Source organism: Nostoc sp. DedQUE05 (assembly GCF_034530955.1).
In the GTDB taxonomy this organism is placed as follows: domain Bacteria; phylum Cyanobacteriota; class Cyanobacteriia; order Cyanobacteriales; family Nostocaceae; genus Nostoc.
The window spans coordinates 81,492-196,834 of the sequence record NZ_JAVRCB010000002.1 but is presented as its reverse complement, the minus strand read 5'-3'; the positions used below and the strand labels follow the sequence as shown (position 1 = coordinate 196,834).

The window sequence follows — 115,343 nt, the reverse complement described above, 5'->3', positions numbered from 1 at the left end:
ATATTTAGTATCCAGCTTGCTTGTCTACAACATTCCGCAAAGGCTGACCGTTTTGGTAGCGTTGAAGATTGTCGATAAATAGTTGTGCTATGCGCTCTCTGAGGCGTGGTGACAAGGCTGAACAATGGGGAGTGATAAAAGCGTTCGGTAACGACCATAAGGGACTTTCTGGCGGCAGAGGTTCGGTTGCAACAGTGTCTAATCCAGCACCCGCAATCCAACCCTCACGTAGTGCAGTCAGCAATGCGGCTTCATCCACGATCGCACCACGAGCAATGTTAATTAGGTAAGCAGAGTGACGCATAGAGCGCAACGCAGCTTCATCGATCGAGCCTTTAGTTTCTGGGGTTAATGGTGTGGCAATCACTACATAATCTGCGGCTGGGAGGAGCGATCGCCACTCATCAGCGCCTACAACTTTGTCAAAATTCGGTAAGGGTTCGGGATGGCGGCGACTACCCCAAACTGTGACTCCAAAGGCTTTAGCACGAGATGCGATCGCTTGACCGATATTTCCTGTGCCGAGAATTAATAAAGTTGCGTCTGCCAACTCTTCAAGAAACACTCCTCTTACCCAAGTGTGCTCATTCTGCAAAGTTTGCAATTTCCGCAGATTCTTGGCGTGATAGAGCATAAATGCCAGTACAAATTCCGAAATTGGAATTGCATGAACCCCTGCACCATTAGTGAGGATGATGTCCTTTTGCAAAAAAGTTGGCGTGAGGATGTGATTTACGCCAGCACTCGGTGATTGTTGCCAACGCAGCGCGGGTGCTGCTGTCAGTACTTTGTCAAGAGTAGAGGTTTTCAGGTAAAATCCATTGACATAAATCTCTGCATCACTGGCATCACCATCGAGATTACCTTCACTATCCACCTCTACTACATCGATATTAGATGGTAGGTGTGGCTCTATATCTGCAATGAGATGATCGGGTAAAATTAGTTTCACCATTTGTTAGTCTTCCATTTCATTTTGAATTTTCAAAGGGACTGGGTATTAGGGCAGAAAGACAGAAGATTAAAAGTTAAATTCTTTACCAATTTCCAATGCCCAATGCCCAATGCCCAATGCCCAATACCCAATGTTTAGTATCCTGCTTCTTTATCTACTACATTTCGTAATGGCTGACCAGCTTGGTAACGCTTTAGATTGTCGATAAATAGAGCTATTGAACGCTGTTTACTCTTGGGTGAATGACCGGAAGTATGAGGAGTGATAAAGATGTTAGGAAGTGACCACAAAGGGCTTTCTGGTGGTAACGGTTCTGAGTTAACTGTGTCTAATGCTGCACCTGCAATCCAACCTTCTGTGAGCGCTTTTATTAATGCCGATTCATCGATTACGCCGCCGCGAGCAATATTAATAAGGTAGGCATGATTTGGGAGCGAGCGCAATACAGATTCATCAATAAATTCTTTGGTTTCGGGAGTTAGAGGTGTTGCAATAACTATATAATCTACCTCTGGCAGGAGCGATCGCCATTCATCAGCACCTACTACTTTATCAAAATTTGCTAGTTCATGAGGATGACGGCGACTGCCAATAATTTTTAAGCCGAAGGGTTTAGCACGGGCGGCAATTTCTTGACCAATACCACCAGCGCCAATAATTAGCAAGGTTGCATCTGTTAATTCTTGGATAGCAAAGCCTCTTTTCCAGTGACGTTCTGCTTGTAAAGCATATAATTCTTGTAGATGCTTGGCATGAGCCAGTATATAAGTGATTACAAATTCTGCGATCGGAATTCCATGTACTCCAGCCCCATTAGTGAGGATAATATCTCTTTGCAAATAAGTTGGTGTCAGGATGTGATTCACCCCTGCATTTGGTGCGTGATGCCAACGCAATGCCGGTGCTGATTCTAGTATTTTATGTAGTGTCGGACTTCTCGATAAAAACCAACTGAAATAAACTTCGGCATCGCTAGCATCCCCATCTAGATTTCCTTCAACATCTACTCGTACAATCTGTGTATTGGGTGGTAGATGTGGCTCAATGTCAGCAACCAAATCGAGCGGCAAAATGAGCTTCATTGTAGATTACCTCTTCTTTATTTACAAGGCTATATCTGTAAATTGCTTCTGCTTGACAAAAAACTAAGTGCCATTTTTACTTGGCACACATTATGATGATATTTAGTAAGATTTCAAAGTTTATTCTTTAATCTGTAAATACATAAACTCTAGATCAAAATATTGGGTATTAAATTTATACGCCATTTTCTGTGTACCATATATTTGAAAGCCCAATGATAAATAAAGTTGTTTTGCTAAAAAATTGCTTTTAACAATATCAAGTAATAAAATTTCTACTTCCTTAATAGCTTTCGCTCTTTCAATTAATTTTTTCAATAAGAGTTTACCTATACCTTTTTCCCGATATTCTTGTTTAACATACATGCTACTAATATGTGCTTTATGCCGGAGTTTTATTCTGGATTCTTGGTTGAATGCGACTATTCCAATTAAATGTTTATCCTCAAAACATCCCAAAATAAAATTGTTGTTATCTACTGGAATTCTATCCCGAAATTGTTCTATAGTTTTAATTACTTCTTCTTGATATGTTGTGCCAAATGAATCTGGATTTTTCTCTAAAGCTTCTAATCTGATCTGTCTATAATCTTCTGCATGAGCCTTTGTTAATTTTTTGACAATCATTAAATTAAATATAAGTAAGAGATACTTGTGTATTATTTAATTTTCAATAAAGCGATATAGATTATATTTTAGTTTATCTAGCTCGTAAATATAGAAAAAATTACCCAGACTAGCAAAGAGGAGAGTTGGGAGGTATTTTGAGTGTTCATATAGGACTCATATTTGATTTTTGCGAGGCTAGGTACACCTTTATTCCTTCTTCCCAGTCCCCAGTCCCTACGATTAATTCAGAAATCAAATCGGATTGCTATAAATAATTTTTTGCTATAGCAAGTTTTAATCTCGAAGTAGCCTATTTACCGCAGCTACCTCAAGTTGAATATTGATTGACTACTAAAAGCTTAAATTTCAACTACTAAGCTGTAATAACTGGTTGTTTACTTGAGTATTTTCATTGCTCATTACTCGTTCTAAAACAGCTTCTCGGATATTGATAAACACTTCGCTACTTCGATCTCGCGGGCGTGAAAGTTTCACAGGTAAATCCATAGAAATCTTTCCTTGATCGATCACTATCACTCGGTCTGCCAACGCCACAGCCTCTTCCACATCGTGAGTAACCAAAAACGCAGTAAATCTTCGCTCTTGCCACAAGTTTTCAATCAAATGCTGCATTTCTTGGCGAGTTAGAGCATCCAATGCTCCCAAAGGTTCATCTAGCAACAACAAACGGGGCTGACTGGCTAACGCTCTGGCCAATGATACCCGTTGCCGTTGTCCTCCAGACAAAACATAAGGCCACTCATCAGCTCTATCTTTAAGTCCGACTTTATTGAGTACCCACAAAGCTTTTTCACGCCAATTACCTTCTAAGCCCAACCCCACGTTCTGAATAACGCGCTTCCACGGTAGCAAGCGGGGATCTTGAAACATCACTGTTACAAAGCGGCTGAGTCTATGTAGTGGTTCTCCATCAAGTAATATTCCACCTGAAGTTGCTCTATCTAATCCTGACACAAGACGCAATAAGGTACTTTTACCACAACCACTTCGTCCGACAATAGCGACAAACTCACCTGCTTCAACTTCTAAATTAAGGGAGTTTAAAACAGTTTTCTTGCCAAAAGATTTCGTCAAATCCAAAATACTTAGTTGTGTACCCTGTACATTTGAACTCACTTGCAAAACCTCCTTTTGAGAACAATTAGAATTTAATTATTTGATGAGATGTTGAAAAAAGGAACCCACATTTAAAATCATGATTTTTCAACCTATGATTTTGGTGAACTTAGCATTTATGACTTTTGATAATTGGGATTCCAAGCCAAGAATTTTGTTTCTAATCCTCTGGCAACAGCATCTGCTAATTTACCCAGCAGCGCATAGATTACAATACTCAAAACTACAACATCGGTTTGCATAAACTCACGGGCATTCATTGCCATATAACCAAGACCGGAATCTGCTGCGATCGTTTCTGCCACAATTAGTGTTAGCCACATAATCCCCAACGAAAAACGAACACCAACGAGAATCGAAGACAAAGCTCCTGGAAAAATAATTTGCCACAGAAGTTGTGGTGTTTTTAATCCATAGACTTTTCCCATTTCAATCAGTCCAGGGTCAACACTACGGATACCATGAAATGTATTGAGATATATCGGGAAAAATACCCCCATAGATACTAGAAATAATCTAGCTTGATCGCCAATACCAAACCAGAGAATCACTAGCGGAATTAATGCCAAATTAGGGATAGTACGGAGCATTTGTAAGGAACTATCCAATAACTTTTCTGCTACACGGGAAAAGCCATTGAGCAATCCCAAACCGAACCCAATACTGCCACCAACTATAAAACCAGATATCGCCCGCCCAGCACTAATTCCTATATGTTGGAAAAGTTCTCCAGTTGAGCCAAGTTTAATTGCTGTAGCGATTACACCACTAGGGGCTGGTAAAATCCTGGTTGAAAGTAGACCAGTTCTAGAAGCAAGTTCCCAAAGAATTAATATGGTAACAGGCACAATCCAAGGAACTATTTTCTCGATTTGCGGGTTGTCTAACACCTCGCTCAGGGATATCTTGTTTTTGCTTTTGGTGCTTTTAAAGGTAATAGTCATGGAATTTGGGATTTTAGATTGTTCCAAAGGATGAATCTAGAAGCATCACCAACAAAATTAGTAATTTACTCTTTAATTACAAATTACTAATTATTAGGTCATGAAGCACTTGTGAGTTGTTTCGCAAATTTTTCATTGGCGACAATTTCGCCAACAGAACTCAAGACTGGTGGTGTTAAAGGTGCAGGTTCACTTTGCAAAGGTAGGCGGGGAAATAATAATTCAGCAGTGCGATACGCTTCTTCTAAATGGGGATATCCAGAAAAAACGAATGTTTCTATCCCCAAATTGCGATATTCCAGCATCCTAGCGGCAACAGTGTCAGGATCTCCGACTAAGGCCGTACCAGCACCACCCCGCACCAATCCAATTCCTGTCCAAAGGTTGGGGCTAATCTCTAAGGTTTCTCGGCTACCGCTATGTAGTTGACTCATGCGCCGCTGTCCTTCAGAATCAGATTGAGCTAAGTCTTTCTGAGCTTTTGCGATCGCATCCTCATCCACATACTTAATTAGCTCATTGGCTGCATCCCAAGCAGCTGACTCGGTTTCTCGCACAATTACATGCAAGCGAATCCCAAAACGAACTGTTCTGCCTTGTTCAGCCGCCAATTTCTTAACTTCGGCAATCTTTTGGGCCACTTGTTGTGGAGGTTCGCCCCAAGTCAGGTAAACATCTATATGTTTAGCAGCAACCCGCTTGGCGGCAGCAGATGAGCCACCAAACCACAAAGGTGGATAGGGTTTTTGAACTGGTGGGAATAGGAGTTTACCACCTTTGATATCCAGGTAGTTTCCTTTAAAATCAACTGTTTCCCCACTGACGATACCCCGCCAAACTCTGAGAAATTCATCGGTTAAATCATAGCGATCGTCATGACTAAGATGCAAACCATCCCCAGCCAGCTGCACCGGATCTCCACCCGTCACTACATTAATTAACAATCTTCCTTTAGAAATCCGGTCAAATGTTGCTGCCATCCGTGCAGCCGCACCTGGGGAAGTAATCCCTGGACGAATTGCCACGAGAAACTTCATCTGCTTGGTGACAGATATAAAAGCGGCTGCGGTTATCCAAGCGTCCTCACAAGAACTCCCTGTAGGTAACAATGCGCCTGTGTAGCCTAAACTATCCACAGCTTGGGCAATTTGCTGCAAATAATCAGGTGTGGCAACACGAGAGCCAATATCTGTGCCTAAATAGCGTCCGTCATGAGATCCAGTAGGAATAAACCAGAGAATTTGCATTTGTGTCAGACAGGGTACAAGTATATATCCTACGGCAGGTCGATCGAATTACCGTAGTTTATAGTCAGCATTTTACAGGAAATTATTTAAAACGCCAGTATAGATTAACGATTCATAAACAATAACTGCCCACAAGATTGAGTTTTTACGCACAATGCCAATCATCATGACACTTTTTTTGCAACAATAGCTGTCGTGAAGAATACAAGTTTTGTGTCAATTACTCGCCTTTTTGCGACTTTGAAGTGTTCATTTCTGGTTTCATCGACAGAAACCTTGCTAATTTGCACTTTCTAAAGATGAAAAAGTACTAGGTCTTGCATTGTACCAAGCTCTATGCAAAGATAATGCTACGAATGTACGGTAAGTCGATAGAAGTATCGTACTTCAGTAACGCTTGATGCTGTCAAAATATAGCTGATTAGAAAATAGTGTTTTCAATTAATGTTAATTGGCAAATAATCGAATCTAAATCAAGCTTGAGTCAATGTCAATAGCCATTGATGAACTTTATACAGCATAACCCAAAAAAAGGATTTTAGGATGTATTAGAAAGATCAGTTCATATAGCGTGTGGTTGAGTTTCCCTTAAAAGTAGAGAAGTCCTTGCTAAGGCAGTCATTGTCTGATTCTAGATGTTTTTAGGATTATTTTAAACGTCAGAATTCTTAGTTTGCTGCGAATTTTGGATTGGGCATTTAACTACTTAGTACTGGTTTCAATACTTATCAGAACTTTGCACTTTTTTTAGCGGCTAAAGCCCTGCTGAATCTATGTTCTAATCGTTTTTTATAAACATTAGAGCAATGATTTGTCTTGTCTTTTATGTCAAATAAAGGGCGAATTTATTCATCTTTAAGGTTGAGGAGTTAAGGAGTCATGTCGAAATTTCGCTGGAATTATAGATCCATAGTGTTGCTGCTTTCAGTGCTAGATATTCTAGCTATACTGGTTTTTCATCCAGCTAAAAGTCAGGCTGAATTACCTAAATCTGATGTATCTACTATTGTAGAAGAGAACAAAGCTCCAGAAGCAGTTGTCAATCAAACAGTAGACACTTCAATTGCACCAGTCACTGTTAAAAAAGCTCCAAACGAGCTGCAAGATCGAGTGATACCTGTATCACAATTGTTGCAAGCTACACCGCCAACTAACAAAAAAGCTCCAAATAATGCAGCAGGGCAAGTTACATCCGTCTCGCAACTATCAGATATTAAGCCGACAGATTGGGCATTTCAAGCATTACAGTCTCTAGTTGAGCGCTACGGTGTAATTGCAGGATATACAGATGGTACATTTAAAGGCGATCGCTCCCTAACGCGCTATGAATTTGCCGCTGGGTTGAATGCAGCTTTAGATCGCCTCAATGAACTAATAGCGACTTCAACGACAGATTTAGTCAAACGCGAAGACTTGGATACCATCAAAAAACTACAAGAACAATTTTCTCCAGAACTCGCTCAACTTCGGGGACGCGTAGATAGCCTAGAAGCACGAAATGCGAAGTTAGAATCAACTCAATTTACGACCACAACCAAACTTATAGGTCGAGCTCAGATTGTTGCTGGCGAACTTCTGGCGGGTAATAATGTCTTCACTAAGAGACCAGCACCTAACAATCTCACACTTCAAGGCTCAACGACTTTACGGTTAAACACCAGTTTTAACGGTAAAGATTCACTAGGTATAACAATAGGAGGTGGAAATATTGAATCACTGGGACAAACAAGAGCTGGATTATTGGGAACTTATGAGGGGAGAACTGCTGATAACTCCAGTATTACTTTTGCACGCAACACTCTTATTCTCAGTGGTGTTCGCTATCGGTTTCTACCTTTTCCAAATACCCAAGTCAACATTTATCCCTTGTCTGACGGAGCTAGTGAGATAGGTCTTTCTGGTCCGGTTAACCCATATTTTGAATCGTCTTCTGCGACTGGTGCTAATGGGATTTCGCGATTTTCCCGGCGGTCTTTGGTCTATAACTATGGAGATAGCGGCCCTGGAATTGCCATACTCCAAGGATTAGGCAAACAGGTTCAATTTGGGATAGCCTATAGCGCACCAAACGGTGGTAATCCGACACTTAATAATGGCTTATTTACAGGCAGATATTTAGCTTTAGCACAGTTAATATACTACTCCGGTAATCGGAATTTTCGGGTAGCTGCAACTTACGTTAATACCTATAGCCCACCAAATACCATAGGTTTTAGCGGAACAAATTTCGGCCCAGCAGTCGGGAGTAACTTGGTAAACAGCACCGTGCCTGGAGTAGCAACTCTAGGCAACCTTTATGGCCTACAGGCGTTCTATCAAGTTAATTCCAAGTTGGCAATCAATGGGTGGGTAAGTTATGGGGTACACACCTATTTGGGGCGCGGAAATGCTGAAGCTATGGATTGGGCGGTAGGACTGGCATTCCCGGATCTTTTTAGTGAAGGTGCTTTAGGGGGGATTTTAGTTGGTATGGAGCCAAAACTCACCAGTCTTAGTAATAATATAAATTTGGGAAAAGGTCTAGGACAAGCGGACAGAGATACTTCTCTGCACGTTGAAGCATTCTACCAATATAAAATCGGAGATAATATTGAGGTTACGCCAGGTTTGATCTGGATTACTGCACCTGATTCGGATTCCAGCAATCCTGATAGTTTATTTGCTTGGGTTCGTACTGTCTTTAGGTTTTAACCGAATGGCACTCCCCGGACTGAATAAAAACAGGACTTACATTCGTTTAATCAAAAGTCCGGGGATTCTTGAGTCTTAAGGGAGCGAATGTTAGTGCCGCAAGACAAAGACAATTCAATTTCGTGTCTTTTCTATCTAGACAAAACCGTTTAGAAAAATTTATTAAACTACGGCAAACTTATCGAATTTAAGTATCTTAATGAACTAAAATTCGACCACAACACAAAAGATGTTACAAAGCAAGTTCTTGAGAAAGATAATTCCGTTGATTTTACATAAATTTACGTTTGAAGTTGTTTGGTAAAATGCTTGCTTTTTGCCGAAAACTGTGAAAGACTTTATTAAGTCATAAACTACGGTTTACCGATCAAGATAAAGTATTTAGTTAATGTCAAGCTAGTTATAGCAAGGGACTGGGGACACTTCGACAAGCTCAGTGCATCGCTGGGGACTGGGTGAAAAGCCTTTTTGTATCTAAGTTTTATCGTCTGTTGATGTCCTAACCACCAAGGCTTGTGCTATAGAACCTGTATTAAGCGATCGCAATTTCTAGATTTTTAAATATTTATTTTGCAGCATGGATGGGGTGAAGACTTGATGCTTAAGAGTTTATTGATGGAGGGAAATGGTAGATGCTAAAGACGTTAACAAACGATTTTGAACTCGACTTAGAAGCAGATGTACTTGTGATTGGAGGTGGGCCGGCTGGAACTTGGGCGGCATGGAGTGCTGCATCAAGTGGAGCTAAAGTTGTCTTGGTGGACAAAGGATATTGCGGCACAACTGGATGCGCTGCTGCATCTGGAAATGGTGTGTGGTACGTGCCACCCGATCCCGAAGCAAGAGAAACAGCAAAGGCGAGTCGGGAGTCGTTGGGTGGGTTTTTATCCGATCGCAACTGGATGGATCGAGTACTGGATCAGACCTATGCAAACGTCAATCAGTTAGCAGAGTGGGGTTATCCCTTCCCTACCGACGATGAAGGTAAACCCTACCGGCGATCGCTGCAAGGGCCGGAGTATATGCGACTGATGCGGCGGCAAATTCAACGCGCTGGAGTCAAGATTTTAGACAACAGCCCCGCCTTAGAATTACTGGTTGATGACGATGGTGCTGTTGCTGGTGCAACAGGTGTAAACCGTCAAACTGGTGAGAAATGGATAGTGCGATCGCAGTCCACAATTATCGCCACAGGTGGCTGTGCATTTCTCAGTAAAGCGTTAGGATGCAACGTCCTGACGGGGGATGGTTATCTGATGGCGGCAGAAGCCGGAGCCGAGATGTCGGGTATGGAATTCTCCAATGCTTATGGCATCTCTCCCGCCTTTTCTTCAGTTACCAAAACCCTGTTTTATAATTGGGCAACTTTCACCTACGAAGACGGTACTGTAATTCCAGGGGCAAGTTCTCATAGACGTTCAGTAATAGCCCAGACATTACTGCAACAGCCAGTTTACGCCATCATAGACAAAGCCGCAGAATCGATGCGGCCATCCATGCGTTTAGCACAGCCCAACTTCTTTTTACCCTTTGATCGTGCAGGTATCGATCCATTTACCCAACGTTTCCCTGTGACTCTACGCCTAGAAGGAACTGTGCGTGGTACGGGAGGAATTCGGATTGTCGATGAGAGTTGTGCCAGTTCTGTACGGGGACTCTACGCGGCGGGAGATGCGGCTACACGGGAACTGATTTGTGGCGGATTTACTGGCGGTGGTAGTCATAATGCAGCTTGGGCAATATCTTCTGGCTATTGGTCAGGGAAATCGGCTGCTGAATATGCTCGTAGTTTGGGAGAACAGAAAACTCAACGACAAGTTAAGGGTGTTGGAGAGGTAGTATTAGAGAGTGGGAGCGATCGCTCCTTAGCAACTGACGAAATTATTCAAGCAGTCCAAGCTGAAGTATTCCCCTACGAAAAGAACTATTTCCGTACAGAACAAGGCTTAACCGAGTCTTTGAGTAAGCTAAATCATCTTTGGCAAGAACTTCGCAGTAGCCAGGTAACATCAGAGAAAGAGCTTCCCAGGGCGCGAGAAGCTGCGGCAATGGTAGCCACAGCGCGATGGATGTACAGCAGTGCCATTGAACGTAAAGAAACTCGTGGTATGCACAAACATCAAGACTATCCAGAACTTGATGCTAACCAGCAACATCACTTGATTAGTGGCGGATTAGATCGAGTCTGGGTAAAAACTCAGCCTTTACTGAATGCAGAAGATATTTTCCAATCCAAAATCGCTCGACTGAGCGAAGTCGAAGTCCAAAATCTAAAATCCAAAATAGGAGCAGCAGTGTGATTGAGTTGGTCAGCGAATCGCGGTGCATAAAATGTAATATCTGCGTGAATATTTGTCCAACCAACGTGTTTGACCGTGTACCTGATGCGCCGCCAACCATTGCTCGACAGAGTGACTGCCAAACCTGTTATATGTGCGAATTGTATTGTCCAGTTGATGCTCTTTATGTTGCACCAGAAAGCGATGTGACGGCTTCAGTTAACGAGGCAGAATTGGCAGAAGTAGGGCTACTGGGTAGTTACCGGGAAAACATTGGTTGGGGACATAAACGCACCTCAACAGCAAAAGCCGATGAAACATTCCAAATTTTGAAGCAGATGAAATAGTAACGCGATGTGCAACTTATCCTTAGAACCCCGCTTCCATTCCTCTCCCCCGCAGGTAGAGAGGCTTTGATTCCTGCTCCCCTTCCCTTCTAGGGAAGGGGTTGGGGGTTAGGTCTGAGAGAAAGTTGTACACCGCGTATAGTACGGCGGAGAAAAAAGTTATGCTGTCGTTTTCAGTAGTAACAGGTTCTATTAGTAAAAATAAATTTACTTCCAGATTATCAACCTCTGTGGCTTGTATCCTACTGTTAGTTACTACAGGATGTAGCCAAGGCGAAACTAAATCTGCTCAATCCATTGAGGCTGTTAATGTCAATAACACTGTTGCTGCATCCAATAATATTTCTACACTACGTATAGGTTATGTAGGTAGTTCAGCACCGACAGGGCCACTTGGTTGGGCAAAGAAAAAAGGAATTTTAGATCGGGAGTTGCAAAAAGCAGGATTTAAAAACATTACTTTTGCAAGATTTCCTAACGGGCCGGATCTAAATGAGGCGCTTGTTGCTGGACAGCTAGATGTTGGTTCTTTAGGCGATACACCAGCCATAATTTTGAGAGCAAGGGGTCAGGAAACGCGACTGCTGCGAATTACTCAATTTAATACAACCGCCTGGTTAGTGGCGAAAAAAAATGGTGCGCGATCGCTCGCTGAACTGAAAGGTCAAAAAATAGCTACCCAAAAAGGCTCTTATATGCATAGATACCTGCTGGGTCTATTAGCTGAAGCTAAAATTGCCAAAGATGTAAAAGTTGTTCACTTAATGACTACTGAGGCAAAAGCGGCTTTAGAACGTGGTGATGTCGCAGCTTATGCAACCTCTAGCGATTTGGGGCCTTATTTGAAATCACAAGGGTTTCCAGTGATTGATTCTTCGGCAAATCATCAGGGTTTGTCAGGGACATCATTAGTTGTCGCAACCGAAAGCTTTTTGGCGAAACAGCCTGATTTTCCGCAGAAATTTAATGCAATTCTCACAGAAGCAGCTAAGGATTTAAAAGCTAATTCTGAAGAATATTATCAGTATCACGCTCAAACTACTAAATACCCTATCGATATTATTAAAGTATCGTACCCACTCAAACAGGTTTCAGAAGAACCATTACCAGCCGACGGAGTGAAACTTTTAGAGGGAACAAAGAAATTTTTAGTCTCGCAGGGTTTAGCAAAATCGGACTTTAAATTAACAGATTGGGTTGCTAAAGAACAGTCTCGTTAATTTTATCTGTCTGAGCTTGTTACACAAAAATACTCCTCACTTTAGAGGAAGATTTTATGAATATTGCTGTTGCAGCTAATGTCTACAAGTTTGTGAAGAGGAAGATGATCGGTAAAGCTGATTATCAAGATTTTATCTTTACTAATCTCGCCACATTATATGTAAAGAAAATCCCAACTTCTTCAAAAAAATGCTGGTAAGAAGAAAGTAAACAACCTTCTTAATCAGTACTATCTACCCAATCCAATTGAAAAATAAGGTAGAACCTATGACTATTGCCTTAGAACATCCCAAAAAAACCAAGTCTGCTCAAATTCGGGAAAAACTGGGTTATCCGATTATTGACACCGATGTACATACCCAAGAGTTTCCCCCAGCATTCTTGGACTATTTAGAGCAAGTTGCTGGAACTGCGATCGCACAGCGTTTTCAAGAACACTTACCCGGTGCATCTCGTTCTAAATGGTTTAAGCAATCTTGGGATGAACGTCGCACTTACCGCACCGCCCGCCCTCCTTTCTGGACTCGTCCCACTAACGATCCCCTAAATTTAGCTACTGTTAGCTTGCCGAAGTTGCTGCACGAACGCTTACAAGAAGCTGGTACAGACTTTGCCGTTGTGTACCCCAACTTGGCAACGATGGCTCCACACATCGGTAATGAAGAAATGCGGCGGGCTGTTTGTCGTGCAACTAACACGTATCACGCTGATATTTTCCGTCCTTATAGCGATCGCTTAACACCCATTGCCGCTATTCCCATGCATACGCCTGAAGAGGCGATCGTAGAATTGGAATATGCGGTGAAAGTGCTGGGACTCAAAGCAATTCAAATTCCCGGACATATCCGCCGCCCGATTCCCGCCTTCGAGAAGTATGGCGAAGAAGTAGCCAACGAAGCCATCTGGATTGATACTTTTGGCTTGGATAGTAAATATGATTACGATCCCTTCTGGGCGAAGTGTGTAGAACTGAAAGTTGTACCCACCACCCACTCTTCCGGTATGGGCTGGATTAATCGGCGTTCCATTAGCAATTACCAATACAACCATATTGGTCACTTTGCATCGGCTGGGGAAGCACTATGTAAATCTCTGTTTTTTGGTGGTGTAACTCACCGCTTCCCCACACTCAAGTTTGCTTTCTTGGAAGGAGGTGCAGCTTGGGGTGCTAGCTTGTACACCGATTTGATTTGGCATTGGGATACTCGCAATAAAGACCATTTGGTGGAAAATAACAATCCCGCCAATATCGATCGCGAAGAATTGCTAGAACTATATACCCGTTACGGTGGCGAATTAGTACATGGTCGTTTGGATCGGCTAGGTAGTGGTTTAGGTTTCCACGCTGATTTATTATCTCCCCTAGAACCAGGTGATTTGGATGAATTCGCCGTTGCCGGAGTTACCAAGCCAGAAGATATCCGCGATCGCTTTTTGAATCACTTCTACTTCGGGACAGAATCAGATGATACCCGTGTAGCTCAAGCCTTTAACCGGAAAGCTAATCCTTATGGCGACCGTGTTAAAGCCTTTTTGGGTTCCGATTCCGGTCATTGGGATGTACCTGATATTACTGCGATCGCTGCTAATACCTATTCAATGGTAGAACGAAAGATTATCAGCGAAGAAGATTTGCAATACTTCCTGTCAATTCATCCCTTGGAGTTGTACACCAGCCTCAATCGTGATTTCTTCAAAGGTACGGCTGTTGAGAAAACCGCAGATGAATTTTTGGCTGCAAAAGAGACGCGATAAATCGCCGTCTGTACAATAATCAATCCTTTGTAGAGACGGCGATTTATCGCGTCTTTGCTAGTGGCGTCTTTGCCAATCCCTATAAACATTTGATGAGGGTAAACTATCATGACGATCGCTCTAGACCGCCCACAAAAAACCAGGTCTGCTCAAATTCGGGAAAAACTAGGTTATCCGATAATTGACACCGATGTACATACCCAAGAATTTGAACCAGCAGTCTTGGATTATTTAGAGCAAGTTGGTGGAACTGCACTTGTTGAACGTTTCAAAGAGAATTTACCAGGATCTTCTCGCTTTAAGTGGTACAAGCAAAGTTGGGAAGAACGTTTTGCTTATCGCACTAATCGCCCTAACTGGTGGGGTCGTCCGACCAAAAATACTTTGAATTTGGCTACCATTAGCTTGCCTAAGTTGTTGCACGAACGCTTGCAAGAAGCAGGTACAGACTTTGCCGTTGTGTATCCCAATTTGGCAACAATGGCCCCGAATATCGGCAACGAAGAAATGCGGCGGGCTGTTTGTCGGGCAGTTAACACCTACCATGCTGATATTTTCCGTCCTTATTCTGACCGATTAACACCCATCGCCGCCATTCCCCTACATACTCCCGAAGAAGGGATTGAAGAGTTGGAATATGCCGTGAATGTTCTGGGACTCAAAGCAATTCAAATCCCCGGTTATGTTCGTCGTCCAATTCCTGCTTTTGAAAAGTACGGCAAAGAAGTTGCTAACGAAGTGGTTTGGATTGATAACTTTGGTTTAGATAGCGAGTATGACTACGATCCATTCTGGGCGAAGTGCGTAGAACTGAAAGTTGTACCCACAACTCACGCTTCTAGCCAAGGTTGGACAACTCAGCGTTCTGTCACCAACGCCCAGTATAATCACATTAATCACTTTGCCTTTGCAGCCGAAGCATTATGCAAATCGCTGTTCTTTGGTGGAGTTACCCGCCGCTTCCCACAATTAAAGTTTGCTTTCTTAGAAGGTGGTTCGGCTTGGGGTGCTAGTCTATACGCTGATATTATTTGGCATTGGGAAACCCGCAACAAACAACATTTGTTGTCAAATAACAATCCTGCGATTATCGACAAGGAAGCACTAGTAGAGTTGTATACTCGCTACGGTGGCGAACTTGTAGACGGACGCTTAGATAAAATTGGTGACGGTTTAGGATTTCACCATCAATTATTAGCGCCAGAAAATCCGGGCGAACTCGACGAATTTGAACTAGCGGGAATTGAGAAACCAGAAGATGTGCGCGATCGCTTCTTGAATCATTTCTACTTCGGTACAGAATCAGATGATACCCGTGTAGCTCAAGCTTTTAATCGTGCCGCTAATCCCTTTGGCGATCGCGTTAAAGCCTTCTTGGGTTCAGATTCCGGTCACTGGGATGTGCCTGATATCACCGCCGTTACTGCCAACGCCTACTCAATGGCAGAACGCGAAATCATTACCGAAGAAGACCTCCGCTACTTCCTCTCAATCCATCCCTTAGAGTTGTACACCAGTCTCAATCAAGACTTCTTCAAGGGTACAGGTGTTGAGAAAGCTGCCAACGAATATCTAGCGGCTAAGAAATAACTGTCATTGGTCATTAGTCATTAGTCATTTGCAAAGGACAAAGGACAAAGGACTAATGACAAAGGACAATTACAACGTTCCATGTTCCATTTCCTCTGTTCACTTGTAGCGTGGGCAAGGCCCACTCTACATTTCTCTAAATTCTGTGTCTAATCGCAAATTATGAAACAAGACATTGTTTCACTTTCACAGAGAAACTGGTTATATTCATAAGCATTTTTGTTTGCCTTAATTACGAATTACGAATTACGAATTACGAATTATTAGGACGGTTTGATTATGGTGCTAGATATTACAAAACCGAAGGATTACGTTGACCTAGCAACTTCTCTATCCAAGGAACTTGCTCAATCCGCAGTTGAACGGGATGCTAAAGCTGGAGTTCCAGAAGAGGAAATTAATAAACTGCGTGAAAGTGGTTTGTTGCCACTGATTGTACCTAAGCAATATGGCGGCATTGGTGCAACTTGGATTGATGCTTTAAAAATTGTCAGAAAGCTATCAAAAGCAGATGGTTCAATTGGTCAGTTATATGGTAATCATCTCAATTTAACGGCTTTGGGTCACGTTTCTGGCACACCAGCCCAAAAGGAAAAATACTATAGAGAAACTGCTAAAAATAACTTATTTTGGGCAAATGCAATTAATACAAAGGATACTAGGCTGAAGATTAACCCAGAAGGCGAGAATTTTCGGGTAAATGGTGTTAAAAGCTTTGGTACAGGTATTTCCGTTGCCGATTATCGGGTATTCTCCGCTTTAGAAGATGGCGTAGAATTGCCCTTCATATTCATAATTCCCAAAGACAGGGAAGGGTTAGTTTCTAATCACGATTGGGATAATATTGGGCAACGTCGCACTGATAGCGGGAGTTATACATTTAACAATGTTCTAGTAGAAAAAGATGAGATTTTGGGGCCACCAAATCCTCATGATAGTGCCTTCTCAACTTTTCTTGGAATTATTGCCCAGCTAACAAAAACTAATGTTTATCTAGGAATTACTAAAGGAGCCTTCGCCGCTGCTCGTGAATATACTAAAACTACTACTCAACCGTGGATTACATCAGGGGTAGATAGTGCGACTCAAGACCCATATATTCTGCATCATTACGGTGACTTTTGGGTGGAAATTCAAGCTGCGATCGCTCTAGCCGACAAAGCAGCCGAGAAGGTACAAGCAGCCTGGGACAAGGATGTAGAACTGACTCATCAGGAGAGGGGAGAAGTTGCGATCGCAGTTTCCGCATCTAAAGCATTAGCGACTCGTGTAGGTATAGATATTACCAACCGCATCTTTGAAGTTACGGGAACTCGCGCTACAGCAACCAAATATGGATTTGACCGTTACTGGCGGGATTTACGAACCTTTACTCTACACGATCCTGTGGATTACAAATTGAAAGCGATCGGTGATTGGGTACTCAATGATGAATTACCCGTTATCACGCAATATTCTTAGCTAAAGACGCGATGAATTGCGTCTCTACAATCCAAAATCTAAAATCCAAAATCTAAAATCCAATGACTCAACTAAAAACACTTCCTACCTACGACCCAAGTTTATTTGAGGGAGCCGCAGAGGGCTACGCTCAATATAGAACCAAATACCCACCGATTGTATTCGACAAACTAACCGAAATATTTAATCTCAATGGTCAAGGACGACTCCTTGATTTAGGTACTGGCCCAGGATTAATTTCAATTGGTCTGCGTACCAAATTTGAGGAAGTTGTAGCGATCGATCCCGATCCCGACATGATTGCAGAAGCTAAACGGCAAGCAGCAGCAGTCGGAGCAAATAATATCACCTGGTTACAACAAGGCGCAGAATTCATCGACGCTAGTTTAGGAAAATTTAAGTTAGCCACTATTGGTAGAGCCTTCCACTGGATGGAACGCGAATTAGTACTTGAACGCCTTTATGAATTGTTAACTGATGATGGTGCATTAGCACTGCTTCAGACTGGTGATAACCCTTGGGAAAGCAATCTACCTTGGAAGCAAGCTGCTGTTGGAGTAGTGAAAAAATGGCTAGGTGAAGAACGCCGGACTGGACAACGAGGACAAGGCATTCGTAAACCACTCGATCCTCCTCATGAAGTTGTAATTGGCAATTCAGCTTTTGCTCGTCAAGAAAACTATGAAGTGCTATTTGAAAAATCTTGGACTGTCGATAGCTATCTCGGCTATTTATACACTACAGCCTTCTCTCTGAAAATTTTCTATGGCGATAACGCCCCAGCATTTGAAAAGGATCTTAGAGAAGCGCTACTAGCAGTTGAGCCGTCTGGACATTTTACAGAAGAACTCAAAGCTACAATTTTAGTCGCTTGGAAGCACTAGCAAAATTGAACGCGAATAAGACAGAGTTTCACTCACAAGTTTCAATCTTCCACTAGCACCCCCTTGGAGTGGGTACTACTCACTCCACTTTCTAAATTTTTTCCTTTCAACTCTTAAATTCTCAGTTCCTAGAGTCGTTATAGGGTGGGTAATACCCACTCTCTTTTTTATTTTAGACATTCCCAAAAAATATTTTTATTTATTAAAAAACTGTTCCCTCTGATGCCTAAATGTGATAAAAATAGTTTTATAAAATGGATCAAAATATCTATAAATCGTACAAAAAATTGAACTCCCCCCTTGTAGAGACGCGATTCATCGCGTCTTTAAAAACCAATCATCTACACCAACAATCTTTGCTAAAATGTATTAATATATAACATTTTTAAAAGTTGAATCCTCTATAAGATTCAGTCCAACAAAATAAAAAATAAAAATATCCACTTACTTCGATAAATTACATTGAATCATGTTCATAAGCTACAGAAAGTCATGGTTGTTTGCGAATATAGCTCGTTATTTTTTGCTAGCATTTACGACTTTCTTGTTAGTTACAGGCTGTAGCTCTGCAAGCACTCAAAGCAATAGTTCCCAAGTTGAGCCAACTACTGCAAGCTCAAAAAAAATAGAGGTTATCAACATTGGTCATCAGAGTGGTACACCTGGTCTGAACCTACTTAAAGCTCAAGGCTATTTGGAAAAGCGCTTTGCTGCTGATGGTATTGCTATCAAGTGGATAGAATTTCGGGGCGGCCCGCCAATGATGGAAGCAATGGCTGCAAACAGTGTTGATATTGGCAACGTTGGAAATCTGCCACCAATTTTTGCTCAAGCTGGTGATAATCCCATTGTTTATGTTGCTGCAACTGGCTCCAACGCAGGCGCTCAAGCAGTTATTGTTCGTAAGGATTCACCAATCAAAACTCTTGCGGAACTCAAGGGTAAGAAAGTTGCCATACAAAAAGGAACTGCTCTGCAATATTTGCTTTTGAAAGCTATAGCAAGTGCTGGATTAACTCTCAATGATATTCAACCTGTTTACTTAACTATTCCAGAAAGTCAGGTTGCTTTTGAAAGTGCCAGAGTTGATGTTTTACCTACTAGCGATCCGTTTTATGCTCGCAAAGAGCGAGCAAATGAAATACGAGTTCTAGCCAAAGGTTCTGATGTCGCTCCCCAAAGAGCTTACTATATCGCTACACGCAATTTTGCTGCAAATCATCCCGACTTAGTGAAGATAATTTTGGAAGAACAAAGAAAAGTAGAAGAATGGGCTAAAGCTAACCCCAATGAAGTTGCTAATTTGTTAGCAGCGCAAACTAGACAAGAACCAGGAGTCTGGAAATGGGCTTTAGAAAGGCGACCTATCTTAGGGGTATTTGATATAACTGATGAATTTGTCGCTGAACAACAGCAGGTAGTTGAACTTTTCTACAGTCAAAAGCTGATTCCTAAAACTTTTCAAATCAAAGATGCAGTATGGAAACCTAAGAGTTGATTTATTAAAAGAGAAGTCATAATTATGAATGCAATCAGTCGCAAATTTAGACCCAAACACTGGATTATTTTTTCGATGCAGTTGAGAAGTATTTAACAAACTGTTATAGCTGTTTACAATCAACAGTATTATGCAATTTTTTATTTACTGTTAATAAATTAACATAATTTAATAGTAATATTGATAATAGCTTGACGTAAACTAATACCGTGACTTATTGATAGATGTTTACAGTTAAAAAAATATTTAACTAGTCTAGTTTTCAACTATATTATTAATAAACAAAAGTTTTTTTGCTTGTTGAGACCGCAATTAATCATAATTGTTCTGACCACCGCTCGAAGAATAAAGAAAATAACCTATGCCAGCTTCAAAAGGAAAGTTTGAATTCAGGAAAAACCAGAGAACAACGCGTCGTTCGTTGTTGTTTGCTTTGGGCTACTGCTTAATGCTATCGACGGTCTTATCGAGTTGTGGTGAAGCCAAAAATAACACTCAGCAGTCATCAGCTTCCCCTGAGTCTGTAGCTGCATCTAGCACTACAGAGAAATCAACTGAGAAACAAGTAATACGGATTGTTCGTTCAAAACAACTTTCCGCTTTAGCAGTTTTAGAAAAACAGGGTTCTTTAGAAAAGCGATTAGAGCCTCTGGGTTTTAAAGTACAGTGGGCTGAGTTTGCGGCTGGGCCACAACAGTTAGAAGCCCTAAATGCAAACGGACTGGATATCGCATCTACAGCCGAATCGCCTCCTGTATTTTCACAAGCAGCCGGAGCGCCTCTTGTTTATCTAGCTACTACACGCCCTAGTGGTAAAGCTATTTCACTTTTAGTTCCTGTCAACTCTCCTGTTAAAAGTGTTGCCGATTTGAAGGGTAAAAAAGTAGCTTTCCAGAAAGCTTCTATCGGTCACTACTTATTAGTTAAAGCCTTAGAAGATGCCGGACTAAAACTGAGCGATGTCCAATCAGTTTTTTTAACGCCGCCAGATGCAAATGCAGCATTTAGTCAAAATAAGGTGGATGCTTGGTATATTTGGGAGCCATTTGCTACCAGAAATGTACAAAATAAAATAGCTCGTGTTTTAGCAGATGGTGGAAAGTTGCGAGATACTGGCAACTTTTATTCAACTTCACGCCAGTTTTATCAGGCTCATCCTGATGCGATCAAAGTGTTTCTAGAGGAACTAGAAAAGGCAGAAATTTGGACTAAGGATCATCCCAAAGAAGTTGCACAACTGCTTGCTCCTGTAACTCAGTTAGATCCACCAACTCTAGAAATAATGCATAAAAAATATGACTATGGGTTGCTACCAATCACTGATAAAACTATTACTAAACAACAGGAAGTTGCAGATAAGTGGTACAGCTTAGGGCTTATCCCCAAGAAGGTAAATGTTAGAGACGGTTTTTTGACACCTGAAGAGTACGCCAAAATTACTCCTTCAGAGGTTCTAGCGAATAAGTAGTTATTCCCAAGAAAAAACTAAAATTCAGGAGAATATTGATGTCTACCTCGACTTTGACAAAGGTTAAAATTAGGCCTATTGATGCTCCTTTGGGAGCGATAGTTACCGATCTTGATGCCAGTCAAGCGATCGCACCTGAAGTTATCTTACAACTTAAAGCAGCTCTGCGCGATCGCCACATCTTAATTTTCAAAGACCAAAAGCTCTCTGATGAACAGCTTTTGAACTTTTCTCTATACTTTGGCGCGCTTTTTGTACCATCTGATGAAACTCCAGTATTGGCTTCTAAACCAGGAGAAACTCCGGTAGTGATTCCGATTTCCAATGTTGATGGTGGCTATACCGGTACTGGAGAACTCACTTTCCATTCCGATCACAAATGGACTCCTATCCCATCTAGTGGTTCGCTTCTTTATGCGTTGGAAATACCAACTCATGGTGGAGATACTTATTGGTTAAATACCAATTTAGCTTATGAGGCATTAGATGAAGCCACCAAAGAACGGATTGCAGATTTGCAGTTAATTACCTACAACCCATTTTTGCGAGATCGGAATGCACCCCGGTCTTTGTATCGTTTAGACAAAACTATTCCTTTAATCAGTCCGATCTTTCCCCATCCTTTAGTTAGAACCCATCCAGAGAGTGGGAAAAAGCATCTTTACTTGGATGCTGCCACAGAAGTGGAAATTGTCGGGTTAGAGCCGGAAGAAGGATCTAAACTGATTGAACAGTTGAGACAACATCTAAATCAACCCAAGTTCTACTACGAACACAAATGGTCTGTAGGCGATATTGTCTACTGGGATAATCAAGCTACCTTACATTATCGTCAAGCATTCGATCCGAATGAGCGACGAGTATTAAAGCGGGTTAGCCTTGCAGGTAGTCGTCCCTTTTAGGATTTATAGCTCAGAGGATGTCTGAAAACTTTTTGGTGTTATATTCGAGACTTGTAGATCCCCCTAAATCCCCCTTAAAAAGGGGGACTTTGATTCCAGTTCCCCCCTTAAAAAGGGGGGCTAGGGGGGATCAAGCGAAATATTGAATACTTCTCAGACATCCTCTCAGAAGATTGAGTTGATGGGCGTTTAAATATACCTTTTATTGGTCAAAAGTCAAGAGTTATTCTGGACTTTTGACCAATAAAACTTGTCTAAATATCATACTCTATGCTTGGAAATCAAAAATAGTAAAAATTATTTTTTTGGTTAAAAACAAGTGTTTATGAATACTTTATTTTTAGACCAAACTTGATAAACTCTAGACTGAAAATCAGAGTTATTAGCACTCATTAAAAGCGCTAATACGAAAATTATTAAATTTAACTAGAAAAATATTATGGAGCTTTTCAAATCTTTGCAAAGGCTAAGTTTGTCTAGCAATAAATTTCTGCAATCAAAAATCAAAAATACCAAGATAGTATGTGAATCTAGCCTAAATACTAAACTTATAGAAGCCAAATATAAAATTGAGCCTAAACATATATCTTTATTAATTGCTGCTTGCACTCTCACTATACCAATGAGCATAATTGGTTGTAGTCAAGAAACTAAAAATACTCAAAACCAACTATCCCCAGTTAGTACACAATCTCAAAGTAAAACAGTCTCTAATACTCCCCAAAAACAAGAGTTACGAGTTGTTTCTTCTAAGCTTGGTTCTCTTGCAGTGATGAGAAAGCAAGGAACTCTAGAAAAAAGTTTGGCGGCAAAGAATTTTACTGTCAAGTGGCTAGAGTTTGCTGCTGGGCCACAAGCTTTAGAAGCGTTAAATGCTGGTTCCCTTGACATCGCAGCCACAGCTGAATCACCACCTATATTTGCTCAAGCCGCAGGTACACCTCTTGTGTATATTGCAACGACTCGATTTAATGGTAGAGGAGTTTCTTTTTTAGTACCAAAAAACTCTCCGATTAAAAGTGTTGCTGACTTTAAAGGCAAAAAAGTTTCTTTTCAAAAAGCCTCTATTGCTCACTATGTCTTATTAAAAGCATTACAAAAAGAGGGACTAAAACTGAGTGATGTAAAATCTCTTTTTCTCCCACCTCCAGATGCAAATGTGGCTTTTAGTCAGGGAGGAATTGATGTTTGGGTAATTTGGGAACCTTACATTACCAGAAATGTCCAAAAAAATCTTGGTCGTGTATTAATAGATGGGCAAGGACTTCAGGATATTGGTAGCTTTTATACTACCTCACGTAAATTTGCTAAAGAGCATCCTGATATTCTCAAAGTTTTTCTAGAGGAGTTTATCAAAGCTGAAGATTGGTCGCAGAAAAATATTGATAAGTTAGCAGAACTTGAGACTAGTGAAGTTGGTATTGATGTACCTACTCTCAAAACAATTCATAGTAAAGCAGTATATGGTCTGTTACCTATCACCGATGAAGTTGTTAAAAAACAACAACAAATAGCTGATTTATGGTATGCACAAGGGCTTTTACCAAAAAAGGTTAATGTCAAAGATGGAGTACTTACTCCAGAAGAATATGCAGCATTCACACCGGATTCAATTAAATCTAATAAGTAAATAACTGTAATCAAGTTTCATAAACTGAAAAATTTACGTTATTAGCTAATGCTTTTAAATCAGTAGTTAATCAAAAATTAAGGTGCAAAAATGTTTAATATTTTCGTGAAAACTAAGACAACAATAATCAAACAATTCGCCTTATTTATAATACCTGGTTTTGTAGTATCTACTACTTTAATCAGTTGTACATCAACTGTATCTAACACAAATGCAGGAAGCGTTCCGAAAGCAGAGCCAGCAGGGGCTAAGACTATAACTTTTAAAACAAAGCTACTACGAATAGGGTATCAAAGCTCTGGTGATTTAGTTAGAGTCAGAGGAGTTTTAGAAAAACGTTTGGAGCCTTTGGGCTTGAAAGTAGAGTGGTCACAATTTGCTCAAGGGCCACAACTTATGGAAGCAATGAATGTGGGCAAAATTGATATTGGCTCTGTTGGAGAAACGCCTCCCATCTTTGCTCAAGCTGCGGGTGCAAGAATCATCTATTTGGCTGGCAGAAGACTTGGGCCTAATTCAGGTAAAGGTAGTGCGATCGCAGTTCCGAAAAACTCTCAAATTAAAAAATTAGCTGATATTAAAGGTCAAAAAGTAGTCTTTCAAAAAGGTTCTGCTTCTCACTATTTTATCATCCAAGCTTTAAAAGAAGTAGGTTTAAAATATAGTGATATTCAAGTTTTGAGTATGCCCAATGTCGAAGCCCGTGGTGCATTTATTCAAGGCACTATTCCAGTTTGGGTAACTGGCGATCCTCATTTAGCTTTGGTAGAAAAACTCCACGGTGCGCGGGTGCTGAGAGATGCAACCAATATCGGGACTCCAGGCGGATACTATGTAGGAACACGAGAATTTGCTAAGGAAAATCCCGAATTAGTTCGGATCATTTTAGAAGAAATTGAGAAAAATGGTGAATGGGCAGAAGCGAATCGTAAAGAAGTAGCGAAACTCATAGCACCTGTACTCAAAATTGATCTACCTATTCAGGAAATAATTTCTAGCCGTGCTACTTATCGGCTAAAAGGAATTACTCCAGAACTAATGCAAGCTCAACAAAATGTTGCTGATTTGTTCTATAACGAAAAAATCTTACCCAAAAAAATTGATGTTAAAGAAGCATTACTCACGCCTCAAGAATATGCAGCTATTACTCCACCAACACTGATAAGTGAAAAGTAGAGAATAATCAAATATGAAGTTTGTTTTTTTAAACAAACTAGAATACCAATTTACTAAATGTACAAGGGGATTTGTTTAAGTAGCAGAATCTCAATCTTTTGCCATAAGTTGGTGTTCTAGGAGGTTTAAATAATAACTTCCTATGATCTTACTTGCTTTTGAAAGTAAGACTGACAACGTAAAAGTTAAAACTTACAAGGAAAATCACAACTGATGAACAAATCATTTCAACCACAACGCCGTACAGTCTTAAAGCGTGTTGTCCAATATTCTGCATTGGGACTGTTTACTTTATTATCTCCCTTGGCTGGTAGCCTTATACAAACCACCCAAGCGGTGCCTGCCAAAGTAATTAACTTGGCTTATCAAAGTTCTGGTGATATTGTCAAGTCTAAAAAAGCTGTTGAGCCACGTTTCAAAGCATTGGGTATAACTGTGAATTGGGTTGGGCCATTCGCAGCAGGGCCGCAATTGATCAAAGCGCTGAATGAAGGTAAAGTGGATATCGGTAATGTGGGAGAGACACCTCCAATATTTGACCAAGCCGCACGCCCAGGCCTCATCCCTGAAGTTGTCTATCTTACTGGACGCACGCCCAGCGATGGTACAAACCAAGGTATTGTGGTGAAAGCTAATTCTCCTATTAAGAAAGTAGCCGATCTTAAAGGGAAGAAAATTGCTTTTCAGGTAGGTTCCAATGCACAGTATTTACTAACAAAAGCGTTGAAAGAAGTAGGATTAAAAATTAGCGATATTCAAATCGTTGCTTTGACTCCAACTGAGGCCCGCGATGCCTTTATTCAAGGCAAGGCTGACGCCTGGGTGGGTGGCGATCCGCTTTTAGCTGCTGTAGAAAGTACTACCCCGATTCGTAATCTGAGAAATGCAAAAGGAATTAATACTCTCGGCGGGTTTTATATTGGCAGGCGTGCATTTGTCACCCAAAATCCGCAATTGGTGCGAGTGTTTTTAGAGGAAGCACAGAAAGTAGGAGAAGCGGCTGAAAAAAAACCAAGCGATTATGCCAAAATTTTAGTTGATGAACAGAAATTAGATCCAGCAGTTGCGCTAAAGGTGGCAAGCCGTCGTACTTATAAATTGAGAAAAATTACACCTGCGATCGTTGCCGAACAGCAGCGCGTTGCTGATTTTTATTTTGATGAAAAAGTCATCTCGCGTAAGATTGATATCAAACAAGGGATTCTTTCCGATCTAGAATATAAAGCGAGCATACCTGATAATATCAAGTAATGGTAAACAGGTAGAGACAGGTTTATTCAGCTATTACACATTTGTCATTTGTGGTTTATTCAGCTATTAACTTGGCTAGCTATTACACTGTAGCGGAAGTTTGCCTAACTTGAACAAGGGGCTTAACAAGTTGCTCAACTAACTTGTTAAGCCTATTGTTTGGTTAAGTAAAAACCAAGAAAGGAACAAGCGATCGCAAATATTCTTACAGATATGATTTAAAACTGACAATTAGTTTTAACTGTATCAAGTAATAGCGAACAGGTAGAGGCAGGTTTATTCAGCGATTAAGTTAGCGATCGCATCTACTAATTCGGCTGGCTCTACTGGTTTGGCTATATGCTTGTTAAATCCGGCTTTTAGCACTTGTTGAGCGTTCATTTCTCCAGCATAGGCGGTAAGGGCGATCGCGCGAATTTTTCCTCCCTGCTCTGCTGGCAAGGTTCTCAACTGTCGCATAAACATACAGCCATCCACTTCTGGCATCCCAATGTCGCTTAAAAGTATATCTGGTAAGGATTGGGCTAAAGTAGCTAGGGCTTCATTTGCTGATGTTACTGCTGTCACATTTGCCCCATACTGCTCTAGTAAGAAGACAATAAATTCTCGCGTATCTGTATCATCATCCACTACTAAAATTTTGATGCCATTCAAATTTGAAGATGGCTCAGAATTGCTACTCTCCTGTTTAATCTCTAATTGATTTTGGATTAACGGTAGTCTCACAGTAAAAGTTGCCCCCCGATCTTCGCCCTCACTTTCTACTTGGACTGTCCCGCCATGCAATTCGACTAAGTGACGGACGATCGCTAATCCTAACCCCAATCCACCAAATTTTCTGGTGGTGCTGCTATTCTCTTGACGAAAATATTCAAACACGTAAGGCAGAAAATTGGGGTCGATGCCTTTTCCTGTGTCGCTGACTTGAATCAGTGCTGAGTTATGAGTGCTGGGTGCTGAGTTGACATTAGAACATGATGATAGTCGAATATCAACCCGTCCGCCTTCTGGTGTAAACTTAACCGCATTTGAAAGCAGGTTCCAAACAATTTGCTGCAATCGGTTGGAGTCTCCCAAAACTTGTCCCAAATTTGGTTCCAGACTAATGTGCATCTCAATTGATTTAGCTTCTGCTGATAGCCGCACTGTCTCCATTGCTGCCGAAATCACAGATGTCAGATCGACTGGGTAGATATTCAAGCTGATTTTACCTTGTAAAATCCGGGAGATATCCAGTAAATCTTCAATCAGTTGAGCCTGTAATTTCGCATTTCGCTCAATAGTCTTCAGCGCTTGAGGAATTGTCTTTTCATCAAGCTTTTTGGTTTGGAGTAGCTTTGACCAACCTAAAATTGGGTTGAGTGGCGATCGCAATTCATGAGAAAGTACTGCCAGAAACTCATCTTTTATCCGGTTGGCGTTTTCTGCTACTTTCCGGGCGGTTTGTTCTGCCTCGTATAGACGGGCACGTTCCATCGCTTGTGCGCACTGCTGTGCTAGTGCCAGCATAAAAGCTCGATCGTCTTGATTAAACTTCTGAATTTCGGTAAAAGCTAGAGACATTCCACCAATAGCTTGTCCCTCGATGAGCAATGGAATCGAAATCCAAGCGCCGTAGTTGGACTGAGCATACTCCTTGGCAAGATTTGAGTAACGAGCAATCCTTGTTTCGGTTGGCTCTTGCCAAATAGGCTGCTTAGTTCTTACAACTTCTGCCAGTGGCGCGGATGCATTAATCGAGAATCGACGCCATGAATCTACTATTTCTTGTTGTCCGCCAACAGTTCGGACAAGTTCTAATTCAGTACCGCTTTCAGTCAGTAGTGCGACAAAAACAAAACTAGCTCCCAAAGCTGCTATACTTTGCTCCACAATTACTTCAACAACTTGTGTTGCAGTTAAAGATTCAGAAAGGGCAGCGGTAATTGCTTGCAGACGGGTAGTGCGAGATGCTGCGCGTAAAGCCGCCTGTTGAGATTGCTGGGCTTCTCTGTAGAGTCGGGCATTATCAACTGCGATCGCCGCTCGGCCAGCTAGCTCCTCAGCTAACATCAGGCTTTTGTTATCGTAGAAACGACCTGAAGAAGATGCCAAAGTCATCGCTCCCAGCACTCGTCCTCGAACGATTAGCGGTACACTCATACCAGATGTTGGATTTAGTTCTTGCAGGATTTTGAAGTGACTGGCGTTGTGGGTTAACCCTTGGAGCTGTTCCTCAGAAATAAAATGAGTAATTTGTGATTTGCCTGTCCGTATTACCTTCGCAACTCCTGCTGTTTGTGCCAAATCAGGCGGATAATTTTGTAACTCTTCGACCAATTCTTGTTTCTCTGGATTGGCATGGGCTGTTGCAAGCCGGCGGACTAATTGATTGTCACAAATAATATCAACTAAGCACCAATCAGCGATTTCCGGCACTGCTAAACGTGCCAAACCTGCTAGGGTTGTCTCGTAGTCCAACGATCTAGCCAAAATCCCACTAGCTTCAGCTAAGAAACGCTGCTCCTCTTCCACTTGTTTGCGCTTAGTGATATCTCGCGAAGACGCTTGTATCTCTAAAATTTCTTGAGTTTGGCGATCGCGAATAGCTCGAATAGTTGCTTCCAACCAGATATAATGCCCGTCTTTGTGACGAGCGCGGTGAGTAACGGTATAAATATCTGGTAAATCGGCATTGACTGGGTAATTCCTGGCAATCTCTGCCAAATCGTCTGGGTGAACTAACTCCTGGCTGGGATGACCGACTAGTTGCTCTGGTTGATACCCCAATACTGTGTAGCAAGCTGGTGAAATGTACAGAAGAATTCCATCTACTGTCTGGCGGGAAATAATATCAGTTGAATTCTCAGCCAGCAGCCGAAAACACGCCTCACTCTCGCGCAGTTTTGCTTCTGCCTGCTTGCGTACATTAACGTTACGGAAATGAAGTGATAACCCTGTGGCTGAAGGATAAGCGCGAACCGCAAACCATGCATCAAAGGGTGGGTAATAATCTTCAAGCTCAAGCGGCATTTTTAGAGCAACTGCGCTGAGATAAAGTTGACCAAAGCTAGTATTAGCCAGTTCTGGAAACTCTGACCACAAATTTTTTCCGAGCAGATCCTCGCAGGAACGCCCCAGAGTTCTGCTTCCCTCATGATTGAGATAGGTAAAGCGCCACTCACGATCAAAGGCAAGAAAGCCGTCAGTTATGCTCTCTAAAATCTTGGTAACTTGTTCTTTGGCAGTTTCAGCCTCAACACGAGCCGCTTGCTCTCGCTCAAACAGATGTTCCCGCTCGACTTCTGCTTGCTTGCGCTCCGTGATTTCTTGGCAGATTGCACCCACCCAAGTAATATCACTTGGTAGTTTAATCGGATAATAATTTACCAACCAGTGCCGCTGCTTTCCAGGTGCGGCGGGTGTCTCTCCACTGGTCTCTTGGGTAATAGATTCTCCCGTCTCGATCGCATGGTGTAAAGCTTCCATGACCGCAGGATCTACCCCAGGTAGCACTTGAGCGACGGTCTTACCGATATGCGCTTCTTGAGGAAAACCGTTAATCTCAGCTAAAGCGTCATTCAAGCGAACGTATCTCAATTTCTCATCCCATAGACCAATACCTACAGGGGCGTTATTAAAGAGGGTATCAAGCAGAACGTTAGCTTCAACCAAGCGAGTCTGCTCTGTTTTCAGTAGCGCCAACAGTTGCTCGCGTTCTGCCTCAGCTTGCTTGCGTTCGCTGATATCCATGCACATTCCTACCCATTCCTGGATTTCGCCTGATTCGTCAAGTATGGGCACACCACGTATAGCCATGTCACGGTATTCGCCGTCATGCCGCAGAACGCGATACTCGGCAACTGCAACGCTGCGTCCAAAAAAGGCCTGTCTCCAAATGGCAGCTACAGATGTCCGGTCATTTGGGTGTAGTGCGTCAACCCAACCCCATCCTTTGTATTGTTCGGGACTTTGCCCAGTGAACGCCTCCCAAGTCGGAATCTCGTCAACAACGTTGCCCCAAGGCCCGGCGCTCCAAACGATGGATGCGCTTGCTTCTGCCAGTGAGCGGTAGCGTGCTTCACTATGACGCAGATTTTCTTCTATTTGCTGCTGTTCATCCAAATATTGTCGCAAATCTGTAACCTCTCGAGCTTTCAGGTTATCAATTAAATTTTTAAGTAAGTCGGCACAATAAAACCAAACTATGTAAAGAAAAATTAACTAGGCTAAAACTCTTTTCCCTCCTGCTCGATCTCAACGATAAATTTTCCCACCCACCTATTTAACAATGGTAGATTTTCCTCTCCAATCGAGACACCTGGAATTTCAAAAATCTGACATATTTTTTCTCACTTTCTTGCAGTAATGACGAGCTTCGCTGCTGCTCAATGAACTGACCAATTTGAGTGGCGATCGCACTCATCATTTGGAGTAAATTGGTGTCAGGTTCTAAAATTTGAGCGCTGAAAAATTCGAGCGCAGCTAAGATTTTATTACCCAACCGAATCGGAAATCTGATCGCGGTGGCAAAAAAATTCTCGTCTTGGGCGGGTTCTGAAATCCAAACAGGTTGACCACTTGCCCAAATCCGATCGGGTAAACCTTCACTAAAAGTAATTGTGTGCTGGTTAAATGGTTTTTTCTCCAAATCAGGTGAATACCAAGTACTCATGGGGTGTACAACATTAGCTTCATCGTCTACACTCCAGAAAATACCAGCTTGCCATCCTAAACTTTCGCACAAGGATTGTAGAATAGCTAGAACCCCATTCACAAGCGTAGTTGTCTCAGAAAGGACGTAAGCGATCGCATACTGTGCAGTTAGAAGCTGTTGGCTGCGTTTGCACTCAGTAATATCTCTAATTAAGATTGATACACCACTTTCTGAGGCATAAATGCAATTTTCCAACCAGCGATGCCATTTTGGATAGAAATACTCAAAATTTACTGTAAATTTTTCTAGTAAGTAAGTCGGCATAATAAAATCAAATTATGTGAAGAAAAATTAACTAGGCTAAAACTCTCTTCCCTTTTGCCTCCTGCCTCATTTCAACAATAAATTTTTCCACCCACCTACTTAAATATTGGAATATAGCATCTGCTATAACTTTGACTCCATCTATCTACGGCTATAGACCTTGTAAGTTGGTGATTATGTATTACATCAACTATGATGCAAGCTATTTAAGCTAGTAATAGAATTGTTTCAATTCAGGGGATAAGAATATGAAGGTTTGGCTTGCTTGCTTTTTAGTGCTGTTTGCCTTAGCAGAACTGTTTGACTGGTTGCAAGAATTTAATCTGCCATTACCTATCTATATTTTGGGTGGCGCTTTTTTAGCTGTTGCTTCTAACTATGATAAAATTGTCGGCTCCTCTACTGCTGATTCCAGCATTGAAGCATCACTTGAACAACCTCAGTTAGATTCACTAACTCCATCTACTAATCCGATTTCTTTGCCAATTAGCAATCCTGTTGAAGATGTTCAAACATCTCAAACAGATGATTAGGGCTTGTCTGATTCTATGGTTGACGCTGGGCGTAAGCTTGCTTTAAAAGTAGGAATACGTCAAAATCTCTAACTAACAAGTAAATTGTTACATTAATAGGAGCTTTAGGTTAATTAACTTTTAACCTAGATTCCCAAAATTGACTTTTGTACCGACAACATCTACCCAATTCAGGCTACCGCCTCAACGCCGTGATTAGTGGACTATTAGAAAAACTCCGCGTACCTTTTGTCAAAGTTCAGGATTCCCGTGAAACTTCTAAGAGCAAAAGTTGGCTAGAAATTATTTTTGTGACCAGTATAGGAGTTACCGCCTTTATCTGGGGAGTTCGGGAACTCAAATGGTTACAGCCTTGGGAGTTAAGAGTTTATGACCAGATGTTGCGATCGCGTCCATCAGAAGCACCCGATCGGCGGATTGTGCTAGTAAAAATTACTGATAACGATCTCAAACGCGAGAAATGGCCTCTATCAGATCGGACAATCAATCAGTTATTAAAGAAAATAGAGTCTTATCAACCGCGAATTGTTGGTTTATATCTTTTCCGACCAGAAGACAATAATTTGGCGGCTAATCTCCAAAATCAAGATAACATTGTCACTACCTGTTTGTTCAGCAGTTTGGGTAGAGATGAAATTCCCCCGCCGCCGAATGCCGCTATAGATAATGTCGGGTTTAGCGATGTGGTCGCTGACAATGAAAACGACCAAAGTCTCCGCCGCACTTTATTATTTGCTAACTCTACAGACAATAAATGTACAACACAATTTGCATTTGGTGCATTAATTGCAATTAATTATCTAGAAAAGCAAGGTATTGAATACGATTTCACGAAAAAAGGAGATTTTATATTAGGTAAAATGCTGTTCCGGCGTTTACAACCTAATTCTGGTGGCTACCAACATTTGGATGCACAGGGCTATCAAATATTATTAAACTACCGTCACCCCAATAGCCTCGCCGACCAAGTAAGCCTCACAGATGTTCTTAGCGATCGAGTCAACCCCAGTTTATTCAAAGACCGTCTGGTAATTATTGGCACTACAGCGGCTAATATCCCTCCAAGTGGCTTTTATACGCCCTACAGCGCTTTACCAGATCAACCAGCTAGAATGCCTGCTCTGTTTATTCATGCACAGATAGCAAGTCAACTTATCAGTACAGTGTTGGATGGGCGACCCTTGATTTGGTATTGGCCAAACTGGGTGGAACTTATTTGGGTGTGGGGCTGGTCGCTATTAGGTGGTGTTTTAGTATTGCGGTGGCAAAATCCGCTGCTTTTGCTAGTGGCGTTAGGGATAACTCTATTTGGCTTAGTAGTAATCTGCGTTGCTTTGTTTTTACAAGCTGGATGGGTGCCATTAATCCCTCCTGCTCTTGCTTTGGCGATCAGTAGTATCTGTGCGATCGCTTATACTAGCTACCAAAATCAACAGCAAACTCAGGTGATTGTTCTGCAAGTTGAAAAACAACAAGAAGCGATCGCCCAATTAAATATACTCTTAGAAGATAAAACAGCAATTCCCGACTCGTCTGTTGACTTTCCTCCTCCAGTTGATTCACCAGAAATAAAATCAGGTGATTTGCTTTTGAGTGGACGCTACAAAATCTCTCAAACTCTCGGCGCTGGTGGATTTGGTCGGACTTATTTAGCACAGGATACTCAACGACCCGGTAATCCTACTTGTGTAGTTAAAAAGTTAATGCCAGCCCGTCAAGATACACGATTTTTGCAAGTCGCCCGCAGGTTGTTTCATAGTGAAGCTGAAATTTTAGAGATTTTGGGTAAACATCATCAGATTCCTGAACTACTTGCTTATTTTGAAGATAATCAAGAATTTTATTTAATTCAACAATATATTGAGGGACATACCCTAAGTGAAGAATTACCACCCGTACAAAATGTGCAAAACGAATCATTTGTGATGGAAATGCTCAAACAAGTTTTAGAAGTTCTAGAATTTGTTCATCAACATCGAGTGATTCATCGCGATCTCAAACCGACTAATATTATTAGGTGCGCTCAAAATAATCGACTGGTATTGATTGACTTTGGTGCTGTCAAATTGATGCAACCGTCGAGTAGCGAGCAAACAGAATTAGCCACAGTAGCCATTGGGACGCGGGGTTATGCACCTCCAGAACAATTTGCCGGTCATCCCCGCTTATGCAGTGACATCTATGCTTTAGGAATGATTGCTATTCAAGCGATAACTGGGATACCACCGCAAGAACTCCACCCAGATCCAGAAACGGGTAATGCGATCTGGCGGCAAACCGTGCAAGTAAGTGAAGAATTAGCGGCAATTTTAGATAAAATGGTTTGCTATCATTTTAGCGATCGCTATCAATCAGCCACCGCAGTTTTACAAGATTTAAAACGGATGTAGCCCTGACGATTAGAAATTGCGGCTACACATACTTTCGTTTGCCGATACAAAAAATTAATGGTTTGCAACCCGCAGATGGGGTTTTATCTGTAATCTCAAGGGTTTATACTTATATTAATTATTAACGTGAGTTCTATCGACCTCTCCCTCCCTCTCCTACGGTAAAGAGAGGAGCAACGAGAAATTAGGGTTTTGGCTCCCCTCTAGGTGTCTAAGAGGGGTTGGGAAAGAGGTCAAAAAAAGCAAGGGACTTGTCGAACTCACGTTAATTATTAATGCTATTCATTTTAGCGAATACCTGATTAACTGCGTTTCCTGGTTTTCAGCAAAAAAAATCGCCCCCTGAATTCAGGAAGCGCATCACCAAGGTGCTGTAGAGACGCGAAGTTCCGCGTCTCTTATTTTAGCTAGCAACGTATTCTTTGACATTGGCACGACGGCGACGCAGATGAGCCAAAGCTTGATGCTCTAACTGACGAACGCGTTCGCGGCTGAGATTCAATCTCTCACCAACTTTTGCCAATGACATTTCATTACCATCTTCTAAACCAAAGCGCAGTGCTACAACTTCTCGCTGTTGCGGTGTTAGTTCTGCTAACAGATTGTTCAAGTCTTGGCGTAAGAATTCCTGGTTGGTGTAATACTCTGGTGATGGGCCATCATCTTCGAGCATTTCTTGCAACTCAGTATCTTGGTTTTCACCAACTCGCACATCCAAAGACACTGGTTGACGAGCCATATTCAGGTACTCGCGAATCTGAGCAGGTTCTAGTTCCAGTGCTTTGGCAATTTCGGCTGGAGTTGGCGATCGCCCCAAGCTTTGAGCCAACTCGCGCTGCACTTTTTTAATTTTGTTCAGTTTCTCGGTGATATGGATCGGTAAGCGAATAGTCCGACCTTGTTGAGCGATGGCCCGAGTAATTGCTTGGCGAATCCACCAGTAAGCATAAGTCGAGAACTTATAACCCCTCATCGGGTCAAATTTCTCCACACCCCGCTCTAAGCCTAGTGTTCCTTCCTGGATTAAATCCAGAAACTCCATATTTCGCTTTTGATACTTTTTAGCAATAGCGACAACCAAGCGCAAATTCGCTTCGATCATTTTTTGCTTTGCCCGCTTACCTTGTGCCACTGTCTGCTGCACATCGGTTTCCGATTGTTTAACGTGGTCAGCCCACTCTGAAATATCCGGTTCGCGTTGCAACTTCTTCGCCAAAGCTTCCTTGGCATCGATGAGCGTCATCATTTGTTGCACTTGCTTGCCAAAGACAATTTCTTGTTCGCGGGTTAGCAGTGGTACACGACCAATTTCTCGCAGATAGGTTCGCACCATATCAGCCGTGAATTTGGTGTTGAGGTTTTCCGTTTGGGTATTGACAGTAGGCATTGGTGCGATGTCCTCTACTTCGTAAAGATAATGTATGTTTTATTACTAAATGGATGGGGAGAAGTAGTACATCTATCACGAAATATCGGGAGCTATCAAAAGCAATTAGTTAATTGATACAGCCGTTGTTAAGACGGTAAGCCCCCATTGATAGGTTCCCCTACCTTCCCTAAATTTTCAATTTTTTATAAGCACGCTGGTTATTTTTGAGAATTCTTCTCTTGGACAGTTACTAACACCGATCGGTAAATCCGAAGTCGGTATGAGTTTACTTAACTTATGATACGATAAATCAGGCAAATAGTAAACTCTCTTAAGATAAAACCTATTATTATAATTTAAAAGCAGCCGTTATATAAAAAATTTTTAAATTTCCTCGAAATTGCTGACTACTTCTATAGTGACGCCAAAAACCCCTCTTCTGTTGCCAAAACTAGCGGGATAACCGAACTTAATTTGCTGTGATAATGGAGGGATGTCACGAATTAGTCATTTGTCATTGGTCATTGGTCATTTGTCACTTGTACTGAGCGGCTCGTGCCGACTTGTGCCGAGCGAAGTCGAGGTAGTGGAGCCGAGGTAAGTCGTTGGCGTAATCTCTGTCTTTGACACGCTGTTAGCGTTCGTAGAGAAGTATTGGTCATTTACAAAGGACAAATGACAAATGACAACTGACAAATGACAATCTAAAATCCAAGGTCAGCTTTGGCTAGTTCCGCAGCGGCGAATACTTCTGCGTCAGGTTTTTCTTCCCAGGCTGGCTCACCAATTTCGGCATAAAAAGTTGCGTCATAAGGACGGGTACGGACTACTACGGGCATAGGAACGGCGTGACCCAATATTAAAGCTTGTTGTTTCGAGTCTAGCTTTGCCAATACCGATCGCAGTCCGCTACCACCAGATACACCTGTAAAAATCGCCTCAATGTCTTTTTCATCATTCAGCAAAGCGGTAATGCGAGTCCCTATTTGCGACATCACTTCATTATCAATGCCTGATGGACGTTGATCGACTACCAAAAGTGTGACAAAATACTTCCGCAGCTCGCGGGCGATAGTCCCAAAGATAGTACTTTGAACGATAGCTGGGTCAAGGAAACGGTGCGCCTCTTCAATGGTAATCATCAATGGCGTTGGGCGATCGCTAGGATTTTTGCTTTGCAGGAATTTATCTGCTTTCTTGACGTAATGCTCGTGAATACGGCGGGTGATCATATTTGTCACCAACATATAAGAGAGCATATTAGACTGGGAACCAAATTCTATCACAACATTCTTCCCAGATTCCAGGCATTGCACAATTTTACTAATGTAATTCTGGGGGCAAACGGCTCGCATATACTTCAAGCTATCCATCCGCAAGAGTTTGCGCTGCAATGCCATAATCGAGCCTTTGTGTCCGCGTTTCTCCTCGCAGAACATCTCGATTTCTTCGTTAGTCATATTCAACAATTGGACAATCCAAGACTTGCCAAATTCGCTATACAAAATATTGGCATTATCCAAGGCTGCGTCAGAGAGTCCTAAATCTCGGCTACATAACTTAATATCTTCAACTTCTATTTGCTCGTAACTCAAATAAAGTTCTTGAGCATCACGCACACCCCGACGCTTTGTCGATTCCGGGTCGAGGGTATAAACTTCTACCTTGCTAGGAAAAAGTTGCTTTAAGCCTTTAACAGTATTGACATTTTTACCTTCTGCAACGGCTTCCCAGCCATACTCCGAGTGCATATCAAAAATCAAATTTACTGCCGCATTTTTACGGATAACGCCAGCTAAAAGTAGCCGTGTTAGAAAAGATTTACCAGTACCAGATTTCCCAAAAACCCCATTACTCCGTTCTACAAAGCGATTCAAATCGATACAAACGGGTACATCCATATCCAAAGGTTTGCCGATGGAAAAGTTGCGCCTTTGGGGGTCATCTTCCCAACCAAATACGCGGCGAAAATCGTCAACACTTGCTTCGTAAACTTGACTAAAGTGACTAGGAATAGTTTTCACCGGCAACAATTCTATTGTCGTGCTGGTTTGTGGCATAAATGAAGCTAAACCCGTCACCGATGGAAGGAAAGGATTTGCCGATTTGCCATTTGTTGGGGAGAAAGATTCTTCAGTTTCGGGAGTGAACATCAACATCGGCGCGAGGTTGATAGTACCATAAGTACCACTTCCGGCTAAAACATCTCGTAAAAAAGTGTCTTCCCAATTGGGGGGATTAGCAATAATTCGGGCATTAGCAGCTCCCAATGCTACATCTGTCAGCATACAAAAAAAACGCGATCGCATCCCTTGCACAACAAGAAATTTACCCACCCGCATATCTTCTACAGAAATGTCAGGATGCAATCGGACTTCTAAACCTTCAGTTAGAGAACCTTGAATGACCGAACCTAATGGCTGTGCCGAATTCATCTGATTAGTCATTGGTCATTTGTCATTTGTCATTTGTCATTTGTCATTGGACATTTGTCATTTGTCATTGGGCATAGGGCATTAGTTATTATTATTCTTCTCTGCCCCTTGCCCCCTGCTCCCCTGCTTCCCTGCCCCCTGCTCCCTCATCTCCCCAGTCCCCAGTTCCCAATCCCCAGTCCCCATTATCTAATCAATCTGAATCGAGGTTGGCGCACTTCCTGTTGATGGAGTGGTACTAATTAACGGTTTGCGGAATTGGGCGTAAAGGCGATCGCGCCAGGTAAAGAATGGTTGATAATCTATATTCTCGGCAAAGATTGGCAATCCTTTACCTCTGATAGAAGCTGGTAAATCCAGATAGGGCCCAGAGGGAAACTTGAGTAATATCGATAAGCCAGCCACCGCTAAGTCAGCTAAAGTCGGCTCATCTCCTGTTAAATAAGGACTATCTGCCAATAATAACGTTAAGGCTTCCAAGTCTTGTTTTAAAGATGCGATCGCTGACTGTATCACATCTGGGCTGTAACCTACGCCAAAACCCAACACTGTCAGTAAGTCACTAGGTACTCCTTGAACCAGACTTTTAAATATATCTGGTGTTGAGGTGGGTAATAAAGACTTACGGAAATTTTGATCTTGACTTACGGCTGCAAATAGTGCTTTGCGACCTTTGATGCCTATAGACTCATCCGCCCATTCTTCTATTAATAAAGTTAAACCCCGTTGTTTAGGATCTTGCGGTATTATGGGGCGATCGGGATACTCTAAGTCTAAATACTTAGCTATTTCCGTGGAATCCGCAATATATTTATTACGATCCTTTAATACTGGCACTTGTCTTTGACCAGTCAGCCGGAACAGTTCCACTTGTCCAATCCCAGGCGTGACCTCTATTTTGCGGTAATCTAGTCCTTTAAAATCTAGAATTAGGCGCACTTTCTCTGAGTATTGAGAGAGTTCCCATTGGTATAATTCCAGCATGTGTTCTATCTCTTGTAACTGGTCAACTTATTAACTTTACAATTGTATCTTTAGTTTAAGTAATTTTTATTGGTATTAGTTGGTAAGCTGTCTATTTAATTGACATTAAGGTTTAACCGATGCCTGATTGTTGGCAAAATTATCGATTTAAAAAAATCTTGTTTTCTGATTGATTAAAATATCAAATAACTAAGTATTTTAATTCGGCATATATTATATAAATAGCCCTAACCCCTCATTCGTGGGTCTTCAACAGTTACTTCAATTTTTGTCAGCGTTAGCCTACCCTAAAATATTTCGGGAATTAATTTCTGTGCTTTTGCTGAATAATCAATGTAATTCAACATTTATGAATCAACTATTAATTTAAGTACAACTTTGTATATAAATTATCTTTCAAGTATAATCTTTTTTTGGAGCTAATTGTAACTTATAGCTTGTAGAGGTGAGATTTTCATACTTTTCGATAATTTATGTTATCCGAGTGGGGTTTTTAAATTTTTGTGTGATGGAGAAAATTTGTTCAATTTCCAAGAAATAATATGGTAGATATATTTCATGACGATCGGCGTGAATCGAGGTTAAATATTTAACCTTACTAGCACAAACTATTCTACAGAAAAACCTTACTTCCCTCTTGAGTTAGATTTTGTGCATAGCAAAATGTTATAAATCTTTATGTAATGTGTGGACAAAAAAAACAAAATTTATGAAGACAAATTACAGCAAATTGCTGACCACGTTGGCAGGCATAGCAGGATTTACTAGTTTCAGCGTCCTCATTACTTTACCATCTGATGCGAAAGAGGTATTAAATCCTAACCCCAGTATTTTCAACGAAGCTCCCTATAACCAAGGTCAACGCCTTCAAGCAAACACTCAATACGCGCCTGCTGAAGCCGTTTCTCAAATCGAAAAGGGCAATACCAAACGCAAGCCAGTAGCACAGAGAAGTGGTGGAACGGTAAATCCCAGACCAAGTATTTTCAACGAGCCTCCCTATAACCGTGGTGGTGGTAGTGCTACACCTAGTGAACCTACACCCGTCACCCCAAGTACTACCCCAGAAACTCAACCTACCACACCATCTACTAATACACCTACTACAACTCCACCAAAACCAGGGGCAAGTAGCAATCAAGGCAAAAACTTATTAGCCTTGGCAGAGTCAAACGCTTCCTTTACCACGTTGACCAAGGCTTTGAAAGCAGCAGGATTAACCGCAGCTTTGCAAGGCAAAGATAACTTAACTATTTTTGCACCCACAGATGCAGCTTTTGCTAAGTTACCAGCAGATGCTTTGCAAGAATTATTAAAGCCAGATAACAAAGAAGTATTGCTCAAGATTTTAACTTACCATGTGGTGCCTGGTAAGGTATTGTCTACTGATTTAAAGTCTGGCGAAGTTAAAAGCCTCGAAGGTGGCACAATCAACGTTAAAGTCGATCCTGCTACTGGTGTCACTGTCAATGATGCTAAAGTGACACAGGCAGATATTACAGGTAGTAACGGCGTAATCCACGCAATCGATCAGGTGATTTTACCTCCTGACTTGTAGTTGTAAGGTATCAGCACAACTGGCAACATAACTAGATTGGCATAAAGTATTAATACGTTAAAGTTCCGTTCAGATGTTAGTTTTGGACGGTTTTTTTGTTTGCAGTTAGCTTTTGATCTTTATCTTGCATTTCTAAAAGTTCAGGAATAGTAACAAATTTATAGCCCTGTTTCCGAAAGTTGGCAATAATTTCTGGTAAAGCTTGCACAGTTTTAGAGCGATTACCACCACCATCATGCATTAGCACAATTCCACCTGGCTTGGCCCTCCTAAACACATTATTAATTAATTTTGGTACAGCAGGACGTGAGTAGTCTACAGAGTCAGATGACCAGCGAATGATAGCATATTTGCTATTTCTAGCGTAACTAGCCACCCCATTGTGCATGATTCCCCCTGGTGGTCGAAATAAATTTGTTTTAATCCCTGTCACTTGATAAATCAAGTCTGCTGTGTGGTCAATTTCATAGGCAGCTGCTTGTGGATTTAAGAATTGATACCAATGATGCCAAGTGTGATTACCAATTACGTGACCTTCAGCAATCTCCCGCTTCACTAAGCCTGGATAATTCTTTACATTTTGCCCAATCAGAAAAAATGTCCCTTTTATCTGATTTTTTTTGAGAATATCTAGTACTTCCCCGGTACTTTCAGGCCATGGCCCATCATCAAAGGTGAGCGCAATTACTTTCTGGTCGGGAGTCAATTTTGCCGCATCAACTATTGCCCCTTGAAAACGCTGTGGCACAGTATATGAAAAACCTTTTGTTTGTACTTGTTGCTGCCAACTTCTAAGCATCGTTGCTTTGAGTTCTTCAATCTGCTGCTGAATTCCAACTTTGCTTGGTTGATTGTTTACATTTATATTCTCTGTACTTTGAGCATTAGAAGAGCTTGACTTAATAAGCATCATCGTGCTCACACTCACACTCCCACTCAATACAAGCAACGTAACTAATATTTTTTGCAGACCAAAAAATGATTTATTGTTGTTCACTTCATAGCTCCTTCAAGGTTGAACCATCTTTTTTTCACAGTATTTATGGCAGCTTTTTCTACTCTGTAAGCCTTGCCATACAAGCTACAGTTATGACTGGTATATTTTTTTAAGTTGGCTCCAACCCTGACTCTGAAAAAATACCTTACCCGATGGATAATCTAATATCTATAAGCAAAACCCTCACCATAAAGGTAAGAACCTTCTTATGCATTAATTTTTGTAATCTATGGGGTATGAGGAAATTTTGAGAACTGTAAAAAGCAAGTAAAATAATTTGTAATTAAGTTAAGTTTTGCAACAAAGATTCAGACAAGAGCCACAAAACTTGATACTTCTTAGTTGCAAGGGACTTAACCCCCTAATAATTTATTAATCCTGCCTCATTAACTATGAATCTTAATGTAGGCTAAATATTGCATATTCTATTGACGAAGCTATTGCGAAATGATGACGAAGATGTGACCTTTCTTGAGTAATGACGATAGAGAGCAAATGTGTTAAAAAATTTCTTCGATCCCCAGTAGCATCAAAGGATTGAACGCTATTAACTGCTGAGAATTCTGCAAATATGTTTTAAAGTGAGTCCGAAAATTCCGCACGCTTGTTTTCGTCTCAAAAAAGGGACTTCCGATAAATCATCCATTTTGTGGGGCAAGATACCTACCCCACAAGAGTCAACAGGATACTTTTATTTGGAAATCCCTTATCTTAAAAGGTTACAGGCTAGACATTACATCCCGTGCAACTGCTAAAGTCTGCTCGATGTCTTCTTCTGTGTGGGCAAAAGATGTAAACCCAGCTTCAAATTGAGAGGGTGCTAAATAAACACCACGCTCTAACATCCCGCGATGGAAGCGTCCAAATTTGGCTGTATCAGACTTTTTCGCATCTTCGTAGTTATGAACTGGACCAGCGGTAAAGAATAAGCCGAACATGGCGCTGATTTGGCCGCCGCAAGCTGCATGACCAGTTTCTTTGGCAATTTGCAGCAAACCATCTGCTAGTTTTTTAGTAATTCGCTCAAGAGACTCGTAAGTACCTGGCTTTTGCAGTAATTCTAAAGTTTTAATTCCAGCAGTCATCGCCAAGGGATTACCGGAAAGAGTCCCAGCTTGATATACGGGGCCGGCAGGCGCAACCATTGACATAATATCTCGGCGACCACCATAAGCCCCTACTGGCAAACCACCACCAATCACCTTACCCAAGGTTGTTAAATCGGGAGTGACGCCAAATTTTTCTTGAGCGCCACCGTAAGCAATGCGGAAACCTGTCATCACTTCGTCAAATACCAACAACGCTCCATATTCGTGAGTTAGTTCCCGTAACCCTTCTAAAAAGCCAGCATCAGGTGCGATAAATCCAGCATTGCCGACGACTGGCTCAAGAATGACACCAGCAATCTCGTCGCGATTTTCTTCAAATAAAGCTTTGACTGCTTCTAAGTCATTGAAAGGTGCAGTAAGAGTACTGCTAGTTGCTGCTTTAGGAACTCCCGGTGAGTCTGGCAAGCCAAGTGTGGCAACACCAGAACCCGCTTTCACTAGAAACGTATCGGCGTGTCCGTGGTAGCAGCCTTCAAATTTAATGATTTTGTCTCGGTTGGTGAAAGCCCGCATCAGCCGCAAAACTCCCATACAGGCTTCAGTTCCAGAGTTGACAAATCTGACCATTTCGATGCTAGGAACGGCATCGATGACCATTTCTGCCAAAACATTTTCTAGGACTGAGGGTGCGCCGAAACTGGTGCCTTTTTCTAAAGCTTCATGCAATGCTGCAATGACTTCTGGATGAGCATGACCACAAATAGCTGGGCCCCAAGTGCCTACATAGTCTATGTATTTATTGCCATCTACATCCCAAATATACGCGCCTTTGACACGATCGAAAACGATGGGTTGTCCGCCCACAGATTTAAAAGCACGAACTGGAGAACTGACTCCTCCGGGCATGAGATTTTGAGCGGCGGCGAAGACTTCTTGTGATTTTGTTGTTTTAATTGTGGTATTTACCAAAGTTCTCTCCTAACAGTGGGCAATAAAACGCTCTATCTTAGGATAAAGTCAAACACTGCTTAGAATTTCTATCCTATAAAATTAGCGGAACCAAAAAAATAACATTATGTTATGCAAGTCGAGTGAAGACTTGACTTTAGATATTTAATTCAAAAAAAACATATCGGCTGTCCTATTTTGAATGGTATCGTGAATCCATAAATTATTCTCATGAGAGCAAACTAGCTGGTATGTCTTCTTACGATTCGCGATCGCTGCATTACACTATCCCGGTTGAGAAAATTCGCTACGATGAACGGGGTCTAGTGCCTGCAATTGTCCAAGACTATCTAGATGGTACTGTCCTGATGATGGCGTGGATGAATCAGGAGTCATTACAAAAGACTTTAGAAACTGAAGAAACTTGGTTTTGGAGTCGTTCCCGGCAAGAGTTGTGGCACAAGGGGGCGACTTCTGGACATCTTCAAAAAGTACAAAGTATCCGTTATGACTGTGATAGTGATGCCCTGCTTATCGGGGTAGAACAATTAGGAGATGTTGCCTGTCATACTGGAGAGCGCAGTTGTTTTCACCAAATAGAAGGAAAAATTGCTGCACCTCCAGGTGATACATTGTCACAATTGTTTCAAATAATATGCGATCGCCGCGATAATCCTACTGAAAGTTCTTACACTTGTAAACTATTTGCAGGTGGCGATAACAAAATTTTGAAAAAGATTGGTGAGGAAACTGCTGAGGTGGTAATGGCTTTTAAGGATGATGAAGCAGATGCGATCGCAGGTGAAGTGGCTGATTTGCTATATCATACTTTGGTTGCCCTAGCTCACCATCAAGTTGATTTAAAATCGGTATATCGCAAGCTGCAAGAACGTCGTCAATAAGTAAAAAAACAGGTCATCTTACCGTGGGGAGTTATGTTACTCAGCCAAAATTCGATTGAGATACTGTAAAATTGCCGCAGCGATCGCTACACTCAAGATGAAGCCTAGCCAGTAACTATTAGTAATAATTTGTGGTTGGTCTAATGCCCATCCACCCAAAGGATGACCAATAAAAGAGCCAACAGCCCAGCATAAAGCGTTGATAGAAAAATACACGCCGCGTTGATTTTCCGGGGCTAACTCAGTCACTAAAGAGGCAGCAGATGGGGTATAGGAAACAATTGCCACAGCAAATACTCCCAATGCCAATGTTACCCAAAGCAGATGATAAGATGGGGCTATGCCGCTAACCCAAATCAGTCCGAAACCAATTGCCCAGAAAATCGCAGAAACAGTGAGCGCGAGAGTGTGAGAGCAGCGTTTTAAAATACTGGTGACAGGCAACTGACAAATAATTGCGAACACTAGATGCCAAGCAAATAGTCCGCTAATGGTAGTTTCAGCAAATCCCTTGGCGGTACTTTCTACAAAAACAAAGTTTTTGAAGTAAAGCGGTAGGGTGCTGTGGATTTGAGAAATATAGATTGTAAAAAATATATTAACTGCGATGTAGACTAGGAAACGCCAATCTCTTAATACTGCCATCCAAGCAGCAAAAAGTTCTGTCTTTTCAGGTTCCTCTATCTGCTGTTGTTCGGTTTCATTAATCCCTACATAGACAACTCCAAAAAATGCCATAAAAGAGATGGCATCAATCACAAATAGCCAGCGATAACTCCCAATTATCGCAATCAAAAACCCAGCTAGCACAATTCCGATCGCTAACCCCAGATTATCAGCTAGTCGAGCGATCGCAAAAGTTTCCCGGCGATTGTCAATTTGGCTAGCGTCAGCAACCACAGCTTCAGCCGCAGGCCAATAGAAACCTATCCCTAAACCGCTAATCAAGCTACCGATTACCAAAGAACTGAAATTATCGGTTGCAGCTAAAACTAGAGAAGCAATTGCTGAAATCGCCGTCGCTAGCAACAAAGTACGCCGGCGTCCCCAATATTCAGAATCAGCCAAAGAACCACCCGCAATCCGCCCTACGATGCCGGAAATCGAGGCGCTACCCAAGGCTACCCCAACACTGGTTGCAGATAAACCAAGTTGATTGACAAAAAAGATGGGGGCGTAAAACAGGGTACAGCCGGTACCAACTTCCGAGAGAAATCTACCAATTGCGAAAACCCAGACCTGGGGATGTATCGAGGGCAACCACGATGATAACTGAGATTGAGAAGCTAATTTCATGAGTTTAAATGTCATAACTTGATGACATTTTTGTAATTCTTATCATTGGTTACTATTTTCCTCACTGATTCCACAGGGTTTCCACAGGGATTTTAGCAGTTTTCCACAGGTGCTATACGAGCTAATAGGCTTCTTGCTGTCTAACTGGGGATTGTTGATTACAAGTAGGAAAGAAGTTTAAGGACTGAGTTTTTATGAAGTAAAGTAACAAAAAATCGGCTTAAATCCCGATTCTTTCGTTCGCATTTATTTTTTATACCATCGTTTTTAACATTTCGCAGCATTGACAAACCCACCCCCTCTTGGCGCACAATGATGCGGCTTGCTTTTATAATTCCGTTCAACCGCTGGCATCAAATGTGTAAAATATATTACTACTAGATGTAAACGCAGATTGTCGGGATAGCGAAAGAGCGTGTAAAGCCCTAAACCGCTTTACCGCAAGCAACTTGTCCCTCTTGATTATCCTCATAGGAGGAAAATCTCATGAAATCAACGGTTAGTATCTTTACAGAAATTCCTGAAACACTCCACGAATCCTTAAAAAACTACTTAGAAACCCATCCCGATTGGGATGAAAACAGAGTACTGACGGCGGCACTATCATTGTTTTTACTCCAAAATGGAGATAGCGATCGCCGTGCTGCTCGAGTCTATCTGGAAACTTTGTTCCATCACTCCACAGTAGAAATGCCCTGTACCGACTCACCAGCAACAGCTAATTTACTAGACACCCCATAGCTACTGGTATAAAGGGCGTTATTCCCCTATTTATTAATGGGGCACGGCATACCGTGCCCCATTAACGGGATTTTCAGCTGATAGCGATCGGCAATATTACAATAAAAAAGATCGGTAGATTCCGATCCATAAAAAAGTTCTAATAGTTTCTTTTATTGCCAAAAGTAGTTGCTAATAGAGCGGAATTTACCTTTGTTCTCAGTCTCCAACTGGAAATATCTATTTTGAGGCTGCCGCTTCCCTGACTTACGGCAGCATTTCCAGACAGAGGCTATAAACGGGCTTTTAATGGGACTTTAGCTTCATTTGACTACCAATGCACAGCTATGTACCCTATGAACTCCAATCTCAGCACCGTTATATCTACCAAAACGGTTACATACCAAGAAATATTTTCCAGTGGACTTTCTCCCCTGTTTACTATCTTAAATAGATAGATAAATAAATATCTCAAATCACTGTTTGGCGTGTATTTGAGGAATATCTACTTATTTTGATTATCTAAATTTGTCTGTTACTAAAACTAAGAAAATTCACCAACCACTACCCCAAGAGTCAACAGTCAAGAGTTAAAAAACTCTAGACTATAAACTCAGGACTTGCCTTCCAACTGCTGGGGGTGAGCAGCAGATTCAAACTTATAGCCTACGCCACGTACAGTTTGAATTAATGCTGGCTGACTAGCATCAATTTCAATCTTCTTGCGAATTTGGCCGATATGAACATCTACAACCCGCTGGTCGCCGACATATTCATAATCCCACACCTCTTGGATTAGCTCTGCACGCCGCCAAACTCGGCCTGGATGACTAGCTAAAAAATGCAACAAGTCAAATTCCAGAGCAGTTAAGGGTACTGGTTGGTTATTAAGTGCTACCTCCCGTCGCACTGGATCGATCATAAGTTTTTCAAATACCAAGCGTTTCTGCTCGGCCGTAGTTATCACTCGCTGACGCCTCAAAATAGCTCCAACTCTGACTTCTAGCTCTCCTAGTCCAAAAGGCTTGGTGAGATAGTCGTCAGCACCTTTAGCAAAGCCGCGAATTTTATCAGCTTCGTCAGCACGGCTAGTCAACATCAAAACAAAAACACCATTACGACTTTGCATCTCTTGGCAGAGGTTAAACCCTGTGACATCTGGTAAATTCACATCTAGAATCACCAAATCAGGGTTAAATTGCTCAAATAGATTTAAGGCTGTCTTTCCGTCTTCGGCAGCCTCCACCTGATAGTTCTGTTTAATCAAAAAGCGTTGGATTAAATTCCGAACCGCAGGGTCGTCGTCAACTACAAGAATCTTGGCGGGAGCCATGACCATTACTTTGCACAAAAATTCGTAAGATTAACAAGAGAGTTGCGTAAAAACGCAGTTGCCACTTTAGGACTAACTAAGAATCTACATGGCTACGGTATAACAATCCCGATTATTCTAAAATAAATACTCTAATCAGGATTGTGGGCAATGAGAAGGCGAAACTTCTGTTAGCCAACAGTATATAAGCGCTCTGACTTGAACTGCAACCGTTCTTGATAGCAAGACACCTTCTCGATCCCAGTTAGCTGGTAACTTAAAACGTTTCAATTTTAAATCGATATGTGGATATATACCACAAGCGATTATTCAGTATAATTAAAAAAAAACTCTTTTAGGGCACAGTAAGTTGCCAAATTTGAAACATTAAAGTTGATTTTTTCATAAAAACCATGACTTTTAGGTACTCTCCGTTCAAATTCTAGATTAGAGCCAGAATTAGACAACGACATGAGGGTATACACGGAGTTATAGCGATATGTTAAAGTGACTATAGTTGAAATTACAAAGTCGATCAAACTAACCCGTGCTACTATCCTGGTAGGGCATATAAATAGGTCGAGACTTTAGTTTCGATCGAAATAAAACCTAAAATTGTTTTTTATTCGATAAAAGACTGCCGCTGATTGAGGCTGAAGTAACAAACTCCCATGAGCGATCAAAATCCCTACGAAAAACTTGGGGTATCAGAAGAGGCTAGCTTCGATGAAATTCAGGATGCTCGTAATCGCCTATTCGATCAACATAATGGCGACGCCAAGCATTTAGAAGTTATTGAGGCGGCTTACGATGCGATTTTAATGGATCGCTTACGGATGCGCCAGGAAGGTAAAATCAAAGTCCCTGAGCGGATACGGTTTCCAGAGTTGCGAGTGCCATCGCCTCCTAAAGAAAGTCCAACCCCTCGCGAGCAGTCACCCGCATGGCTGCAACGGATGCTGGATCAGCCAACACCTGCGGATATACTCTTACCAGGAGCTTGGTTTCTCGGTTTGAGTTCTATTAGCCTGTTCTATCCAGAGGGAGGCGATCAGGTTTTGCAGTTAGCATTGGTGGTTGGCGTAGGCACTAGTATTTACTTTCTTAATCGCAAGGAAGGCAAATTTGGCCGAGCAGTTTTGTTCACCCTGGTCAGTTTAATAATTGGCCTAATCGTTGGGGGACTAGTTGCTAGCTGGCTTTTACCACAAATATCATTTATCAATCTGGAAACGAATCAGTTTTCTACTGTAGTGACGTTTATATTGTTGTGGTTAGTTAGTAGTTTTCTACGTTAAACCACTGCCATAAGTAGGTTTCGATAAAGAAGACATGGTTTATGTGTGTTCTTCTAAGATAAAAAGTCAGGAGTCAGAATAAGTATTCTGACTCCTATTTTAATTTGCAACCCGAATGCTGATTAATTGAATCTGTTGTAGGTACAGAGCTTTTTAGACAAGGTGTTTAGCTTTTAGAACTAAATCTACAGCAGCGCTAAAATCCTGAACAATTAAGTCGGGGTGGTAAAGTTCTAATTGGGTGCGATCGCGAATCCCGGATTCCACAGCCATTACCTTAATACCATAATTTTTCGCAGCGGTGATGTCGGCTTCCGTATCGCCTACCATCCAGGTATCAGCTGCGGGGGGCAGTTCTTCTAAAGCCCTAGCCATTAACAAGGGTTTATCTTCAATATCACGAGTCTTTACATAGTCGTTAGTCAAGCAAAAACAACGATTTTCTGGGAAAAATCTCCCTAAATCGTGTTTTTGGAAGGCATAATCTAGTTCCCGAAATCGGCGCATGGTCATAACTGCTAAATCAATTCCAGCTTGTTGAATTTTTAGCAGTGCATCCACAGCACCAGGCGCGAGGGTGTCATAGTCAAAGTAGGGTTCTGTATGCACAGTTTGTCGTCGCAGCTGGGCAAATTCTTGGGCTTGGGCTTCGTCTAACCCGGAATTTAAGGCGATTTGTTTTTCGGGAACACGCGATCGCTTTAACTGCCAAAATTCCGCTTTCGGAAGTTCTTGCACTACTTGATCTGGGCGACGGGTTTTATCTAAGCAGAATTGATAAACACGGTAGTACCGTTCGGAAACATCAATAATTGGGCCGTCGAAGTCAGTAATAAGTCTTAGCATCGGCGGTAAAAGTTAATTTTTATTAAGTTTATCTCAGATGTATGGCTATTTTTTGAGGGTATCAAGTCTAGCTAAAGGTTTTTTGTAAACTATTTTTAAGAAAGTATCGACAATTACCTCATTGCAGCGTACCGCGTTTAATTTGTTCGCTTTCAATGGCTTCAAATAAGGCGCGAAAATTACCTTCGCCAAAACCTTGAGCTTGGTAACGACGTTCAATAAACTCAAAGAAAAATGTCGGCTGTTCAAAAATGGGCTGGGTGAAAATTTGTAGTAATAAGGGTGCAGTATTTCCTCCGTCTAAAGGAGTATATTCTTGCCAGTCCACGAGAATTTCCTGTTGAGCGATCGCTTCTAATTCTAGAGGTGATAGCGTGAGTCCTGGTCGCTGTTTTAGTTGTGAATAGTAGGTTTGGGGAACCGAGAGTAAGGATAAACCACTGGCACGAAATTTCGCGATCGCACTCACAAGATTAGTCGTCCGCAAGGCAATATGTTGAATTCCTGGCCCCCGATTGACATCTAGAAATTCCTGAATTTGAGAATTCTTGGAAGCCGGTTCATTAATTGGCAATTGAACGCTACCGTTACGCGAAACCATCACCTGGCTGTGTAAAGCAGAGTGATTGGTTTTAATTTTAAATGTTTGCTGGGGTTGAAAATCTAAGATATTTTCGTACCAAGCGACGGCACGATCTAATTCACCAACAGCCACGTTTAGCACTATGTGATCTATGGCAGTAATAGTGTTGTCATTTGTGATTTGTCCTACCCTGCGGGAAGCCGCAGAAGCGTCTATGTCATTAGTCATTTGTCCTTTCTCAAAAACCAATGACCTTTCTATCAACGTATGAGTCAATCCACCCCAGGCGGCAATTTTGCCACATTTGATGAACGCCGTACCTACCTGGCGTTCCTGGATGGGTTGTAGGATTGTAGCACCGTGCATTTGAGCTAGTGCGATCGCGCCTTCGACATCTTCGACAGCAAAAGCGACATCTGCCACACCAGGTGGATAGTGACGCAGAAATTCAGCTACTGGACTTGTGGGTAACAGTGGTGAAGACAGAAAAAAGCAAACAGTACCACTTTTTACCACTTCTGTACAAGTGTGAAATGAACTGCTGCGATCGTTGGTCACTGCTTGAAAACCAAGATGGCGTACAAACCAATTTCGCCAAACTTTGGCGTCTTCTACATAGAAATGAACGCGATCAATTTTCATAAATATTGAAAATCAAGCATAACAGTTTATATATCTGTAAATTTTGCCTTTTTTGCTAGATTTTCACTTCTTTCCTAAGCAAGAATTATGTAAGCATACTCCCCCTTTAAAAGAATAAATGACTATCAGGTTGAATGTTAATTTCCATTGGCACAGCCTGCGGTTCGGCAGAAAGAGCAAAGAAAATCGCATTGGCAGCAGTTTCAGGACTAAGCATTTTTTTTCGGTCTACTTTTAGGTTGACGTTATCCCAAAAAGGAGAATCTACCCCACCAAAGTAGAATAGCGTGAACTTGATACCAAAACGCTTGAGTTCTTCTGCCATGCACTTGCTAAAACCGACAACACCAAACTTAGAAGCCGAATAAGCCGCTGCCATCCCCATCGAATGTTTGCCCAGAATTCCTACGATATTACAGATGTGACCAGACTTGCGCTTTTGCATCTCTTCAGCAGCCGCCTGAGTGGTGTAAAAGCTACCTTTTAAGTTGACATCTAACATCTTGTCTAAATCAGTGGGTTCTAGGCTGTTGTAGGGTTTGAGTATACCAGCGCCAGCTGCATTCACTAAAATATCAATTTGACCAAACTCAGCGATGGTCTTTTCTATCAAAGTATCTACCTGCTGTTGGTCAGTAATATCGGTGGGAACAGTCAAAACTTGTCCTGGTAAATCAGCAGCCAATGTGGTTAAACGAACTGTATCTCTGGCAGCCAGTACCAACCGGACTCCGGTAGGCGCAAGTTTTTGTGTTAAAGCTGAACCAATACCACCAGTAGCTCCGACAATAACAACAACTTTATTCTGCATCGTATTATTTACATTTCTTTACATCTTTGTACATAATACTGAATTATAGGCTCAGGTTATACGTAGACATCTAAAAAGTATCTATTCGGAGAATAGCGGCATTACCTCATATTCCTTGCCATTCATTTTTAATGTAAACGTGGGAGATGATTGTAGATATTTGGTAAAATTGGAACCTAACTTTAATTTTTTAATAATTGAATTAGGAGATTCTCCGGTTATTCTCCGTAACTCTGAGCCTAGTTTGGACACAGACACTTGAGTTTGGGGAGACTTTGTTTGTATATCTTGAATAATTTTTAATAATAATTTATCTAATGTTTTTTCATTAGGGATTTTCGCAGTATCTTCTTGAATTAATTGTGCAGATAAATTATTTATAATAGGGGTAATTTCTTCAATTTCTGGTTGCTTATGATGAGATTTATTATTGATATTGGATCTTTCTTGAAACAAACTTGCAATCGTTGTTAACCTGTGTAATCGAGTATTGATTGAATCTTGTTCATTTTTAATTAAATCTTGAATTTGCTCAACCACTTTTTCTAAAGATGGAACTTCTGTTGCCATTGCTAAAGAATAATGAGTGAATTTGCCAGTATTCCGGTTTTCTATATGCAAAGTTTGCCCTTGTCTACGTACCCAATAGACAATTAATCCTTGGTTTTGGAGTTCATTACAGAGGTGACTTAAAATCCCATCGCTAGAACAGACTAATATTTCTTTAACGGTTGGATAAGAACGTACAATACAAGCACCGAAAGCAATCATTTTTGCATCAGCACTATCCTTACCTTCTGGCACATGGACAAGTTGATAGCCACGGTTATATAGTTCAATATCTTGCTTTCCAATACTTGGATTTTTCCAGTTAGCAAATGCCATTTTAAATTGGAGAGGATACTTACAGACACTAGCTAAAAATAATTCTGAATTAATATCTAATTTTAAGTTTTCTGCATCCAAAAGTAGAAGTGATATTCCTGTATCTAATTGATATTTTATTTCAGCTTTTGGTTGAATTTTTTGGATAAATTGGCTCAAAGCAGCAGATTCTAACCAACTAGGCGATAATATTGTTTGCAGCAGTTGTTCAGCTAATGTCAAACTAAAAGAGCTAAGGCTTTTTTCTGCGATTTCTTCTTCGGGCAGGTTTTTTAATAAAGAAAGTTCTGTCGTTTCAGCCGTAGATACTTTAGTATATCCGTTGCTGTTAGCAAGCAAGTCAGTTTCTAAGGAACGAGAGAATGCAGATTCTAGGAATTGTTTACCACAATTTTTGCAGAGGTAATTCTGCTTGTCATTCCGACGACCATTTTTACGATATGAAGTAGATTCGCACCGAGGACATTTCATTTTATGATTTAGGTGGTTTAGAGAAGATACTTTCCTCTAAATATAGAGTATAAAAACAGACTGTCAATATCAGTCTGCATTGCCTAAGACAAGAAAAACTCAAAGCAAGCAGAAATTAAATTCAATCTTAATTTCCACTTGCACTATGTCATATACTTCTAAATCGCTAGAGTGAAACGCTTTAACTGACGCGGGCGAAAATGTAGTCGCGGGTGCGAAAATCCACAGGGTTAGTAAATATTTTATTTGTAGTACCAAATTCAACCATTTGAGTAATACGATTTTCATTACTATGAAAGAAAGCCGTAAAATCAGATAGGCGAGTAACTTGCTGCATATTGTGAGTAACAATCACAATTGTCAACTCAGAACGCAAGTTATGGATTAAATTCTCGATTTTCATACTACCCATAGGATCGAGACCTGAACAAGGCTCATCCATCAACAAAACGTTAGGTTTGACCGCTAAAGCACGGGCAATACATAATCTTTGTTGTTGACCGCCAGAAAGCTCTAAAGCAGATTTGTGTAGTTTATTTTTCACTTCATCCCAAAGTTCGGCAGCTTTGATGGCAGATTCAACAATTCCATCTAATTCTACTTTCGGATGCCATCCAACTAACTTCACCCCATAAGCAACATTATCGTAAACGCTCATGGGAAAAAGATTTGGCTTGGGAAAAACCATACTAACTTGGCGGCGTAAGCGATTGATGTTAACGCGACGCTCATAAATACTCTGCCCAAAAAATTCTACTTTTCCTTCAACCCTTACTTCTGCCTCTAATTCACTCATGCGATTTAACGATTTAAGAAAAGTAGACTTCCCACAACCACTAGAACCAATAATTGCCGTGACTTTGTTTTGGTAAATATCCATTGACACGCCTTCAACTATCTTTTGAGTGTCGTAAGAGAAGCTGAAGTTTTTGACTCTGATGGCTGGAATTAGTTTACTCATATTCCTAAAACGTCTGAAACAAAACCTGACTAGGTAAAGTAGTACAAATTAGCACCGCTGTTTCACTATGTTACCCCCAAAAGAAGATATTCATGGAAATTACGTAGCCATACAGTAGCTATACAGCAGATAAACTGTTAGTCGATACTTATATTAAAGTTATGCCTCAAAATTTATCTTTTACAAACTTTTTATACCCACCTTTCACACCTTAACTATTGAACAAGGATTAGGTCTGGTTCGATTTAAAATAGCTATGTAGAAATCAAAATACGAATATTATATACTCCTCATGGGTAGTAAGAAGTTAATTTATTTATAAAAATAAATTAGTAACTTTTTTCAACTACACTTTATAAGTATCTTTTAGTGCAAGATAGCTCGACAAAAATCAATAAGTCACGCTAGAACGTACCTTAACCGAAACGCCCTGAAATGTAGTCGCGGGTGCGAGGATCGAGTGGATTGTTAAATATTTGCTCTGTAGCGCCAAATTCAACCATTTGACCAATCCGACTTTCATCGGTGCTAAAGAAAGCCGTAAAATCAGAAACGCGAGCGGCTTGCTGCATATTATGGGTAACGATCGCAATTGTCAACTCAGACTGTAAGCTATGAAGTAGTTCCTCAACTTTCATGGTGGCGATGGGGTCAAGAGCCGAGCAAGGCTCATCCATTAGCAAAACTTTTGGCTTGACTGCTAAAGCACGGGCAATACATAATCTTTGTTGCTGACCGCCAGAAAGCCCTAAAGCTGATTTATCGAGCTTATCTTTGACTTCATCCCAAAGAGCAGCGCTGTGAAGTGCAGATTCGACAATTTCATCTAATTCTAATTTTGAATGCCTACCTGCTATTCTCATCCCGTAGGCAACATTTTCATAAATACTGATCCCAAAAGGATTCGGTTTTTGAAACACCATACCAATTTGGCGGCGTAACCGATTGATGTTGACACGACGATCGTAAATATTCTGACCAAAAAATTCTACATCTCCTTCAACTTTGACAGGCCCTTCTAATTCGCTAATGCGATTAAGAATTTTGATGAAGGTAGATTTACCACAACCACTAGGGCCAATAATTGCAGTTACTTGGTTCTGATAAATATCTATTGATACCTTTTCAATAGCTTTTGTTGTCCCATAGTAAAAGCTGATATTTTTAACTTTGATAGCTGGAATTAGGTTACTCATGCTTGCCCAAGGTGCGAAAGAAAAATTGATAAAAATAGGATTCAGGAACCAGGATAAATATTATAGAATTCTCATTTGATTTTTCTTTGCCTAATAACTAAGCGAGAAAGAATACTGACAGATAAAATTAAGCCGAGTAGAACTATAGAAGTAGTCCAGACCAATTGACTTTTCTGTGGATCGGGGTCGTTGTAGAGGTTAAAAATCAATACTGGTAAAGAAGCTGTAGGACTTAACAATCCTTCTGACCAATCTAAACTAAATAAAGCGGTAAAAATTAAGGGTGCTGTTTCACCAGCCGCACGAGCTACAGCTAATAAAATACCTGTAGTAATTCCGGGGATTGCAGTAGTTACAACAATGCGAAAAGTAGTTTGGAAGCGAGTTCCACCTAAAGCAGCAGAGGCGAGGCGTTGAGATGTAGGAATCAGTTTTAAGGATTCTTCTGTTGTCAGTATAATTACAGGTAGCATAATTACGGCTAAAGCAAAACCACCTGCGATCGCACTAAATCCTTTAGTGACCAAAACTATTACACCATAAGCAAACACGCCGACAACAATTGAAGGTACGCCTGTAAGAATGCTGGTGACAAAGCGAACAATACTAGCAACTGGATTAGTTTGACTAAATTCTGCTAAGAAAATTCCTGTCATGATTCCTGTGGGAATGCTTAAAATAGCACCAATTACCACCATAATTATGGTTCCCAAGATAGCATTGCCAAAGCCATTATCAATAACTGCTTTGACAAACATTTCTGATTTGAGTCCAGATATTCCCCGGATCAAAATTTCCCACAAAATTGATAATAAAGGAATGAGTACTAGACCTGTAAGACCAAAGGCGATCGCATTCATTGCATAGGTAAATATTACCCGCTTTCTTGGCAGAGGACTGCATAATTCTGCCGCCAAAGATTCATCTTTTTCTGATTGAATGTAACCACTCATAAGTTTGACAAATTTTTATTGATAAATGTCTTGTTAACTGAGGTATTTGTAGGAATTTAAAAATAAGATAGTGTTATTTATTTTTTCTGACAACCCACTTCACTAAGATGACAGCGCCAATATTTACAGCTAAAGTCAACCCAAACAAAATCAATGCTAAATAGCTTAAAGCACCTATATGCAAACCCGGTTCAGCTTCGGCAAATTCATTAGCTAATACAGAGGGAATTGTATAAGCTGGATCGAGTAAAGAAGCGCTGATTTGAGCAGAGTTACCAATCACCATAGTAACGGCCATTGTTTCACCCAAAGCTCGTCCTAAAGCAAGCATTGCTGCACTTACTATTCCAGAAAATCCAGATGGTAGCAAGACTCGAAAAATTGTTTCCCAACGAGTGCCACCCAAAGCCATAGATGCAGAACGTAATTCTTTAGGGATAGCCATTAAGACATCACGACTAATTGCTGCCATTGTGGGCAAAATCATGATGGCGAGAATAATTCCAGCAGTCAACATATTAGTCCCAGAAGGATCTTCTGTATTAAACAGTGGTATCCATTTAAAAGTACTGGCTAACCACTTTTGTAGAGGTTCTAGAACTGGAATAAAGACAAAAATCGCCCATAAACCAATAATTACACTAGGAATTGCAGCAATTAATTCAACAACAAATGCTAGGGTGATTCGCAGCGATGTAGGTAAAAAATTTTCACTTGTGACCAAGGCTACTGCAATTCCCACAGGGACAGCGAATAAAATAGCGATCGCACTACTTACTAAAGTTCCATAAATATAGGGTAATGCACCAAAAATCTGATTACCTGTATCCCAATCTTGTCCCCACAAAAACCCCATTCCAAACTGCTTAATGGCTGGTAGAGCTTCGTGTAAAATTACCCAACTCATTAACAATAGTATTGCAACAGTAATCACAGCAAAAAAGTATACTAGCCGTGTAAAACCTTGGTCAAACCAGAAATTTGTGCCGCTAGTAGTAGTTAGATTGAAATTTTCATCACCTAGATTTGATTTCTCTAATAAATTTGCCATTACAAATCAATAAAATAGTTTTTTCTTACTATTAGAGCGAGTTATTAACTCAGTCTGTCATTCGTCATTAATCATTTGTCCTTTGTTATTTGCAATTACAAAGGACAAATGAGCAAGGACGACCATAACAAAAGTTTTCACAATCTCATTTAGGATTGCTATATTCAAAGCATCCTTCCCTTTTTAAGGGAATTGGGAAATCTCTTGTACATAATTTCTAAAAATTACAAATTAAGGCTTGACAGAGCTATTCACTGTCTGAAGCACTCGATTTGCTACATCAGATGGAATTTTGGTGTAGTTCAGATCGTCGTTATACTGTTGACCGTCTTTCAATACCCAATTAATCCATTTCTTAATTGCATCAGCTTTAGCAGCATTAGCATACTGTTTGTAAACCATCATCCAAGTAAGACCGACAATGGGATAACCTTGTCCTGGATCTCCTATAAAAACGCGGTAGTTGTTTGGAAAAGTGACAGTTGATAAAGCTGCATTTGCAGATTCTAAAGAAGGAGCAACAAATTCTCCGTTCTTATTTTGTACCAGTGCTGATTTCAGATTATTTTTGACAGCGTAGCTATATTCTACATAACCAATAGAACCAGGAGTCCGAGCTACTATAGCAGCTACACCTGGATTTCCTTTGCCTTTGAGGACGTTTGGCAGATTCCATTTTGGAGCAGTGTTAGTTCCAACTCTGCCTTTAAAATAACCGCTGATGGCACTTAAGTGATTTGTAAAAATGAAAGTTGTACCGCTACCATCGGCACGAACAGCAAATTTAATTGTTTGATTTGGTAGATTAGCGCCTGGATTATCAGCTTTAATTTTCGCGTCATTCCATTTGGTAATTTGACCTGAATAAATTGCTGGTAGTGTAGCGCGGGATAATTTGAGATTGTTAACGCCTGGAAGATTGTAAACAACAGAAACAGCACCGCCTGCTGTAGGTACTAAAATTGCACCATTCTTGACTTTAGCAATTTCATCATCTTTCATTGCAGCATCACTACCACCAAAGTCAACGGTTCCAGCGATGACTTGACGAATACCACCACCACTACCAATTGCTTGGTAGTTAATTTTCAAGTCTGGATATTTCTTCTTCACTTCACGAGCATAGCGTTCGTAAAGCGGAGCTGGGAAAGTTGCTCCTGCACCATTGAGAGTTTCAGCTTGTGCGATCGCACCAAAAAATGGACTAAGTGCAACAGAAGTTGTCACCATTGAAGTAGCAACGACACGATTCAATATGGCGGTCGAAAAAATCATATTACCTCTGATTAAAGGAATATTTTACTGCTGTAATTCCAGTCTTAAACAGGCTACATTTTGTATGGTTAAACCTTATTTAAGAATTGATAAGCAATAAATTAAGATATGTTTAAATATTGAATTAAAAGATTTTTGCTTATTGATTTTGATTGACTAAATTATTTGATTAAAAATTAATAAAAATTTAAATTTTAATTTAAATAATTAAAATTGAGTAAATCACGCAATCTCAAAATTTTCACTTCAGTAAAAAAGAGATAAACACAGATATTTATCGGTGAGTCTCTAGAATTGCACATCTAAACAGACTCAGGATCTTGCTGCTGATAATATTGCTCTTCTTGAGAAGGATGTTTTCCGTGGCAAGCATAAACACTATAGCCGTCAGCAAATTGAAGAGCAGCTTCCTCGTCAGCATGAAGCATATTTTCTTCGTCAAAAGACAACTTGCAAGGGCGATCGCAGACTATACAAACCTTTTCAAATTGGAATATTAAACCACAATGTTGCATCAATTCTTGAAGTACATGCCATTTTTTCTTGTCGTGTTGAAGATTAAGAACTGAGATACAAAAATCTAGTATACAACCCCAAATTGCCCATTCTGCTGGTCTAGTCAGGTTGTTTGTAAAGTATAAAATATCAGTAAATTCAAGTTTAAGCTTGTCGAGATCGGCAATTAGTTGATGTTTAAGACATCTTCCTGTATACGGAAAGTATGAAACTAGTGGATGACTCTCAGTTGAGTAGTACGGAAATTCAGGGTGTTGAACTTGGTTCCGCAATCTGATACAGAGATGTTCGTCAAGTTGTTGCGTTATTCCATGTAGAAGGTGATCTATTACTCTTTTACCGAATTTCATGTGGATATCGCGCCCTAGATATGCCTTAAAGTTCTCAATAGTAAGAATCTTCTCAATTGCGGTCATAGGACTGCTATAGAATAATATCTCAGGCTCAGGATAATCACTCACCGCATAAGCAGTTTTGATTATTGCTGCGACTTTTTCTTGCTCAATTGATTCAGTTGATATTTGTATCGATCGCCACTTATCTCTATAAATGGGAAGCATTGCCTCTTGCTCATCAGATAGTTCGGTGATGATACGTTTTGGCATATATATTTTCAGTGTAAAAATAGTAAGTTAGGTTGAACAGAATATTTGTTATGCAGTCACCTTTAACCATCCAAAAATATCACCTACCGTCAACTGTAACCCCTGACAGAACTCTGGCACTGGCAAAACAGATTCAACTTCCTCAAAAGGTAAAGGTTGTTGTCTTGCAGGATAAACAGCAATGAATCGCTCATCAGGGTCAATTAACCAACCCATTTGAGTCCCGTGATTGAGAGCGTGTAAGATTTTTTTTGTAACTTTTGTATGGCTTTGTTCGGGGTAGAGAATTTCGATTATCCAGTCGGGTGCTGCGGAAAATGTATTGGCAATATCACCATTTTCGTCTACAGGAAGCCTTGCCCAAGAGAATACAGCGACATCGGGAACTATAGAACGTCCTGCAAAAGTGCAACGTAATTCTGGAAAAGCCCAACCCATTTTTTGGACTTTGATAACAGAATTGATTGTGGGACATAGTTCTCCTTGAATAGTGCTATGTTTTCCTTGAGGCATAGGTTTTGGAATGATTTGACCGTTGATGTATTCGCAATAGGGTTTAGTTTCTGGTAGTGTAAGAAACTCTTCTAGAGTCAATCTTTTATTTGATGTTTGTACCATGATTATCCTAACTTCAATTTATGATGATTTATTTACATAGTTAGTATTTACCTTATTCTAAAATACTTTTTCAATTTACCAATCAGCCGCAATCTAAATTATTTTATGTTTCCTTGCGGTTACAATACATTACCAAAAGTATAAATAATCCTATCCCTGCTAGATATTTAATCGGCTCAGGTACGTTAGGATTAGGGGAGAAAAAGCCTTCGATCGCACCAGCAATAATCAACATTGGTACAATCCCAAATACTAGCTGCACTGCTTGATAACCATAGAATTTCAATGCATCTCCACGGCGATATTTACCAGGAAATAAAATTGCTTTAGCTAATAAAAATCCCGCTCCCCCAGCAAAAAAGATTGCAGGTAATTCTAAGGAACCATGCGGAAATACAAAGGCCCAAAAAGGATAAGCCAGATTATTTTGACCGACTAAAGTACTAACAGCACCAATTAATAAACCATTAAATACCATCAAATAGGCTGTGTATGCTCCACCTGTCATACCACCAGCGACAGCCCCAAAAGATACCGACAAATTATTGATTGCGATCCCGCTAGATGCCAGAGGTTCAACACCAACAATTGAACCCATCCATAATTTATGTTCATCTCGTACCTTGGTAATCAAGCTTTCAGGTACGATTAAAGGCATAAAGCTGGGGTTTTGCCAGGAATACCACCAAGCTACTAGTGCGCCTAGAAAAAACAGCGCCGTTGCCGCAGCAATATATACAAATGTTTTCTGGACTACAGATGGTAATCCCCAACGATAAAATTCTAGGATTGCCTGCCATTCTTGTCGCCGCGAACCTTGGTAAATCTGCGTGTAAGCACGAGTTGTTAAAGATTGTAAACTTTGGATTAAAGTATTGCCGATTTTCTGAGTGCGGGCGCGTGCCAAATCTGCCGCTACGGAACGATACAAACTCGCTAACTCTCTAATTTCTGCTGCTCGTAGGGACTTTAACCCTTTTTTTTCTATCTGCCTTAATAAGGCATCTAAACGCTGCCAATTCGGTTCTCGTCGCGCAATCCAACGTTGAATATTCATGAATTTTGGGAACACTGAGTTTAACTTAGCTTAAGATAGCCTCAAATTGATCTCCGTAATTTCAAGGGAAATTTAGCATTATGTCTGAAAACTTTGGATCTTCCGGCCAGATACAACCACTGAGTATCGGTAACGTTGTCAGTGCTGCGGTACGGTTGTATCGTTCTCATTTGAAGACTTATCTTAACCTAGCTGCGATCGCGCACTTGTGGGTTCTAGTTCCTGTGTATGGTTGGGCAAAATATGCAGCCATCTCTGGACTAATTTCACGCTTGGCTTTTGGAGAATTGATTTACCAACCTGAAGGTGTTCAAACTGCCAGGAGCCATATTAATCCACGTCTTTGGTCATTTTTAAGAGTTGGTTTGCAAGTAGGTATATATTTACTGCTAATTTATATTGGATTAGCAATCGTGGGCGGTGTAGTAGCTAGCTTGATTGGAGTAGCATTAGGAGGAATATTAGGTACTTCAGGCGTTATAGTCATAACCACATTGGTAATAATTGTAACGGCAGGCATTATATTGTTAGGACTAACCTGGTTCTACTCTCGTTGGATAGTAGCTGAAGTACCCTTAGCAGTTGAGGAAAATATCAATGGTGGCGAAAGTGTTGCCAGAAGTTGGGAGTTAACTAAAGCCTCAGTCTTTCGCATTCAAGGCATTGTTTTAGTTGCTTTTATCGTTACAATGCCGTTGGTGTTTGTATTAAACTATATACCTAGCTTATTCCTAATTAAACTTGAGCCTGGTACTGCTATTTACTCGATTGTGTATATTATTTCTGTGATTGGCAGTTTGATCGGTGGAGTTTTAGTCATGCCATTTTGGCAAGCACTAAAAGCTGTTTTATACTTGGACTTGCGTAGTCGGCGTGAAGGTCTAGGTTTGCAATTACGAGAACCTCCCTCGCAAGATTTTCGTTAACTCAACATCTTAATCCAACTCTATTAATTTTGAATTAGTTAAAATATGCGCTTTTTTAATCGCATCACATTCCAGACTCCAGAAAGTGTAGAGTTGGAATTCACTCTCGCGGGAATCGGTAATCGAGTTTTGGCACTCCTGATTGACTATACAGTGTTGGGTGTAACTTTGCTTCTGTTTGTCCTTACTTGGAGTGTCTTCTCGACACAGCTGTTAAATTTTGTTGAATATTTTTTTAAAAAATTAACAAATTTAGATATTTGGTTGTTAGCAATTTTCTTCATTATCGCCTTTGCAATTTACATCGGCTATTTTGTATTTTTTGAAACCTTATGGTTTGGGGAAACTCCTGGTAAACGGTTTGCCAAAATTCGTGTAGTTCGAGATGATGGTAGACTGATCGGGCTACAACAAGCAACGCTACGTGCTTTACTGCGACCCTTTGATGAAACTTTGTTTATCGGTGCTTTTTTAATTATGTTGGGTAGCCGTGAAAAGCGCTTAGGTGATTTGGCTGCTGGCACAATTGTAATTCAAGCCCAAACACCCACTACATCTGCAAGATTGACAATTTCGGAACAGGCAAAAGGACTTCATGAACAGTTAATCGAAATTGCTGATTTATCGCAATTGATGCCAGATGATTTTGCTGTTATCCGTGAGTATTTACAGCGACGTGGTGCAATGTCGTTAAAGGCAAGAACCTCACTATCTCTAAAGCTAGCCGAGCAAGTTAAAGCTATTATTAATTTAGAAAAATTGCCAGAAGCTGTTACGCCTGATGTTTTTTTAGAAGCAATTTACCTCGGTTATCAACAACCGAAATTTTAAGCTAATTACTAATGAGTAGTCAGTAGTCAGTGAGTAGAAACTACTGACTACTAATTAAAGGACTTTCAAATAAAAAAATATCCAATTATTTATTGTGGGATGGGCGACACGAGCGCCCAGTAACCAAAGGCGGGCAAGATGCCCACCCCACAAGATTGGATAATTTATTTCTTGGAAGTCCCTAATTACTTAAAAATCCAGAATCGGCCAGTCTGATTCACGATAATAGCGTGTCATGTTGTCAAACTTTCGTAATTCAACACGATCGATCGAGAATTCTGGCAAATTCAACAGCCATTGTTCATTCAATTGAGAAAGTATAGTGCTGAAGTTTATCCGGTCTAGGTCAGATGGAACCTCCCCAAAATAGGCTAATGTAACATGGGCTGTGAAGTGATAATGCTGCTCAATACCCAAGGCAATTAACTTGGGATTTTGATAAATTGTTCGACGAAATTGAATAATTTCCTCGTAACAGCGTTCATCTTGGGGGACTAAACAAATGGCTATGGCTCTTGGCATCAGTATTAGTCCCAGCATTTGCCATTTAATTGGATGACTTCTGTTTGTCACCAATTGTTGATATTTTTGAAATATTTCAGCTAAACAAGAGTGTAACTCCTCGTCAAATTTAGGATTTTTTTCGTAGGCATCAAGGTAAGCATTGTCCCAAATTAAATCCGCTAAAGTCAGATGGAAGCTAGCAGGAGGTACAGGTACAATCAAATTACGGTTTACAGGCAACTGCAAAAGTTCCTGTTGATAAGTCTGTAATTTGGCATAGAAAGCAGAATTGTGTGATTCTTCTTCTGCCGGCGGGGTAATTAGCGTATAGCCAGGAAAGGATGCCGCTTGTCTCAACCCAGAATGTAGCTGAAATTTAGAAGATTCCTGAATATGCTGGGCTTGGGATCTGTAGGCTTCTGGCAGCGTCAGTCTTGCTAACCGATTTAAGTAAGTTTGATAGTTGTCGTCCAATCTTCATAGCCTCACGCTCTCACTTGATAGATTTTAGGGAAAATTACCTTGATTAAGAGAATGATTTCAAAAGTATTTAATTTTTGCGAATGGGGAATGGGGAGATGAGAGAGATAGGGGGACAAGGGGCATAGGTGTCAACTTCAGCTGGAAATAGCTTATCTGTTGGCTTACATCCCCGCCCAGAAATAAATTTTCCGGCTTTTAGCTTAACTCTACTGAAGTAGACTGGAGATTTTTGGCGATATTTAGTCATCTTCAGATGACTTGAGCTATGAGACGGGAATTGAAATTCCCGGCGGACAAGGGGTTTTGCGTTAAGTTGACACGTATGGACAAGGGGGTAAACAAAACTCCTAACTCTTAACTCCTAACTCAGCACTCCTAATGCCCATCTACTAAGAGGTTTATCTATGCCAATCTATGTTTACTGGGGTGAAGATGATTTTGCGATGGAAAAGGCGATCGCACTTTTGCGCGATCGCGTCCTCGATCCCCTATGGACAAGTTTTAATTACACTGCATTCTCCCCAGATCGAGCTGATGCTGCTATCCAGGCGTTAAATCAGGTGATGACGCCTACTTTTGGCGCTGGTGGGCGTTTGGTATGGCTGATAAACACCACTCTGTGTCAGCACTGTCCTGAGAATGTGTTGGCAGAATTGGGGCGATCGCTAAGTGTCATTCCCGAAAACTCATTTTTATTGCTCACCAGCCGCAATAAGCCAGATGAACGCCTCAAATCCACGAAATTGTTAAAACAGTTTGCTACCGAATTCCGAGAATTTCCTCTCATCCCACCTTGGAAAACAGAATTACTGGTGCAATCTGTTAATCAAGCAGCCCAGACTGTAGGCGTGAAACTGACTGCCAATACTTCCCATCTGTTGGCAGAAGCCGTAGGAAATGATACACGGCTCCTTTATAATGAGTTAGAGAAATTACGGCTATATGTCCAAGATAGCAATCAGCCTTTAGACACAGATACTGTTACAAAGTTAGTAAGAAATACTACCCAAAATAGCTTACAATTAGCAGCAGCAATCAGAACAGGAGATACAGGTAAAGCTTTGACAACACTAGCAGATTTGAGCAATGCTTCCGAGCCGGGATTACGGATAGTTGCGACACTGATTGGACAATTTCGCACCTGGCTGTGGGTGAAGATTATGATAGAAAGTGGGGAACGGAATCAACAAGCGATCGCTGTTGCCGCTGACATCGGTAATCCCAAACGAATTTACTTCTTACAGCAAGAAATTAAGCTGCTTTCTGTGCAACAGTTAATCTTTTGCTTACCCCTACTGCTGGAATTAGAGGTTAGCCTTAAGCAAGGAGCATCAGAAATGTCAACACTCCAGACAAAAGTAATCGAACTTTGTCAAGTATGCCGAGGAAATTGACAATCAAATATAAAAGCTTAATCTATTGAGCAGTTCCTGGAACTTCCAACTCTGAAAATAATTCAAAGTTCTTATAATATCCCTGATGTAGTTTCGTGTCATACACTATATGAAGAAAATTTCTGATTTATTTTCTCGAACTAGCCGAAAGCGAACCCTGTCGCGATCTTTATTTTTCGGTGCGATCGCTACTGTAAGTGTGATTTCTAACGGTTTTTCATTGAGTTCTAAAGCTGACGCTCAAACTCCAGCACCAATAGTTAACAATACTGAAATCGACAGTTACGCTCAAGCCGTGCTAGCAATGGAGCCAGCCCGTCAAAATGCTTTTGAAGAAATTAAAAAACTTATTGGCAATGGAGAAATCCCCCAAATTGTTTGCAACGATTCTAATAGCATAAATGGTCTTCCAAAGAAGGCTCAAGATATCGCAGTTAACTACTGTAACCACGCTCAAAAAATTGTCGAAGATAATGGTTTAAAATTTGAACAGTTCAATAAAATTACTATAGAATTACAAAATAATACGATTTTAAAAAGGCAGGTTTACAATACCCTATTACGCCTGCAACAACCTGCTGAGTCTCGATAAGTAGAAGGGGCTACTTCAATTAAGGCACTTAGTAAGAAAGTGGCTAATTACTATGGGAATCAAAACTCAATTATTCGGACATTATCGTAGTCCTATTTGATTCATGAAAATATAGATAAGGCAACGAACCTCTTTCTCTAGGAGACATAGGGGTGAATTTAATTCATATTCCCCAATGCCCCATTTCTAAGTCCGTCCTAATATTCTTCGGTTAAGGCAAGAGACGCGATGAATCGTTGTCTCTACAATAATTGGTCTTTCGGAGTAGCATCATCTGTTAACGTTGCGGCTGGAATTCTCTTTTGTTCTCACATCCTTGTGGGGCATACTGATGTCGCTGACTAAACTCCAGGGGGTGGGGGCAGAGGGGCAAAAGAGCCGAGGTGGGCATTCTTCAGAAGTGGTAGTTTGACGGTAAACGTCGCTCCTTGTTCTTTGCCTGGGCTATCTGCGCGGACAGTACCGCCATGTAATTCTACTAAATGACGGACGATGGCTAATCCTAGTCCTAATCCACCATAGATTCTAGTGCTAGAACTATCAGCTTGACGAAAGCGATCGAAAACGTAAGGAAGAAAATCAGGACTGATACCAATGCCTGTATCAATCACCTGAATTTGGGCATATTTATCTGTTGTCTGTTGTTTTTCTTGTCCACTAACCACTGACAATTGCAACTCTACCCTTCCGCCAACGGGTGTAAATTTGATGGCATTGGATAGCAGATTCCAGATAATTTGTTGTAAGCGCTCGAAATCCCCGGAAACTAAATATTGAGAATTTTCACTCGGCTTGCTGTCATTGGAATGTTGATTAGTTTGAGATTGTGCTGCTGGAAATTCGAGATTTTCGCGATTAACTCCTAATTCCCAATCTGAATTTGGTGTTGCTTTTGAGGAAATTAGGGAAAATCTCAAATCGATTTCCTTGGATTGAGCGGCTAAACTAACAGTCTTGATGGCTGACTCAATTATGGGAACCAAATTACAAGTACGGACATTGAGGCGTAACTGGCCTCTACTCATCCGCGATATATCCAGTAAGTCTTCAATTAACTGGGTTTGCGCTTTGGCGTTGCGTTCAATTGTCTCCGTTGCTCTAGCCATTTGGCTATCACTGAGCTTGCTTCGTTGCAGTAATTGCGCCCAGCCAAGGATGGCATTGAGGGGCGATCGCAATTCGTGCGATAATATCCCTAGAAACTCATCCTTCATCCGGTTGGCTTGTTGTAACTGCTCAGTTTGTTGTTGCAAAGAAGCAATTAAACTAGCCCGTTCCATTGCGATCGCTATTTGGTCGCATACTGCTTGCATCATCCCTTTTTGATTGTCGGTGAAGCTTAACCGAGTGCGGCTGCCAAAAGAAAGAGTACCTAATAACCGTCCTTGGGCTATTAATGGGTATGCATAATAAGCTGTAATTCCAAAAGAACGAATCAATTCTGTTTTCGGGTCAATTGATTGCTGCACATTCTCTAGAGCAATTGCACAACGCTCCTGGGCAACAGTCCTACAAACCGCTTCACCAAATTCCAAGGACTCGATTTGGTTTGCTAGTTCTGGGGAAAAGCCGCTGTAAGACTCTAGCCGCATTACCTGAGAGTTATCCTCAACCAAATAGTTAAAGTAAATATCTAAACCAATTTGGTCTCTTAGTTTTTGGTAGACGCTATCGATTAGTACTACTGGTTGCTGACTCGATAATAAATCATTGGCTGTGTCAAATAGTAGCTTTAACCTTTTGTAACTTAATGAGAGGGCTTTTTGTGCAGTCTTGAGGTTGCTGATTTCTTGGAACACTAAGATACAGGTAGCCGGATGACCGTGCATTGCTGGTAAGGTATCAGCAAATACTAGTAGAGAGCGCACGCCAGCGGGAGTATGCCAGTCCACCTCCAATCCATTCAGGCTTTCGCCACGGGCAACCCGTACTCCTGGCATCAGTTCATTGGGGATGCGATCGCCAGCTGCATCTGTATAGTAGTAAGCTGTGTGATAATCTTCGGCGGGTATCCCTTTGGGAAATTCGCCCCCAGCTAATTCGTCAGCAGAGCGATTGGCAAAAGTTACCCGCGCCGTTCCTGGTTCGATAAACAGCAATGGTCTTGGCATCAGATTTAACACATTCTCTAGCCATTTTTGCTGCTTTAGGAGTACTTCCTCTGCCTGTTTGCGCTCCGTAATATCTAAAAATGCGCCAACGCTTCCTCTGGTTTTACCCTCTTCGTCAAACAGGGGTGCAACGTACTCCAACAGCTTGACAATTTTGCCATTTTCATGAATGACATCGAGTTCATAATCGATCACCTCAACACCATGAGCAGCAGAGTACTGCATTGGGAGTTCTTCTGTTGACAGTTCCCTTCCCTGGCGATAGATTTTAAAGCTTGTTGGTCTTTCGTCCAAGTCAGCACTGAGGGAGGCATTTGTATCTGACGATATCCCCAACTGCTTCGCAAAAGAAAGGTTGACCTTAATATTTTGGCATTTTGGATCTTCGGCAATGCCAATTCCAATGGGAATTACCTCCAACAAAGTTTGTAATTCAGTTATGCGGCGCTGTAGATCCCTGTTTAGCTGTAAGATTTGTTCCTGGGTCTGCTTTTGCTCGCTGATGTCACGAGTTACAGTTGCTAAGGCAATTGGCTGACCTGTTTTGTTATCTGTAACAGTGAAGATATTGTAATCAACTGGTATCGGTTGACCTGTTTGGAGATGCCGGAAGCAAAATTCTCCCTGCCAGCGCCCTTCTGATAGCACAGTCGGCAGTATATATTTTTGAAAATAGGCTTTGTCTTTGGGCATGAAGTAATCTAATACTGCTTTTTGCCTGACTTCATTCAGGTTGGCAAACCCTACCAACTTTTGACCTGCATCATTTATGTAGAGTAATTGACCCTCAAGGGTGGCAATGCCGATAAAGTCAGAGCTATTTTCTACAAGCAATGCTAATTTTTGTTGTTCTGCTTCTGCTTGTTTGCGTTCGCTCAAATCGAGGATAAAGGCTACTGACTCTTCGCGGTTTTCTCCTAGCAGGACGTAACCAACTAAAATCGGGATACGGCTACCATCCTTGCGAATAAATTCTTTCTCGTAGGGCGTACAAGCAGCGTCGGTGTTTCCTTGGGCTTCAGCGATACCTTGTTCGTCTAAATATAAATACTCTGGTGGTGTGATATTGCGCCAACTGAACTTACCAGTTAACAAATCCTCCCGCGCGTAACCAATCATCCTCAAGAATTCGTCGTTTGCTTGCTGGATACCGCCATACACATCGCTAAAGAGAATACCGATGACGTTAGCATCTACAAAACTTCCTAGTTTAGCTTCGTAGGTTCTCAGTGCTTTTTGGGCAAGGTCGCGTTGATAGCTGAGGCGTTCAATAACCCTGGCACTTTGCCAAATCAAAATAGTAAAAATTACAATCAAAACGATCGCAAATACCGATATTGCAAATGCCGGATCGTATTGTCCTGCCCGTTGACCTTCGACAATTACCCATCCTAATATAAAAGGTACTGCGATCGCGGCAACTAGTAAACGACGTGCAAGTAAGCCGCCGTAACTATCACTTGTAACTACCCTCATTAAGCCATGTTCTGCCCGCGCCCATAGAATCCCTATACTTAGTAATAAGAACAACAGCGCTGTGTGTAACGCCATTGATGTTGTATAAGGAGCGAGTCCGTAAAGAACTTTCACTTGGTAGGCATAGCCCATCAGCGCCTGAAAGGAAATTAAAGTAGCAATCAGAGTAATAATTTGGGCATACCAATAACTGCGGTGGCTTTTTGGATGAATCAGAATTTGTAGAGCGACACTGACTAGTATAAAGTTCAGTGCTGTGTTCACCCCCATCCGCCCCGGATGCAATGTCGCTATACTAGTTCGCGAATCACGAAACACCAGTTCGTCAATGCCGAGATTCCAGCCGAATATATATTGACATAGAGTAAGCGCCGCAATTGTGGTGACAGCTATTGCACAGACCTGAGAGATGAGAAAAGTAAGTACGGGCAAGGAGGCTGTGGAACTATGCGGGTAATTTTGAATTCTTCTTTCCCCCCTGCTCGACGGCAGTTGCTCCTGGGGGAAACCCCCAAGACCGCACTGCCTCCCCTGCTCCCCTGCTCCCCTGCTCCCCTGCTCATCTTTGAAAAATAGCCACAGTGACACACCAGACAACACAAAACACAACGCCGTGTTGACTTTCATCGTGGCAGGACTACCAGGGAAGCCGCGCTTAAGAACCTCAATTCCAAGACACCAGCCAACTAATACCAAGCTACCAACAAAAACAGCGATCGCACTTGCGACTCTTGCCACAAGTGCATTTGTAGAGATTTTAAATCTATCTTGCAGCCGCAAGCGGTTAATATTTAACATTGAGTGTTCTCTAACCGCATCTATCTAGCGTGGTAAACTTACGTATTTCTTACGAGCTAATCATTGATGTTCTTTGTATTGTAGGTTACACTTCGGCTACTTTTTCATCTACCTCTATGCATATTTTTTCTTGCATAATTTCAAGTAGGAAATAATGGTGGCTCAAAAACCACCTTTACGAGTATTTCAGAATTGTAGGCTATGTCGCTTACCGTCATCTTGAAAGCGTTGCTCTCCAACACCTACAAGTTCTACGATCGCTTCTCGCAGTGGAGGTGTCCACTTTCCAACTCTTGCTGCAATTTCCACTACTGTTTGGCTTGCCTGGGTAAATACACGGATGTTAGTTATTGAGTGGTTATTATCTTGATACTTGCTTGTCTGTCCATCATCTTCAAATAACTGATATTCGTTGTTACCAGGCCAAATTCGTAACCGAATCTCGTCGAGTGGCGATTCATCAACGTATTGGCTGACAGGTTGCATAGGGACGATCGCACCGCTACGGACATACAGTGGCATTCTTTCTAATGGTGCATGAGCAAGAATGTGAATCGGGCCTTCATAGCGATCGCCACTCCACCAATCATACCAAGTGCCAGAGGGTAAGTAGACAGCTCGATGCTCAACTCCAGGGCGGTAAATTGGTGCAGCCATCAGCGATGCACCTAGCAATACTTGATCGTAGAGGCTGTAGGTTTTCGGATCGTTGGGGAAGTGGTATAATAATGGTCTTAAAATCGGTGCGCCCGTTGTTGCCGCTTCCCAAAAAAGACTGTAGATATAGGGAAGTAACTGGTAACGTAGATTAATGTATTCTCGACAGATATTTTCAACGCGATCGCCAAATACCCAAGGTTCATGACGAGCAGTAGACATTGCCGAGTGACCGCGCATCAATGGGTAAAGCATTCCTACCTGCATCCACCGAGCGAATAATTCAGCAGTGGCGTTACCAGCAAACCCGCCAATATCGCAACCCACAAATCCCACACCCGAAAGTCCCATGTTACAAAGCATCGGCAGAGACATTTCTAAATGCTCCCACAACGATTGGTTATCTCCCATCCACACAGAAGACCAGCGTTGCACACCAGCATAACCCGATCGCGTTAACACAAAAGATCGCTGTGAACTTCGATGCCGTCTCAACCCTTCATAGCAAGCTTTAGCCATCATCAACCCATACAAATTATGCACTTCTGTATGAGTTACATCAATTCCTAATTTTGAATTTTGAATTTTGAATTTTGAATTTTGTCCTCCCTGCGGTGCATCTAGGGGAAACCAAATCTTTTCACCATCATCGCCGAAAGGGCGATCGTTTATGGCAGGTTCATTCATATCATTCCAAATTCCTGCCACACCGATATCAGTTAGGCTTTTGTGTAAATCAGCCCACCAGTTACTCACATCAGGACGTAAAAAATCAGGAAAAACAGCTTTCTCAGGCCAAACATAGCCGTGAAACAACGTACCATCAGCTTTACGCACAAAATAGTCGTTTTCTATTCCTTCGTCAAAAACATGATAATTACCTTCTGGTTCATATTTCACACCAGGATCGATAATTGTGACTGTTTTGAAACCATCTTCTGCTAAATCACTGATGAGTTTTGCCGCATTTGCGAAGCGTTGAGGACTCCAAGTAAACACTCGATAGCCCCGCATATAGTCAATATCCAAGTGAATAACATCGCAGGGAATGCGGCGTTGACGAAATTCCTTTGCTAGTTCTTGCACAACGTTTTCTGATTCGTAACTCCAACGGCATTGATGATAACCTAGCGCCCATTTCGGCGGTAATGGCATTCTCCCAGTTAGTTGAGTGTAAGTCTCTAGGATTTGGGCTGGTTCGGGGCCGTAAATAATGTAATAATCCAATTCACCGCCACGAGTTTCCATCTTCCAAATACCTGGTTGTTCAGCACCGATATCGAACTGACTCCAAAAAGTAGTGTTGAAAAAGATGCCATAGCTTACTTGCGGACGCAAAGCCATAAAAAATGGAATTGCCTGGTACATTTCATCAGTCAGCGAATCATAATCTAAGGCATCCGTTGTCCAGTTAGTTTTTACTTCGCTGAGTTTATCCAGAAAGCCAGTACGTTCGCCAAAGCCATAAAAATGTTCGTCGGCTGCAATTTCCTTCCACCCTGCAACTGCACCCATCCGCCAACCCATTCCCATATCTGCATCTTGGGCGAAGGGACGATTAGCTTTGTCAAAACAGGCGATGCGACACTTTTCCCGCTGAACGCACACACGAATCTGTGCTGTTTCAATTTCGATTGTTGCTTCAGTTTCGCGCACTGCAAAAGGTGTTATTGCCCATTCTGCATCATCTGGCGTCACTGCCCAAGAGCGGCGGGGCATAAATTCCCCATTTGGTGCAAAACGCACGCGGATTAAATTCGGAGTAAGTACGCTGATGGTCAGGCGTGAGTCGCCACAGTCAAAATTAACAATATTATTTTCCCAGGTTACAGCTTTTACATTGTTAACAGTTGTCCAAGCTTGGTTTGTGGTGGGTAATTTTCCGAAATATTGCGGCATATCAGTTATTTAGCAGGTAAACACTTATCCGCATTCATGATTACAGAGATACTCACCCTCAAACTCTTTCTTTCGCTAGAAGTTGCTGAAAGATGAGCAGATATTTTTTATCAAAATTGTTTTTATAATGTACAAACTTGTGCATTGGTCTTTCAATCCGCGATAAATATCAAAGTTAAAATTGCATAATTTAAACAATTTTCTGGAATAGGCTAATGTAGTAATGTAGATTATTTACTGTAGTACATAAGGAGGACGAACTATGACTGAATTACTAGCAGTCCGGGTTACTTTGACCATTCCAACTCAAAGAACGCAAGGCGCAGAGATTCTGTTCAGTCCTCTTTTCTACAGGAATGAAAACTAGAATTCACAGACATTCTGGTGTGGGGAGAACTCCCTGCATAGAAGTGTCTTCCTCTGTGGAACCTTGTGCAAAACAAGTAGCACACATCGAGGAAACATCAATGAATTTGGATTATTTAGGCTGGAGTAACTTTTTTGCTCGCAGTTTTGAACCCTATCGCTTACAAGGATTTAGCGTTGGTAGGGTTGCTATTGAATACAGAAATACTTACACCCTCTATAGCGAACAAGGGGAACTTTCAGCAGAAGTTTCAGGTAAATTGCGGCATCGGGCTTCTCAACCACAAGATTTTCCCGCCGTTGGAGATTGGGTTGTAATTAGTGTTAGAGAATCTGAAGGACGAGCCACTATCAACGAGATTTTACCCAGGAAAAGCAAGTTTTCTCGTAAGACGGTGGGTAGTAAAACAGAAGAACAAATTGTTGCAGCGAATATTGATACAGTCTTCTTAGTCTCAGGATTGGATGGCGATTTTAACCCAAGAAGAGTTGAGCGTTATCTGATTCTGGCTTGGGAAAGTGGTGCAAATCCGGTAATTATGTTAAATAAAGCAGATTTGTGCAATTCTCTGGAAGAGTATTTAACCCAAGTAGAAGCAGTTGCTTTGGGTGTACCAATTGTAGTTTTAAGTGCCACCAATCATCAAGGATTGGATGCCTTAAAACCTTACTTGCAACCAGGACAAACAGTTGCTTTGTTGGGGTCTTCTGGTGTTGGTAAATCCACCATCACCAACCAACTGCAAGGTGCATCTGTGCAAGTTGTGCAACCAGTACGGCAAGGTGATGACCGAGGTAGACACACAACAACTAATCGTGAGTTGATTTTGCTCTCTACTGGCGGATTAATTATTGATACTCCAGGAATGCGGGAAATTCAAATTTGGGCAGGTGATGAAGGTTTGCAAGAAACTTTTGCAGACATCGAAACTTTAGCGCAAGAATGCCATTTCCGCAATTGTCAGCATAATAACGAACCGGGTTGTGTCGTGCAGCAGGCTTTGGCTGAGGGAGAACTTGATTATTCTAGATTTCTTAGCTACCAAAAGTTACAAAAAGAACTCGACTACCTTAACCGCAAACAAGACCAAAGGGCGCAATTAGCTGAGAAAGAACGATGGAAGAAGATTCATAAATCTATGCGAAATCATCACAAACGCTAGTAGTCTGTCAACCCAAAAATGTGCTTGTGAGGACTGGGGAAAGGGGAAAGGGAAAAGGGTAAGGGATTTAAACCCTTTCCCCCTGCCCCTTATCCCCAAAGGGGGCCCCACCTTCCCCCTTCCCCTTTTCTCCGCCAAGTTCCCTTGGCAGACTACTAGAGGCAGGGAACCAGTCATACCTTACCTTGCCTACTATACGGCTTAACTTAGTGCCAGTTTAACGACCGGTCATTTGTTCCAGCTTTTCGGGATACCGAGCGCCTTGCACCGCAATTTTGGAGGCGGCGTCATCGATGTCACGCAGATCGTCGGGTGTGAGTTCAACTGAGACTGCCCCGATGTTTTCGTCCAAGCGATGCAGCTTTGTGGTGCCTGGAATCGGAACAATCCACGGCTTCTGGGCCAGCAGCCAGGCGATCGCAATTTGAGCAGGTGTCGCCTGCTTCCGTTCGGCGATGCTGCCGAGCAGATCGATCAGGGCTTGATTCACTTTGAGAGCCTCCTTAGTGAAGCGAGGCAGGGTGCTGCGGAAGTCGGAGCTGTCAAAAGTCGTGCTTTCGTCGATCTTGCCCGTGAGAAAGCCCTTGCCCAAAGGGCTGTAGGGGACAAAGCCGATGCCAAGTTCCTCCAGGGTCGGTATCACTTCCGCTTCAGGCTTTCTCCACCACAGTGAGTACTCGCTCTGGAGAGCAGTGACAGGCTGAACGGCGTGGGCGCGACGAATCGTTTGCACTCCTGCTTCTGAGAGTCCAAAGTGCCTCACCTTACCTGACTGAATCAGTTCTTTCACCGCTCCTGCCACGTCTTCGATCGGCACGTTCGGGTCAACCCGGTGCTGATAGAGCAGGTCGATCGCCTCGACCTTGAGTCGCTTGAGTGAACCCTCTACGACTTCCTTAATATGCTCCGGTCGGCTATTCAATCCGGGTGAACCCTTCATCCCACGAGGATCGGAATTCGGACTGATGTCGAACCCGAATTTGGTGGCGATCGCCACTCGATCGCGGAAGGGAGCGAGGGCTTCGCCCACCAGTTCTTCGTTTAGGAACGGGCCGTAGACCTCGGCGGTGTCAAAGAATGTTATGCCGCGTTCGATAGCGGCCCCCAGAAGAGCGGTCATCTCTTGTGTGTCTTTGGGCGGGCCATAAGAAAAGCTCATTCCCATACAGCCCAGCCCGATCGCCGAGACTTCCAGATTACTGTTTCCAAGTTTGCGCTTTTGCATTTTTTGAACTCCTGTCTTTGATTTAAAGGTCGAACTGTCTTAATCTACGATCAGGTCTGGTATTGTTCGTTGCTGACCTGTTCCATTTAGTCCACAGTCTTGCCGTCGATTTGTTGCTGAATGGCAATGTGCATCATGTCCGTGGATTTGATGATGATGCTTCTTGCGCGATCGCTAGAACGAACCATCTGTTGATTTCGATAGCTCTTCATGGGCGCGCGTCGCCTGCAACCGTTCCTCGACAGCCGACGCGATCGTCGCAAGGGCATCACTTCCGGCAACGAACAACTTCGGCGGATTCTCCATCCCGGCGATTTTGACCAGAGCATCGCCCAACTTTGCTGGGTCACCCTGCTGCGTGCCGTTGTAGACCGACCAAGCTGGTAATACCGCAAAGTCGGCAGTTGGCGACGAACAATCACTGCACTGTTTGACCGCCATCGACGACCAAGGCGTGTCCGATGATAAAGGCAGCCGCGTCTGAACACAGCCAGACAACGGCATTGGAAATCTCTTCGGGCTGGCCCATCCGTCCGACCGGCTCCTCCGAGATTACCTGCTTGCGTCCTTCAGCAGTGCCGCCAGTGAAGCGATCCATCATCGGTGTGTTAATGTAACCAGGGGCAACGGCGTTGACGCGGATGTTTTGCGAGGCATAATCGAGAGCCGCCGACTTGGTGAGTCCGATTACGCCGTGTTTTGCGGCGGTGTATGCGGCTCCGCCCTTGATGCCTATGACCCCAGCACCCGATGATGTGTTCACGATCGCGCCGCCACCTTGCTTGAGTAGCAACGGAATTTCATACTTCATGCACAGAAAAACGCCGCGCAGGTCGATGTCTACGATCCGATCCCACTCTTCCTCTTCGATTTGGGCTGTTGCTGTATTTTTCTGCTCCACGCCGGCGTTGTTGAAGGCAAAGTCCAGCCGCCCGAAGGTTTCAATGGTCTTGGAAAGAGCTGCCTTCACGTCCTCAGCTTGCGTTACGTTGCACTTGACGGCGATCGCTCGTCCGCCGAGTTCTTCGATCGTGCGTGCCGTTTCTTGATTGCCCTGTTCTGAAACGTCGGCGACCACTACATTAGCGCCCTCACGGGCAAATGCCAGCGCCGTAGCTCGACCGATGCCGTTCGCTGCTCCGGTTACAAACGCAACTTTTCCTGTGTACTTTCCATTCTCGTTCGTTGTCATGATTTTTTTCCTTTAATTCTTTACTTAACAAGCCTGTCGCCCCTTTTATTACGATTGAACAAGCTCGATTGTCACTTCTACAGAGCCAGGCACATTAAATGCCTCGATGCCACCATCTATTTTTCCGAGGATAACGAGTCCGTTTGCGTATCCAGAATCTCTATAAAACATCGCCAAATTCCCCCAAGGAGCGTAATAAGCAATATCTCCAACAGCAGGATCGCTGCCTGGGGGTGCATCTTCTGTAGATAATCTTTTTGGCAGATCGCTGATTTTTTCGGTTGTCGCGTAATCTTCTAACGTCAGCGTTAATGGCAGCAGGGAAATAAAATCCTCAGTGGTTTTGCTGTCGATTAAAGTGGCTGTAACAACTTTGTCTTTGACCTTGATGTTTATCTTCATACTGTCTGCCTGCTTGGTTGATATTTCAGTCGGCATCTTCAACGAGGCACTGCTAGTAATATTGTTGTCGGCACGGCAGGCTGAGTAATTCAGGGACATCGCTAGGGCGAGAACCAAAATCAGCATTCTCTGCTGGCAGTTTTTCCCCTTGATGAAAAACCATCTCAACAGCACTAAGATATTCCTCCATACTGCTCGTCGCTGACATGCTCCATCCAGTCCACAGGCTTACCATCGAGCCATTCCTGAATAGCGATGTGCGTCATCGCCGTGGTTGCTGTAGCACCGTGCCAATGCTTCTCACCCGGCGAGATCCAGATTGCGTCACCCGGTCGAATTTCCTCGATCGCGCCACCCCAGCGCTGTACAAGACCACAGCCAGCCGTCACGATCAAGGTTTGTCCCAATGGGTGCGTGTGCCATGCTGTCCGAGCGCCAGGCTCAAACGTGACACTGGCTCCAGACGTGCGTGCTGGATCGTGCGCCTCGAATAGGGGATCGATGCGGACAGTGCCGGTAAAATAATCAGCCGGCCCTTTGGCAGAAGGCTGTGAGCCACTTCTTTTGATGTCCATTTTCTTAATTCCTTCACTTGATGTAATTTTTGTGGCTAGGAGGCAAGCCTCTTACCCAATCAAAACTGAGTTTTTTATTAAATAAAAATCCAGAATGCTTATAAGAAGCCGAAATCATTTTTCATTGCTTTAGCTTCATTCTAAGAATCTTGAAGAACAAGTAATAGGACGATCGTCTAAGATAGTTGTACAATTCTGCAAACTTAGAAATGAACGCTGCCAAAACGAGTGAAAAGTCCGATCGCGATTTAATGAACGACTTGCAGGCAAAGCGTGAGGCAGACAGAGCGCAAGCCAATAGAGACGAACTGAAAGAGCGGATTGCACACGCGATTCGTCATGATGGGACGATTGAACCGCTCAAAGGTTTGCACTTCAACCGCGCCTCTTCGCCTTCGGAATGCGTTCATAGTGTCTCTATCCCTGCGTTTTGTGCGATCGCTCAGGGCAGCAAAGAAGTTCTTTTGGGTAGCGATCGCTATCAGTACGACCCAATGCATTATCTGCTTGCTACGGTCGAACTGCCAATTATCAGCCAAATTCTGGAAGCGTCCAAGGCGCAACCGTTCTTTAGCCTTCGCCTCGATCTTGACCCCACTCTTGTTGGCTCAGTGATGGTCGAAGCAGGGCATCCCTCATCGCGCAGCCGTGCTGATGTGAAAGCTATTGATGTAAGTCCGTTGAATGCAAATCTGTTGGACGCTGTAGTGCGGCTCGTCAGGCTTTTAGATTCCCCTGCTGAAGCTCATGTTCTCGCACCACTGATTAAACGGGAAATCATTTACCGACTCTTGATGGGAGAGCAAGGTAATCGGCTCCGTCATATTGCAGTTTTGGGTGGCTGCACCTACCACATCGCCAGAGCCGTCGAGCGACTTCGTAAAGATTTTAACGAACCGATCAAGATTGAAAGCATTGCACGAGAACTGGGAATGAGTGTATCGGGCTTCCACCATCACTTTAAATCTGTCACTGCCATGAGTCCCTTGCAGTACCAAAAGCAACTGCGGCTCCAGGAGGCTCGCCGTCTGATGCTGGGGGAAAAGCTTGATGCTACCAGTGCTGCCTACCGCGTGGGTTATGACGATGCCTCGCATTTTAACCGGGAGTACAAGCGGCTGTTTGGTGCGCCACCGATGCGCGATGTGGAGCGGCTGCGAGAAGCTACTAGGGAGACTACTAGTTCAATATGATGACAAAATTTTTGACTGCAAAAATAAGAATTTATGTTTTCTTTTTCAAACATTAGTTTTAAATACTTTTATCAAATTTCCAAAAGTATCTAACTGCACATATTGGCTAGGATAAATAATTTCATTAACTAGTTAATAACGAGGGTGTAACCTATGACTATTAAAGGTTATAAGAATAATCTTATATTAAATAGATAAATAATTTGAGATTCGGCAAATTAATTAGTGGGATGTATGTTATGGTTTTTATAGGAATCAAACAAGTGAAAACACAAAAAGACTTCAAGACAAGTTTGAGGCAAACTCAAGAAAGTTTTTTTGCTCTGGTAAGTCCCCTTCAATTCGCTACATCTTTTTTTAACGAAAATCTAAAACTAGATTGAGTAGGATAGTAGCCTTTGTAACAACTTGAAGTCAATCAAAATTTATCTGGGTACGAGCCAATAAGAGTTGGCTAACCTAGCTAGAGCATTACCCGCCAAGGCAATTACTCTTGGAGTCTGGGAAGAAAGACTCTTAGTACAGCCTGACAATTCAATAGAAATACAGAATATTTACTAACTTCGTCTTGCGGAAGTAAACGTTTTCAACCGCAAACTAAGTTGAAGCAGTTGCTGACTTTTGGAACGAAAACTTCAAGCAGAATGGTGTCTTTCCATAATTTATAGGAATTTAGCCATCTGTCAAAAATCACCAAGATATTATCTAAGCCGAAGTATCAGATGTTGTCTGTGTAGATATTATATTACTGCACTGCTAGCTACCACTTTTAGGCTGGAATTTATCTTGCTGCATCAATCACGAAACGAGAAGCACTATAGATTTTCTTGGTTACTTGACATCAGCAAAATCAGACAAGTTGTAGCAACCATTTAAGAGTGGATTGCAATTTGGTTGGTTGTGTGGTTCAAGGAATAAATCTGCGTTCATTTGAATTCCTGCTGCAACCACTCTTGAGGCTTGAGCAACCATTTGGGATTCGTTGCAACAACTGATAATGCTGAAGTCATAGTTTCAAAGGCTTTGTTATTAAGAGATTAGATTTATCTATCTCTTAAGCCATCGCTTCGTGGGTAAATATGTTCTGATTTTAACTGCTTTTGCCAGGATGCGATGTCTAGCGACAAGTCGCTACGCGTCTACGCCAATAGGCTCTACTTCCCTACGACGCCAAGGGTAAACAACTACATCAAGCTTACGACTCATCAATTAAATCATTGTAGGAAACACAACCATGACTGACGAAAAGATTAGACAAATAGCTTTCTATGGTAAAGGCGGTATTGGGAAATCTACTACTTCTCAAAATACCTTAGCAGCAATGGCTGAAATGGGTCAACGCATTCTAATTGTTGGTTGCGATCCGAAAGCTGACTCTACCCGTTTGATGCTACACAGTAAAGCTCAAACAAGTGTTCTGCAATTGGCTGCTGAACGCGGTGCTGTAGAAGATATTGAACTCGAAGAAGTAATGCTTACTGGTTTCCGCGATGTACGTTGTGTGGAGTCTGGTGGGCCTGAACCTGGTGTGGGTTGCGCTGGTCGTGGTATTATTACCGCTATCAACTTCTTGGAAGAAAACGGTGCTTACAAAGATGTTGATTTTGTAAGTTACGACGTTTTGGGTGACGTTGTGTGCGGTGGTTTCGCTATGCCTATCCGTGAAGGTAAGGCACAAGAAATCTACATCGTTACCTCTGGTGAAATGATGGCGATGTATGCAGCTAACAACATTGCTCGTGGTGTTCTCAAGTATGCTCACACAGGCGGCGTACGCTTGGGTGGTTTGATTTGTAACAGCCGTAACGTTGACCGGGAAATCGATTTAATCGAAACCTTGGCAAAACGTTTGAACACCCAAATGATTCACTACGTACCTCGTGACAACATTGTTCAACACGCAGAATTGCGCCGGATGACTGTTAACGAGTACGCGCCTGATAGCAATCAAAGTAACGAATATCGGATACTAGCTAAAAAGATCATCGACAACGACAAACTCGCCGTCCCCACCCCCATTGAGATGGAAGAGTTAGAAGAGTTGTTGATTGAATTCGGTATTCTTGAAAGCGACGAAAATACCGCAATGCTAGTTGGTAAGTCTGCTACTGAAGCACCCGTAAAGTAGTATCAATTAAATAATGGTTTAGGGTGGGCTGTTGCCCACCTTTCCTCTAATTTTTGCATTTCTTTGTTTGAATCCTTAATAGAAATATATAGCGATCGCTCGTTCCCTGCAAGAAGCCGCTACGCATTTATATAGAAGAGATATTTCCAGATTTGAAAGCTATACATCCCTACTCCCAAGTGGAAACATCTCGCAGCAAATTAGGAATTTCTCCTTGAGATAAGGGAAACTCTAGTAAAGTTTCTCTAATACCCAAATATCCCGATTCAGCAAACGATAAAAGCATTCGTGAAAGCGCTAGCCAAACCTCCGGTTCGTATTCCCAATCACGATAACGTGAAGCTTGACCAGCTATTGAACGTAATGCCCAAAAATAAGAGTTTCTTACCACCGAACCACCTTTTTTAAACTCTGGCAAATCTTCGTGGTGGATAAAAAGTATTTTATTTTCAATTTTGGCTCTCATAACAATTTTAGATTTTAGATTTTAGATTTTAGATTAAAATAAATTTTAAGTAGGGCCATTATGGCTTTAGCTTAACGCACTGTGTTGTACGGTGGTACATTGCCTTTACTAAAAAAATGCTGTCAAACCTAACATCCTAGCCTAGTACGAAAGTGAGGTTTTTCAAATTATGTGCAAAGATATAAGAATGTAGAGATTTCGCAATGATAAAATCTCTACATTGAATACCTAAAAATTGGCGTTTAAACCCAGACGAAAAGTAAATCCAGGGCTATATATGCGATTAACTCGCTCATATTGCTCATCCAGTAGATTTTCTAAGTAAACTGTTAGTCCTAAATTGCTAGTTAGAGGTATACGCCCGCTCAAATCTAAATTCACGAAAGACGGTGCAAAATCTGTAGGCTTGTCATTAGAGTTAGCAAAGATGGATCTGCGAGCGCCACTATTGTAGGTAACATACAAGTTAGCTTGCCAACCTGAATTTTCATAACCTACACCAGTTTGCAGTACAGAGTAGGGAATTAAACCTAATTGTAAACCTTTCTCTGTCCCTGTTTTTATTTGGGAATCTGTATAAGTATAGTTGAGGAAAGTTGACCAGCCAGTGGCAATTTTTAATTGCAATGCAGCTTCTAAACTATTGGTATCTACTAATCCAATGTTTGCCCATTTTCCAGCGATGACTCCTAAGCGATCGCCTATACTACTACCAAAGTAAGTAAACTGTCCAATCAGATTTTGAGAAAAATTAACATCGATTCCTGCACTCCAAGTAGAGCCAGTTTCTGGTCTTAAATCAGGATTAGGTTCCCAACCATGAACTGTATCATAAACATACAACTGATCTAACCCAGGATTGCGTTGTGCCCCTGCCCAACTTCCACGCACTGCTATTAATGGTGTGACGGCGTAACGTAACCCAACACTAGGGTTGAGATAATTTCCAAATTGGCTGTCAAAGGTTTGCCTTAGCCCTAAATCTATCAGAAAGTTATCGCTAATATTCCAAGTATTGACAGCAAATAAAGCTGTATTGAACAAACTCCTATCTTCAGTTTCATTTTTGGCAATATTACTAGGATTTGTACTCAAAACATCACCGGTTAAGTCGGTGTTTTTTAAATCTAATCCCCAACGCAATTTATTATTCGCAGTAATTTTCCACTCATGATCTACCCTGGCTGTAAGTTGTTGGGTATCTAAAGCTCCTGTACGGTAAAACGATCCTGTAGGGCCGTAAGTGCTGAAATAATCTTGGTTATAACCAATTGAGGTTGTTAGGTTAGAGCTTTCGCCATTACCTAACCGAGTTTTCCAAGATAAGCCAATATTTAAACCATCGTGGTCTAATCTATCTCTTTGGAGAGGAAACCCAAAATAAATTAAGCCACGACGACTGCTGAGTGCAGTAACATCTAAATTCAGAGAATTTTTTTGATTTAAATCTACTCCAATGCTACCAAAATAGGTACTTGTAGCTGTGTCTGCATTTGATAAAAATCCCTGTTCGTCACGATTTGCTGCACCTACAGGAACGCGGTAACGGTTATCTGTAAAAAATCTTTCAAAGCTAAAGTTGTACTTGACTTTATCGGATGAACCACCATAAGTCACTTGTTGATTATTTAAACTCAATGAGCCAAATTCTGCACTAGCACTCAATTTAGGTTTGCCATAACCTTCCTTGGTAATAATATTCACAACTCCCCCAAAGGCTGAGGAACCAAATAAAGCGGAGGCTGTGCCGCTATATAATTCGACTCGTTCAATCGCCTCTACAGGAATGCTATTTAAATCAGTTCCACCATGATAAATGTTGACATTAGTGTTAATTTGTCTACCATTAATCAAAAATACAGATTGATTAATTGAGGCTCCCCGATAGTATGTACCTGTGTGAATATCTGCACCATGACCGACATCATTGATTGCAAAACCAGGCATTCTTTTCAAAATATCGGCTAAACTTGCAGCACCCTGCTTCTTAATTTCTTCTCGATCGATTACGTAAGTTGGAGTAGATTGGGGTAGGTTGTCTGGTTCTGCGATCGCTTCTATCGAAATGTCTGCATCATCGCTCGGAGTTTGCTCTGCTTCTGGCTGAGTTTCTTCTGGATTAACTTGAATTGGTACAGATTGTTGAGATAATAATTCGGCATTAGTGGCGGGTAGCTCAATTTCACTCAAACTCGGAATATCTGAAATAACTTCGGTTGATTTATTAGTATTTCTCTGCTCAATTTCACTCTCAACAGCATAACTAGGAGATGCTATCAGTAAAGGTAAAGCAACTGTTAGCAACAAAAAATCCTTTTTCACGTTCTCTTTCACACCAAGTAAAAACAGTTACTACGTAGCATTGTGGCTGTAATAGTAAAATCGTGTCAAAAGACACGCTGTCATATTTCTAAAGACCGGATGAGACTATTTGTCAAATTACTATGTGTTAGACTCTAGAGCGATCGCATTTAAAGAAGGTAGAACGGGATTTGACCTAGATGATTTGGAGCCATGTAAAGAGCCGTACCTTGCAGGAAACTGTGGCAATAGTGAGGGTTTTAAACCCTTGCTCTTTACCGTTAGCGCATCCTAACGCAGGCATCGCTTTACTGAAGCAGATTGCGCGGCGTGTCGCAAACAGCGCAGTTTTCCTTCAGTCTGTTGCCCTCTACATTAATTTTTCCCACTTAAGGAATAGAGATTTTATTACTAATGATAGAGTCAATAATATTATTTTGAAGTTAAAATTGAGTGTTATTGACTTCTAAAGAATTATTAGTAACTCTTAGATTTTAACTAATTATTCAAAAAAGTTGAAGTCAATAATATTTGCCGAAAAACTAATATTCAAGATTTATTTATGTATGTAGCTTTATGGCCGGGAAATGTATATCCTTTAGGTGCAACTTGGGATGGTAAAGGAACAAACTTTGCTTTATTTTCGGAAAATGCAACAGGGGTAGAGCTTTGTTTATTTGATAACGATGACGAAGAAATCCGCTTGCCTTTGACAGAAAAAAATAATTTTGTTTGGCATGGTTACTTACCAGGAGTTGGCCCAGGTCAAAAGTATGGGTTTAGAGTGCATGGGATGTGGGCACCGGAAGTTGGTCATCGATTCAATCCAAACAAACTATTAATTGACCCCTACGCTAAGGCAATTGACGGTGAGTTTAGTAACGATCCAGCTGTCTTTGGCTACTCTCTAGACGCTGAGGAAAAAGACTTAGTTTTTTCCGAACTAGATGATGCCAAAATAATGCCCAAGTGTGTTGTGGTGGATCAATCTTTTGATTGGGAAGGCGATAAACTGCTTGCTACACCTTGGTATAGAACTGTTATTTATGAAACTCACGTCAAAGGTTTTACTAAACTACACCCAGCTATTCCAGAAGAGTTGCGCGGCACTTATGCCGGTTTGGCACATCCTGCTGCAATTCAACACTTACTGCAATTAGGAATTACAGCAGTAGAGTTGATGCCAGTACATCATTTTTTATCTCATCCGGGACATTTAGAAGGAAAAGGATTAAGCAATTACTGGGGCTACGATTCCATCAACTATTTTGCTCCCTATTCTAGTTACAGTGCTAGTGGGACAGCGGGAGAACAAGTCGCTGAATTCAAGCAAATGGTCAAGGCACTACATTTCGCTGGAATTGAAGTGATCTTAGATGTAGTCTACAACCACACTGGCGAAGGAAATCATTTCGGGCCAACGCTGTCTTTGCGAGGTATTGATAATTCTGTATATTACCGTTTGGTAAAAGACGATCCTCGCTACTACATGGATTTTACAGGCTGCGGTAACTCTCTGAATGTGCGTCATGCTCAAGTTCTGAAGTTAATCATGGATAGCCTGCGCTATTGGGTAACAGAAATGCATGTAGATGGCTTCCGCTTTGATTTGGCCTCGGCGCTGGCGCGGGAACTATATGAAGTAGATAATCTATCAGCTTTCTTTGATATTATTCATCAAGACCCAATCTTGGCAGATGTGAAGCTGATTGCTGAACCTTGGGACTTAGGAGAAGGCGGCTATCAAGTCGGGAACTTTCCACTGCGTTGGTCTGAGTGGAATGGTAGATATCGGGATACAGTCAGAGATTTTTGGCGTGGTGTAGATGATAGTTTAGGACAATTTGCCTACTGTTTTACCGGTAGCCCCGATCTATATCAAACAAACGGGCGCAACCCAAATGCAAGTATTAATTTCATAACTGCTCATGATGGTTTCACGTTAAATGATTTGGTTAGCTACAACGAAAAGCATAACGAGGCAAACGGGGAAGACAGTAGAGATGGTGAAAGCCATAATAGATCCTGGAATTGTGGTGCAGAAGGCGAAACCGACGATCCAGAAGTAATGCGTTTGCGCGAACGGCAACGACGAAACTTTTTAGCAACCCTAATGCTATCTCAAGGTGTCCCAATGCTATTAGAGGGGGATGAAATTGGCTGTAGTCAAAACGGAAATAATAATGTCTACTGCCAAGACAATGAGATTTCTTGGCGGCATTGGGATTTGCATAAAGCGAACTCGGATTTATTAGACTTTACACGCGAACTAATTAATTTTCGCCATCAGCATCCAGTATTCCGACGACGTAAGTGGTTTCAAGGCCGTCCCATTCACGGTTTAGGTATCAATGATATTGCTTGGTTTAATTCTGATGGCAGTGAAATGACTGAGCAGCAGTGGCTAGTTAGTTATGCCAAAGTAATGGAGATTTTTTTGAATGGGCAGGGAATTGCTACTCCGGGCGATCGTGGTGAGCGGATTATTGATGAAAGTTTTCTGATATTTTTTAACGCTCACTACGAGTTAATTGAGTTTGCTTTACCCGATGACTTTAAAGAAAAGGTATGGGAGATAGTAATTGACACTAATGAACCTCGCTTTTTAGATCGGGGAAAATTAGTTTCTGGCTCTCAAACTGTACCAGTTTCAGATCGCTCTCTGATGGTGTTACGCCTTATTAGTTAGCAGTATGAAGAGAAAAAAAATGGTCAACTGTATAGAAAAATATATTTTTCTATACAGTTGATAAAATACTTTAACCATTTTTACTTGTAACTCTAATTAGGAAACGCAAAGCTTCATTTACTGCTTCCGAATTGGGAAACATTTGGGCAACATCAGGTTCTAAAAAAACTGTCAATTTTTCAATATTATGAAAATTATATTCACCATTTATTATATTGGTTTCTACAAAATCCTGATTTGATTGAGGGTTATTCTGTATTATGGTTGTTTGGCAAGATGCAGCATTTAATTTATTAGCTAGTGATTCCCAACTACTAACTTTCAGATTAAAGTGAGCCTTTGCATCCCGTAATGTTTTAAACTGTTGCTTTAGAAAATCAATAGTGTAAATATGCTTCTGAGATACCTGTTTCTCTACATTTAGGTCTGACTCAACCATATCAACTACTTCATTAATAAGTTGGTCATGATTTTCGGCAATTTGAGCAGCAGCGCCTAAAATTCGAGAAGTTGCTGTTATCTGTACATCAGTCTCTTGTTTCAGGCGATCGGCAATACTGCGAATTTGATCTCCCAGCCTCGCTTTACCTTGTTTTTGCGTGGTTGATAGTGATTTTTTGTTCATGAGTATGCCTGTTTATTCAGAAAGTATGTCTTTAATTGCCAGCCAGATGCGTTTAAATTTTTGTATCAAACCCATAGGATTATTAGTTGTTTCTTCTTCCACCGAATCAACTAGAGATTGAATTCTATCCATACGTTCTGCTACAACGTAAAGATTATTTACTGCTTCATCTTTACTTGCTAAAGAGTCACGCAATAGCACAACCATCTGAGCAATTTCTCGTTTTAGTTTTTCATTCTCCGCTTTCCGGCGAGTTTCCCATCCCTTAATGCTAGCTTTGGAACGACGCTCATGCTTGAGTTCTGCTTTAGCCTCATTGTATAAAGTCAAATACATTTCTCGTTCAGAGTTTACTGACTCATATTTGGTAAGTAATTCTGTTGCTCTCGCTTTTTCTTCGTTGTAGAGACAGAGCGTTTGTTGATGACTTTGTTTTTCATCCACAAAGAACTGGTAATTTTGAGTGACTCGCTCTTTTAACTCATCAGCTTCGAGTTGACAAGTTTGAATCTCTCGTTGGTGAACATGAACTAATTGGGATATTTTTGCTTTTTCTTCATTGTAAAGGTAAAGCGTCTTTTGATGATTTTCTTGCTCATCAATATAGAAGCGATAGTTTTGAGTAACTTGCTCTTTTAGCTCATTAGCTTCAATTTCGTAAGTTTGAATCTTTTGCTGAACATGAACCAGTTGGGATGCAGCTTCTTCATTATGTTTCGCAAGTTTTCGCGCCTCTTCAAGATTGGCACGAACAGTCATCAATGAAAGTTTAAGCTCATGATAAGAAACTGGTTCTTTCTGCTGTGAGCGAGGATTATTAACAGCGTTGTCATAATTAGAATCTCTGCGATCGCCTCTTTTCATTGGCATAATTTAAGTTCCTATGTAAATATTTGTTATATTTAAATATAAATATTTAGTTTAGCCGAGATAAACTCATTGAAGTGTGATCTGGGTTCTACTAGTAATATGATCTGACTCTAGATTGAGATATGTTTTCTTCTGTCTTAGGCGTTTAAATTTCCAGACGAGCGATTTTCAAGAGCTAGAGAGATCGCGCTTCATAAGTAAGCTAGGCTCCAAAAGATGAAGGGAATAAACCTAAAACCTTCGTACCAAAGTTATCTCTGTTTTTTTTGCAAGCACAACCCCGGTTAAAGTACGCTCTATAATCGTTAGCATTGAGACGAATCGCAATAATTTATGATTCAAGCCTTACGCAAACTAGTTACATTCGATGAATTCGTTGCTAAATATCCTGACAATACAGGAAAACGTTATGAATTGCATGATGGAGTAATTGTAGAGATGCCGCAACCTACAGGCGACCATGAAGAGGTAGTTGGATTTTTAGCCTTTGAAATTACTAGAGAGTGTATTCGTTTAAATCTCCCCTATTTCATACCTAAAACAGCATTAGTCAAACCGCCTGAAAATGAATCGGCTTACTCATCAGATGTGCTGATATTAAATCGCCCTAATTTGGTAAATGAACCTCTGTGGAAAAAAGAATCTACTGTAAGTCAAGCGGAATCAATACCCTTAGTAGTTGAGGTAGTGAGTAACAATTGGCGTGATGATTATTTAAAAAAAGCTGCTGATTATGAGGGTGTAGGCATCCCAGAATACTGGATTGTAGATTATGCTGCTTTAGGCGGTAGGCGATTTATTGGCAACCCCAAACAAGCAACTGTCTCGCTTTTCACTTTAATTGAGGGAGAATATCAAGTCAGCCAGTTTCAAGGTAGCGATGCCTGCGGCGGTAAACAACGCATTATCTCACCTCTTTTCCCCGAATTAGATTTAACCGCCAAACAGATTTTTCAAGCTGGTGGATACCCTGTATAGCCCTGGCAGTCTTATAAAATAGCGATTTCAGTTGCAGACGAAATTTGTTCTCGCAAACTCTTCAGTAAATCTAAAGTTTTTTCGTAGGCAACTTTTTTTCCTTGGTTTTCAAAATACTCAGATGCTTTTTGTAAATCAGATATAGCTCCTAAGTGATATCCTAAGCGATACTGAGCTACTCCCCGATTAACATAAGCTTGACCATTACTGGGATTAAGTCTGATGACTTGCGAAAAATCACGCACTGCACCCAAGTCATCTCCGTTTCGTCCGCAAGCACAACCCCGGTTAAAGTACGCTCTATAATCGTTAGCATTGAGGCGAATTGCTAAATTAAAGTCGAGCATCGCAGCTTGGATATCTTGCAAGACAAAATGTGCTAAACCTCGGTCATTATAGATATCTGCAAGCAATAAGCTACTGATTCGAGGAATTTGAGTTAGGGCTAAATTAAAGTCAAGAATTGCCTCCAAGTCTTTCCCATCCCCAGCACGGGCTAAACCTCGGTTGTAATAGGCTCGAAAATCGGATGGTTTAAGTGTAACGGCTCGGTTATGATCGACAATGGCAGCTGGATAATCCCCTTGTCTGTAGTGTGCTACTCCCCGGTTCAGATAAGCCTCGAAGTTATCCGGTGCAAAATTTATCGCTTGAGTACAATCTGCGATCGCTTGATGGTAATCTTGTAATTGCAGATAAGCAAGACAGCGATCGCTATAAGCGACAGCCAAATCTTTCTTAAGTTCAATCGCCTGGTTGAAATTCTCTATTGCTTCCTGATAATCACCGCGCCGCATCTTATCTACACCCAACTCTAAGAAATCACCCGCTATTATTTGGGTAATTAAAATGGGTGAAGAATGTGCAGGTAAAGTCAAAAAAGTCAGAGGAAAAGCAATAATTATACTGAAAAATAATCGCCAGAAATTACTCATAATACCAAATGAGGATAGGTAGTATTGTTTGATATTTTTGGAACAGTCTTTTTATAAAGACTATTAATCCAAAATCCTAAATTGGTATATGCATCCTGTTTGATAATTGCGGCAACTCTAAGATTAGCGGGACAGAAAGCCCCGCCAATTGTTAATTTTTGAAGTTAAATTTTAGTCTACTTCCAACCATTATCTGCTTGTGAAAGCACATAAGCCGCTACATCTTCAATTTGGTTAGACTTCAAACGTTTGCCGAAAGCGGGCATAGCATTTTTACCTTTTGTAACCTGGGAAATAATCGCCTCTGCTGAGTACAAACCATTCTTTTGCAAAGCCTCCTTCTTCAGGTTTTTGTCAGCTTGAACCAAATTCTTTCCTCCTGCGTGACAAGAGGCACAATTGGCACTAAATACTTTAGCTCCACTAGCAGCATCTGCTGCCAATGCTGGACTACTGAAGGCAAATGTGAAGATTGCTATGCCTAACAGTATGACTGTAATCATTTTTTTCATTTCGTGTTCTCTCTGCAATAACGGCTTATTCGGTGCAATATCCTCCATAATTGTCAGTTGAGCCGCTGCCATAGTCAAATGACAAGCTGTCAAACTTAGCCCAAAAATTTTTTAAATTTTGCTTCATAAAAATTTTCAATTACGTCTGTAATTGCATCATGAAGAATTCTGCGTTGATTCCCCGTTCCATGATTAAGATATCCGTAAGCAACTGCCACTTACAATACTTTGCAGGAAGTGTTTTTAAAATTTCACAATGCGATCGTAAAGATTATAAACCTAGATTTATTTAAGTATATTTTATAATAATGAAATGCTGAAAAAACTGATATTTTACGTATTGATATAGTAATTCAGTTTGATTACCAAATTTACTTACGTGGGCAGCAAACAGGAAATAGGAAAAAAGGCATAGCTCCGTACTGAGTCTATCAAATAGGAGTCCTAGCTCGCTAAATTATAATTATGAAAATTTAGTAAACTCTACTGATTACCATAAAACTACTGCAAGAACCCAAATTTATTTTTCGTGCAGATCCCTTAGAGGATGTTTAAAAAATCGTAAAGTATGCCAGAAATCCCGCTTCCATTCTTTTTCCCATTGGCGTCAGCCTATCATCAGACAAGCAAACAGAGGTTTTTAAACCCTCATTTAACCCACATTTACTTATATGGAATGGGGTAGAAAGGTTAAGTTTTCAAGGCTTAGAAGTTACCAAAAATACTTTTCAAACATCCTCTGAGATTAATGGGATAGATTCAACTATAGTCGGTTGATTTAGCTCGATCGGGTTTCTCAATTTTTACTAATGAATTGTGATAATTCAAGTTAATTAGGGAAAAATAAACTCAGGTTATCCAATAGCAACTTTTATGCTAGAGAATCGAGTCGATGTTCCCGGCTATCGAATTGGTGAGAGAATTTACACCAGCAGTCGCACTCTGGTTTACCGAGCTTTGCGAGAGAGCGATCAAACTGCTGTTGCGATCAAACTTCTTAAAAATTGTTATCCCAGTCTGATTGAGTTGGCTCAATTCAAAAATCAGTACACAATTACGAAAATCTTAAATGTTCCTGGGGTTGTTCGGATCTATAGCCTGGAAAATTGTCATAATCGACCCGCTCTGATCTTAGAAGACTTTGGCGGAATTTCTTTGAAGGAGTATGCTGACACTTGGAGACAGGGATTCAGAAAGGTAGCAAGTGAGGAAAATATCTCACGCTTTTGTCCTGAGTTTTTGAGCGAGTTTTTACAGATTGCGATCGCACTTGCTGATATCCTGGCCGATCTCTACCATCACCAAGTTATCCATAAGGATATCAAACCCGCCAATATCCTGATAAATCCGACTACAAAGGAGGTTAAACTCATTGACTTTAGCATTGCTTCACTGCTACCAAGAGTTAACCAACTTTCAACCAGCCCGACTGTTTTAGAAGGAACCCTTGCCTATATCTCGCCCGAACAAACCGGACGAATGAATCGGGGAATTGATTACCGCACTGACTTCTATTCTCTGGGAGTCACTTTCTATGAACTCTTAACTGGGCGATTACCATTTCAATCCGATGATTTGATGGAATTGGTGCATTGTCACATAGCGAAACAACCACCACTTTTAGGGAATAGAGAAGAGATTCCTCAAATTCTCTGTGATATCGTCATGAAACTGATGGCGAAAAATGCTGAAGACCGCTATCAGAATGCATTAGGGCTAAAGCACGATCTGCAAATTTGTTTGGAACAATTGCAGGAGAGTGGAAATATTATCCCATTTCAGCTAGGACATAAGGACGTTTGCGATCGCTTTACAATTCCCGAAAAACTCTATGGACGGGAAGCAGAAGTGGCAATGCTACTAGCAACCTTTGAACGGGTGCGCCAGGGAACTTCTGAAATCATTCTGGTGGCAGGTTCCTCTGGTATTGGGAAAACGGCAATTGTCAACGAAGTTCACAAACCGATCGCCCGTCAGCGCGGATACTTTATCAAAGGCAAATTCGATCAATTTAATCGGAATATTCCCTTTTTTGCTTTGGTGCAAGCATTCCGGGACTTAATGGCACAACTGCTGACAGAGAGCGATGCTCAAATTAACCAGTGGAAGACCCAAATTTTATCTACATTGGGTGAAAGTGGTCAAGTGATTATTGAGGTGATTCCAGAACTCGAACGAATCATTGGCAAACAGCCCTCTGTGCCGGAATTATCGGGTACTGCTGTCCAAAGCCGCTTCAATTTGCTATTTCAGAAATTCATTCAAGTATTCACAACTCAAGAGCATCCCCTGGTCATTTTCCTCGATGATTTACAGTGGGCAGACTTGGCTTCTTTAAAACTGATGCATCTGTTGATGAGTGAAGCCAATAACTCTTATTTGTTAGTGATTGGAGCATATCGAGATAATGAGGTTTCTTCTGCACATCCCTTGATGTTGACCATTGAGGAGATGCGTCAAGAGGCGATTACAGTTAGCAGTATTGTCCTTTCTGCCCTTACCGAAGCCGACCTAAATCAACTGATTGCAGATACGCTGAAATATTCAGCAGAACAAGCAATTGCGATCGCCAATTTGGTGTATCAAAAGACCAAAGGTAATCCATTTTTCACTAACCAGTTTCTCAAATCGCTGCATGAAGATGGACTGATCGCCTTTGCCAGCAGAACAGGCGATTGGCAGTGCAATCTTGCTCAAATCCGGGCGCTTTCTTTTACAGAAGATATTGTAGAGTTTGTAGTGCTGCAACTCCAAAAATTGCGATCGCAGACGCAAGATGTTCTCAAACTGGCCGCCTGTGTTGGCAATCAGTTTGATTTAGAAACCCTATCGATTGTCTATGAAAAATCTCCAGCCCAAACCGCAGCAGATTTGTGGCCAGCTCTCAAGGATGGATTAATTTTGCCCGGTGGTGAAGGGTATACATTCTTTCAGAATGAGTCTGTTGTCATAGATGATTTGACAAACGATCGCGGATCGATAACTATTACCTACAAATTCTTCCACGATCGCATTCAACAAGCCGCTTATTCACTAATTCCAGCCAACCAAAAACCAGCAACTCACCTGAAGATTGGTCAATTACTGTTGAGTAATACCCCGGAAACTGAGCAAGAATTGCTGATTTTTGAAATTGTCAACCAATTGAATCTTGGCAAAGAACTGATCGGATCTCAGCCCGATCGCGATCGACTGGCACAACTTAACCTACTCGCAGGAAAAAAAGCTAAATCTACTACATCATACCAGGTAGCAATTGAGTATTTAACTACCGGGATTGATTTATTGAGATCCGACTGTTGGCACACTCAATATGAATTGGCTCTAGTACTGCACGAATCAGCCGCCGAAGCTGCTTACCTTTGTGGTGCCCACGAACAGATGGAGCAATTGGCTCAAACAGTAATGCAGCAAGCCAAAACTTCACTAGATCAAATCAGCATTTACGAAACCCAAATTCAGGCGTATACAACTCAAAATAATGTAATAGGCGCGATCGCGATCGCTCGCCAGGGAATGAGTCTGTTCGGCGTGGTTTTTCCCGAAACATCTACCCCCGAAGATATTCAGCAAGCCCTTCAGGAAACTGCTGCCTTAATTAACGGGCGTGATATTGCTTCCTTGGTTGACTTACCCCTGATGACGGCAAAAGACAAGCTGGCTGTTAACCGAATTGTGGCAAACGTTGCTCCCGCCGTTTACACCGCCGAACCAAATCTGTTTCCCCTAGTCATCCTGTCACAAGTCAAAGCATCAATTCAGTATGGCAATGCTCCATTTTCTGCCTTCTGTTATGCCGCCTATGGCATTCTGTTAAACGGAATTCTCCAAGATATTGAAAAAGCCTATCTCTTTGGCAACCTGGCTTTGGCGCTAACTGACAAATTTAATATTACTGACATCAAACCTACTGTATTTTATGTTACGGGTGCTTTTATCACCTATTTGAAGTCTCCACTACAAAAATCTTTACAGCTGATCCTGGAGGGCTACAAAATTGCTCTGGAAACTAGAAATGTATATTACGTTGCCTTCAATACGAAAGACATCTGTCAGTATTCTTATTTTTTGGGACGAGAACTGAAATCGTTAGAGGAAGATATCCGGGCTTACTGTCATGTTTTGGAAAATTTTAGGCAAGACATGGTTCTTAACTACTGCCGTGTCTTTTGGCAAACAGTTTTGAATTTGCTCGGCAAGGCTGAAAATCCCTGTATTTTAACGGGTGAGGTACTTGATGAAGCAAAATTTTTGACTCAAATGCATAATGCGAACGACTTGGTGGGGCCTCACTACTTCTGGCTACACAAGTTGATTCTCTGTTATTTGTTTGAAAACATCTCTCAAGCAGTGGAAACAGCTGCTCAAGCTAGAGTTTATCTAGTTGCAGGCACGGGCTATGCTACTGTGCAGATGTTTTATTTTTATGATTCATTGACGGCTCTGGCAGAATATTCTACAGCTACGGGCGATCGCCGAGAAATGTTACTGGAGCGGGTGAGAGAAAACCAGGAAAAAATGAAGACATGGGCGCACCACGCACCCATGAATTATTTGCACAAATTTGAACTAGTAAAAGCCGAAGAATGCCGAGTCTTGGGACTGATGGCGCAGGCTGTGGATCTTTACGATCGCGCGATCGCTGGGGCAAAAGTCAATGGATACATTCAAGAAGTTGCCCTCGCCAATGAATTGGCTGCCCGATTTTACTTGGAATCGCACAAAGAAACGTTGGCGTACCACTTTGTAGAAGCAAGTTACGCGCACCGTTCCCCAGGAAAGCACATGGAAGGTATGGCTCAAATTTACTTGATGAATGCCTATTACAGTTACCTAAAATGGGGAGCTGTAGCCAAAGTCAAGCAGTTGGAGAGCCAATATCCTCAATTCTTGGCTACGAGCCTTCAGGAGGAGGAAAATGCTTCTACAGACCCTAGCCTCACCACTACAATCGGATTCACACACACTAGTTCCAGTGGGACTGAAGCGTTAGATTTAGTAACGGTGATGAAAGCCTCTCATGCATTGGCTGGAGAAATTGAGTTAGAAAAGCTGTTGACAACCTTGATGCGAGTTGTAAGCGAAAATGCCGGGGCTGAAAAATCAGTAATTTTGCTGCTTCAAGAGGATAATTGGGTGGTTGCAGCTCAAAGAAGCAGCAAAGCGATCGTCGAAGAGGAGCGATCTATGCCTTTGCATGAAAGCCTTGGGGGAAATCTGCACTCCTTACCTCTTTCAGCCAGTCAGGATATTCCTAAAACGGTGGTGAACTATGTATCGCGTACTTCCGAAACCTTAGTGCTAGATGATGCCCGCAAAGAAACCACCTTTGCCAACGATCCCTATATTATTCAATGGCAACCTAAAAGCTTGCTATGTACGCCTATTCACAATCGCGGCCAGATCGTTGGCATCCTATACCTAGAAAACAGTTTGACGACTGGAGCCTTTACCCAAAACCGTCTTGAAGTTTTGCGGCTGCTCACAGTACAAGCTGCCATCTCGCTGCAAAATGCCATGTTTTATAACAATCTTGCCGTAGCAAAAGCCCAACTAGAGGATTACAGCCATACCTTGGAGCAAAAAGTAGAGCAGAGAACTTTTGAGTTGAATGATAAAAATCAGCATCTCTCGGAAACTTTAGAACAACTGCAACACACCCAAAGCCAACTGATTCAAACTGAAAAAATGTCTTCATTGGGGCAAATGGTGGCAGGTATCGCTCACGAAATTAACAACCCGATTAACTTTATCTATGGCAATGTCACCTATACCAATGAATATTGTCAAAATTTGCTGCACTTGGTCGATCTGTATCAACACTACTATCCTCAACCATTTGCTGAGATTCAAGAAGAACTAGAGGCCATAGATTTAAACTTCCTCAAATCTGACCTCCAAAAATTACTGCAATCAATGAAACTAGGAGCAGATCGCATCCGCCAGATTGTTCTTTCTCTCCGCAATTTCTCGCGCCTGGATGAGGCTGAAATGAAAACTGTCAATCTTCATGAAGGTATTGACAGCACCTTGTTAATTTTACAGCACCGTCTAGAAGAGAAAACATACCGCCCCGCAATTAATGTGATTAAGGAATATGCCCAACTGCCTGAAGTAAATTGCTACGCTAGTCAGATAAATCAAGTATTTATGAATATTCTTAGCAATGCAATTGATGCATTAGATTCATTATTCACAACTGAACATACACAAACAAAAATCCCCACCATCGAAATTCGTACCAAAATGACTGAGGCTGATACAATAACCATTCAAATTGTAGATAATGGGTCTGGTATGTCTGAAAAGGTGAAGCAGCATTTATTTGACCCATTTTTCACAACAAAGCCTATTGGCACAGGAACAGGCTTAGGATTATCGATTAGCTACTCTATTGTAGAAAAACATCGGGGACGACTAAGTGTAATCTCGGAGGTAGGAAAAGGAGCAGAGTTTTCCCTCTCTATCCCATCAAATTCAGTAAAGTGAAAAGTTCTAAGATCGGGTTTAGCACGTCAGAGTAATGGCATCTCAATCAAGCTTGACTTTTTGTAATTAAAAATTAAAAATGTAATTTTTTACAACACAACCTATAATTTAACAGTATCTTTTTCCGTGAAAAAAATTTAAAGATAAAACAAGATAAAAATTGTCTTGTTTCATCTTTCAATTTTTATTTAACAGATCCTAACTGAGTAAGCGCATGTTCTGTAACACGACAAATTCGCCAATCATCTAATATAGAGGCTCCCATACTACGGTAAAATGCTTGGGCTGACTCGTTCCAATCTAAGACACTCCACTCTAATCGCCCACAATCACGTTCTACAGCTATCTGAGCGACTTTAGTCAACAGAGCCTTACCAATACCTTGCCTACGATATTCTGGTAAAACAAATAAATCTTCCAGATAAATTCCCGGCTTAGTCAGAAATGTTGAATAATTATGAAAAAACAGCGCAAAACCAACAGCTTGACCCGCAGATTCCGCTAATATTGCCTCTATATATCTTTGCGAACCAAATAAATGCTCCTGAAGTGCTAGAGCATTGCCAGTAACAGCGTGAGATAATTTTTCATATTCTGCAAGTCCCTCAATTAATTTAAACAATACGCTGCAATCGGCTGCTTGGGCAAAACGCACAATCAAATTGCTATCCGAAGTCATTCGTCTATAGTCCATAGTTTATAGTCCATAGTCTATAGGCAACTGGGCAATTTTTTTTGAGTATTGACTAAATAAGAGCCGAAAAACGCTACAAAACGCTTGATTTTTGCGAATTGCAAAGCTAATTAAGTTTCAGATTGCATCTCTATCTTGAGCAATGAGATTAAATCAACCAACCTTTTAAGCGTTTGGCTATGTGAGGACGGCGCAATTTCCGCATGGCTTTGCTTTGAATTTGACGCACTCGCTCGCGAGAAAGATTGAACATATTGCCAACTTCTTCTAAAGTACATGGTTCGCTGGTTGTCAAACCATAACGCAGAGAAATCACATCTTTCTCTCGTGGAGTTAACACATCACCCAAAACTTCCCAAATCTCCTGACGCATCATGTTTTCATTCATTTTTGCTTCAGGAGACAAGTTATCTTCATCTTCTAGCAAATCCATTAATTCCGTGTCTTCTTCTTTACCGACGCGGTGGTTGAGAGAAAGTGCTTGTCGTCGTAGCTGTTGTAGCTGACGTAGTTGTTGCACGCTAATCTCTAAATATTCTGCCATTTCACCTTCGGTAGGATTACGACAGAGTTTTTGTTTGAGTTCCCGTTGGGCTTTTTTTAGCTTGTTAAGCTTTTCGACAATATGAATTGGTAGTCGAATTGTTCGCGCATCGTTAGCGATCGCTCTGGTAATCGCTTGTCTAATCCACCAATAGGCGTAAGTAGAAAACTTATATCCTTTATCGGGATCGAATTTTTCTGTAGCACGATTTAAACCCATTGCTCCTTCTTGAATTAAATCCAGAAAAGGCACTCCCCGATTTAAATATCGCTTGGCGATAGACACTACCAATCTCAAGTTAGAGCGAATCATTTTGCGTTTTGCTACTCTCCCTTGATACAAGCGATTTTCTAGTTGCTTTTCCGTCATCCCTAACTCAGAAGCCACTTCTAATTTGCTAGCTTCATGTTCCAGTTTTAACTCTAAAGCCGCTTGTATTTCTCTAAATTCCTCTATAAACCTAACTCGCCGCGCTAACTCTACTTCTTCATCAGCTTTTAAAAGCGGATAACGTGCCATTTCTTTAAAAAATGCGCCGACAGCATCATCATGTTCGGTTTTGTTGTATCCTGAAGGACGAGCCGCCGCCATGTCATCTCCATCGCGTTCGTCCGATTCCAGATTTTCTACTACAATTGGAGATTCTTCTTCTGCCACTGCATTTAAACTATCGAGTGATGGTTCTTCGATATCAGCAGCATTCTCCAGTATTTCCATTTTTCCCAATTCAACAATATTCATATTTTCCTTTAGGGATTGTTGCTTTGTTTGGTACATAATTCATTTACACCTACTCGTTTGAGGCTTGGTAGTTTTCCCTAATGGACGATGCACCCGTAAAGAATAGCGAAATATAAGCTGATGCTAATTTGTCTACAGAAATAAAAATCGGCATCTACCTAGTATTTATAGGTTACACTTATATACAACCTATAACGAAACTGACCTTAGCACCCAATAAAACTTTTTTTTAGATTCCCAACAGATATATTCTTCATTTTTTTCGGAATTATCAAATATGTCAAACCCCCCTCAAACTTTCTCAACCTTAACAAATATAAAAATTTCAGCTAATCATCCAAATATCTTAAAGTTTCATATATTTTTCTAAATATTTATAATGTTTTAGGCGCTGGAGTCCACTGTAGAAAAGGAATACCTACTAATGGGTTTACGCATTCCCGATTTGATTTCCAGTTACCTACACAATCCAAATTACAAGAGTAAGAGCTTAATTTCGATCTGATATTACTTTGTATAAAAGCATCTCATATACAGAAAGGGTTGAATATCTACCGATAGGCGGAAAAAGGCTACTCCATATTTAGTAGATAGAGTAACTGTTGCAGCAATAGCCGACATGCTTTTATTTGTATAGTGGGCACCAAATATTTATTGCATATATAGTTGATACGAATTTGTCTAGTAGATTACATAAGAGGAAAATTATCAAGTATTATGAAGAATAACAGTATTGAGAAATACCATTTAAATTTAAGAAAGCGAAAAACTAAAGTTTAGTTAGCTAGGTTGATTTTGACCAGCTATGTGAAGGAAATATTTAATTATAAAATCAGCAAGTATGTATATTAATGACATAAAAATATCTCCTTTAGTGGTAAGTGAACCGAGTGAATCATATAAGTCAGGTGAAACTGTTAATCGGTGGGTTGAAGTATTGGTAGACTGTCCAGGAAGTACAGGACTATTTACTTATCGATTGCCAGCCCAGTTAGAAATCAAACCAGGGGATATTTTGAGCGTGCCATTTGGGGCGCAACAATTAGGAGCGATCGCGATTCGATTACTGGCACAACCCAATATCGATTTACCACCAGAAAAAATCCGGGAAGTAGAAGATATAGTCAGCGTTGGATTTTTCCCAAGTGCTTATTGGGAATTACTCAACCGAGTTGCGGCATATTACTATACGCCGTTGATTCAAGTAATCCGGGTTGCTCTGCCGCCAGGGTTACTGGGGCGATCGCAGCGTCGTATCCGCCTGGTTGGAGAGAGAGGGGCAGGGGAGCAGAGGGGCAGGGGGGCAAAGGGGAGTAGTTATTTACTGGGATCTGCCGATCCTTTAGCTTTTTTGACTCCAACTGCGCGGCAAGTTTGGGAACTTTTACAAGGGCAGCCGGCGGGGGACTACAGTTTTATTTACTTGCAACAAAAAGTCAAATCTGCTTATCGGGGAATTCGGGAATTATTGCGATTTGGTTTAGTAGAAAGCTACTTAGAACCACCACGACTAACTCGACCAAAATTGCAAAAAGCAGTTACGCTCACAGGTACAATTGATCAAGAGTTAACTACTCGCCAACGAGAGATTTTAGAAGTGCTGCGGCGACGTGGTGGCGAGTTATGGTTAAATGAGTTCTTACAGATTTGTAAAACAACTACCCCTACCCTGAAAGGGCTAGAGGAAAAAGGCTACATCGTCATCGAAGAACGGGAAGTTTTGCGAACCGAACAAGGCCCAACTTTAGTAGGCGATGGTGCTAAATCTTTAACTACAGCTCAAGCTAGTGCCTTAGCGACAATCCAGACATTAGATAAATTTGCTCAAGTTTTATTGCATGGGGTGACAGGTTCAGGAAAAACCGAAGTATATTTGCAAGCGATCGCACCTCTCCTCAATCAAGGTAAATCTGCCTTGGTTTTAGTCCCAGAAATTGGACTTACACCCCAGCTAACCGATCGTTTTCGCGCCCGTTTTGGTAATAAAGTTAGCGTTTATCACAGCGCCCTCTCAGATGGTGAACGTTACGATACTTGGCGACAAATGCTTACCGGAGAACCCCAAGTTGTCATTGGTACTCGCAGCGCCGTTTTCGCCCCTTTGCCCAACTTGGGTTTAATTATTTTAGATGAAGAACACGATAGCAGCTTTAAACAAGATTCCCCCATACCCACCTACCACGCCCGCACTGTTGCCCAGTGGCGAGCCGAATTAGAAAATTGCCCTTTGGTGTTGGGTTCCGCTACGCCTTCATTGGAAACTTGGGTAAGCGTGAGGAGGCAGGGGAGCAGGGGAGCAGGGGAGCAGGGGAGCAGAGGGGCAGGGGGAGAATTCGTAACTCCTCACTCCTCACTCCTAACTCCTAACTCCTCACTCAGCACTCAGCACTCAGCACTCAGCACTCATTATTTAAGTTTGCCTGAACGCATTAATTCTCGCCCTTTACCGCCTGTGGAAATTGTCGATATGCGGCAAGAGTTACAACAGGGAAATCGTTCTATATTTAGTAGATCGCTGCAAACAGCTTTAGAAGAGTTGCAAGAAAGAAAACAACAGGGAATTTTATTTATCCATCGCCGGGGACACAGTACTTTTGTTTCTTGCCGCAGTTGTGGATATGTATTAGAATGTCCGCACTGTGATGTGTCGCTGGCGTATCACCACACCGAAGAAAAAGCGCCGGAATTATTGCGGTGTCATTATTGTAATTATGCGCGATCGCACCCCAAATTTTGCCCTGATTGTAGTTCCCCTTATCTGAAATTTTTCGGTAGCGGTACTCAACGGGTAACGCAGGAACTAGCAAGGCAGTTCCCAGAGTTGCGCTTGATTCGTTTTGATAGCGATACCACCCGCAATAAAGGCTCCCATCGTACCCTACTTACTCGGTTTGCCAACGGCGAAGCAGATTTGTTAGTCGGTACGCAAATGCTCACTAAAGGTTTGGATTTACCACAGGTGACACTTGTGGGTGTTGTCGCCGCCGATGGATTACTAAATTTATCAGATTATCGCGCTAGCGAACGAGCGTTTCAAACTTTGACTCAAGTCGCTGGACGTGCTGGTAGAGGTGAAGATCCCGGTAGAGTGATTGTGCAGACTTATACTACAGAGCATCAGGTAATTGCAGCAGTGCGATCGCACGATTATCAATCTTTCTCTCAAGCTGAATTGGAACAACGCCAAGCACTCAATTATCCTCCATACGGGCGGTTAATTTTGTTGCGTTTGAGTAGTCTCGACCCGATTCAAGTGCAAAATACGGCGCAAGTTATTGCTACAGCCTTGAGTACAGAAGAAGAATTTGAGATATTGGGACCAGCACCAGCGAGTGTTTTACGAGTAGCTAATCGTTATCGCTGGCAAATATTGATTAAATTTGCCCCTGATGCCTTACCGCGATTACCAGATTGGGAAGAAGTGCGATCGCTTTGTCCTTCATCTGTAAGTTTAACTATTGATGTAGACCCGTTAAATATTATGTGATCGTTATGCGATCGTAAATTACTACCCCACCCAGTTGCGCACTGATAAATAAAGCTGATTTGCTTAGTAATTAAGTTAATCTCTGCATAATCCACCTTCAGATAGATGAGTGAATTAAAATATCATCTTATTACAAAGGTAAGTATAGATATTGAAAAATTTTTCCTGATTTACTGTCAAACTTATATCATGTTCGGCTGATTACTTAATAAAATATCTCCATGTTCGTGTTGGGTTTCATTATTGTTAAACACAACATAAATATGGATAAAATATTGGGTTTTGTTTTTCAAAGGCCACTTGCTTGGTTGTCGAGAAACCCCCAGATGTTCGCGGTAGCATCTTTAAGAGTTGCTGTCCTATTGGCGTACCCTTACAGGGAAGCAAGCTACGCCTAGCGTCTCCCTTTGGGAGAAGAGAAGGCTTTACGCTGCACTATTGCCCTTGCTGGTTCCCCAAACTATAGATATTACAAACATTCAACTAGCTTGATATTACTTTTGTATTAACAGCACTGATAAAAATGAACTCTGCCAGCACCAATTCATATCGTATCCATTTAAAGACTTATCATTAAGACGGCAAGGGTTAGGGGGAAAAGGGTTTCCTGATTTTTGTACAGATGCGGGAATTATAACTAATTAGGCGGACATGATATTAAGGTTGGTTTACGGTAATAATTTTAAAGATTTATTGCTTTTTACGTAATCATGCTGTGCCAAGTTGAGGCATTAGAAAGTTCCCCTATAATTCTCTTAAAAACAAGTTCAGTATTGATGTATAAAAAGTATTTAATAAATACTTTTTATACATTCTGGAGAAATGAGTTCCCTAAGACTTGCGGTCATTACGTTCGTTTATAGCTAGTGAAAGATTGCCAAGAATAATCATTGCAGATACTTGGCCGAATGGCACGCTTGTTAACGGCAAACCCATTATATATAAGGCTTTTGGGTGTGGGGTGTGGCTGAGTGGCTGAGTGGGTGCAGGTTTAAAGCCTCGCCCCACGCGCACGAAAAATCCTTATTTCGCAAGGCAGGTAAAAGCCCCACCCGGAGTGTCTGTCTTAATTTCCCTACACCCCACACCCAATACAACCTGCACCCTGTTCACTTTTCTTGATTTTTCCCTACACCCAACACCCTACCCCCAACACCCTGCCCAGACGAGCTTTCAGCTTTACAAGCGTGCCATTCGATACTTGGCCAATGTTAATGGACTACTTACTTATCAACTACGAACACAACGGCAAGGCATACTATGATTTACAAGATTAAACCCAAAATACTGGTATTAGCAATTGTTCAAGGGATTGCTTTTCAACCAAATAATGCTCCTGTACCATCTGGGTATATTAAAGATATCGGTCAAGCCTACAATGATACTAGAGGTTTTGGTTGGGTGCGTGAAGATAGCTTAGGCAATAGTACACCCACTCCCCTTGATATCCAACTCAATACACGCGATCGCAACCAAAGTGGCATCGATCGGCGACTAAATAGACTGATTCATCTGCAATATCCTCCTAGCAATGCGGGAACAGGAGTCACGATACCTGCTGCTTGGGAATATGCCCTATCTAATGGTTCGTACAATGTGACTGTTAGCGTCGGTGATGCTATTAATAGTGTAAATAGTAAGCACCAGATCAATATAGAAGGGACGGCTGCTATTTCTGGCTTTGTACCAACGGCAACCAAAAAGTTTGCCGCAATTACCCGGATTGTTAATGTTGCCGATGGCAAGCTCACAATTGATGCTAAAGGTGGTAGGAATACTAAACTCAACTATATTGCGATCGCACCAGGCAATCAGCCCTCGATCAGAACGACCAATCCCAATGATGGTCAGACAAACGTGCCGCCAGATATCTCGATTACAGCAGACCTAAATCTCCCTAACAGTGGGATTGCGGTTAATACTATTTCCGCCTCAACCATCAAGCTGATCGATAGCACTACTAATACACAAGTCAATGCCAATTACAACACTTCCGGGGGTGGAGATGTAATTGTAGTGTCTCCGATAAATCGTCTCAAGAACAATACCAAATATTTGTTACAAGTCACCGACGGGATTAAAGATAGTAATGGTGCTGCATTCTTACCCTATAGCATCAGTTTCACAACAGGCTCTTTTGTGAACCCAGTAAGCAATATTACTTTCGAGCAAATCTCACTAGCGAATGTACCTATCAAACCTTACACCACAGTATTGATTGGGCCTGACAACAAACTCTATGCTGCTACCTTATTGGGTGAGATTTTGCGTTTCCCGATTAATGCTGATGGCACTCTGGGTACGCCACAAACGATTTCCTCATTGCAGACTGCAAATGGTGGTAATCGAACGATCGTTGGTATGCACTTCGATCCCTCATCAACAAATGCTAGCAACCTAATTCTCTGGGTAACAAATAACTACTACTGGAATGCAACTGTTGAGGCGCCAGACTGGAGTGGTAAAATTACTCGTTTAAGCGGCACCAATCTAGAGACAGTAAAAGACTATGTAGTTGATTTACCGCGATCGAGCCGGGATCATCTAACCAATAGCATTGAATTTAAGCCCAATCAGCCAAACGTGCTCTATGTGTTGCAGGGTAGTAATAGTAGTACCGGCGCACCAAACACTGCCTGGAGTAATCGTCCTGAGCAGTTGTTAACTGCTGCTGTATTACGAGTTGACTTGTCCAAAATCACCTCACCTCCTTTAAGCGTTAAGACGGAGGATGGAGGTACTTATAACCCCTTTAAAGCGGACGCGCCTGTAACTATCTTTGCTAGTGGTATACGTAATGCCTACGATCTGGTTTGGCATACCAATGGTCAGTTGTATGTGCCAACGAATGGTTCGGCGGCTGGTGGCAATACGCCAAATACACCTATCCCTTTACCTCTTGCCTGTCACAACCGGATTGATAAGGCTACTAATGGGGCATATACTAGTCCATCTGTGCCTGCTCTTAGCAGTCTAGGCACGCAGCGAGACTTTCTGTTTCGCGTTGTTAAAAATGGTTATTATGGTCATCCCAATCCGAAACGTTGTGAGTGGGTGTTGAGTGGAGGAAATCCTACAGCTGGTACAGATCCAGTTCAGATAAGTGAATATCCCATTGGTACTCTACCTGACCGGAATTGGAAGGGTATTGCCTTCGATTTTGGAGAGCATTTTTCACCTAATGGCATTATTGAATATCGTAGTCATGTTTTAGGTGGTCAGCTGCAAGGCAAACTGCTGGTGACACGCTTCAGTTCAGGGAAAGACATCATTGTGCTAACACCAGGTGGCACAAAGTTGGATATTATAAATTCTCAAACGGGTATTAGTGGTTTTACTGGTTTTAATCCAAGTCCATTGGATTTAGTTGAGAATCCCACGAATGGAAATCTCTACGTAGCGCAACTCAGTCAAGAGACGGGCATGGGCAAAATTACACTTCTGCGTCCACTTAATTAATATCAGTACCGAGCGATCGCAATCAATTCATGCTTGTAGCTGCGCTGACTTTTCACGACATCTGGAAAACCTCTCTCTAAATCTCTCTCCTAAAAGGAGAGAAACTTTGAATTTTCCTCCTTCCCTGGTCGGGAAGGGGGTTAGAGGGTTAGGTTTTTGGTGGACTTTTCCACATAACGTGAAAAGTCAGGTACTTAGAAAGGGTTTTTACTGAAACTGCAAGCATTTATGTTTGCATTTACTCTTTAACAAGCATCGATCTCATAAGTTAATTTTTGTACTTTTATAATTCACTCCAAATTACGGTTGCATTCTAGCGCGACCATAAACTTTTTATATGCATTTATCTAAATCAATGGTTACGAAGCATTCAGAATTTTATAACCCGCAACTTGGGTTAATTATGATGTTGATACTTAATTCCAAACAATTCGGCGACACTAATTTGCGAATGTACTAAAGCCAGCAGCGGGATTTGAACTCGCGACCTTCCGATTACAAGTCGGATGCACTACCACTGTGCTATGCTGGCAAGTCTGACGATTACTCTTAAATTAGCAACCACGATTTATTATTGTACCATAATCCATTTATTTGTCTAGCTGTAAATTCTAAAAAATATCTGCTTCATCCTAAATTAAGTTAAAAGACCAGAAATTTTAGCAATATCGCTGCTTTTGTCGGTTTAAATGGTTGTTCTGGCGTTGCCATTGTGATGAACCAGAAACAATTAGGCATTCTGAATCACTGATAAAGTTGATAAATTAATATTTATAGCAAATTTATAGCAAAAGCTAACTCAAATCCTGGGCTGAACCCAAAAATACCTGGTCAGTTCTAAAACTATATTTTCTTGGCATGGCACGGCTGAATAAAGGAACAGAAATATATAATTATTTTTTAGAGATTACAAGCATGGCAGCATTGCTCGGACGAGATTTATTAAGTCTAGCGGACATCACTTCTACTGAACTTCAAGAACTCTTGCAATTGGCAACTCAACTTAAATCACAACAGTTGAAGTTGCAGTGTAATAAAGTTTTGGGGTTGTTGTTCTCCAAAGCTTCAACTCGCACACGGGTAAGTTTTACTGTGGCGATGTATCAACTTGGTGGGCAGGTAATCGATCTCAATCCTAATGTCACTCAAGTTAGTCGCGGGGAACCTTTGCAGGATACGGCGCGGGTATTAGATCGATATCTGGATATTTTGGCAATTCGTACTTTTGCACACCAAGATTTAGAAACTTTTGCTCACTATGCCAAGATTCCGGTGATTAATGCGCTTACTGATACAGAACATCCTTGTCAGGTATTAGCGGATTTATTGACAATTCAGGAAACCTTTAATACCCTTGCTGGGTTAACTTTGACCTACGTGGGCGATGGGAATAATATGGCTAATTCTCTGATGTTGGGCTGTGCTTTGGTGGGGATGAATGTCAGAATTGCCACTCCTAGCGGATATGAGCCAGATTCTAAAATTGTAGAACAAGCAAGAGCGATCGCTAATAACAAAACAGAAGTCCTCGTCACTCACGATCCAGAATTAGCAGCTAAGGGTTCTGCTGTACTTTACACTGATGTTTGGGCGAGTATGGGGCAAGAAGCCGAAGCAGACAACCGGATGCCAATTTTTCAACCTTACCAAATTTCAGAGCAGCTATTAAGCCTTGCTGACCCAGAGGCAATTGTTTTACACTGCTTACCAGCCCATCGTGGTGAAGAAATTACCGAAGCTGTTATTGAAGGTTCTCAATCACGAGTTTGGGAACAGGCAGAAAATCGCCTGCACGCTCAAAAGGCTTTGCTTGCTAGTATTTTAGGGGCAAAATGAAAGGAGTTAAGAGTTAGGAGTTAAGAGTTAGGAGTCAAAATAGTGAGTGTGCAATTGGCTCCTAACTACTTGCTGGTAAAAAATCTGAAATAAATGGGTAAGAGAAAAGAGAATATTTTTACTTTTGCCTTTCATAATTTTTACTTTTCTCTTGTTATGGGGAGTTTTTTGTAGTACTAATGTTCTAGAGACATTTATAATTACTTCTCGGAAATTTATGGAACGTCTAACAGAAGCTCAACAAGAACTTTACGAATGGTTAGCAGAATACATCAAAACGCACCAGCATTCGCCTTCAATTAGGCAAATGATGCAAGCGATGAACTTGAAGTCACCAGCACCAATTCAAAGCCGTTTAGAACATTTACGCACAAAAAGATATATCGAATGGACTGATGGACAAGCGCGAACGATTCGGATTTTGCGTCCCGTGAAGCAAGGTGTACCAATTTTGGGCACGATCGCTGCTGGTGGTTTAATAGAACCGTTTACTGATGCTGTAGATCATTTAGACTTTTCTAATTTCGATTTACCTCCCCAAACCTACGCTTTGCGGGTAGCTGGCGATAGCATGATTGAAGATTTAATTACTGATGGCGATGTGGTATTTCTGCGTCCAGTAGCAGAACCAAATCATTTAAAAAATGGTACTATCGTCGCCGCTAGAGTAGATGGATTTGGTACAACATTAAAACGTTTTTATCGCCAAGGCGATCGCGTTACCCTCAAACCAGCAAATCCTAAGTACAATCCCATTGAAGTCATGGCTCAACAAGTGCAGGTGCAAGGTTCTCTCATTGGTGTTTGGCGCGGTTACAACTGAGTAATGGGGACTGGGGACTGGGAAAGATAAATACTAATGTCCAATGTCCAATGCCCATTAATTAGGGTTCGTTACCATCTTTGTGCTTAACATTTTATGTACCTGACGAAAAATTCAGTGCAGCAACTGCCCACTTTCCGATTGAAATTACCATTTACAAGGGAAAGTAAGGGCAGTTATTACACGCAACCATTACCAGGATGCCCAAGAATGCCTGTGTCTCTGCAATTGCGGCAATATCAGCGTCAAGCGATCGCTAGCTGGTTTACCAACAATGGCAGAGGGACGCTGAAAATGGCTACTGGTAGTGGTAAAACTATTACTGCATTAGCGATCGCTTGCGAATTATATCAGCAGATTAATTTACAAGTTCTGGTGGTGGTGTGTCCCTACCGCCATCTCGTTACCCAATGGGCGCGAGAATGCGAAAAATTTAATTTGCAACCCATTTTAGCTTTTGAGAATTTACGCACTTGGCAAAGTCAACTTTCTACCCAAATTTATAATCTGCGTTCTGGTTCTCAACGGTTTATCACGGTGATTACTACGAACTCCACTTTAATTGGAGATGGATTTCAGTCTCAACTCAAATATTTTCCCGCCAAAACTTTAATTATTGGGGATGAAGCGCATAATTTAGGCGCACCCAAGTTAGAAGAAAGTTTACCGCGTAGTGTTGGGTTGAGACTAGCTTTATCTGCGACACCAGAGAGGTATTTTGATGATTTTGGGACGCAATCTTTATTTGATTATTTTGGCCCAGTTCTGCAACCGGAGTTTACTTTGAGGGATGCGATCGCTCAAGGTGCTTTGGTACATTATCTGTATTATCCGGTGTTGGTAGAGTTAACTGAAGCAGAAAGTATTGCCTATTTAAAGTTAACTAAAAGAATTGGGCGATCGCTTCTTTATCGAGATCGAGAAAATGGCGAAGCGGGATTTGAAGATAATGAAGATTTAAAACCATTATTGATGCAAAGAGCAAGATTAATTGGTGCAGCAGAAAATAAATTAACAGCCTTGCACGAATTAATGGCGACTCGCCGCGAAACTACTCATACTCTTTTTTATTGTAGCGATGGTTCCCAAGATGCGGGACAACGTTCATCTCTACGCCAACTTAAAGCTGTTGCTAAAATCCTGGGGGTGGATTTAGGGTACAAGGTAAGCACCTATACAGCTCAAACAACTTTACAAGAAAGGGAAATTTTACGGCATCAATTTGAAAGTGGAGAGTTGCAAGGTTTAGTCGCAATTCGTTGTTTAGATGAAGGCGTCGATATTCCGGCAATTCAAACTGCGGTGATTTTATCAAGTTCTGGAAATCCCCGCCAATTTATTCAGCGACGGGGGCGAGTTTTGCGCCCTCATCCAGCTAAAGAACGCGCCACTATATTTGACATGATTGTTTTACCACCAGATTTAGATAGAGAAACTATAGAAGTTGAACGTAATCTATTGAAAAAGGAATTGCGTCGCTTTGTGGAATTTGCTGATTTAGCTGATAACGCTGGTGAAGCAAGAATGAAGTTACTTGATTTACAAAAACGATATGGTTTATTAGATATTTGATGGTGAACTATATAGTTGTATTTTTTTGTAAAATTTTTCGAGTTTTTAAAAAACAAGCATTAAGTATGAAATAATAAAATCATGAATTAGATCATAATAGAATGTAAATAGCTTTAAAAATTCTGCTTACATCCCATTACGATCTAGATTGTTAATATTAATAATAGAAGACAATTCAAGAATAAAGTCTTTTTTCAAAGAAAAGTATAAATTTAAAAAAATAGTTTTTACAAAATTAAAGATAACGCTAACAGTGGCTTTACGGAGGTAAATGCAGTACTAGAAAAAGTTAAAATATAGAAAAACTATATTTCCAAACCGAAGATGTCACAAGATGCGAATATCGATGATGTGCAGGAGCCAATAAACAGCGCTCCGCCGGAAGTACGGCAAATTATTGAGCGGGTATGGAAGCTGGAAAAAGGCAGACTAGATAAAAAGATTAACAGCCATATAAATGATAATATTTTAGACATTATTAAGGAAGAGGTGCGATGAAGCTGACTTCAATCAAGCTCTGCAACTTTCGCTCCTTTTATGGTACGACACCAGAGATGCTTCTGGCTAGTGGAGATATTCAAAACACAACGATTATTCATGGTAATAATGGCTCTGGAAAAACCAGTTTACTAAATGCCTTTACTTGGGTATTATATGAAAAATTTAGTGCAGCATTTGCATCGATAGAACAGTTAGTAAATAAGCGTGCGATCGCAGAAGCTCAAAAAGGTCAAGCTGTAGAATGTTGGGTAGAGATTGGCTGGGAACATGAAGGTAAACGCTATCGAGTTAAACGCACCTGTCGGGGTTATAAAAGCGAAGGTGATTTTGACGCTGGCAAAACTCAATTAACGATGTGGGTTGGTGCGGATGATGGCAAATGGAATATACCAATTCAGCAACCAGACGATATAATTAATCAAATTTTACCCGCTACTTTACATCAATATTTTTTCTTTGACGGCGAACGAATTGAAGAAATAGTTCGTTCTGATAAAAAAGCTGAAATTGCTGAAGCTACAAAAATTTTCTTGGGTGTAGAAGTAATCAACCGTTCCATCAGACATTTAGGAGATGCTAAAAAAACTCTAGAAAATGAGTTAAAAGCGATTGGTGATTCTGAAATTAAACAATTGTTACGACAGCAAGAAAAGATAGAACGAGAGCGTGAACGCATTACCAAGCGACAAACTGAAATTAAAGAAGAGCTAGAATATCAACAAACTTTTAAAAAAGAGACAAGTAACCGCTTGCGAGAACTGAGTGCTGCTAAGGAATTACAAGAAAGATGGCAAAATTTAGAATCGCAGAAAACAGCGAATCAAGAAGAATATAAAAAAACGAAGGAAGCGCTCAAAAAAGTTATTTCTGCGCGGGGTTATACCGTTTTACTCTCAGAAACTACATCCCAGTTCCGAGGAATTATCAATGATTTGAAGGCGCGAGGCGAGTTAACATCAGGGATTTCGCGGGAATTTGTGAATGATTTACTCAATTCTCAGCGCTGTATTTGTGGCGCAGAATTACACGAGGGTAATCATTCTCATACTCATGTGAGTAACTGGCTAAATAAAGCAGGTTCTTCGGCGGTAGAAGAAACTGCAATTCGGATGTTAGCACAAGTAGATGAAATTGATAAGCAAGCAATAGGATTTTGGGAAGAAGTTGATAGAGAACAAAGTAGAATTAATCAGTTAAGGCAAAGCATATCTCAAATTGAAGGCGATTTAGACAATATTCAAGAACGGTTGCGAAAAGATGCTAATGAAGAAATTAGCAGTTTACAAAAACGCTTAGATGAAATTGAAAATAAAATTGATGAATTGAATCGAGAACAGGGTGCAAATCAGCAGCAAATTGCTCAACTCACAACTGAGATTGAAGGTTTAAACAAACAAATCGCCAAGCAAAAGCTGAATGAAGACAAGCAAACTCTAGCACAACGACGAATTAACGCTACTCAAGATGCAATCGAACGGTTAACAGAAGTTAGAAATCGTCAAGAACAACAATTTCGTCTGCAATTAGAAAAGAGAGTGCAAGAAATATTTACTGAGATTTCTGTTACTCCATACATCCCTAAAATTAGCGATAAATATGAACTGACATTAGTAGAAAATACTACAGGTGTGGAAGCGCCAGTTGCAGCTTCTACCGGGGAGAATCAAATTCTCAGTTTATCTTTTATAGCCAGCATCATTGACAAAGTGCGGGAATGGAGTGAGAAACGAAAAATGATGATGATTCCCGATAGTAGTACTTTCCCAATTGTGATGGATTCGCCGTTTGGAAGTTTGGATGAGAATTCGCGGCGACACATTGCGAAGACAATTCCCCAATTAGCGAATCAGTTGATAGTTTTAGTTACTAAGACTCAATGGCGGGGTGAAGTAGAAGCAGAAATGACAGACAGAATTGGTAGAGAATATGTGCTTACGTATTATTCTTCTAAGCCGGATTGCGAACAAGATTATATTGAGTTGGGTGGGGAAAGATATCCTTTGGTGAAACAAAGTCCGAACGAGTTTGAGTATACTGAAATTATCGCGGTTGAACGTAATCTTTAAAGGATAAAGTTATGGTTGCGAGTCCAGATGGAAATTATATGTCTCCCCAAGAATACCTGGAATGGGAAGAACGCCAAGAAATCAAATATGAATATATTGATGGTGAAGTTTTCGCTATGACTGAGGGTACTCTTCCCCATAATGATATTGCTTTAAACTTAGCTTCAGCGTTAAAAAGTCAGCTGCGAGGAAGTGGGTGTCGTGTGAATATGGCGGATGGGAAAGTAGGTGTATCTGAAAAGGGGCCTTTTCATTATCCTGATGTTGTGGTGAGTTGCGATGAACGAGATAAACAAGCTATTCAATTTCTCCAATATCCTTGTTTAATTGTTGAAGTTCTGTCCCCAAGTACAGAAGCTTACGATAGAGGTACAAAATTTACGCGGTATCGTCGCATTCAGACTTTGCAAGAATACGTCCTTATCGATGCTGAAAAAATTGGTTTAGATTGCTTCCGGTTAAATGATAGAGGACTTTGGGAGTTACATCCTTATGAACAAGGGGATGAAGTTCATTTAACTAGCGTTGATTTTCACTTTCCTATTTCTTTGCTTTATGAAGACGTTCAGTTTCCTATTTAAATTAGGATTATCTTCGATTCATGATTAGGAGTTTTATGAGTATTAAAACTGAAGCAACTATTGAAGATTTGTACCATTTACCTGACAATTGTAAAGCAGAGATTGTCAATGGAAAATTGGTGCTGATGTCTCCAACTGGATTTTTACCAGGACGTGCAGGTGGTGAAATTTATGCAAGTTTACGGGATTATGAACGTCTGAAAAAAAGTGGTTATGCTTTGCCTGATAATGTCGGTTTTATTGTCAATCTTCCTAACCGCCGTTCTTTAAGTCCTGATGCTGCATTTTATACTGGCAAACCTACAGGTGGGAAGTTTCTTAATGGTGCGCCTATATTTGCTGCTGAGGTGCGAAGTGAAAATGATTACGGTGATAAGGCTGAGATAGATATGGCTAGTAAACGCCGTGATTATTTTGCGGCTGGTACGCTGGTAGTTTGGGATGTAGATGTGCTTAAAGAGGAAGTTATTAGAGTATATCGTGCTAGTAATCCTGAAGAACCGCAAGTTTATCGCCGTGGTGAGGTAGCTGAAGCTGAACCCGCAGTGCCAGGATGGACTATGTTAGTGGATAATTTGTTTGTTTAGTGTTTGTTTAGCGATCGCCCACATACTATCATCAAATCATACCTTGGCAATTGCGTAAACGTAGCGATCGCTTTTCGCTGTCGGTTAAGATGGCAACAATGTAAATATTAATATCATGGCTGCAAATAGAATTAGGGTTGCTAAAGATAAGGCTGAGTTAGTGAAATCTCTAGTAGCATCAAAAGACACAACTGGGCCTTTTCAGACTTATGTAGAAGTAATGGTGTTTGCAGCAGCTTTAGGCGTTAAATATAAAAAGCGGGTTCCTTTGGGAGAAACCACAAAACGAGAACCATCTCCAATCCCACAAGAAAATTTTGCTTCATTAGGATATGACCTAATCATTAAATTATTAGCAATAAATGAAACTAAAGATATCAATATACTTTCATCTAGAGAAGAACAAGATGAAGATAAACGTACTCAAATATTTGAAGAATATGCTAATGGAGGACTGGAGATTTTACAAAACGAGTTGCGAGGTTCTGTTGACTACTCAGAGCGACTTTTATTAGTTCTGATTTCTGAAAGAGGGACAAAAGAACAGTTAGAAGAAGAATTTGACCTGAGTAAATTTTTAAATTGATTTTTTTACTTGCTTAATTAAGTTATTAAATATGAAAAATATAACTTATTACTGTCAACGCTTTGCTGAATTAAATGTGAGAATTAGCCGAAAACGTGGTAATGCTCAATATAAACCAATCCTACTTTTATCTGTAATTGATTTGATTGCGCGAGGTATTAATACTACGAATGAAATTCCCGTTTCCGACGAATTAATTCAAACATTTGAGAGGTATTGGAATGTAATTGGTTCTCCGTCTTACAAAGGTGGCTTACACTATCCTTTCTTCCATCTCCAAAATGAGGGCTTTTGGTACTTAAAATTTAAGCCTGAATTTAATGGGTTACAGCCAAAAACAATTAACAAACTAAAAGAGGCTGTTGAATACGCATATCTAGACAATGAATTATTTAACTTTTTGGAAGATGAATCTTCTAGAAAAGAACTAATTGACGCACTTGTGACAGCTTTCTTTTCTGATAATGAAAATGATATAGAAGCGATTTTACAAATAAATCAAGCTTTTCAAGATGATCCGTTAGAGATAGAAAAATTAATTGAAACAGTAAATTTAGAGGCTAATCCCAGATGGGGATGGAAACGAGCAGTTATTAGAAATGCTTTTTTTAGGACAGCAATTATACATATTTATGATTACAAATGTGCTTTTTGTGGACTCAAAGTAACTAAAAAAGTAAATCAAAATATTGTGGATGGCGCACACATTAAGCCATTTTCACAGTTTTATGATAGCAA

Annotated in this window: 84 protein-coding genes, 1 tRNA gene and 1 pseudogene (1 of these 86 only partly in view); 42 read left to right on the top strand and 44 right to left on the bottom strand. The window is 41.3% G+C overall.

What is annotated here, in order from left to right; translation table 11 throughout:
- Window positions 1-4: 4 nt before the first annotated feature.
- The 6 genes from RMZ42_RS02990 to ssuD form a co-directional block, all read right to left on the bottom strand.
- Window positions 5-955, bottom strand: a complete 951-nt coding sequence (locus RMZ42_RS02990; RefSeq protein WP_322669996.1) for a D-2-hydroxyacid dehydrogenase — start codon at window positions 953-955, stop codon at window positions 5-7.
- 134 nt (window positions 956-1,089) lie between these two features.
- Window positions 1,090-2,037 (bottom strand): D-2-hydroxyacid dehydrogenase, encoded by a 948-nt coding sequence (locus tag RMZ42_RS02985; RefSeq protein ID WP_322669995.1) that lies wholly within the window; start codon window positions 2,035-2,037, stop codon window positions 1,090-1,092.
- Between the two features lie 120 nt (window positions 2,038-2,157).
- Window positions 2,158-2,664 (bottom strand): GNAT family N-acetyltransferase, encoded by a 507-nt coding sequence (locus tag RMZ42_RS02980; RefSeq protein ID WP_322669994.1) that lies wholly within the window; start codon window positions 2,662-2,664, stop codon window positions 2,158-2,160.
- A gap of 348 nt (window positions 2,665-3,012) precedes the next feature.
- Complete coding sequence (locus RMZ42_RS02975) at window positions 3,013-3,783, bottom strand: ATP-binding cassette domain-containing protein (RefSeq protein ID WP_322669993.1); 771 nt, start codon at window positions 3,781-3,783, stop codon at window positions 3,013-3,015.
- Between the two features lie 116 nt (window positions 3,784-3,899).
- Complete coding sequence (gene ssuC / locus RMZ42_RS02970; protein WP_322669992.1) at window positions 3,900-4,727, bottom strand: aliphatic sulfonate ABC transporter permease SsuC; 828 nt, start codon at window positions 4,725-4,727, stop codon at window positions 3,900-3,902.
- A 98-nt stretch (window positions 4,728-4,825) separates the two neighbouring features.
- The gene (gene ssuD / locus RMZ42_RS02965; protein WP_322669991.1) at window positions 4,826-5,974 is read right to left on the bottom strand and encodes an FMNH2-dependent alkanesulfonate monooxygenase; all 1,149 of its coding nucleotides are present in this window, start codon (window positions 5,972-5,974) and stop codon (window positions 4,826-4,828) included.
- An 879-nt stretch (window positions 5,975-6,853) separates the two neighbouring features.
- On the opposite strand from ssuD, the gene RMZ42_RS02960 reads away from it, so the two are divergent.
- From RMZ42_RS02960 to RMZ42_RS02895, 14 genes are all read left to right on the top strand, one after another.
- Window positions 6,854-8,665 (top strand): iron uptake porin, encoded by a 1,812-nt coding sequence (locus RMZ42_RS02960; RefSeq protein ID WP_322669990.1) that lies wholly within the window; start codon window positions 6,854-6,856, stop codon window positions 8,663-8,665.
- Window positions 8,666-9,297: 632 nt separating this feature from the next.
- On the top strand, window positions 9,298-10,965 hold the full coding sequence (locus RMZ42_RS02955) for an FAD-binding protein (RefSeq protein ID WP_322669989.1): 1,668 nt from the start codon (window positions 9,298-9,300) through the stop codon (window positions 10,963-10,965).
- Window positions 10,962-11,291, top strand: a complete 330-nt coding sequence (locus RMZ42_RS02950; protein WP_322669988.1) for a ferredoxin family protein — start codon at window positions 10,962-10,964, stop codon at window positions 11,289-11,291. The genes RMZ42_RS02955 and RMZ42_RS02950 overlap by 4 nt, the downstream gene beginning before the upstream one ends.
- Before the next feature lie 161 nt (window positions 11,292-11,452).
- Window positions 11,453-12,511 (top strand): ABC transporter substrate-binding protein, encoded by a 1,059-nt coding sequence (locus RMZ42_RS02945; protein ID WP_322669987.1) that lies wholly within the window; start codon window positions 11,453-11,455, stop codon window positions 12,509-12,511.
- 268 nt (window positions 12,512-12,779) lie between these two features.
- A complete protein-coding gene (locus tag RMZ42_RS02940) occupies window positions 12,780-14,267 on the top strand; it encodes an amidohydrolase family protein (RefSeq protein WP_322669986.1) in 1,488 nt (495 codons plus the stop codon).
- A gap of 108 nt (window positions 14,268-14,375) precedes the next feature.
- Window positions 14,376-15,857: an amidohydrolase family protein gene (locus RMZ42_RS02935; protein ID WP_322669985.1), complete on the top strand. Its 1,482-nt coding sequence runs from the start codon at window positions 14,376-14,378 to the stop codon at window positions 15,855-15,857.
- Between the two features lie 279 nt (window positions 15,858-16,136).
- Window positions 16,137-17,318 (top strand): acyl-CoA dehydrogenase family protein, encoded by a 1,182-nt coding sequence (locus tag RMZ42_RS02930; RefSeq protein ID WP_322669984.1) that lies wholly within the window; start codon window positions 16,137-16,139, stop codon window positions 17,316-17,318.
- A gap of 62 nt (window positions 17,319-17,380) precedes the next feature.
- Entirely contained in the window at window positions 17,381-18,202 is an 822-nt protein-coding gene (locus tag RMZ42_RS02925) for a class I SAM-dependent methyltransferase (RefSeq protein WP_322669983.1), read from the top strand.
- 496 nt (window positions 18,203-18,698) lie between these two features.
- Complete coding sequence (locus tag RMZ42_RS02920; RefSeq protein WP_322669982.1) at window positions 18,699-19,700, top strand: aliphatic sulfonate ABC transporter substrate-binding protein; 1,002 nt, start codon at window positions 18,699-18,701, stop codon at window positions 19,698-19,700.
- Between the two features lie 361 nt (window positions 19,701-20,061).
- Window positions 20,062-21,168: an aliphatic sulfonate ABC transporter substrate-binding protein gene (locus tag RMZ42_RS02915; RefSeq protein ID WP_322669981.1), complete on the top strand. Its 1,107-nt coding sequence runs from the start codon at window positions 20,062-20,064 to the stop codon at window positions 21,166-21,168.
- Between the two features lie 38 nt (window positions 21,169-21,206).
- Window positions 21,207-22,070: a TauD/TfdA family dioxygenase gene (locus RMZ42_RS02910; protein ID WP_322669980.1), complete on the top strand. Its 864-nt coding sequence runs from the start codon at window positions 21,207-21,209 to the stop codon at window positions 22,068-22,070.
- A gap of 439 nt (window positions 22,071-22,509) precedes the next feature.
- Window positions 22,510-23,700, top strand: a complete 1,191-nt coding sequence (locus tag RMZ42_RS02905) for an aliphatic sulfonate ABC transporter substrate-binding protein (protein WP_322669979.1) — start codon at window positions 22,510-22,512, stop codon at window positions 23,698-23,700.
- Window positions 23,701-23,790: 90 nt separating this feature from the next.
- Complete coding sequence (locus tag RMZ42_RS02900; protein ID WP_322669978.1) at window positions 23,791-24,876, top strand: sulfonate ABC transporter substrate-binding protein; 1,086 nt, start codon at window positions 23,791-23,793, stop codon at window positions 24,874-24,876.
- Between the two features lie 213 nt (window positions 24,877-25,089).
- Window positions 25,090-26,127: an aliphatic sulfonate ABC transporter substrate-binding protein gene (locus tag RMZ42_RS02895; protein ID WP_322669977.1), complete on the top strand. Its 1,038-nt coding sequence runs from the start codon at window positions 25,090-25,092 to the stop codon at window positions 26,125-26,127.
- Window positions 26,128-26,403: 276 nt separating this feature from the next.
- Here the strand turns inward: RMZ42_RS02895 and RMZ42_RS02890 are convergent, their stop codons facing one another.
- Complete coding sequence (locus tag RMZ42_RS02890) at window positions 26,404-30,243, bottom strand: PAS domain S-box protein (RefSeq protein ID WP_322669976.1); 3,840 nt, start codon at window positions 30,241-30,243, stop codon at window positions 26,404-26,406.
- A gap of 148 nt (window positions 30,244-30,391) precedes the next feature.
- A complete protein-coding gene (locus RMZ42_RS02885) occupies window positions 30,392-31,087 on the bottom strand; it encodes a GAF domain-containing protein (RefSeq protein WP_322669975.1) in 696 nt (231 codons plus the stop codon).
- Window positions 31,088-31,335: 248 nt separating this feature from the next.
- Here RMZ42_RS02885 and RMZ42_RS02880 point away from each other — a divergent pair, with 248 nt between their 5' ends.
- Window positions 31,336-31,620, top strand: coding sequence for a hypothetical protein (locus RMZ42_RS02880; protein ID WP_322669974.1), 285 nt, complete (start codon window positions 31,336-31,338; stop codon window positions 31,618-31,620).
- Window positions 31,621-31,811: 191 nt separating this feature from the next.
- Window positions 31,812-34,010 (top strand): CHASE2 domain-containing serine/threonine-protein kinase, encoded by a 2,199-nt coding sequence (locus RMZ42_RS02875; RefSeq protein ID WP_322670048.1) that lies wholly within the window; start codon window positions 31,812-31,814, stop codon window positions 34,008-34,010.
- A gap of 403 nt (window positions 34,011-34,413) precedes the next feature.
- Here the strand turns inward: RMZ42_RS02875 and RMZ42_RS02870 are convergent, their stop codons facing one another.
- The 3 genes from RMZ42_RS02870 to RMZ42_RS02860 form a co-directional block, all read right to left on the bottom strand.
- Entirely contained in the window at window positions 34,414-35,397 is a 984-nt protein-coding gene (locus RMZ42_RS02870) for an RNA polymerase sigma factor, RpoD/SigA family (RefSeq protein WP_322639107.1), read from the bottom strand.
- A 686-nt stretch (window positions 35,398-36,083) separates the two neighbouring features.
- Complete coding sequence (locus tag RMZ42_RS02865; protein ID WP_322670047.1) at window positions 36,084-37,814, bottom strand: ATP-binding protein; 1,731 nt, start codon at window positions 37,812-37,814, stop codon at window positions 36,084-36,086.
- 189 nt (window positions 37,815-38,003) lie between these two features.
- A complete protein-coding gene (locus RMZ42_RS02860; RefSeq protein ID WP_322669973.1) occupies window positions 38,004-38,798 on the bottom strand; it encodes a glutathione S-transferase family protein in 795 nt (264 codons plus the stop codon).
- A 709-nt stretch (window positions 38,799-39,507) separates the two neighbouring features.
- On the opposite strand from RMZ42_RS02860, the gene RMZ42_RS02855 reads away from it, so the two are divergent.
- A complete protein-coding gene (locus RMZ42_RS02855; RefSeq protein ID WP_322669972.1) occupies window positions 39,508-40,356 on the top strand; it encodes a fasciclin domain-containing protein in 849 nt (282 codons plus the stop codon).
- Between the two features lie 76 nt (window positions 40,357-40,432).
- Here RMZ42_RS02855 and RMZ42_RS02850 read toward each other — a convergent pair whose 3' ends face one another.
- Window positions 40,433-41,353: a polysaccharide deacetylase family protein gene (locus RMZ42_RS02850; protein ID WP_322669971.1), complete on the bottom strand. Its 921-nt coding sequence runs from the start codon at window positions 41,351-41,353 to the stop codon at window positions 40,433-40,435.
- Between the two features lie 719 nt (window positions 41,354-42,072).
- Window positions 42,073-43,371, bottom strand: a complete 1,299-nt coding sequence (gene hemL / locus RMZ42_RS02845) for a glutamate-1-semialdehyde 2,1-aminomutase (RefSeq protein ID WP_322669970.1) — start codon at window positions 43,369-43,371, stop codon at window positions 42,073-42,075.
- A 230-nt stretch (window positions 43,372-43,601) separates the two neighbouring features.
- Here hemL and hisIE point away from each other — a divergent pair, with 230 nt between their 5' ends.
- Window positions 43,602-44,252, top strand: a complete 651-nt coding sequence (gene hisIE, locus RMZ42_RS02840) for a bifunctional phosphoribosyl-AMP cyclohydrolase/phosphoribosyl-ATP diphosphatase HisIE (protein ID WP_322669969.1) — start codon at window positions 43,602-43,604, stop codon at window positions 44,250-44,252.
- A gap of 36 nt (window positions 44,253-44,288) precedes the next feature.
- Here the strand turns inward: hisIE and RMZ42_RS02835 are convergent, their stop codons facing one another.
- The gene (locus RMZ42_RS02835; protein WP_322669968.1) at window positions 44,289-45,548 is read right to left on the bottom strand and encodes an MFS transporter; all 1,260 of its coding nucleotides are present in this window, start codon (window positions 45,546-45,548) and stop codon (window positions 44,289-44,291) included.
- A 486-nt stretch (window positions 45,549-46,034) separates the two neighbouring features.
- Here RMZ42_RS02835 and RMZ42_RS02830 point away from each other — a divergent pair.
- A pseudogene (locus RMZ42_RS02830) lies at window positions 46,035-46,226 on the top strand (DUF2811 domain-containing protein); the annotation flags it as partial.
- Between the two features lie 655 nt (window positions 46,227-46,881).
- Here the strand turns inward: RMZ42_RS02830 and RMZ42_RS02825 are convergent.
- Window positions 46,882-47,601: a response regulator transcription factor gene (locus RMZ42_RS02825; RefSeq protein ID WP_194040360.1), complete on the bottom strand. Its 720-nt coding sequence runs from the start codon at window positions 47,599-47,601 to the stop codon at window positions 46,882-46,884.
- 650 nt (window positions 47,602-48,251) lie between these two features.
- On the opposite strand from RMZ42_RS02825, the gene RMZ42_RS02820 reads away from it, so the two are divergent.
- A complete protein-coding gene (locus tag RMZ42_RS02820) occupies window positions 48,252-48,878 on the top strand; it encodes a CPP1-like family protein (protein ID WP_322669967.1) in 627 nt (208 codons plus the stop codon).
- 153 nt (window positions 48,879-49,031) lie between these two features.
- Here RMZ42_RS02820 and RMZ42_RS02815 read toward each other — a convergent pair whose 3' ends face one another.
- From RMZ42_RS02815 to RMZ42_RS02760, 12 genes are all read right to left on the bottom strand, one after another.
- Window positions 49,032-49,724 carry an HAD family hydrolase gene (locus tag RMZ42_RS02815; protein ID WP_322669966.1) on the bottom strand — a complete coding sequence of 231 codons (693 nt, stop codon included), beginning with the start codon at window positions 49,722-49,724 and terminating at the stop codon, window positions 49,032-49,034.
- Between the two features lie 118 nt (window positions 49,725-49,842).
- Window positions 49,843-50,949: a 4-hydroxyphenylpyruvate dioxygenase gene (gene hppD, locus RMZ42_RS02810; protein WP_322669965.1), complete on the bottom strand. Its 1,107-nt coding sequence runs from the start codon at window positions 50,947-50,949 to the stop codon at window positions 49,843-49,845.
- 106 nt (window positions 50,950-51,055) lie between these two features.
- On the bottom strand, window positions 51,056-51,760 hold the full coding sequence (locus RMZ42_RS02805) for an SDR family oxidoreductase (RefSeq protein ID WP_322669964.1): 705 nt from the start codon (window positions 51,758-51,760) through the stop codon (window positions 51,056-51,058).
- 81 nt (window positions 51,761-51,841) lie between these two features.
- Window positions 51,842-53,116: a transposase-like zinc-binding domain-containing protein gene (locus RMZ42_RS02800; protein ID WP_416211782.1), complete on the bottom strand. Its 1,275-nt coding sequence runs from the start codon at window positions 53,114-53,116 to the stop codon at window positions 51,842-51,844.
- Window positions 53,117-53,297: 181 nt separating this feature from the next.
- Window positions 53,298-54,077 (bottom strand): phosphate ABC transporter ATP-binding protein, encoded by a 780-nt coding sequence (locus RMZ42_RS02795; RefSeq protein ID WP_322669962.1) that lies wholly within the window; start codon window positions 54,075-54,077, stop codon window positions 53,298-53,300.
- A 416-nt stretch (window positions 54,078-54,493) separates the two neighbouring features.
- Window positions 54,494-55,273, bottom strand: coding sequence for a phosphate ABC transporter ATP-binding protein PstB (gene pstB, locus RMZ42_RS02790; RefSeq protein WP_322669961.1), 780 nt, complete (start codon window positions 55,271-55,273; stop codon window positions 54,494-54,496).
- A gap of 71 nt (window positions 55,274-55,344) precedes the next feature.
- Window positions 55,345-56,226 (bottom strand): phosphate ABC transporter permease PstA, encoded by an 882-nt coding sequence (gene pstA / locus RMZ42_RS02785; protein ID WP_322669960.1) that lies wholly within the window; start codon window positions 56,224-56,226, stop codon window positions 55,345-55,347.
- 73 nt (window positions 56,227-56,299) lie between these two features.
- Complete coding sequence (pstC, locus tag RMZ42_RS02780) at window positions 56,300-57,277, bottom strand: phosphate ABC transporter permease subunit PstC (protein ID WP_322669959.1); 978 nt, start codon at window positions 57,275-57,277, stop codon at window positions 56,300-56,302.
- 231 nt (window positions 57,278-57,508) lie between these two features.
- Window positions 57,509-58,552 (bottom strand): phosphate ABC transporter substrate-binding protein PstS, encoded by a 1,044-nt coding sequence (gene pstS, locus RMZ42_RS02775; protein WP_322669958.1) that lies wholly within the window; start codon window positions 58,550-58,552, stop codon window positions 57,509-57,511.
- 302 nt (window positions 58,553-58,854) lie between these two features.
- Window positions 58,855-59,673, bottom strand: coding sequence for a DUF6745 domain-containing protein (locus tag RMZ42_RS02770; protein ID WP_322669957.1), 819 nt, complete (start codon window positions 59,671-59,673; stop codon window positions 58,855-58,857).
- Window positions 59,674-59,721: 48 nt separating this feature from the next.
- Complete coding sequence (locus tag RMZ42_RS02765) at window positions 59,722-60,291, bottom strand: Uma2 family endonuclease (RefSeq protein ID WP_322669956.1); 570 nt, start codon at window positions 60,289-60,291, stop codon at window positions 59,722-59,724.
- A 103-nt stretch (window positions 60,292-60,394) separates the two neighbouring features.
- A complete protein-coding gene (locus tag RMZ42_RS02760) occupies window positions 60,395-61,348 on the bottom strand; it encodes a stage II sporulation protein M (protein ID WP_322669955.1) in 954 nt (317 codons plus the stop codon).
- Between the two features lie 80 nt (window positions 61,349-61,428).
- Between RMZ42_RS02760 and RMZ42_RS02755 the strand changes: the two genes are divergently transcribed.
- Together RMZ42_RS02755 and RMZ42_RS02750 are read left to right on the top strand one after the other, a co-directional pair.
- Window positions 61,429-62,274, top strand: a complete 846-nt coding sequence (locus tag RMZ42_RS02755; protein WP_322669954.1) for a hypothetical protein — start codon at window positions 61,429-61,431, stop codon at window positions 62,272-62,274.
- Window positions 62,275-62,319: 45 nt separating this feature from the next.
- Window positions 62,320-63,105 (top strand): RDD family protein, encoded by a 786-nt coding sequence (locus RMZ42_RS02750; RefSeq protein ID WP_322669953.1) that lies wholly within the window; start codon window positions 62,320-62,322, stop codon window positions 63,103-63,105.
- A gap of 189 nt (window positions 63,106-63,294) precedes the next feature.
- Here RMZ42_RS02750 and RMZ42_RS02745 read toward each other — a convergent pair whose 3' ends face one another.
- Window positions 63,295-64,083 (bottom strand): DUF1868 domain-containing protein, encoded by a 789-nt coding sequence (locus RMZ42_RS02745; RefSeq protein ID WP_322669952.1) that lies wholly within the window; start codon window positions 64,081-64,083, stop codon window positions 63,295-63,297.
- A gap of 413 nt (window positions 64,084-64,496) precedes the next feature.
- On the opposite strand from RMZ42_RS02745, the gene holA reads away from it, so the two are divergent.
- Window positions 64,497-65,486, top strand: coding sequence for a DNA polymerase III subunit delta (gene holA / locus RMZ42_RS02740; protein WP_322669951.1), 990 nt, complete (start codon window positions 64,497-64,499; stop codon window positions 65,484-65,486).
- A 109-nt stretch (window positions 65,487-65,595) separates the two neighbouring features.
- Window positions 65,596-66,078: a DUF4168 domain-containing protein gene (locus RMZ42_RS02735; protein ID WP_322669950.1), complete on the top strand. Its 483-nt coding sequence runs from the start codon at window positions 65,596-65,598 to the stop codon at window positions 66,076-66,078.
- A gap of 341 nt (window positions 66,079-66,419) precedes the next feature.
- Here RMZ42_RS02735 and RMZ42_RS02730 read toward each other — a convergent pair whose 3' ends face one another.
- Both RMZ42_RS02730 and RMZ42_RS02725 read right to left on the bottom strand, forming a co-directional pair.
- Entirely contained in the window at window positions 66,420-70,463 is a 4,044-nt protein-coding gene (locus RMZ42_RS02730) for a PAS domain S-box protein (RefSeq protein WP_322669949.1), read from the bottom strand.
- Between the two features lie 186 nt (window positions 70,464-70,649).
- Window positions 70,650-73,019, bottom strand: coding sequence for a glycoside hydrolase family 31 protein (locus RMZ42_RS02725; RefSeq protein ID WP_322669948.1), 2,370 nt, complete (start codon window positions 73,017-73,019; stop codon window positions 70,650-70,652).
- A 467-nt stretch (window positions 73,020-73,486) separates the two neighbouring features.
- On the opposite strand from RMZ42_RS02725, the gene rsgA reads away from it, so the two are divergent.
- Window positions 73,487-74,548, top strand: a complete 1,062-nt coding sequence (gene rsgA / locus RMZ42_RS02720) for a ribosome small subunit-dependent GTPase A (protein ID WP_322670046.1) — start codon at window positions 73,487-73,489, stop codon at window positions 74,546-74,548.
- 217 nt (window positions 74,549-74,765) lie between these two features.
- Here the strand turns inward: rsgA and RMZ42_RS02715 are convergent, their stop codons facing one another.
- Both RMZ42_RS02715 and RMZ42_RS02710 read right to left on the bottom strand, forming a co-directional pair.
- Complete coding sequence (locus RMZ42_RS02715; protein WP_322669947.1) at window positions 74,766-75,773, bottom strand: aldo/keto reductase; 1,008 nt, start codon at window positions 75,771-75,773, stop codon at window positions 74,766-74,768.
- 86 nt (window positions 75,774-75,859) lie between these two features.
- Window positions 75,860-75,985, bottom strand: a complete 126-nt coding sequence (locus RMZ42_RS02710; RefSeq protein WP_322669946.1) for a hypothetical protein — start codon at window positions 75,983-75,985, stop codon at window positions 75,860-75,862.
- Between RMZ42_RS02710 and RMZ42_RS02705 the strand changes: the two genes are divergently transcribed.
- A complete protein-coding gene (locus RMZ42_RS02705; protein ID WP_322669945.1) occupies window positions 75,984-76,160 on the top strand; it encodes a hypothetical protein in 177 nt (58 codons plus the stop codon). The two genes, RMZ42_RS02710 and RMZ42_RS02705, sit on opposite strands and share 2 nt — an antisense overlap.
- A 31-nt stretch (window positions 76,161-76,191) precedes the next feature.
- Here the strand turns inward: RMZ42_RS02705 and RMZ42_RS02700 are convergent, their stop codons facing one another.
- From RMZ42_RS02700 to RMZ42_RS02690, 3 genes are read right to left on the bottom strand one after another with little or no spacing between them, the layout of a single operon-like run.
- Window positions 76,192-76,965: an SDR family oxidoreductase gene (locus RMZ42_RS02700; RefSeq protein WP_322669944.1), complete on the bottom strand. Its 774-nt coding sequence runs from the start codon at window positions 76,963-76,965 to the stop codon at window positions 76,192-76,194.
- A 48-nt stretch (window positions 76,966-77,013) separates the two neighbouring features.
- Window positions 77,014-77,541: a cyclophilin-like fold protein gene (locus RMZ42_RS02695; RefSeq protein WP_322669943.1), complete on the bottom strand. Its 528-nt coding sequence runs from the start codon at window positions 77,539-77,541 to the stop codon at window positions 77,014-77,016.
- Window positions 77,541-77,942, bottom strand: a complete 402-nt coding sequence (locus RMZ42_RS02690) for a cupin domain-containing protein (RefSeq protein ID WP_322669942.1) — start codon at window positions 77,940-77,942, stop codon at window positions 77,541-77,543. The genes RMZ42_RS02695 and RMZ42_RS02690 overlap by 1 nt, the downstream gene beginning before the upstream one ends.
- Window positions 77,943-78,151: 209 nt before the next feature.
- Between RMZ42_RS02690 and RMZ42_RS02685 the strand changes: the two genes are divergently transcribed.
- Window positions 78,152-79,135, top strand: coding sequence for an AraC family transcriptional regulator (locus RMZ42_RS02685; protein WP_322669941.1), 984 nt, complete (start codon window positions 78,152-78,154; stop codon window positions 79,133-79,135).
- A gap of 1,234 nt (window positions 79,136-80,369) precedes the next feature.
- Window positions 80,370-81,263 carry a nitrogenase iron protein gene (gene nifH, locus RMZ42_RS02680; protein ID WP_229464468.1) on the top strand — a complete coding sequence of 298 codons (894 nt, stop codon included), beginning with the start codon at window positions 80,370-80,372 and terminating at the stop codon, window positions 81,261-81,263.
- A 169-nt stretch (window positions 81,264-81,432) separates the two neighbouring features.
- Here the strand turns inward: nifH and RMZ42_RS02675 are convergent, their stop codons facing one another.
- Complete coding sequence (locus RMZ42_RS02675) at window positions 81,433-81,729, bottom strand: hypothetical protein (RefSeq protein ID WP_322669940.1); 297 nt, start codon at window positions 81,727-81,729, stop codon at window positions 81,433-81,435.
- Between the two features lie 228 nt (window positions 81,730-81,957).
- Window positions 81,958-84,051 (bottom strand): TonB-dependent receptor, encoded by a 2,094-nt coding sequence (locus RMZ42_RS02670; protein ID WP_322669939.1) that lies wholly within the window; start codon window positions 84,049-84,051, stop codon window positions 81,958-81,960.
- A gap of 541 nt (window positions 84,052-84,592) precedes the next feature.
- Here RMZ42_RS02670 and glgX point away from each other — a divergent pair.
- Complete coding sequence (glgX, locus tag RMZ42_RS02665; RefSeq protein WP_322669938.1) at window positions 84,593-86,719, top strand: glycogen debranching protein GlgX; 2,127 nt, start codon at window positions 84,593-84,595, stop codon at window positions 86,717-86,719.
- Between the two features lie 70 nt (window positions 86,720-86,789).
- Here glgX and RMZ42_RS02660 read toward each other — a convergent pair whose 3' ends face one another.
- Complete coding sequence (locus RMZ42_RS02660) at window positions 86,790-87,344, bottom strand: hypothetical protein (RefSeq protein WP_322669937.1); 555 nt, start codon at window positions 87,342-87,344, stop codon at window positions 86,790-86,792.
- 12 nt (window positions 87,345-87,356) lie between these two features.
- A complete protein-coding gene (locus RMZ42_RS02655; protein WP_322669936.1) occupies window positions 87,357-88,214 on the bottom strand; it encodes a hypothetical protein in 858 nt (285 codons plus the stop codon).
- Window positions 88,215-88,547: 333 nt separating this feature from the next.
- Here RMZ42_RS02655 and RMZ42_RS02650 point away from each other — a divergent pair, with 333 nt between their 5' ends.
- Window positions 88,548-89,192, top strand: coding sequence for a Uma2 family endonuclease (locus RMZ42_RS02650; protein WP_322669935.1), 645 nt, complete (start codon window positions 88,548-88,550; stop codon window positions 89,190-89,192).
- 11 nt (window positions 89,193-89,203) lie between these two features.
- On the opposite strand, the gene RMZ42_RS02645 is transcribed toward RMZ42_RS02650, so the two are convergent.
- Entirely contained in the window at window positions 89,204-90,127 is a 924-nt protein-coding gene (locus RMZ42_RS02645; RefSeq protein WP_322669934.1) for a tetratricopeptide repeat protein, read from the bottom strand.
- Between the two features lie 176 nt (window positions 90,128-90,303).
- On the bottom strand, window positions 90,304-90,639 hold the full coding sequence (gene petJ, locus RMZ42_RS02640) for a cytochrome c6 PetJ (RefSeq protein ID WP_322670045.1): 336 nt from the start codon (window positions 90,637-90,639) through the stop codon (window positions 90,304-90,306).
- Between the two features lie 873 nt (window positions 90,640-91,512).
- On the opposite strand from petJ, the gene RMZ42_RS02635 reads away from it, so the two are divergent.
- Window positions 91,513-97,128, top strand: a complete 5,616-nt coding sequence (locus RMZ42_RS02635) for an AAA family ATPase (protein ID WP_322669933.1) — start codon at window positions 91,513-91,515, stop codon at window positions 97,126-97,128.
- Between the two features lie 184 nt (window positions 97,129-97,312).
- Here RMZ42_RS02635 and RMZ42_RS02630 read toward each other — a convergent pair whose 3' ends face one another.
- Together RMZ42_RS02630 and RMZ42_RS02625 are read right to left on the bottom strand one after the other, a co-directional pair.
- Window positions 97,313-97,807: a GNAT family N-acetyltransferase gene (locus RMZ42_RS02630; protein ID WP_322669932.1), complete on the bottom strand. Its 495-nt coding sequence runs from the start codon at window positions 97,805-97,807 to the stop codon at window positions 97,313-97,315.
- A gap of 163 nt (window positions 97,808-97,970) precedes the next feature.
- Entirely contained in the window at window positions 97,971-99,143 is a 1,173-nt protein-coding gene (locus RMZ42_RS02625) for an RpoD/SigA family RNA polymerase sigma factor (protein WP_322669931.1), read from the bottom strand.
- A gap of 805 nt (window positions 99,144-99,948) precedes the next feature.
- Between RMZ42_RS02625 and priA the strand changes: the two genes are divergently transcribed.
- Together priA and RMZ42_RS02615 are read left to right on the top strand one after the other, a co-directional pair.
- Window positions 99,949-102,594: a primosomal protein N' gene (gene priA / locus RMZ42_RS02620; RefSeq protein ID WP_322669930.1), complete on the top strand. Its 2,646-nt coding sequence runs from the start codon at window positions 99,949-99,951 to the stop codon at window positions 102,592-102,594.
- Between the two features lie 1,260 nt (window positions 102,595-103,854).
- Window positions 103,855-106,053 (top strand): Ig-like domain-containing protein, encoded by a 2,199-nt coding sequence (locus tag RMZ42_RS02615; RefSeq protein ID WP_322669929.1) that lies wholly within the window; start codon window positions 103,855-103,857, stop codon window positions 106,051-106,053.
- A gap of 460 nt (window positions 106,054-106,513) precedes the next feature.
- On the opposite strand, the gene RMZ42_RS02610 is transcribed toward RMZ42_RS02615, so the two are convergent.
- Window positions 106,514-106,585 (bottom strand) — tRNA-Thr (locus tag RMZ42_RS02610).
- A 383-nt stretch (window positions 106,586-106,968) separates the two neighbouring features.
- Between RMZ42_RS02610 and argF the strand changes: the two genes are divergently transcribed.
- From argF to RMZ42_RS02565, 9 genes are all read left to right on the top strand, one after another.
- Window positions 106,969-107,889 (top strand): ornithine carbamoyltransferase, encoded by a 921-nt coding sequence (argF, locus tag RMZ42_RS02605; RefSeq protein ID WP_322669928.1) that lies wholly within the window; start codon window positions 106,969-106,971, stop codon window positions 107,887-107,889.
- Window positions 107,890-108,106: 217 nt separating this feature from the next.
- On the top strand, window positions 108,107-108,712 hold the full coding sequence (gene lexA, locus RMZ42_RS02600; protein ID WP_322669927.1) for a transcriptional repressor LexA: 606 nt from the start codon (window positions 108,107-108,109) through the stop codon (window positions 108,710-108,712).
- Window positions 108,713-108,808: 96 nt separating this feature from the next.
- Window positions 108,809-110,284, top strand: a complete 1,476-nt coding sequence (locus tag RMZ42_RS02595) for a DNA phosphorothioation system restriction enzyme (RefSeq protein ID WP_322669926.1) — start codon at window positions 108,809-108,811, stop codon at window positions 110,282-110,284.
- A 324-nt stretch (window positions 110,285-110,608) separates the two neighbouring features.
- Window positions 110,609-110,782 carry a hypothetical protein gene (locus RMZ42_RS02590; RefSeq protein ID WP_322669925.1) on the top strand — a complete coding sequence of 58 codons (174 nt, stop codon included), beginning with the start codon at window positions 110,609-110,611 and terminating at the stop codon, window positions 110,780-110,782.
- Window positions 110,779-112,851 (top strand): AAA family ATPase, encoded by a 2,073-nt coding sequence (locus RMZ42_RS02585; protein ID WP_322669924.1) that lies wholly within the window; start codon window positions 110,779-110,781, stop codon window positions 112,849-112,851. The genes RMZ42_RS02590 and RMZ42_RS02585 overlap by 4 nt, the downstream gene beginning before the upstream one ends.
- An 11-nt stretch (window positions 112,852-112,862) precedes the next feature.
- Entirely contained in the window at window positions 112,863-113,432 is a 570-nt protein-coding gene (locus tag RMZ42_RS02580; RefSeq protein ID WP_322669923.1) for a Uma2 family endonuclease, read from the top strand.
- Window positions 113,433-113,467: 35 nt separating this feature from the next.
- The gene (locus RMZ42_RS02575; protein WP_322669922.1) at window positions 113,468-114,019 is read left to right on the top strand and encodes a Uma2 family endonuclease; all 552 of its coding nucleotides are present in this window, start codon (window positions 113,468-113,470) and stop codon (window positions 114,017-114,019) included.
- A 115-nt stretch (window positions 114,020-114,134) separates the two neighbouring features.
- Window positions 114,135-114,605, top strand: coding sequence for a DNA phosphorothioation-associated protein 4 (locus tag RMZ42_RS02570; RefSeq protein WP_322669921.1), 471 nt, complete (start codon window positions 114,135-114,137; stop codon window positions 114,603-114,605).
- Window positions 114,606-114,636: 31 nt separating this feature from the next.
- Window positions 114,637-115,343, top strand: the 5' portion of a protein-coding gene (locus RMZ42_RS02565; RefSeq protein WP_322669920.1) for an HNH endonuclease. 235 nt of this gene lie beyond the right edge of the window; the window shows 707 of its 942 coding nt (coding positions 1-707); its start codon is at window positions 114,637-114,639; its stop codon lies off the right edge, out of view.

Excerpts from the sequence above, each read along its gene's own strand:
- RMZ42_RS02990 (WP_322669996.1), bottom strand. The coding sequence starts at position 955 with ATGGTGAAACTAATTTTACCCGATCATCTCATTGCAGATATAGAGCCA.
- RMZ42_RS02985 (WP_322669995.1), bottom strand. The coding sequence starts at position 2,037 with ATGAAGCTCATTTTGCCGCTCGATTTGGTTGCTGACATTGAGCCACAT.
- RMZ42_RS02980 (WP_322669994.1), bottom strand. The coding sequence starts at position 2,664 with ATGATTGTCAAAAAATTAACAAAGGCTCATGCAGAAGATTATAGACAG.
- ssuC (WP_322669992.1), bottom strand. The coding sequence starts at position 4,727 with ATGACTATTACCTTTAAAAGCACCAAAAGCAAAAACAAGATATCCCTG.
- ssuD (WP_322669991.1), bottom strand. The coding sequence starts at position 5,974 with ATGCAAATTCTCTGGTTTATTCCTACTGGATCTCATGACGGACGCTAT.
- RMZ42_RS02960 (WP_322669990.1), top strand. The coding sequence starts at position 6,854 with ATGTCGAAATTTCGCTGGAATTATAGATCCATAGTGTTGCTGCTTTCA.
- RMZ42_RS02955 (WP_322669989.1), top strand. The coding sequence starts at position 9,298 with ATGCTAAAGACGTTAACAAACGATTTTGAACTCGACTTAGAAGCAGAT.
- RMZ42_RS02945 (WP_322669987.1), top strand. The coding sequence starts at position 11,453 with ATGCTGTCGTTTTCAGTAGTAACAGGTTCTATTAGTAAAAATAAATTT.
- RMZ42_RS02940 (WP_322669986.1), top strand. The coding sequence starts at position 12,780 with ATGACTATTGCCTTAGAACATCCCAAAAAAACCAAGTCTGCTCAAATT.
- RMZ42_RS02935 (WP_322669985.1), top strand. The coding sequence starts at position 14,376 with ATGACGATCGCTCTAGACCGCCCACAAAAAACCAGGTCTGCTCAAATT.
- RMZ42_RS02930 (WP_322669984.1), top strand. The coding sequence starts at position 16,137 with ATGGTGCTAGATATTACAAAACCGAAGGATTACGTTGACCTAGCAACT.
- RMZ42_RS02925 (WP_322669983.1), top strand. The coding sequence starts at position 17,381 with ATGACTCAACTAAAAACACTTCCTACCTACGACCCAAGTTTATTTGAG.
- RMZ42_RS02915 (WP_322669981.1), top strand. The coding sequence starts at position 20,062 with ATGCCAGCTTCAAAAGGAAAGTTTGAATTCAGGAAAAACCAGAGAACA.
- RMZ42_RS02910 (WP_322669980.1), top strand. The coding sequence starts at position 21,207 with ATGTCTACCTCGACTTTGACAAAGGTTAAAATTAGGCCTATTGATGCT.
- RMZ42_RS02905 (WP_322669979.1), top strand. The coding sequence starts at position 22,510 with ATGGAGCTTTTCAAATCTTTGCAAAGGCTAAGTTTGTCTAGCAATAAA.
- RMZ42_RS02900 (WP_322669978.1), top strand. The coding sequence starts at position 23,791 with ATGTTTAATATTTTCGTGAAAACTAAGACAACAATAATCAAACAATTC.
- RMZ42_RS02895 (WP_322669977.1), top strand. The coding sequence starts at position 25,090 with ATGAACAAATCATTTCAACCACAACGCCGTACAGTCTTAAAGCGTGTT.
- RMZ42_RS02885 (WP_322669975.1), bottom strand. The coding sequence starts at position 31,087 with ATGCCGACTTACTTACTAGAAAAATTTACAGTAAATTTTGAGTATTTC.
- RMZ42_RS02880 (WP_322669974.1), top strand. The coding sequence starts at position 31,336 with ATGAAGGTTTGGCTTGCTTGCTTTTTAGTGCTGTTTGCCTTAGCAGAA.
- RMZ42_RS02870 (WP_322639107.1), bottom strand. The coding sequence starts at position 35,397 with ATGCCTACTGTCAATACCCAAACGGAAAACCTCAACACCAAATTCACG.
- RMZ42_RS02865 (WP_322670047.1), bottom strand. The coding sequence starts at position 37,814 with ATGAATTCGGCACAGCCATTAGGTTCGGTCATTCAAGGTTCTCTAACT.
- RMZ42_RS02860 (WP_322669973.1), bottom strand. The coding sequence starts at position 38,798 with ATGCTGGAATTATACCAATGGGAACTCTCTCAATACTCAGAGAAAGTG.
- RMZ42_RS02855 (WP_322669972.1), top strand. The coding sequence starts at position 39,508 with ATGAAGACAAATTACAGCAAATTGCTGACCACGTTGGCAGGCATAGCA.
- hisIE (WP_322669969.1), top strand. The coding sequence starts at position 43,602 with ATGTCTTCTTACGATTCGCGATCGCTGCATTACACTATCCCGGTTGAG.
- RMZ42_RS02835 (WP_322669968.1), bottom strand. The coding sequence starts at position 45,548 with ATGAAATTAGCTTCTCAATCTCAGTTATCATCGTGGTTGCCCTCGATA.
- RMZ42_RS02825 (WP_194040360.1), bottom strand. The coding sequence starts at position 47,601 with ATGGCTCCCGCCAAGATTCTTGTAGTTGACGACGACCCTGCGGTTCGG.
- RMZ42_RS02820 (WP_322669967.1), top strand. The coding sequence starts at position 48,252 with ATGAGCGATCAAAATCCCTACGAAAAACTTGGGGTATCAGAAGAGGCT.
- RMZ42_RS02815 (WP_322669966.1), bottom strand. The coding sequence starts at position 49,724 with ATGCTAAGACTTATTACTGACTTCGACGGCCCAATTATTGATGTTTCC.
- hppD (WP_322669965.1), bottom strand. The coding sequence starts at position 50,949 with ATGAAAATTGATCGCGTTCATTTCTATGTAGAAGACGCCAAAGTTTGG.
- RMZ42_RS02805 (WP_322669964.1), bottom strand. The coding sequence starts at position 51,760 with ATGCAGAATAAAGTTGTTGTTATTGTCGGAGCTACTGGTGGTATTGGT.
- RMZ42_RS02800 (WP_416211782.1), bottom strand. The coding sequence starts at position 53,116 with ATGAAATGTCCTCGGTGCGAATCTACTTCATATCGTAAAAATGGTCGT.
- RMZ42_RS02795 (WP_322669962.1), bottom strand. The coding sequence starts at position 54,077 with ATGAGTAAACTAATTCCAGCCATCAGAGTCAAAAACTTCAGCTTCTCT.
- pstB (WP_322669961.1), bottom strand. The coding sequence starts at position 55,273 with ATGAGTAACCTAATTCCAGCTATCAAAGTTAAAAATATCAGCTTTTAC.
- pstA (WP_322669960.1), bottom strand. The coding sequence starts at position 56,226 with ATGAGTGGTTACATTCAATCAGAAAAAGATGAATCTTTGGCGGCAGAA.
- pstC (WP_322669959.1), bottom strand. The coding sequence starts at position 57,277 with ATGGCAAATTTATTAGAGAAATCAAATCTAGGTGATGAAAATTTCAAT.
- pstS (WP_322669958.1), bottom strand. The coding sequence starts at position 58,552 with ATGATTTTTTCGACCGCCATATTGAATCGTGTCGTTGCTACTTCAATG.
- RMZ42_RS02770 (WP_322669957.1), bottom strand. The coding sequence starts at position 59,673 with ATGCCAAAACGTATCATCACCGAACTATCTGATGAGCAAGAGGCAATG.
- RMZ42_RS02765 (WP_322669956.1), bottom strand. The coding sequence starts at position 60,291 with ATGGTACAAACATCAAATAAAAGATTGACTCTAGAAGAGTTTCTTACA.
- RMZ42_RS02760 (WP_322669955.1), bottom strand. The coding sequence starts at position 61,348 with ATGAATATTCAACGTTGGATTGCGCGACGAGAACCGAATTGGCAGCGT.
- RMZ42_RS02755 (WP_322669954.1), top strand. The coding sequence starts at position 61,429 with ATGTCTGAAAACTTTGGATCTTCCGGCCAGATACAACCACTGAGTATC.
- RMZ42_RS02750 (WP_322669953.1), top strand. The coding sequence starts at position 62,320 with ATGCGCTTTTTTAATCGCATCACATTCCAGACTCCAGAAAGTGTAGAG.
- holA (WP_322669951.1), top strand. The coding sequence starts at position 64,497 with ATGCCAATCTATGTTTACTGGGGTGAAGATGATTTTGCGATGGAAAAG.
- RMZ42_RS02735 (WP_322669950.1), top strand. The coding sequence starts at position 65,596 with ATGAAGAAAATTTCTGATTTATTTTCTCGAACTAGCCGAAAGCGAACC.
- RMZ42_RS02730 (WP_322669949.1), bottom strand. The coding sequence starts at position 70,463 with ATGTTAAATATTAACCGCTTGCGGCTGCAAGATAGATTTAAAATCTCT.
- RMZ42_RS02725 (WP_322669948.1), bottom strand. The coding sequence starts at position 73,019 with ATGCCGCAATATTTCGGAAAATTACCCACCACAAACCAAGCTTGGACA.
- rsgA (WP_322670046.1), top strand. The coding sequence starts at position 73,487 with ATGAATTTGGATTATTTAGGCTGGAGTAACTTTTTTGCTCGCAGTTTT.
- RMZ42_RS02715 (WP_322669947.1), bottom strand. The coding sequence starts at position 75,773 with ATGCAAAAGCGCAAACTTGGAAACAGTAATCTGGAAGTCTCGGCGATC.
- RMZ42_RS02705 (WP_322669945.1), top strand. The coding sequence starts at position 75,984 with ATGGGCGCGCGTCGCCTGCAACCGTTCCTCGACAGCCGACGCGATCGT.
- RMZ42_RS02710 (WP_322669946.1), bottom strand. The coding sequence starts at position 75,985 with ATGAAGAGCTATCGAAATCAACAGATGGTTCGTTCTAGCGATCGCGCA.
- RMZ42_RS02700 (WP_322669944.1), bottom strand. The coding sequence starts at position 76,965 with ATGACAACGAACGAGAATGGAAAGTACACAGGAAAAGTTGCGTTTGTA.
- RMZ42_RS02690 (WP_322669942.1), bottom strand. The coding sequence starts at position 77,942 with ATGGACATCAAAAGAAGTGGCTCACAGCCTTCTGCCAAAGGGCCGGCT.
- RMZ42_RS02685 (WP_322669941.1), top strand. The coding sequence starts at position 78,152 with ATGAACGCTGCCAAAACGAGTGAAAAGTCCGATCGCGATTTAATGAAC.
- nifH (WP_229464468.1), top strand. The coding sequence starts at position 80,370 with ATGACTGACGAAAAGATTAGACAAATAGCTTTCTATGGTAAAGGCGGT.
- RMZ42_RS02675 (WP_322669940.1), bottom strand. The coding sequence starts at position 81,729 with ATGAGAGCCAAAATTGAAAATAAAATACTTTTTATCCACCACGAAGAT.
- glgX (WP_322669938.1), top strand. The coding sequence starts at position 84,593 with ATGTATGTAGCTTTATGGCCGGGAAATGTATATCCTTTAGGTGCAACT.
- RMZ42_RS02660 (WP_322669937.1), bottom strand. The coding sequence starts at position 87,344 with ATGAACAAAAAATCACTATCAACCACGCAAAAACAAGGTAAAGCGAGG.
- RMZ42_RS02655 (WP_322669936.1), bottom strand. The coding sequence starts at position 88,214 with ATGCCAATGAAAAGAGGCGATCGCAGAGATTCTAATTATGACAACGCT.
- RMZ42_RS02650 (WP_322669935.1), top strand. The coding sequence starts at position 88,548 with ATGATTCAAGCCTTACGCAAACTAGTTACATTCGATGAATTCGTTGCT.
- RMZ42_RS02645 (WP_322669934.1), bottom strand. The coding sequence starts at position 90,127 with ATGAGTAATTTCTGGCGATTATTTTTCAGTATAATTATTGCTTTTCCT.
- petJ (WP_322670045.1), bottom strand. The coding sequence starts at position 90,639 with ATGAAAAAAATGATTACAGTCATACTGTTAGGCATAGCAATCTTCACA.
- RMZ42_RS02635 (WP_322669933.1), top strand. The coding sequence starts at position 91,513 with ATGCTAGAGAATCGAGTCGATGTTCCCGGCTATCGAATTGGTGAGAGA.
- RMZ42_RS02630 (WP_322669932.1), bottom strand. The coding sequence starts at position 97,807 with ATGACTTCGGATAGCAATTTGATTGTGCGTTTTGCCCAAGCAGCCGAT.
- RMZ42_RS02625 (WP_322669931.1), bottom strand. The coding sequence starts at position 99,143 with ATGTACCAAACAAAGCAACAATCCCTAAAGGAAAATATGAATATTGTT.
- priA (WP_322669930.1), top strand. The coding sequence starts at position 99,949 with ATGTATATTAATGACATAAAAATATCTCCTTTAGTGGTAAGTGAACCG.
- RMZ42_RS02615 (WP_322669929.1), top strand. The coding sequence starts at position 103,855 with ATGATTTACAAGATTAAACCCAAAATACTGGTATTAGCAATTGTTCAA.
- argF (WP_322669928.1), top strand. The coding sequence starts at position 106,969 with ATGGCAGCATTGCTCGGACGAGATTTATTAAGTCTAGCGGACATCACT.
- lexA (WP_322669927.1), top strand. The coding sequence starts at position 108,107 with ATGGAACGTCTAACAGAAGCTCAACAAGAACTTTACGAATGGTTAGCA.
- RMZ42_RS02595 (WP_322669926.1), top strand. The coding sequence starts at position 108,809 with ATGTACCTGACGAAAAATTCAGTGCAGCAACTGCCCACTTTCCGATTG.
- RMZ42_RS02590 (WP_322669925.1), top strand. The coding sequence starts at position 110,609 with ATGTCACAAGATGCGAATATCGATGATGTGCAGGAGCCAATAAACAGC.
- RMZ42_RS02585 (WP_322669924.1), top strand. The coding sequence starts at position 110,779 with ATGAAGCTGACTTCAATCAAGCTCTGCAACTTTCGCTCCTTTTATGGT.
- RMZ42_RS02580 (WP_322669923.1), top strand. The coding sequence starts at position 112,863 with ATGGTTGCGAGTCCAGATGGAAATTATATGTCTCCCCAAGAATACCTG.
- RMZ42_RS02575 (WP_322669922.1), top strand. The coding sequence starts at position 113,468 with ATGAGTATTAAAACTGAAGCAACTATTGAAGATTTGTACCATTTACCT.
- RMZ42_RS02570 (WP_322669921.1), top strand. The coding sequence starts at position 114,135 with ATGGCTGCAAATAGAATTAGGGTTGCTAAAGATAAGGCTGAGTTAGTG.